At 36.7% G+C, this 115,343-nt stretch carries 105 protein-coding genes, 1 tRNA gene and 1 riboswitch (2 of these 107 running past the window's edge); of the genes, 30 read left to right on the top strand and 76 right to left on the bottom strand.

Annotation, left to right across the window (positions count from 1 at the left end):
• The 10 genes from rnr to ACFCT9_RS12185 form a co-directional block, all read right to left on the bottom strand.
• Positions 1-887 carry the 5' end (the start) of a ribonuclease R gene (gene rnr, locus ACFCT9_RS12230; RefSeq protein ID WP_412519642.1) on the bottom strand. Its footprint begins 1,477 nt before the window's first position, so only the first 887 of its 2,364 coding nucleotides appear in the window; its start codon is at positions 885-887; the stop codon falls past the left edge of the window.
• A gap of 41 nt (positions 888-928) precedes the next feature.
• Positions 929-1,669 (bottom strand): alpha/beta hydrolase, encoded by a 741-nt coding sequence (locus ACFCT9_RS12225; protein WP_412519640.1) that lies wholly within the window; start codon positions 1,667-1,669, stop codon positions 929-931.
• Between the two features lie 93 nt (positions 1,670-1,762).
• Complete coding sequence (gene secG, locus ACFCT9_RS12220; RefSeq protein WP_002481572.1) at positions 1,763-1,999, bottom strand: preprotein translocase subunit SecG; 237 nt, start codon at positions 1,997-1,999, stop codon at positions 1,763-1,765.
• A gap of 79 nt (positions 2,000-2,078) precedes the next feature.
• Positions 2,079-2,546 (bottom strand): hypothetical protein, encoded by a 468-nt coding sequence (locus tag ACFCT9_RS12215; RefSeq protein ID WP_412519638.1) that lies wholly within the window; start codon positions 2,544-2,546, stop codon positions 2,079-2,081.
• Positions 2,547-2,735: 189 nt separating this feature from the next.
• Positions 2,736-4,040 carry a surface-displayed alpha-enolase gene (gene eno, locus ACFCT9_RS12210; RefSeq protein ID WP_412519636.1) on the bottom strand — a complete coding sequence of 435 codons (1,305 nt, stop codon included), beginning with the start codon at positions 4,038-4,040 and terminating at the stop codon, positions 2,736-2,738.
• Positions 4,041-4,133: 93 nt separating this feature from the next.
• The gene (gene gpmI / locus ACFCT9_RS12205; RefSeq protein WP_412519634.1) at positions 4,134-5,651 is read right to left on the bottom strand and encodes a 2,3-bisphosphoglycerate-independent phosphoglycerate mutase; all 1,518 of its coding nucleotides are present in this window, start codon (positions 5,649-5,651) and stop codon (positions 4,134-4,136) included.
• A 1-nt stretch (position 5,652) separates the two neighbouring features.
• Complete coding sequence (gene tpiA, locus ACFCT9_RS12200; RefSeq protein ID WP_412519632.1) at positions 5,653-6,414, bottom strand: triose-phosphate isomerase; 762 nt, start codon at positions 6,412-6,414, stop codon at positions 5,653-5,655.
• A gap of 39 nt (positions 6,415-6,453) precedes the next feature.
• Positions 6,454-7,644: a phosphoglycerate kinase gene (locus ACFCT9_RS12195; protein ID WP_412519630.1), complete on the bottom strand. Its 1,191-nt coding sequence runs from the start codon at positions 7,642-7,644 to the stop codon at positions 6,454-6,456.
• Positions 7,645-7,909: 265 nt separating this feature from the next.
• Positions 7,910-8,917 (bottom strand): type I glyceraldehyde-3-phosphate dehydrogenase, encoded by a 1,008-nt coding sequence (gene gap, locus ACFCT9_RS12190; protein ID WP_412519628.1) that lies wholly within the window; start codon positions 8,915-8,917, stop codon positions 7,910-7,912.
• A 53-nt stretch (positions 8,918-8,970) separates the two neighbouring features.
• A complete protein-coding gene (locus tag ACFCT9_RS12185; RefSeq protein WP_412519626.1) occupies positions 8,971-9,996 on the bottom strand; it encodes a sugar-binding transcriptional regulator in 1,026 nt (341 codons plus the stop codon).
• Between the two features lie 302 nt (positions 9,997-10,298).
• Here ACFCT9_RS12185 and ACFCT9_RS12180 point away from each other — a divergent pair, with 302 nt between their 5' ends.
• On the top strand, positions 10,299-10,526 hold the full coding sequence (locus ACFCT9_RS12180) for a hypothetical protein (RefSeq protein WP_412519624.1): 228 nt from the start codon (positions 10,299-10,301) through the stop codon (positions 10,524-10,526).
• A gap of 45 nt (positions 10,527-10,571) precedes the next feature.
• On the opposite strand, the gene ACFCT9_RS12175 is transcribed toward ACFCT9_RS12180, so the two are convergent.
• On the bottom strand, positions 10,572-11,321 hold the full coding sequence (locus ACFCT9_RS12175) for a hypothetical protein (protein WP_412519623.1): 750 nt from the start codon (positions 11,319-11,321) through the stop codon (positions 10,572-10,574).
• 579 nt (positions 11,322-11,900) lie between these two features.
• Between ACFCT9_RS12175 and ACFCT9_RS12170 the strand changes: the two genes are divergently transcribed.
• Positions 11,901-12,803, top strand: coding sequence for a TIGR01777 family oxidoreductase (locus tag ACFCT9_RS12170; RefSeq protein ID WP_412519621.1), 903 nt, complete (start codon positions 11,901-11,903; stop codon positions 12,801-12,803).
• 344 nt (positions 12,804-13,147) lie between these two features.
• Here ACFCT9_RS12170 and clpP read toward each other — a convergent pair whose 3' ends face one another.
• Positions 13,148-13,732, bottom strand: coding sequence for an ATP-dependent Clp endopeptidase proteolytic subunit ClpP (gene clpP / locus ACFCT9_RS12165; protein WP_002481561.1), 585 nt, complete (start codon positions 13,730-13,732; stop codon positions 13,148-13,150).
• Between the two features lie 148 nt (positions 13,733-13,880).
• Between clpP and ACFCT9_RS12160 the strand changes: the two genes are divergently transcribed.
• The 3 genes from ACFCT9_RS12160 to ACFCT9_RS12150 all read left to right on the top strand — a co-directional run bounded on the left by ACFCT9_RS12160 (position 13,881) and on the right by ACFCT9_RS12150 (position 16,992).
• A tRNA-Arg gene (locus ACFCT9_RS12160) sits at positions 13,881-13,952 on the top strand.
• Positions 13,953-14,244: 292 nt separating this feature from the next.
• Entirely contained in the window at positions 14,245-15,558 is a 1,314-nt protein-coding gene (gene brnQ, locus ACFCT9_RS12155) for a branched-chain amino acid transport system II carrier protein (protein WP_412519619.1), read from the top strand.
• A gap of 306 nt (positions 15,559-15,864) precedes the next feature.
• Complete coding sequence (locus ACFCT9_RS12150; protein ID WP_412521688.1) at positions 15,865-16,992, top strand: MFS transporter; 1,128 nt, start codon at positions 15,865-15,867, stop codon at positions 16,990-16,992.
• 56 nt (positions 16,993-17,048) lie between these two features.
• On the opposite strand, the gene whiA is transcribed toward ACFCT9_RS12150, so the two are convergent.
• The 20 genes from whiA to fakB1 all read right to left on the bottom strand — a co-directional run bounded on the left by whiA (position 17,049) and on the right by fakB1 (position 42,201).
• Positions 17,049-17,993 (bottom strand): DNA-binding protein WhiA, encoded by a 945-nt coding sequence (gene whiA / locus ACFCT9_RS12145; RefSeq protein ID WP_002481558.1) that lies wholly within the window; start codon positions 17,991-17,993, stop codon positions 17,049-17,051.
• Positions 17,994-18,011: 18 nt separating this feature from the next.
• A complete protein-coding gene (locus ACFCT9_RS12140; RefSeq protein ID WP_412519617.1) occupies positions 18,012-19,010 on the bottom strand; it encodes a gluconeogenesis factor YvcK family protein in 999 nt (332 codons plus the stop codon).
• The gene (gene rapZ, locus ACFCT9_RS12135; protein ID WP_412519615.1) at positions 18,997-19,920 is read right to left on the bottom strand and encodes an RNase adapter RapZ; all 924 of its coding nucleotides are present in this window, start codon (positions 19,918-19,920) and stop codon (positions 18,997-18,999) included. The genes ACFCT9_RS12140 and rapZ overlap by 14 nt, the downstream gene beginning before the upstream one ends.
• Before the next feature lie 165 nt (positions 19,921-20,085).
• A complete protein-coding gene (gene trxB / locus ACFCT9_RS12130) occupies positions 20,086-21,042 on the bottom strand; it encodes a thioredoxin-disulfide reductase (RefSeq protein ID WP_412519613.1) in 957 nt (318 codons plus the stop codon).
• A 108-nt stretch (positions 21,043-21,150) separates the two neighbouring features.
• Positions 21,151-22,590 (bottom strand): tetratricopeptide repeat protein, encoded by a 1,440-nt coding sequence (locus ACFCT9_RS12125; RefSeq protein WP_412519611.1) that lies wholly within the window; start codon positions 22,588-22,590, stop codon positions 21,151-21,153.
• 20 nt (positions 22,591-22,610) lie between these two features.
• The gene (locus ACFCT9_RS12120; RefSeq protein ID WP_412519609.1) at positions 22,611-23,093 is read right to left on the bottom strand and encodes an acyltransferase; all 483 of its coding nucleotides are present in this window, start codon (positions 23,091-23,093) and stop codon (positions 22,611-22,613) included.
• A gap of 11 nt (positions 23,094-23,104) precedes the next feature.
• Positions 23,105-23,932: a prolipoprotein diacylglyceryl transferase gene (gene lgt, locus ACFCT9_RS12115; RefSeq protein WP_412519607.1), complete on the bottom strand. Its 828-nt coding sequence runs from the start codon at positions 23,930-23,932 to the stop codon at positions 23,105-23,107.
• A gap of 6 nt (positions 23,933-23,938) precedes the next feature.
• Positions 23,939-24,871, bottom strand: coding sequence for an HPr(Ser) kinase/phosphatase (gene hprK, locus ACFCT9_RS12110; protein ID WP_412519605.1), 933 nt, complete (start codon positions 24,869-24,871; stop codon positions 23,939-23,941).
• A gap of 188 nt (positions 24,872-25,059) precedes the next feature.
• Complete coding sequence (uvrA, locus tag ACFCT9_RS12105; protein WP_412519603.1) at positions 25,060-27,909, bottom strand: excinuclease ABC subunit UvrA; 2,850 nt, start codon at positions 27,907-27,909, stop codon at positions 25,060-25,062.
• A gap of 10 nt (positions 27,910-27,919) precedes the next feature.
• Complete coding sequence (gene uvrB, locus ACFCT9_RS12100; protein WP_412519601.1) at positions 27,920-29,902, bottom strand: excinuclease ABC subunit UvrB; 1,983 nt, start codon at positions 29,900-29,902, stop codon at positions 27,920-27,922.
• Positions 29,903-30,901: 999 nt separating this feature from the next.
• Positions 30,902-31,465 (bottom strand): hypothetical protein, encoded by a 564-nt coding sequence (locus tag ACFCT9_RS12095; RefSeq protein WP_412519600.1) that lies wholly within the window; start codon positions 31,463-31,465, stop codon positions 30,902-30,904.
• Between the two features lie 498 nt (positions 31,466-31,963).
• Entirely contained in the window at positions 31,964-32,206 is a 243-nt protein-coding gene (locus ACFCT9_RS12090) for a CsbA family protein (protein ID WP_412519598.1), read from the bottom strand.
• A 5-nt stretch (positions 32,207-32,211) separates the two neighbouring features.
• Positions 32,212-32,853 carry a YfbR-like 5'-deoxynucleotidase gene (locus tag ACFCT9_RS12085; protein WP_412519596.1) on the bottom strand — a complete coding sequence of 214 codons (642 nt, stop codon included), beginning with the start codon at positions 32,851-32,853 and terminating at the stop codon, positions 32,212-32,214.
• Positions 32,854-33,184: 331 nt separating this feature from the next.
• Positions 33,185-34,132 carry a COG3942 and LysM peptidoglycan-binding domain-containing protein gene (locus ACFCT9_RS12080; protein WP_412519594.1) on the bottom strand — a complete coding sequence of 316 codons (948 nt, stop codon included), beginning with the start codon at positions 34,130-34,132 and terminating at the stop codon, positions 33,185-33,187.
• 329 nt (positions 34,133-34,461) lie between these two features.
• Positions 34,462-35,578 (bottom strand): peptide chain release factor 2 gene (gene prfB, locus ACFCT9_RS12075; protein ID WP_412519592.1). Its coding sequence is split into 2 segments (ribosomal slippage): positions 34,462-35,505 and positions 35,507-35,578, totalling 1,116 coding nucleotides; the frame shifts between segments, so codons are not numbered across the junction.
• Between the two features lie 158 nt (positions 35,579-35,736).
• A complete protein-coding gene (gene secA, locus ACFCT9_RS12070; protein ID WP_412519590.1) occupies positions 35,737-38,265 on the bottom strand; it encodes a preprotein translocase subunit SecA in 2,529 nt (842 codons plus the stop codon).
• A 337-nt stretch (positions 38,266-38,602) separates the two neighbouring features.
• A complete protein-coding gene (gene hpf, locus ACFCT9_RS12065; protein ID WP_412519589.1) occupies positions 38,603-39,166 on the bottom strand; it encodes a ribosome hibernation-promoting factor, HPF/YfiA family in 564 nt (187 codons plus the stop codon).
• Positions 39,167-39,237: 71 nt separating this feature from the next.
• Positions 39,238-39,918, bottom strand: coding sequence for a ComF family protein (locus ACFCT9_RS12060; protein WP_412519588.1), 681 nt, complete (start codon positions 39,916-39,918; stop codon positions 39,238-39,240).
• Entirely contained in the window at positions 39,905-41,203 is a 1,299-nt protein-coding gene (locus ACFCT9_RS12055) for a DEAD/DEAH box helicase family protein (RefSeq protein ID WP_412521687.1), read from the bottom strand. Before ACFCT9_RS12055 ends, ACFCT9_RS12060 begins: the two co-directional genes overlap by 14 nt.
• A gap of 101 nt (positions 41,204-41,304) precedes the next feature.
• Entirely contained in the window at positions 41,305-42,201 is an 897-nt protein-coding gene (fakB1, locus tag ACFCT9_RS12050; RefSeq protein WP_412519586.1) for a fatty acid kinase binding subunit FakB1, read from the bottom strand.
• A 157-nt stretch (positions 42,202-42,358) separates the two neighbouring features.
• Between fakB1 and ACFCT9_RS12045 the strand changes: the two genes are divergently transcribed.
• Positions 42,359-43,000, top strand: coding sequence for a YigZ family protein (locus tag ACFCT9_RS12045; protein ID WP_412519584.1), 642 nt, complete (start codon positions 42,359-42,361; stop codon positions 42,998-43,000).
• A 125-nt stretch (positions 43,001-43,125) separates the two neighbouring features.
• On the opposite strand, the gene ACFCT9_RS12040 is transcribed toward ACFCT9_RS12045, so the two are convergent.
• Positions 43,126-44,187, bottom strand: coding sequence for a glycosyltransferase family 4 protein (locus tag ACFCT9_RS12040; RefSeq protein ID WP_412519582.1), 1,062 nt, complete (start codon positions 44,185-44,187; stop codon positions 43,126-43,128).
• A gap of 243 nt (positions 44,188-44,430) precedes the next feature.
• Here ACFCT9_RS12040 and gdpS point away from each other — a divergent pair, with 243 nt between their 5' ends.
• The 4 genes from gdpS to pepT all read left to right on the top strand — a co-directional run bounded on the left by gdpS (position 44,431) and on the right by pepT (position 48,180).
• Positions 44,431-45,495 (top strand): GGDEF domain-containing protein GdpS, encoded by a 1,065-nt coding sequence (gdpS, locus tag ACFCT9_RS12035; protein ID WP_412519581.1) that lies wholly within the window; start codon positions 44,431-44,433, stop codon positions 45,493-45,495.
• 160 nt (positions 45,496-45,655) lie between these two features.
• On the top strand, positions 45,656-46,420 hold the full coding sequence (locus tag ACFCT9_RS12030; protein WP_412519579.1) for a threonine/serine exporter family protein: 765 nt from the start codon (positions 45,656-45,658) through the stop codon (positions 46,418-46,420).
• Positions 46,421-46,441: 21 nt separating this feature from the next.
• Positions 46,442-46,936 (top strand): threonine/serine exporter family protein, encoded by a 495-nt coding sequence (locus tag ACFCT9_RS12025; protein WP_412521686.1) that lies wholly within the window; start codon positions 46,442-46,444, stop codon positions 46,934-46,936.
• Positions 46,937-46,950: 14 nt separating this feature from the next.
• The gene (gene pepT / locus ACFCT9_RS12020; RefSeq protein ID WP_412519578.1) at positions 46,951-48,180 is read left to right on the top strand and encodes a peptidase T; all 1,230 of its coding nucleotides are present in this window, start codon (positions 46,951-46,953) and stop codon (positions 48,178-48,180) included.
• 122 nt (positions 48,181-48,302) lie between these two features.
• Here pepT and ACFCT9_RS12015 read toward each other — a convergent pair whose 3' ends face one another.
• The 3 genes from ACFCT9_RS12015 to ACFCT9_RS12005 form a co-directional block, all read right to left on the bottom strand.
• Entirely contained in the window at positions 48,303-49,424 is a 1,122-nt protein-coding gene (locus tag ACFCT9_RS12015) for a glycerate kinase (RefSeq protein ID WP_412519577.1), read from the bottom strand.
• A 231-nt stretch (positions 49,425-49,655) separates the two neighbouring features.
• On the bottom strand, positions 49,656-49,976 hold the full coding sequence (gene ytxJ, locus ACFCT9_RS12010; RefSeq protein ID WP_412519575.1) for a bacillithiol system redox-active protein YtxJ: 321 nt from the start codon (positions 49,974-49,976) through the stop codon (positions 49,656-49,658).
• A gap of 127 nt (positions 49,977-50,103) precedes the next feature.
• Positions 50,104-51,015 carry an EMYY motif lipoprotein gene (locus ACFCT9_RS12005; protein ID WP_412519574.1) on the bottom strand — a complete coding sequence of 304 codons (912 nt, stop codon included), beginning with the start codon at positions 51,013-51,015 and terminating at the stop codon, positions 50,104-50,106.
• Positions 51,016-51,111: 96 nt separating this feature from the next.
• Here ACFCT9_RS12005 and ACFCT9_RS12000 point away from each other — a divergent pair, with 96 nt between their 5' ends.
• From ACFCT9_RS12000 to ACFCT9_RS11990, 3 genes are all read left to right on the top strand, one after another.
• Complete coding sequence (locus tag ACFCT9_RS12000; protein WP_412519573.1) at positions 51,112-51,639, top strand: GrpB family protein; 528 nt, start codon at positions 51,112-51,114, stop codon at positions 51,637-51,639.
• A gap of 79 nt (positions 51,640-51,718) precedes the next feature.
• Entirely contained in the window at positions 51,719-52,642 is a 924-nt protein-coding gene (gene murB / locus ACFCT9_RS11995) for a UDP-N-acetylmuramate dehydrogenase (protein ID WP_412519572.1), read from the top strand.
• Complete coding sequence (locus tag ACFCT9_RS11990; protein WP_412519570.1) at positions 52,635-52,958, top strand: CHY zinc finger protein; 324 nt, start codon at positions 52,635-52,637, stop codon at positions 52,956-52,958. The genes murB and ACFCT9_RS11990 overlap by 8 nt, the downstream gene beginning before the upstream one ends.
• A 113-nt stretch (positions 52,959-53,071) precedes the next feature.
• Here the strand turns inward: ACFCT9_RS11990 and ACFCT9_RS11985 are convergent, their stop codons facing one another.
• From ACFCT9_RS11985 to nrdI, 7 genes are all read right to left on the bottom strand, one after another.
• Positions 53,072-54,100 (bottom strand): ferrated catecholamine ABC transporter substrate-binding lipoprotein SstD, encoded by a 1,029-nt coding sequence (locus ACFCT9_RS11985; RefSeq protein ID WP_412519568.1) that lies wholly within the window; start codon positions 54,098-54,100, stop codon positions 53,072-53,074.
• 85 nt (positions 54,101-54,185) lie between these two features.
• Complete coding sequence (locus ACFCT9_RS11980) at positions 54,186-54,944, bottom strand: ABC transporter ATP-binding protein (protein ID WP_412519567.1); 759 nt, start codon at positions 54,942-54,944, stop codon at positions 54,186-54,188.
• On the bottom strand, positions 54,944-55,903 hold the full coding sequence (locus ACFCT9_RS11975; RefSeq protein ID WP_412519565.1) for an iron chelate uptake ABC transporter family permease subunit: 960 nt from the start codon (positions 55,901-55,903) through the stop codon (positions 54,944-54,946). Before ACFCT9_RS11975 ends, ACFCT9_RS11980 begins: the two co-directional genes overlap by 1 nt.
• Positions 55,893-56,864, bottom strand: coding sequence for an ABC transporter permease (locus ACFCT9_RS11970; RefSeq protein ID WP_412519563.1), 972 nt, complete (start codon positions 56,862-56,864; stop codon positions 55,893-55,895). Before ACFCT9_RS11970 ends, ACFCT9_RS11975 begins: the two co-directional genes overlap by 11 nt.
• Positions 56,865-57,168: 304 nt before the next feature.
• Positions 57,169-58,143 carry a class 1b ribonucleoside-diphosphate reductase subunit beta gene (gene nrdF / locus ACFCT9_RS11965; RefSeq protein WP_412521685.1) on the bottom strand — a complete coding sequence of 325 codons (975 nt, stop codon included), beginning with the start codon at positions 58,141-58,143 and terminating at the stop codon, positions 57,169-57,171.
• A 112-nt stretch (positions 58,144-58,255) separates the two neighbouring features.
• Complete coding sequence (nrdE, locus tag ACFCT9_RS11960) at positions 58,256-60,361, bottom strand: class 1b ribonucleoside-diphosphate reductase subunit alpha (RefSeq protein ID WP_412519562.1); 2,106 nt, start codon at positions 60,359-60,361, stop codon at positions 58,256-58,258.
• Positions 60,324-60,725, bottom strand: coding sequence for a class Ib ribonucleoside-diphosphate reductase assembly flavoprotein NrdI (gene nrdI, locus ACFCT9_RS11955; RefSeq protein WP_412519560.1), 402 nt, complete (start codon positions 60,723-60,725; stop codon positions 60,324-60,326). The genes nrdE and nrdI overlap by 38 nt, the downstream gene beginning before the upstream one ends.
• 883 nt (positions 60,726-61,608) lie before the next feature.
• Here nrdI and ACFCT9_RS11950 point away from each other — a divergent pair.
• The 4 genes from ACFCT9_RS11950 to ACFCT9_RS11935 all read left to right on the top strand — a co-directional run bounded on the left by ACFCT9_RS11950 (position 61,609) and on the right by ACFCT9_RS11935 (position 66,525).
• Positions 61,609-62,496, top strand: a complete 888-nt coding sequence (locus ACFCT9_RS11950; RefSeq protein ID WP_412519558.1) for a DMT family transporter — start codon at positions 61,609-61,611, stop codon at positions 62,494-62,496.
• 2 nt (positions 62,497-62,498) lie between these two features.
• The gene (gene queF, locus ACFCT9_RS11945) at positions 62,499-63,002 is read left to right on the top strand and encodes a preQ(1) synthase (protein ID WP_412519557.1); all 504 of its coding nucleotides are present in this window, start codon (positions 62,499-62,501) and stop codon (positions 63,000-63,002) included.
• A 182-nt stretch (positions 63,003-63,184) separates the two neighbouring features.
• Positions 63,185-64,708: a peptide MFS transporter gene (locus ACFCT9_RS11940; RefSeq protein WP_412519555.1), complete on the top strand. Its 1,524-nt coding sequence runs from the start codon at positions 63,185-63,187 to the stop codon at positions 64,706-64,708.
• A gap of 314 nt (positions 64,709-65,022) precedes the next feature.
• On the top strand, positions 65,023-66,525 hold the full coding sequence (locus ACFCT9_RS11935; RefSeq protein ID WP_412519554.1) for a peptide MFS transporter: 1,503 nt from the start codon (positions 65,023-65,025) through the stop codon (positions 66,523-66,525).
• 135 nt (positions 66,526-66,660) lie between these two features.
• Here the strand turns inward: ACFCT9_RS11935 and ACFCT9_RS11930 are convergent, their stop codons facing one another.
• Together ACFCT9_RS11930 and hisC are read right to left on the bottom strand one after the other, a co-directional pair.
• Positions 66,661-67,197, bottom strand: coding sequence for a 5' nucleotidase, NT5C type (locus tag ACFCT9_RS11930; RefSeq protein ID WP_412519552.1), 537 nt, complete (start codon positions 67,195-67,197; stop codon positions 66,661-66,663).
• 140 nt (positions 67,198-67,337) lie between these two features.
• A complete protein-coding gene (gene hisC, locus ACFCT9_RS11925) occupies positions 67,338-68,402 on the bottom strand; it encodes a histidinol-phosphate transaminase (RefSeq protein WP_412519550.1) in 1,065 nt (354 codons plus the stop codon).
• Between the two features lie 266 nt (positions 68,403-68,668).
• Here hisC and ACFCT9_RS11920 point away from each other — a divergent pair, with 266 nt between their 5' ends.
• Genes ACFCT9_RS11920 through bioA form a run of 3 tightly spaced genes read left to right on the top strand, consistent with a single transcriptional unit; the run spans position 68,669 to position 71,229 of the window.
• Positions 68,669-69,232 (top strand): biotin transporter BioY, encoded by a 564-nt coding sequence (locus ACFCT9_RS11920; protein WP_412519548.1) that lies wholly within the window; start codon positions 68,669-68,671, stop codon positions 69,230-69,232.
• On the top strand, positions 69,213-69,887 hold the full coding sequence (gene bioD, locus ACFCT9_RS11915) for a dethiobiotin synthase (protein ID WP_412519546.1): 675 nt from the start codon (positions 69,213-69,215) through the stop codon (positions 69,885-69,887). Before ACFCT9_RS11920 ends, bioD begins: the two co-directional genes overlap by 20 nt.
• Positions 69,880-71,229, top strand: coding sequence for an adenosylmethionine--8-amino-7-oxononanoate transaminase (bioA, locus tag ACFCT9_RS11910; protein WP_412519544.1), 1,350 nt, complete (start codon positions 69,880-69,882; stop codon positions 71,227-71,229). The genes bioD and bioA overlap by 8 nt, the downstream gene beginning before the upstream one ends.
• A 115-nt stretch (positions 71,230-71,344) precedes the next feature.
• On the opposite strand, the gene ACFCT9_RS11905 is transcribed toward bioA, so the two are convergent.
• The 10 genes from ACFCT9_RS11905 to ACFCT9_RS11860 all read right to left on the bottom strand — a co-directional run bounded on the left by ACFCT9_RS11905 (position 71,345) and on the right by ACFCT9_RS11860 (position 84,611).
• Positions 71,345-72,859, bottom strand: a complete 1,515-nt coding sequence (locus tag ACFCT9_RS11905; protein ID WP_412519542.1) for an ABC transporter permease/substrate-binding protein — start codon at positions 72,857-72,859, stop codon at positions 71,345-71,347.
• The gene (locus tag ACFCT9_RS11900; RefSeq protein ID WP_412519540.1) at positions 72,856-73,812 is read right to left on the bottom strand and encodes an ABC transporter ATP-binding protein; all 957 of its coding nucleotides are present in this window, start codon (positions 73,810-73,812) and stop codon (positions 72,856-72,858) included. The genes ACFCT9_RS11905 and ACFCT9_RS11900 overlap by 4 nt, the downstream gene beginning before the upstream one ends.
• A 96-nt stretch (positions 73,813-73,908) precedes the next feature.
• The gene (recQ, locus tag ACFCT9_RS11895; RefSeq protein WP_412519538.1) at positions 73,909-75,687 is read right to left on the bottom strand and encodes a DNA helicase RecQ; all 1,779 of its coding nucleotides are present in this window, start codon (positions 75,685-75,687) and stop codon (positions 73,909-73,911) included.
• A gap of 12 nt (positions 75,688-75,699) precedes the next feature.
• A complete protein-coding gene (locus tag ACFCT9_RS11890) occupies positions 75,700-77,571 on the bottom strand; it encodes an ABC-F family ATP-binding cassette domain-containing protein (protein WP_412519536.1) in 1,872 nt (623 codons plus the stop codon).
• A gap of 227 nt (positions 77,572-77,798) precedes the next feature.
• On the bottom strand, positions 77,799-79,745 hold the full coding sequence (gene ltaS, locus ACFCT9_RS11885; RefSeq protein WP_412519534.1) for a polyglycerol-phosphate lipoteichoic acid synthase LtaS: 1,947 nt from the start codon (positions 79,743-79,745) through the stop codon (positions 77,799-77,801).
• Between the two features lie 563 nt (positions 79,746-80,308).
• Positions 80,309-81,313, bottom strand: a complete 1,005-nt coding sequence (locus ACFCT9_RS11880) for a biotin-dependent carboxyltransferase family protein (protein WP_412519532.1) — start codon at positions 81,311-81,313, stop codon at positions 80,309-80,311.
• Positions 81,301-82,008, bottom strand: a complete 708-nt coding sequence (gene pxpB, locus ACFCT9_RS11875) for a 5-oxoprolinase subunit PxpB (RefSeq protein WP_412519531.1) — start codon at positions 82,006-82,008, stop codon at positions 81,301-81,303. Before pxpB ends, ACFCT9_RS11880 begins: the two co-directional genes overlap by 13 nt.
• 278 nt (positions 82,009-82,286) lie before the next feature.
• Entirely contained in the window at positions 82,287-82,895 is a 609-nt protein-coding gene (locus ACFCT9_RS11870; RefSeq protein ID WP_412519529.1) for an aminotransferase class IV, read from the bottom strand.
• Positions 82,896-82,900: 5 nt separating this feature from the next.
• Positions 82,901-84,034 carry a chorismate-binding protein gene (locus ACFCT9_RS11865; protein WP_412521684.1) on the bottom strand — a complete coding sequence of 378 codons (1,134 nt, stop codon included), beginning with the start codon at positions 84,032-84,034 and terminating at the stop codon, positions 82,901-82,903.
• On the bottom strand, positions 84,018-84,611 hold the full coding sequence (locus ACFCT9_RS11860) for an anthranilate synthase component II (RefSeq protein WP_412519528.1): 594 nt from the start codon (positions 84,609-84,611) through the stop codon (positions 84,018-84,020). The genes ACFCT9_RS11865 and ACFCT9_RS11860 overlap by 17 nt, the downstream gene beginning before the upstream one ends.
• Positions 84,612-84,974: 363 nt before the next feature.
• Between ACFCT9_RS11860 and queC the strand changes: the two genes are divergently transcribed.
• The 6 genes from queC (at position 84,975) to ACFCT9_RS11830 (ending at position 89,013) form a co-directional block, all read left to right on the top strand.
• Positions 84,975-85,646 carry a 7-cyano-7-deazaguanine synthase QueC gene (queC, locus tag ACFCT9_RS11855; RefSeq protein ID WP_412519526.1) on the top strand — a complete coding sequence of 224 codons (672 nt, stop codon included), beginning with the start codon at positions 84,975-84,977 and terminating at the stop codon, positions 85,644-85,646.
• Between the two features lies 1 nt (position 85,647).
• Positions 85,648-86,073 carry a 6-pyruvoyl trahydropterin synthase family protein gene (locus ACFCT9_RS11850; RefSeq protein WP_412519524.1) on the top strand — a complete coding sequence of 142 codons (426 nt, stop codon included), beginning with the start codon at positions 85,648-85,650 and terminating at the stop codon, positions 86,071-86,073.
• A complete protein-coding gene (queE, locus tag ACFCT9_RS11845; protein ID WP_412519523.1) occupies positions 86,066-86,779 on the top strand; it encodes a 7-carboxy-7-deazaguanine synthase QueE in 714 nt (237 codons plus the stop codon). The genes ACFCT9_RS11850 and queE overlap by 8 nt, the downstream gene beginning before the upstream one ends.
• Before the next feature lie 115 nt (positions 86,780-86,894).
• The gene (locus ACFCT9_RS11840) at positions 86,895-87,497 is read left to right on the top strand and encodes a hypothetical protein (protein WP_412519521.1); all 603 of its coding nucleotides are present in this window, start codon (positions 86,895-86,897) and stop codon (positions 87,495-87,497) included.
• Between the two features lie 82 nt (positions 87,498-87,579).
• Positions 87,580-87,843: a GlsB/YeaQ/YmgE family stress response membrane protein gene (locus ACFCT9_RS11835; RefSeq protein ID WP_412521683.1), complete on the top strand. Its 264-nt coding sequence runs from the start codon at positions 87,580-87,582 to the stop codon at positions 87,841-87,843.
• Between the two features lie 330 nt (positions 87,844-88,173).
• Positions 88,174-89,013 (top strand): aldo/keto reductase, encoded by an 840-nt coding sequence (locus tag ACFCT9_RS11830; RefSeq protein WP_412521682.1) that lies wholly within the window; start codon positions 88,174-88,176, stop codon positions 89,011-89,013.
• A gap of 104 nt (positions 89,014-89,117) precedes the next feature.
• Here the strand turns inward: ACFCT9_RS11830 and ACFCT9_RS11825 are convergent, their stop codons facing one another.
• Positions 89,118-91,421 (bottom strand): nitric-oxide reductase large subunit, encoded by a 2,304-nt coding sequence (locus ACFCT9_RS11825; protein WP_412521681.1) that lies wholly within the window; start codon positions 91,419-91,421, stop codon positions 89,118-89,120.
• Between the two features lie 505 nt (positions 91,422-91,926).
• On the opposite strand from ACFCT9_RS11825, the gene scdA reads away from it, so the two are divergent.
• Entirely contained in the window at positions 91,927-92,622 is a 696-nt protein-coding gene (gene scdA, locus ACFCT9_RS11820; protein ID WP_412519519.1) for an iron-sulfur cluster repair di-iron protein ScdA, read from the top strand.
• A gap of 173 nt (positions 92,623-92,795) precedes the next feature.
• Here the strand turns inward: scdA and ACFCT9_RS11815 are convergent, their stop codons facing one another.
• From ACFCT9_RS11815 to norA, 13 genes are all read right to left on the bottom strand, one after another.
• Positions 92,796-93,830, bottom strand: a complete 1,035-nt coding sequence (locus ACFCT9_RS11815) for an ATP-binding protein (protein WP_412519518.1) — start codon at positions 93,828-93,830, stop codon at positions 92,796-92,798.
• Positions 93,831-94,481: a response regulator transcription factor gene (locus ACFCT9_RS11810; protein WP_412521680.1), complete on the bottom strand. Its 651-nt coding sequence runs from the start codon at positions 94,479-94,481 to the stop codon at positions 93,831-93,833. It abuts the gene before it with no gap.
• Between the two features lie 13 nt (positions 94,482-94,494).
• Entirely contained in the window at positions 94,495-94,956 is a 462-nt protein-coding gene (locus ACFCT9_RS11805) for a DoxX family membrane protein (RefSeq protein ID WP_412521679.1), read from the bottom strand.
• Positions 94,957-95,008: 52 nt separating this feature from the next.
• Entirely contained in the window at positions 95,009-95,440 is a 432-nt protein-coding gene (locus tag ACFCT9_RS11800) for a DM13 domain-containing protein (RefSeq protein ID WP_412519516.1), read from the bottom strand.
• 195 nt (positions 95,441-95,635) lie between these two features.
• On the bottom strand, positions 95,636-97,021 hold the full coding sequence (locus tag ACFCT9_RS11795; protein ID WP_412519514.1) for a hemolysin family protein: 1,386 nt from the start codon (positions 97,019-97,021) through the stop codon (positions 95,636-95,638).
• Positions 97,022-97,414: 393 nt separating this feature from the next.
• Positions 97,415-99,352, bottom strand: a complete 1,938-nt coding sequence (locus ACFCT9_RS11790) for a fructose-specific PTS transporter subunit EIIC (RefSeq protein WP_412519512.1) — start codon at positions 99,350-99,352, stop codon at positions 97,415-97,417.
• Positions 99,353-99,365: 13 nt separating this feature from the next.
• Positions 99,366-100,280, bottom strand: coding sequence for a 1-phosphofructokinase (gene pfkB / locus ACFCT9_RS11785; protein WP_412519510.1), 915 nt, complete (start codon positions 100,278-100,280; stop codon positions 99,366-99,368).
• Between the two features lie 4 nt (positions 100,281-100,284).
• Complete coding sequence (locus ACFCT9_RS11780; RefSeq protein ID WP_412519509.1) at positions 100,285-101,043, bottom strand: DeoR/GlpR family DNA-binding transcription regulator; 759 nt, start codon at positions 101,041-101,043, stop codon at positions 100,285-100,287.
• Between the two features lie 131 nt (positions 101,044-101,174).
• Entirely contained in the window at positions 101,175-101,663 is a 489-nt protein-coding gene (ybaK, locus tag ACFCT9_RS11775) for a Cys-tRNA(Pro) deacylase (RefSeq protein WP_412519508.1), read from the bottom strand.
• Positions 101,664-101,755: 92 nt separating this feature from the next.
• Positions 101,756-102,097 carry a hypothetical protein gene (locus ACFCT9_RS11770; RefSeq protein WP_412519506.1) on the bottom strand — a complete coding sequence of 114 codons (342 nt, stop codon included), beginning with the start codon at positions 102,095-102,097 and terminating at the stop codon, positions 101,756-101,758.
• Positions 102,098-102,436: 339 nt separating this feature from the next.
• Entirely contained in the window at positions 102,437-103,393 is a 957-nt protein-coding gene (locus tag ACFCT9_RS11765) for a lactate/malate family dehydrogenase (protein ID WP_412519504.1), read from the bottom strand.
• 15 nt (positions 103,394-103,408) lie between these two features.
• Positions 103,409-104,221, bottom strand: coding sequence for a MetQ/NlpA family ABC transporter substrate-binding protein (locus ACFCT9_RS11760; RefSeq protein WP_412519502.1), 813 nt, complete (start codon positions 104,219-104,221; stop codon positions 103,409-103,411).
• 94 nt (positions 104,222-104,315) lie between these two features.
• Positions 104,316-104,421: riboswitch (SAM riboswitch) on the bottom strand.
• 133 nt (positions 104,422-104,554) lie between these two features.
• On the bottom strand, positions 104,555-105,724 hold the full coding sequence (norA, locus tag ACFCT9_RS11755) for a multidrug efflux MFS transporter NorA (RefSeq protein ID WP_412519500.1): 1,170 nt from the start codon (positions 105,722-105,724) through the stop codon (positions 104,555-104,557).
• A 286-nt stretch (positions 105,725-106,010) separates the two neighbouring features.
• Here norA and ACFCT9_RS11750 point away from each other — a divergent pair, with 286 nt between their 5' ends.
• Both ACFCT9_RS11750 and ACFCT9_RS11745 read left to right on the top strand, forming a co-directional pair.
• The gene (locus tag ACFCT9_RS11750) at positions 106,011-106,628 is read left to right on the top strand and encodes a DUF1361 domain-containing protein (protein ID WP_412519498.1); all 618 of its coding nucleotides are present in this window, start codon (positions 106,011-106,013) and stop codon (positions 106,626-106,628) included.
• Positions 106,625-106,900, top strand: a complete 276-nt coding sequence (locus ACFCT9_RS11745) for a hypothetical protein (RefSeq protein WP_412519496.1) — start codon at positions 106,625-106,627, stop codon at positions 106,898-106,900. Before ACFCT9_RS11750 ends, ACFCT9_RS11745 begins: the two co-directional genes overlap by 4 nt.
• A 78-nt stretch (positions 106,901-106,978) precedes the next feature.
• Here ACFCT9_RS11745 and ACFCT9_RS11740 read toward each other — a convergent pair whose 3' ends face one another.
• The 5 genes from ACFCT9_RS11740 to ACFCT9_RS11720 all read right to left on the bottom strand — a co-directional run bounded on the left by ACFCT9_RS11740 (position 106,979) and on the right by ACFCT9_RS11720 (position 112,287).
• Positions 106,979-108,514, bottom strand: coding sequence for an SLC13 family permease (locus ACFCT9_RS11740; protein ID WP_412519494.1), 1,536 nt, complete (start codon positions 108,512-108,514; stop codon positions 106,979-106,981).
• Between the two features lie 290 nt (positions 108,515-108,804).
• The gene (gene mdh / locus ACFCT9_RS11735; protein WP_412519492.1) at positions 108,805-109,743 is read right to left on the bottom strand and encodes a malate dehydrogenase; all 939 of its coding nucleotides are present in this window, start codon (positions 109,741-109,743) and stop codon (positions 108,805-108,807) included.
• 193 nt (positions 109,744-109,936) lie between these two features.
• Positions 109,937-110,224 carry a hypothetical protein gene (locus ACFCT9_RS11730; RefSeq protein WP_412519490.1) on the bottom strand — a complete coding sequence of 96 codons (288 nt, stop codon included), beginning with the start codon at positions 110,222-110,224 and terminating at the stop codon, positions 109,937-109,939.
• Between the two features lie 28 nt (positions 110,225-110,252).
• On the bottom strand, positions 110,253-111,161 hold the full coding sequence (locus ACFCT9_RS11725) for an aldo/keto reductase (RefSeq protein WP_412519488.1): 909 nt from the start codon (positions 111,159-111,161) through the stop codon (positions 110,253-110,255).
• Between the two features lie 196 nt (positions 111,162-111,357).
• The gene (locus tag ACFCT9_RS11720) at positions 111,358-112,287 is read right to left on the bottom strand and encodes a CobW family GTP-binding protein (RefSeq protein ID WP_412519487.1); all 930 of its coding nucleotides are present in this window, start codon (positions 112,285-112,287) and stop codon (positions 111,358-111,360) included.
• A gap of 248 nt (positions 112,288-112,535) precedes the next feature.
• On the opposite strand from ACFCT9_RS11720, the gene ACFCT9_RS11715 reads away from it, so the two are divergent.
• Positions 112,536-112,976, top strand: a complete 441-nt coding sequence (locus ACFCT9_RS11715; RefSeq protein WP_023015420.1) for a MarR family winged helix-turn-helix transcriptional regulator — start codon at positions 112,536-112,538, stop codon at positions 112,974-112,976.
• Positions 112,977-113,119: 143 nt separating this feature from the next.
• On the opposite strand, the gene cydC is transcribed toward ACFCT9_RS11715, so the two are convergent.
• On the bottom strand, positions 113,120-114,793 hold the full coding sequence (gene cydC / locus ACFCT9_RS11710) for a thiol reductant ABC exporter subunit CydC (RefSeq protein WP_412519485.1): 1,674 nt from the start codon (positions 114,791-114,793) through the stop codon (positions 113,120-113,122).
• Positions 114,790-115,343, bottom strand: partial view of an ABC transporter ATP-binding protein/permease gene (locus ACFCT9_RS11705; protein ID WP_412519483.1) — the final stretch only. The gene runs 1,087 nt beyond the window's last position; the window shows 554 of its 1,641 coding nt (coding positions 1,088-1,641); its start codon lies beyond the right edge, outside the window; its stop codon occupies positions 114,790-114,792. The genes cydC and ACFCT9_RS11705 overlap by 4 nt, the downstream gene beginning before the upstream one ends.

Below are 115,343 nucleotides of genomic sequence, written 5' to 3'. Positions count from 1 at the left end.
TGGCTGACATCCGCGATACTGACAGTTAATTGCGTATTACCATTTTTTAATTTCTTAAGCGCAATCGCGTCATCTAAGTCCTTCGCATCCGCGCCATCAATCGTAATCGTCAATTCATCACGTAAATCTTTACGTCCTTCTAATTCTGACGGTTCGATATATTCTGGTACAGCTTCCGCTTCTTTTAACACTTCATCAGGGAACTCGATTTCAATACCGTGCTGGTAAATGATAGATAAAATATCTACACCCGGGTCATTTTTATGACCTAAAATCGCAGACACATGACCTTCAGGATTATCATTACCTTCAGCGTATTTAGAAATTTGGACTAATACTTTATGACCTTCAACGGCACCTAAACTTTGGCCTTTTGGGATAAAGATATCTTGCATAATACGTTTGTCGTCAGGAATCACAAATCCAAAGTGACGGCCTTCAGTATACGTACCGACCACTTGTGTGATTGAGTGCTTCTCAATAGATTTAACTTCACCTTCGACTTTACCTTTGAAATCCCCGCGTGAGGGCTGCACTTCTACAATGACAGTGTCGCCATCCATCGCACGATTGATTTTAGTTGGCGGGATAAAGATATCTTCCATATCTTCGTCTTCAGGTCTAAGGAAGGCAAACCCTTTTTTGTTTTGGCTTAACGTTCCTTTTACTAAATTATCTTTCATATTGTTTTGACTACCCTTTCTTTTGTAGCGGTCTGTTTTTGTTCGTTCAACTAAACCTGATTGTTCTAGTTCAACTAACACCTTTATTAAATCTCTAAATGAGTCGGCATTATCTAAACCTAAACGATCTTGAAAGTCTGAAACTGACATTGGTTCATAATCAGGTTGTTTAATTATTTCTGTGACAGATTGTTTTAAATCCATGATGCCCCTCCTTTCTTATTTATAATATTTTTCCTTTTATCTTATTCGGACCAATCAAGGCCTTCTAAAAATGCGTAAACATCTTCAAAGACTTGTTCTTTTTCTTTATCAATCGTAATAACATGTCCTGAATCCGCATACCATTTGATATCTTTTTCATCAGAAGATGATTCTTCATAAATCACATTAGCTGAATCTGGGTTAATCATCTTATCTTGTTCAGCTTGAATCACTAATAATGGATCCATAACTTCATCTACGTGATCTCTAACATTTTGAATGGTTTGCTGTAATTCTTTTAATGTACTTGTAGGGTGGAAGGCTTCCATTTCTTTTTCAATTGTCGCTTCATCTTTGCCTTCATATTTTTTAAAGTTACGTGCATATTCTAAGACACCTTCGTACATAGAGCCTTCTGTTTTAATAAACATAGGCGCACACATCGTTACAATACCCTCTACATCTCTATTTAAGCTTAATTTCAAGGCGAAATCTCCACCTAAAGATAATCCAGCTACCGCAATTTCATCATAGCCTTTTGATTTCAAGAAATCATAACCGTCTAAAGCATCTTTAAACCAAACATGCGGACTTGATTTTAAAATCTCTTCCGGCGGCGCAGCATGCCCCTCATATTGCGGCGCGTAAGAAGTATAGCCTTTCTTTTGTAAGAAACGGCCTAATTGGCGCACGTCTGATGAATTCCCTGTAAATCCATGTAATAATAACACTGCTCTATTTCCTTCTTCAAAGAAGAACGGTTTAGGCAATTTGATTTGCATGTCGTTCAATCCCTTCATCTCTTTATAAAAATACAATACACAATTACCATTATAATGAAAAAAGCCCGACTTTTACATTGTCGGACCTTACATTTACATATTGAGATAAGTAATTGCGAGCATTAAAACGAAAAACACAATAGATAAGACAATTGTGACACGGTTTAAGAATAAATCTACGCCGCGTTGTTTCTGTTTTCCACCAAAGAGCTGTTCAGCGCCCCCGCTGATGGCTCCTGAAAGTCCATTGCTTTTGCTTTCTTGGAGTAACACAACTGTGATTAATGCGATACAGTCTATAACTAATAAAACTGTCAACAAAATGTGCATGCTTTACTCCTCCATTCATAATATACCTAGCAATTATAACACGTTAGGTGTCTATTTATCAAATTCAATCCAAAAGACACTAACGATTGAACGTACTTTTACGCTTAATCGAAATAACCAGCATATATAACGCTAAAATTGTTGATCCTGCTAATGTAATCCAAAGTGGTAATGTCATATAAAATGATTTCACATGGATAATACTTTGGATAATCGGACCTGCATTCACAGCTGTAAAGAACGTCTGTGAAATATAGACCGCAAACAAGAACCACCATAAATAAGGATGTTGATTCCAAATCGCGATAAGCCCACATAAATAAGCCAACAAGTACATAATCCCAGTTAATCGATAACTATTCAAGAAATTTCCTACAGCGTTTTTGGTCGCATCAATCTGATGTGAAGTTAATAAGTCTGTGATGACACTTTTGTCTAAAGAAACAAAGATATACGTGGCATACATCATTGCTAAAAAGAGTGAAGCATATGCGATCAATTTCCCTGACTTTTTCGCACGCATTACTTTATTATTTTCAGTATCCATATTTTTTCATACTCCTTCATGCCTTAGAATACTTCCATTGTTTCTCATTATATCAGTTCTTGAACATGAGCGGGAGTATCTGTATTGGAATATAAAAAGAAACTGCCAAGGTTGATGAGACCTTAACAGTTTCTCTAGTAAAGTTACTGAATTAAATTTTGCGTGAACTCAATATCAGTAGAACTTATCTTATTTGTCTAAGTTGTAGAAAGAATGGATGCCGTCAAATTCTGCTGTTTCGTATAATTCGTCTTCAATACGTAATAATTGGTTGTATTTAGCGATACGGTCAGTTCTTGATAATGAACCTGTTTTGATTTGACCAGCGTTTGTAGCAACTGCGATGTCAGCAATTGTAGTATCTTCAGTTTCACCAGAACGGTGAGAGATAACTGCTGTGTAGTTAGCTTTTTGAGCCATTTGGATAGCGTCAAATGTTTCAGTTAAAGTACCGATTTGGTTAACTTTGATTAAGATTGAGTTACCGATACCTTTTTCGATACCTTCAGATAATTTTTTAGTGTTAGTAACGAATAAATCGTCACCTACTAATTGTACTTTTTTACCTAAACGATCTGTAAGTTGTTTCCAACCTTCCCAGTCGTTTTCGTCCATACCATCTTCGATAGTGATGATTGGGTATTTGTTAACTAATTCTTCTAAGTAGTCAACTTGTTCAGCTGAAGAACGTTTAGCGCCGCCTTCACCTTCGAATCTAGTGTAGTCGTATACGCCGTCTTCGTAGAATTCAGAAGCAGCACAGTCGAATCCTAAGAATACGTCTTTACCTGGTTCAAGACCAGCAGTTTTGATTGCTTCTAAGATTGTATCTACAGCATCTTCAGTACCGTGGAATTTAGGAGCGAAACCACCTTCGTCACCAACTGCAGTTTCTAAACCGCGACCTTTAAGAAGTTTAGCTAAGTTGTGGAAGATTTCAGCACCCCAGCGTAATGCTTCTTTGAATGAGTCAGCACCAACAGGTAAAATCATGAATTCTTGGAATGCGATTGGTGCGTCTGAGTGAGAACCACCGTTAACGATGTTCATCATAGGTACTGGTAATTGTTTACCATTGAATCCACCTAAATATTTGTAAAGTGGTTGACCTAAGAAGTCAGCTGCAGCACGTGCAACAGCAATAGAAACACCAAGGATAGCGTTAGCGCCTAATTTACCTTTGTTTTCAGTTCCGTCTAATTGAATCATCATTTTATCAATTGAAACTTGATCTAATACTGAGAATTCTCCTTCAACAACTTCAGGAGCGATAACTTCGTTTACGTTCTCAACTGCTTTAGTAACACCTTTACCACCGTAACGTTTTTTGTCCCCGTCACGTAATTCTACGGCTTCGTATTCACCTGTAGATGCACCTGATGGTACTAATGCACGACCGAATGCACCGCTTTCAGTTAATACTTCTACTTCAACTGTTGGATTACCGCGAGAATCTAAGACTTCGCGAGCATAAACATCTGTAATAATTGGCATGTTGATAATCTCCTTTTCATAATTGCTTTCATATATATTATAACTTGTCTTGCTAAAAAAATGAATTAATTAAACGATATTGATTGTGAACAATTAATGTTTAATTAATGACTCACCAGTCATTTCTTCAGGTTGGTTCACACCAAGTAAATCAAGTAATGTTGGAGCTAAATCTCCTAATTTACCTGTTTCACGTAATGTTACGCCTTCTTTAGTAACGATAACTGGAACTGGGTTAGTTGTATGTGTTGTCATTGGTTGATCGTCATCTGTTAATACTTGGTCAGAGTTACCATGGTCAGCTGTAATAATCGCATGGCCACCCATGTCTAAGATTTTGTCGACAACTTCACCAAGACATTCATCTACTGCTTCAATCGCTTTGATAGTAGGTTCTAACATACCACTATGTCCAACCATGTCTGGGTTAGCGAAGTTTAAGATGATTAAGTCTAAGTCACCTTTATTTAACTCACCTAATAACGCATCTTTAACTTCATACGCACTCATTTCAGGTTTTAAATCGTACGTTGCAACTTTTGGAGAGTCGATTAAAATACGGCGTTCTCCATCAAACTCTTCATTGCGTCCACCACTCATGAAGTAAGTCACATGAGGATATTTTTCAGTTTCAGCAATTCTTAATTGTGTTAAGTTGTTAGCTTCAGCAACTTCACCAATTGTTTGTTTTAAGTCTACTTTTTCAAATACAACACGACCATCAACTTGATCATTGTATTTTGTGAACGTTGCAAAGAATAAATCTTTAGGTTGGTTCACTTCAAAACCTTTGAAATCTTTGTTTGTGAAGATTTCAGAAAGTTGACCTGCTCTGTCAGGACGGAAGTTGAAGAATACAACTGAATCTCCATCTTGAACGCCTTCATTTTGTTCTTTGATTGAGAAAGGTACAACGAATTCGTCTGTTAAATCATTTGCATAATTTGCTTCAATACCTTCTTCTGCTGTCGCATATTCAGTTGTATTGATATCACGAATTGCGTTATAAGCTTGTTCTTCACGTTCCCAACGTTTGTCACGGTCCATTGCATAATAACGTCCAGAAATTGAAGCGAATTGGCCAATGCCGATTTCTTTGAATTGTTCTTCAGTTTCTTTCACATATTTTAATGCTGATTTTTGATCTACGTCACGACCATCTAAGAAACCATGTACATAGACTTTATCAAGACCTTGTTGTTTAGCTAATTTTAAGATTGCAAATAAATGTGTGTAATGACTGTGTACACCACCGTCAGATAGTAAACCGAATACATGCAATGCAGAATTGTTTGCTTTAACGTGGGCAATTGCGTCGTTAAGCACTTCATTTTCAAAGAAGTCCCCGTCTTCAATTGATTTATTAATGCGCGTTAAACTTTGATAAACAATGCGTCCTGCACCAATATTCATATGTCCTACTTCTGAGTTACCCATTTGACCTGCAGGAAGTCCTACTTCAAGACCACTTGCTTCGATTTGAGTTGTAGGATATTTTTCATAATAGCGGTCGAAGTTAGGTTTGTGCGCTTGTTTAACTGCGTTGCCGTGTACATCTTCTCTATTTGCAAAACCATCAAGGATGATTAATGCTGTAGGTTGTTTCGCCATATTATTTAGCACCTTCTAATAATTTTACATAGTCTTCAACTTTTAATGAAGCTCCGCCGACTAAAGCGCCGTCGATATCAGATTCATCCATATATTCAGCAATATTGTTAGGTTTTACGCTACCGCCATATTGAATACGTACTTCATCTGCAACTGCTTGGCTGGCAAGGTCTGCTACTGTTTTACGAATGAATGCACTCATTTCGTTAGCATCTTTTGCAGTTGATGATTTACCAGTACCGATTGCCCAAATTGGTTCATATGCAATGACAACTTGTTTCAATTGATCATCTGATAAGCCTTCTAATGCTTTTTTAACTTGTTCAGCAACAACTTCTTCAGCTTTTCCACCTTCACGTTGTTCAAGTGTTTCACCAACGCAGATAATAGGTGTCATACCGTGGTTGAATACTGCATGTGCTTTTTTGTTAACATCTTCATCAGTTTCGAAGAATAATTCACGACGTTCTGAGTGACCGATGATGACATATTTCACACCTAAGTCAGCTAATGCAACTGGAGATGTTTCACCAGTAAACGCACCGCTTTCTTCGAAATAAGTGTTTTCAGCACCGATTTTTAATCCTTCAGCTTCACCGTTTTTAACAGCTGTAGTTAATGCATCTAATTGAATTGTTGGTGCACAGATAACAGCTTCAACTTCATTTGTATCAGGTAATTGAGGTAAAGCTTTAACAAAGTCTTTTGCCTCTTGTACTGTTTTATTCATTTTCCAGTTACCTGCAATAATTGGTTTTCTCATTATAAAACGCTCCTTGAAAGTTTATTAATAAGTTACAACTTATTTGTCGCTAATTGATGCAATACCAGGTAATTCTTTACCTTCTAGATATTCTAATGATGCACCGCCACCAGTTGAAATGTGTGTGAAGTCATCTTCGAATCCAAGCATCATTGCTGCTGCAGCTGAGTCACCGCCGCCGATGATTGTAGTTGCATCTTTTAATTCAGCAATTGCTTCACAAACACCAATTGTACCTTGTGCAAAGTTTTCAAATTCGAATACACCCATAGGTCCGTTCCATACTACTGTATGTGCACCTTCTAATTCTTTTTTGAATAACTCAACAGTTTTTGGTCCGATATCTAAAGCTTCTTGATCTTCAGGAATTTGATCGATATCTACGATTGTGATTTCTGCATCATTTGAGAATTCTCTTGCTACTTTACCATCAACTGGTAAAACGATTTTGTTTCCTGCACGTTCTAATAAATCTTTAGCAAAGTCAACTTTGTCAGCTTCTAATAAAGATTTACCGATTTCATAACCTTGTGCTTTAAGGAAAGTATAAGCCATACCGCCGCCGATTAAGACTTTGTCAGCAACATTTAATAAGTTTTCGATTACACCGATTTTATCTGAAACTTTCGCTCCGCCTAAGATTGCTACAACTGGTTTATCAGGGTTGTTTACAACACCGCCGATGAATTTAATTTCTTTTTCCATTAAATCCCCAGCTGCACTTTCTAAGTGAGAGGCAATACCTACGTTTGAAGCATGTGAACGGTGTGCTGTACCGAATGCATCGTTAACAAACACATCACCTAAAGATGCCCAGTATTTACCTAATAATGGATCGTTTTTAGATTCTTTTTTACCGTCTAAGTCTTCAAAACGTGTATTTTCAACTAAAAGTACTTCGCCTTCTTTTAATGCAGCGACTGCATCTTCTAATTCTTTACCACGTGTTTGCGGTACGAATTTAACATCTTTGCCTAATTTTTCGCTTAAACGAACTGCAACAGGTTTTAATGTTAATTTTGCTTTGTCGCTTTCTTCTTTAACTTTACCTAAGTGAGAGAATAATACTAATTTTCCACCTTGATCAAGGATATACTCAATTGTTGGTAAAGCTTGCACGATGCGGTTATCGTTAGTAATTTCTCCATCTTTTAATGGTACGTTAAAGTCTGCACGTTCTAATACGACTTTCCCTTTTAAATCTAAATCAGATACATGTTTTTTTGCCATCAAAACTTCCTCCTTTGAATAAAAGCGCGAATATATAATGTCTGTAATTTGAGGTTAGCATATGGGCAGAAATATTGCAGATATAAATACAGAATCAAATGAAATTTTTCACGTTTCTGAAAATATCTACTCTAATAACCATGTACTTAATGAAAATAAGCGGAGAAGCGTATGTGCCTCCCCGCTTACTCATAAGCTGGTCATCGAATTTCAACAACACATTACCGCTTGTAAAATTCAGACCTTATTTATTGTTGTTCATCAATTATTTTACGTCTTTGATAAGGTATTCTAAAGTACGTACTAATTGTGAAGTGTAAGACATTTCGTTGTCATACCAAGCTGCAACTTTAACTAATTGACGACCTGATACAGTCATAACACGAGTTTGAGTTGCATCGAATAATGAACCGAATGTCATACCAACTACATCTGAAGATACGATTTCGTCAGTGTTGTAACCGAATGATTCGTTAGAAGCTGCTTTCATAGCTTCGTTTACTTCTTCAATTGTAACGTCTTTGTCTAAGACAACAGTTAATTCAGTTAATGAACCTGTTGCTACTGGAACACGTTGAGCGCCACCGTCTAATTTTCCGTCGATTTCAGGAATTACTTTACCGATTGCTTTAGCAGCACCAGTTGAGTTTGGAACGATGTTTGCAGCTGCTGCACGTGCACGACGTTTGTCACCTTTTCTGTGTGGACCATCTTGAGTATTTTGGTCACCAGTGTAAGCGTGGATAGTAGTCATGAAACCTTCTACTAAACCAAAGCTGTCATTTAAAACTTTTGCTACTGGAGCAAGTGAGTTTGTAGTACAAGAAGCACCTGAAACGATTGTGTCAGAGCTGTCTAAAGTATCTTGGTTTACGTTATAAACGATTGTTTTAACGTCACCAGTTGCTGGTGCAGAGATTAATACTTTTTTAGCACCTGCATCGATATGAGCTTGTGCTTTTTCATCGCTTGTGTAGAAACCAGTACATTCTAACACTACGTCGATGTCTAAATCTTTCCAAGGTAATTTGCTTGCATCTGGTTCTTCGAATGATTTTACTTCTTTACCATTCACGCGGAATCCGCCATCTACAACTTCAACTTCTTCAGTGAAACGTCCTTGCATTGTATCGTATTTTAATAAGTGTGCTAACATTTCATCATCTGTTAAGTCGTTTACTGCTACTACATCGATACCTTCAACATCTTGAATTCTTCTGAATGCTAAACGACCGATTCTACCAAAACCATTAATTGCTACTTTAACTGCCATTATTATGGCCTCCTTTAAAAGATATTGTTAAAAAGTGAAGTCACTTTTTTAAACTAAATTGATTGTGATTGAACTATATTTCTTGCTGCGCCTTCATCTGTAATCAGAATGGTGTTCTTTGGAGCAATGGATAGATAAGCTCTGATCGCATCTCCTTTTGAAGCACCGCCAGCTACAGCAAAGATATATTGCTTCGATACTAAATCTTCCATTTGAAGTCCTATCGTTTTAACTTTATGAACGATTTGGCCTTCACTGTCGAAATAATATCCAAATGCTTCTCCGACTGCATTGTGATGTTGAAGCTTTTCAATCACTTGACTAGACGAATGACGTCTTTTTGCCATTTTCAGCGCATCACCAATGCCGTGGACGGTTATATTTGATTGTTTAATTATTTCTAATGTATTACGAACTGAAGGCTCTTGGAGCAACAACTCATATGTTGATTCACTGACATTGTCAGGAACATATAATGTTGTATAATCTCCGCCAGTTTGCTGTGCCATACTTGCTGCAATCGTATTTGCCTGATATACCACATTTTCACCTAACCCGCCTCTAGCAGGGACATAAAAGGTTTTAAAGGGTAATATATGCATTGATTCGCTCACAGAAGCCATTGTAGAACCGCCTGTGATAGAAACGATAGCATCTTCGTAAAAAGTTCGTTCAAGTAACTGACCTGCCTGGCTGCCTATCTCTTTTTTTACAGCACTATCTATATCGGTATCACCAGGAACAACATAAACGTTTTTAATTTGATAACGTTCTTTTAACAGTTGTGCTAGATGATAACCATCTGAATACATGTCAAAGTAAGATTCTAATGATTCAATCAGTTCGTCACCTTCAGGTGTTAATTCCATTCCTGTCGGTTTCACTTTAATCAATTCTTGCTTTTTCAATGTATTCGTTTCTGATCTCAACACACGTTCAGTCAAATTCATGTATTCACTTAAACTTCTTCTTCCGACTGGCTGGTGCATTTTGATAGTAGTGAGTATTGTAAACCTTCGATACATTTTTTCGACAAGCTCAGGAATCAATTTCTGTTGGACTTTAAGCAAGTCTTCCACTACTATTTCCTCCTCTTTTTATTTAAGGGTCAGTATGCAACCACACTTTGACGTTTTAAGTCCCGGGTGGGACAAAAAAATAACATCTCTTACAATTGTCATAATACTATCATCTGAAATAAAAAGCAAGCGTAAACATTCACTAATGCTTAGCTAAGGCAACATTGTTGTGAACAACACTACCTCTTTAAGTATATTATACCCTTTTTCCAGTTAAGAAATCATCTAAAAACCTTTTTTCTTATCATTATAATTTGAGTATTCCCTCTATTATAATAGATATGTATAAAGGAGGGAATTGCATGACCAAAAATGACCAACCTGAAGTCATTGATCCCAATGACCCCCGCTATAAAGATGATGACTATTTCAAACATAGTCCAAGTGAACGTCAGCGTTCCCGCTTCGAACAGGAAAGAAAAATAAAATATTATTCTTTCGGAGGATGCTTTCCATTTGGATGCGGGTGTTTGCCATTCATTGCAATTATCGCATTAATTATTACTTGGCTGATTAGCTTCATCTCATGAAAAAAGACCGTAGTGCTTGTGCATTGCGGTCCTTCATTTTATAGATTAATTGTCTGTCTTCTGTTGGCTTGATTGATTTGAACTTGAAGACTGACTAGATTGTGATTTTTGCGGTGGTGCTTGTCTCTGCGGTGTGCTTTGTGACTGATTTACTGACCTTGACTGCTGTTCTTGCCCTGGCCTGGGTTGACTGCTTTGTTGTTGCTTTTGTTGCTGTTGTTGTTGTTTTTGCTGTTGCTGCTGTTGCTGCTGTTTTTGTTGCGCAGCTTGTTGTTCACGTTGTTGCTGTGCTTGTTCTTTCGCTTGTTGTTGTGCTTCTTGTTGTGCTTTTTGTCTTTCTTCAGCAGCTTGTTTAGCTTGTTCTTGCTGTTTATCAGCTTGTTCTTTTGCTTTTTGTTTATTTTCATCGCTTGAACTATCTTTTGGCTCTTTTTGCTGTGCTTTTTGTGCTGCCGCATTTTGGCGGGCTTGCTCTGCTTGTTGTCTTTGTTGTTCACGTTGTGCAGCTAAATAATTTTGACGCTCTTGTTCTGCTGCTTGTTGGTCAGCAAGTTCTTGTTGACGTTGTTCTTCCGCTTCTTTTTCTTTTTTACGTTTTTCTGCTTCTTTTTTTTGCTTTGCAGCGCGATCTTTTTTCTCTTGTGCTTCTTTTTTCTGTTGTTGACTGTAGCGTTCACTGCTTTTCTTGTTATTATCTACAAAAGCAAAAGTCGCAAATGCTAAGCCGAACAATAAGAAAAATACAATAACAGCACTTAGTATTTTCGCGGGTTTGCTCATTTTATTGTTAGACATGTGCTCTCCTCTTTCCAATCCCTTTTCTTTTTCTATAAGTTACACACGGTACTTATTTGATATATTAACTCATACCCTTTTTTCCAACATCTTCTTCATTATATCTGAGCTGTATTCATTTATATATCATAACATTTTCCACTAGGGTATACATTATTTTGCTTAGGAAACATTTTATATTTTCAATGTTTATTGAATTTGGATAAATAAGAAAGAATGGCTAAATCCAAGTAAGATGATTATTTGATATAAGATTGTTATAATAAGCTACATTAGCAATACTAATAAAATGATAAAGGACCTATACGTTGCTCGCATAGGTCCAATACTAAAGGGAGTCAAAATTTCACCTTCGCATGTATATTATGGGGTATACTATTTTTAATTAAGAGATGTTTAATTAATTCCGAAGGTACTTCTATTATAACTTAGCTATAAGCGATTTAAACACGATTACATAGTTTAAATTGACATCTTAATGACTAAATATTGAATAAATAATGAATGTTTAGAATGGCTATAATCTATTGGATTTTACTATCCAAGATGTTCTTTAATACTGATGAGGTGAATATAAAAATGAAAGAATTTCTAATTACAGGCGGTACAGGCTTAGTTGGCAGTCATTTAGTCGATGCGATACACAGTACAGATTCTCATATTACTATTTTAACGCGTCAAGATCGTCAGAACTTAGACGAGAAAATCACCTATGTTAACTGGAACAAAGCAGGCTGGGAAGCTAAAGTACCGGAGCACATTGATATTGTCATTAACTTAGCAGGTGCAACTTTAAACAAAAGATGGACGGATGAATATAAACAAACATTAATGCTGAGCCGAATTCAAGCAACACAATCACTCTATGAATTGTTTGAACATAAAGGCACATTCCCTCAAATTTTATTCAATGCAAGTGCCGTCGGATATTATACGCCAGATAATCACCGTACTTACACTGAATTGTCTAAATGTGATCCACATGATTTCCTATCAGACATCACATATCAATGGGAACGTTTTGCGCGCAAATTTGAACAGCACGGTACACGTGTCATTATCGGTCGTTTCGGCATGGTCCTTTCAGATGAAGGCGGCGCCTTACCAACCATGGAATTACCTTATCGCTTCTATCTAGGAGGCAAGTTAGGTACTGGTTTCCAATGGTATTCATGGATTCATATTACAGATTTAACACGTGCAATTCTCTTCTTAATCAATCAAGACGATGCTTCAGGTGTCTTCAACATGACAACACCAATTGCTGAACGTCAAAACTTATTTGGCTATACTTTAGCACGAGCGATGCACAAACCGCATGAGTTATGGGTGCCTAGTGCTTTATTACGCTTAGTCTTAGGCCAAAGAGCAACGATTGTATTAGACACACAAAAAGCAATTCCAAATCGTTTAGATGCTTATGGATTTAAATTTGCATATCCTGACTTAAAATCAGCACTTGATAGTTTAGTTCACGAATAAAAAGCTATATAATATAATTGTATTGTGAGTGCTTATTATTAAACAAATTATATAAAATAAACGCACATCCAAATAGAGCAAGTAGAGTGAATGAAGGTGTATGAATGGATAAAAGCAGTCTCGTAACACGCATATTATTAATCATTGCTGGATTACTTTTAATATGTATCGGCAGTTTTTCAATGACGAGATCTACCCCTTCTTTATATATTGCACTGTTTTACCTAATCATAGGACTCGTTATACTAGGGTGGACCGTCATTAACTTAATAAACTATTATAAGAATCAAAAATAAGAGTTCCGGCATCCGGAACTCTTTTTACTTACCTATTTTAATAACAACTTATTTTTCAGGTTGCATAACTTCGTCGATTAAGCCATATTCTTTAGCTTCATCTGCAGTTAAGAAATTATCACGATCAGTATCTTTTTCAATTTGTTCAATTGATTGACCTGTACGTTCTGATAAGATTTTGTTTAATTTAGCACGTGTTTTTAAGATGTGTGTTGCTGCGATTTCGATTTCAGTTGCTTGACCTTGTGCACCGCCAAGTGGTTGGTGAATCATAACTTCAGCGTTAGGTAATGCGAAACGTTTACCTTTAGCACCTGCTGCAAGCAAGAATGAACCCATTGAAGCAGCCATACCGATGCAGATTGTTTGTACATCTGGTTTAATGTGTTGAATCGTATCATAAATTGCGAATCCAGCTGTTACACTGCCGCCTGGTGAGTTGATATATAAATAAATATCTTTCTCAGCATCTTGTGCTTGTAAGAATAACAATTGTGATACGATTGAGTTTGCTACGTTATCATCAATTGCCGAACCTAACATAATAATACGGTCTTTCAATAATCTTGAGTAAATGTCATAAGCACGTTCGCCGCGATTTGTTGTTTCAATTACTGTAGGAATTAAATTCATTCTATTTCCTCCTTGTACTTTTATGAATTATCCTTATTTTAACCTAAAAGTCAAAAATGGTCAAAAATTAAACTCACACCTTTATCATATCATCATATTGACCACTCTACACGATACAGGTACACTAATAATTGCATGTTCATATTTACCCCTCGTAGTGTAATGGATAACACGTAAGATTCCGGTTCTTGAAATAGGGGTTCGATTCCCTTCGAGGGGGCTATATTACTAAAACCGGCATATATATAAACACTAGGACGTTGAAATTCAACGTTTCTTTTATTTTGTCTGCAGATGTAATTATATATCAACTCCACAAATTTTTAGTAACTCTTTTCCCTTCAACACGACATTTCCAATTAATTCTTTGTCTTTCATCTAAAATTTCTGAATATATACTTTTTAAATATTTAGAAATGTGTTAAAGTTTATATGTTTGAAAGAAATTCATCTACATAAATTGTCAGAAATTTTTGTAAATAGAGAAATGTTTTCAACACCAGGAGGTTATTATGAAAAAAGTAATTCTAATATCAGGTTTAATGCTCTTCTCTTTATTCTTTGGAGCAGGCAACTTGATCTTTCCACCTATGCTCGGTTATACCGCGCAAAGTAATATGTGGACAGGCATGACAGGCTTTGCGATTACAGGGATTCTATTACCCTATATTACAGTGATTGTCATCGCTTATTACGATGGTGGTGTGGAGTTTATCGGGGACCGCGTCCATCCTAAATTCGGGTTCATTTTTGCGATTTGTATCTATCTATCCATCGGGGCACTCTATGGTATTCCGCGTGCTGCGAACGTTGCTTATGAAATTGGCGCAAAATCTATTTTGCCCATTCACAATACATGGACATTAGTAGGATTCTCACTTCTATTCTTTATTATTGTTGGCTTAATCGCTTTATACCCTACAAAAATCGTGGACAATTTAGGGAAGTACTTAACACCTGCCCTCTTATTGATCATTGGCGCTTTATGTATCGCCGCAATTATCAATCCTGAAGGGAGCGTGGGACAACCGCATGATAAATATGCGAAAACACCTTTCATTTCAGGTGTCTTAGAAGGTTACTACACAATGGACTTAGTAGCAGCTTTAGCCTTCTCTGTTGTTATCGTACAAAGTTTCAAACTTGCAGGTATTTCAGACAGAAAGCATATCGTCAAAAACGTTATCTTATCAGGTCTGATTTCAGCTTTATTATTAACCGTGATTTACTTCTCATTAGCATATTTAGGTATCACAACAAGTAAACCAGGTTTTGATAACGGCGCAAGCATTCTGACTTATAACTCAGTACGTCTATTCGGTGCTTTCGGTAACATCTTGTTCGGTATGATTGTTATTTTAGCGTGCTTGACGACATGTATCGGTTTAGTAAATGCGAGTGCTGCATTCGGATTGAAGAAATTCCCGCAAATTTCTTATAAGACTTATGTCTTATCATTCTCAGTTGTCGGATTCTTAATCTCAATCCTAGGACTTAACATGATCTTACAAATCGCAGTACCTTTACTGACATTTATCTATCCAATTTCAATTGTGTTAGTATTGATTTCATTTATCGCCATTGCGATTCCAACAAAATTAAAAATCGCTTATATTTTACCGACGATTTCAACGTTGATTATTTCTGTACTTGAAATCTTCAATACATTCAAATTAATCAAACCACTGAATACAGCATATCAACACTTGCCTTTATCGGATTTAGGATTAGCTTGGTTAATTCCGTTTATCGTTTTAACCGCAATCGGTATTGCGATTGATTTTATGCGTAATAAGAAACATACACAACAACCAGCAACAACATAATATACAGCAATGTCTTTCTCATGGTTATGAGGAAGGCATTTTTTATTTGTCAGCAGAGGATAGTCACAATATTTCAATAATTTTTCTATCTATTTCATAATAATTTGTTTGTGTTAAAATGAAACATGCATTTTCTATTTGAAACCGCCTTGTTTCAAGCTTCAAACTTGCACAATATCTGCGAGAAACGTGTATCGAAGTTGATCAATATCATGAATAAACATTTCATCATAGAGAGGGAGAAAATCATTGAAACAACTGTCGTTCAATTATAACTTAATAACGACCGTATTCTTTTTTACTGGTATGGCGGTAATGTGCAGTCTTTATTCTGCCATTCCTTTAATGCCTATCATGGGAAAAGAATTACATTTAAGTGAAGGCGCCACAACATTAATCGGCGTAGTATTCTCAGTTTCGTATTCAGTCAGCTGTATGTTTTACGGCATTATCGCCGACAAATTCGGCAAGAAGAAAGTCATATTAATTGGATTAGCAATGTTGACACTGACTACATTTGCGATTGGCTTTATCCATCATTTTGTATTATTGCTAATTGTACGTGCACTACAAGGCATCGCAACCGCAAGCTTCTCACCTGTTTCTTTAACATATGTGACAGAGGTCTTTCCCGTTCACAAGCGTCTAACCGCAATCAGCTTTATTAGCACCAGCTTCATGTTGTCAGGTGTGATCGGTCAAAATCTAAGTGATATTATCGTCGCACACACGAGTTGGCGTATCGTTTATTTCGTGTTGACCGTTGTTTATTTAGTCTTAATTGCTTGTATTTATTACGCTATCCCTAAGAGTCCCTATCATATACCAGACACTAAGTTCTCAGTGTTCTTTAAAAACATGAAACATATTTTGGATAATAAAGGCATTGTATTATGTTTCTTTGTATCCTTAACCATCTTAACGTCACTGGTTTCTATGTATACTTTACTCAATGAATACTTAACGTCTGAAGCCATTCATGCGGATTTAACAACAATTTCAACAGTAAAACTTTTCGGTTTAATCGGTATGTTATTGGCATTATTTTCAGGTCGCTTAAGTGACCTTGTCGGTGTTAAACGCATGATTATCATTTCATTAATCACTGCCGGCAGCTCATTAATATTGATGGGAATGACCTATAATATCGTCACCATCACATTGTTTAGTGTTATCTTTATCACAGGTATTTCATTTGTGATTCCTTCTGTGATTTCACAAATCGGACTGTTAACTACGAAAGATACAGGCTTCTACTTATCCATTAATACTTTCATGTTGTTCATCGGTACAGCCATTGCACCGATTCTATCTATGACCCTATTAAACTATATACACACATTTAAGATGATGTTCATCTTAATTTCATTGGTGAATTTTATCGGATTGCTTATTGCGTTAGGTATTCCCAAAAAATCATATGCCGATCAATAAACACTAAAAAGCAGCGACTCTTTTTCTAATTCAAAAAGAGTCGCTGCTTTTCTTTATCACATTTCAATATGTTCGCCGCTTCTAATCTTATCAGCCAGTTCATTGAGTTTACGTAATCGGTGATTCACACCAGATTTTGAAATAGTTCCAGTAGAAACCATCTCTCCTAATTCTTTAAGTGAGACATCTTGATTTTCCACACGTAGTTTCGCAATTTCTCTTAAACGGTCTGGTAAATTTTCTATACCGATTTCTTGATCAATCAATTGAATACTTTCAACTTGTTTCATCGCTGCACTCACTGTTTTATTTAAATTAGCTGTTTCACAGTTCACTAAACGATTCACTGAATTACGCATATCTCTGACAATACGCACATCTTCGAATTTCAACATTGCTTGATAGCCGCCGATTAAACTTAAGAAATCAGAGATTTTCTCAGCTTCTTTCAAATATACGATATTCCCTTTTTTACGTTCAAGGTGTTTCGCATTCAATTCATATTCATTCATCAAAGCTGTTAAACCTTCCGAATGACTTTCATATAATGAAAAGATTTCTAAATGATACGAAGACGTTTCTGGATTATTCACAGAACCCCCAGCTAAAAAGGCGCCACGTAAATAGCTTCGTCTCATTTCATCATCTCGAATCAAATCTAAATCTATCGCATGTGTGAATACACCGTCTTTTAAGATGCCCAATTCATGCAAGATTTCACGTGACTTCATTTTTGTTCGGCAGATATAGATGTTGTTCTTCTTCAATTTCATTTTCTTTCGAACAAGAATTTCAACTTCAATATTGAATACTTTCTTAATCAGAGAGTAAATACGTCTGGCTGTTGTCGCATTTTCAGTTTGTACATTAATGACAAATTGCTGATTCGACAAACTGAGTGCACCATTCATCCGTATCAATGCGCTGAGTTCCGCTCGCGCATTTTTATCATCGACATCAATTCTTGTCAATTCATTTTTCATGTCTGATGCAAAGCTCATGCCGCGCCATTCCCTTCTTTAAAATTTTCTATTTTTCGGATTGAATTGGATTGTGCTAGTTAAATCAAGCGCCAATTCATAAATCATACATGCTAATCGTGTCGTATTATGGCGCACACGATTCTTTGAAGATACATGGACTAAATCTTGAGCCGTTATCGGTTCAATACCTGCCGCTTCAATCGCTTCCTTATGATACGTCACAGGTTCAGCATGTTCTTTTAAGTAATTTTCTAAGATATCTTGACTATATTGATGATTTTCACAACAAATCACATAATCAATAAAGTCCGTGTTCATGTGTTGATGCATCGCTTGAATATGATCCATCACGTCAAAATGATCCGTTTCGCCATGTTGTGTCATCACATTGGACACATAGACTTTCGGTGCAGCACTTTCAACAATAGCTTTACCGATGCCCGGCACACATAAATTAGAAATAACACTCGTATATAATGAACCTGGTCCTAACACGATTAAGTCTGCTTCTTCTAAAGCCGCAACCGCTTCTTCCATCGGTTGTACATCAGCGGGTTCAATAAAGACACGCTTAATCGTTTTTTGACGTTTTGGAATATTGGATTCACCATATACAATTTCGCCATCTTCCATCTCCGCATTCAAGCGAATACTTGAATTGGTTGAAGGAATGACACGCCCTTTGATATTCAAAATTTTACTTAATTCTTTAACCGCATGACCAAAGTCATCCATAATATTCGTCATTGCCGCAATCAAGAGATTACCTACTGAATGACCCTCAACTTGATTCTCTTTAAAACGGTACTGAAACAGCTCCTTTAAAGTCGGTTCTGTATCACTTAAGGCCGCAATAACATTACGGATGTCCCCGGGTGCGGGAATGTCCATTTCACTTCTAATTTTTCCAGTACTTCCCCCATCGTCCGCTACCGTCACAATTGCGGTAATGTCGATAGGATAGTCTTTTAAACCACGAGCTAATACAGATAATCCTGTACCGCCGCCGATTAATACGATTTTAAGCTTTTTCATTTCTCTCGCCACTTTCGATATGTGCATCTCTATGATGAACGTAAACATTATAGTCGTAACTTTCATTTAAGTCTTCGGCTAAGCGTTTCGCTAACGCGACGGAACGATGTTGTCCGCCTGTACATCCGATCGCAATCACTAATTGTGTTTTTCCTTCTTTTTTATAGCCTGGAATCATAAATTTCAATAAGTCTAATAACTTATCATAGAAAATAGCTGTTTCTTGCCATTTCATGACATATTGATACACAGGGTCATCATTCCCGGTCAAAGGACGTAACTCTTTTACATAAAATGGATTCGGTAAGAATCTCACATCAAAGACTAAATCAGCATCTTGCTGGATGCCATGTTTGAAGCCAAAACTCGTTACACTAATACTAAATGTTTCGATATCATCTCTATTAAACAATTTGTTTATTTTTGCACGTAATTCTTTTGGTTTTAATTCTGTTGTATCTATGACAAAGTTTGCGAAACTGCGGATTTCAGATAAAGATTGACGTTCTTCTCTAATAGAATTAATCAATGAGTTTTGACCGTTATCACTTAATGGGTGTGCACGGCGTGTTTCTTTATATCTTGAAATTAATTTCGCTTCACTTGCCTCGACAAACATCACGTCTACTATAATGCGATTCTTGCTGCGTAAAAAATCTACTTCTTTTACTAAGGATTTGAAAAATTCGCGACCGCGTAAGTCAATCGCAATTGCTACTTTTTGTAAAGATGGTGTGCCTTGCTCCATCAACTCCACAAATTTCGGCAGTAAAATAGGTGGTAAATTATCTACACAAAAATACCCTAAATCTTCTAAGCTCTGTAATACTACAGATTTCCCTGCCCCCGACATACCAGTAACCACTAACAATTCACTCTTATTTACGACTTCATTTTCTTCATGTTGCATAACGACACCATCCTGTAATTAATTCGCTCATAATATCCTTATCTTTATCATAGTATCATATTACATTCTATCTTGAACATTAATACTATTTAGTATGTAAAAAGGTTTGAATAGATACATTCATCAAGCCGCTGTATGCACTACTCAAACCTTCTTCGTTTTTTATTATGCTTCTTCTGCTTCTAGTTTATCTTTCAATTCTTCGATATAACCTTGCGCGTTTTGTGCTGCGATACTACCGTCTCCAGTTGCTGTAACGATTTGTCTCAAGCCTTTTTCACGCACATCGCCTGCTGCGAAGATACCTGGGATTTTAGTTTCCATTTCTTCGTTTGTCACGATGTAGCCCGCTTCATTTGTGATACCTAAATCAACAATCGGTGCTGTTAAAGGTTTCATACCGATATACACGAATACACCATCAGCATCTAATGTTTGTTCTTTACCATCTTCTGTAGATTCTAAAGTCACTGAACCGACTTTTCCATCTTTTTCATTAATAGAAGCTAATGTGTGATTCCAGATGAAATGCATTTTTTCATTTTTGAATGCACGATCTTGTAAGATTTTTTGTGCACGTAATTTATCTCTGCGGTGAACAACAGTGACACTATCCGCAAATTTAGTTAAGAAGTTGCCTTCTTCGACTGCAGAGTCTCCACCGCCGATAACGTATAAGTTTTTGCCTTTGAAGAATGCACCGTCACATACTGCACAGTAACTTACACCACGGCCGCCAAGTTCTTCTTCGCCTGGTACACCGATTTTTTTGTATTCTGCACCTGTTGCGATAATAACCGCATATGCAGTGACGGATTTATCTCCATAAAAGACTTCTTTAATATCGCCTTTATCTTCAATTGATTTGATATCGCCATATTGATAAACTGCGCCGAATTTTTGCGCATGATCAAACATTTTTGTTGATAAGTCAGGACCAGAGATTGATTCGAATCCTGGGAAGTTTTCAACATCTTCAGTGTTCGCCATTTGTCCGCCTGGCACACCGCGTTCGATCATTACAGTTTTTAAGTCCGCACGAGAAGCATACACGGCTGCAGTCATGCCTGCAGGGCCTGCGCCGATAATTACAACATCATAATCAGGTTGTTGTTTTGTCATTCTTCTTGCCTCCTAGTATTTAATCATCCATCATTATATGATACAGTCCACTTGAAATATACTTTTATGCTCATATTGGAAAATACACTCATTTTGGATATACAACTTTTATACTTCCAATAGAATTTCAATTGATTTATTCAAACGATACATAGAAATACCGAACCATTCTGTAATGGCCTTTTTAGTATATGCATCTGGTCTTGTTTTAAAGAAGAGATAGACACATGCTGCGACGTAACCTTCTACTTTTTCTAAATCATATTCTTGCGCAATGATACCTTCAGCACGATCAATCCAATGTACAAATAACGATTGGAATTCTCGTAATGCTTCTTTCTCATATAAGGTTAACATGCCTCTGTGAATGAAATCTAACTTGACTAATTTTAAACCTTTAATCAAATACGTCAAATATAACTTTTCATATTCATTCATTGTTTCTAAGACATTCCAAATTTCTTCTGTAATCAACAATTCTCTGCCATTCATCTGTTCCAATAAGAAAATACCATAAATGCGTTCGTGACTATCTTCACTGATCAGTAACGGCGCAATATGAGAATGGAAGTACATATTTTTCTCAGAAATCAACCAAGGCGGCGGTCCTGGTGGTCTATCTGTGATCGCTTCAAGCTTTTCCCAAAAGACTTTACTTTGTTCTTTATTTCCCAGGTGATAAAAGTTGATGCTTAGCGCATGAAACATCTGCATGGAGACGAACTTTCCTTTTTTAAATAAAGGATATAACAATTTTTGAGAAGCTTTGAATTTTTGTAGATAGCTGAGGACAATACCAAGTTTGAAACTTTCTTCATCATTCATCGGAACAACTTTAGATAACGACTGTAAATAAGTGGGATATGCTTTGTCATTCGTATTGTAAAGCAATAATGTGTAATGACATAATGCATACACATCCGTTTGATTTTCCTTTAACAATTGTTTCAACATATCGCGTGCCAAATCATAGTTCCCTAAATAAAGATGAATCATGGCTAATAAGTTGCGTACACTTTCATGTGTACGAACTTTCATATCTTGGCGTTGAATAAATTGTTTGGCTTCCTCTAGCTTGCCTTGAGAAAAGAGGTATTGAAAAATAATCTGAACTGCGAAGACTTGGCTCTCTTTTTCAAGTACATCTACATCCTTATAGACCACTTCAAAGGTTTCTTCCAATTCTTTTCTATAATCCTCATCTTCCGACAACAATACGTAATTCATCCCAAAACAAAACGCCTTATTCGGATCTTGCAAGTCCGTATAGATGCGGCTGAGTTGATAAAAAGCATCTTCTACATGTTCTCCTGCCGCAATAAAATCATAATATCGTCCGACGACTTGCTTCGCTTGTCCCACTTCAGTCAGCGCTGTTGTATAGTCTTGAAGTGCTTCAAAGTCAGAAGGCGACAATTCAAGGACTTTATGATAATATTCTGCAGCTTTATGATAATCTCTATGTTTCAATTTTGATGCGGCCAGTCGTTTAAAAAGTGATGCGTCTTGTGTCATAGGTATCACTTTTTTAAATGGTTCTTGTGTCATTGTATTGCCCCTCCTCTCACTTATAATCTAATTTGCATGGGATTGCCGAAAGCTAATGCACCATCAGGTATATCTTTATTCACCACCGTACCGGCACCGACTTTGACGTGATCACCGATTTTAACTCCCGGTAAAATCGTCACATTAGCACCGATTAACGTATGGTTGCCGATTTCCACTTTTCCCACTCGTAACTCTGAAACTAAAAATTCATGTGTCAATATTGTTGTATTATACCCTATCACGCAATTATCTCCAACTTGAATTAAATGAGGATAAAGGATATCTGGCATCACTTTATATGCGAAAGCTGTATACTTTCCAACTTGCATACCTAAACAAGCACGGTAAATCCATCGTTTTAATTTCAACGATGGCATATACCGTGCAATTTCAATCAGAATGGTTTGTTTAAACGCTTTTTTCATTGTGATAAAATGATACATTTTCCAAAGCGGGTTAATCTGTGAGTGATTGCTCGCTATTTTTTTATAACGTCTCATTTAATCTCCTCTTATTTCGGCCATGCCAAGTTTCTGGCATCTTTAAATTTAGGGGGCTGCTTCTTAGTACGACGATATATAATCATCACAACACTGATAACTATTAAAATAATCGACATCAATTGTGCTACTCTGATATTGCTCGTTAACATTAAGCTGTCTGTACGCATGCCTTCGACAAAGAAGCGGCCGACAGAATACCAAATCAAGTATATGAAAAATGTCTCGCCAATGCGTAAATGCTTACGTAAGAAGAGTAACACCGCAAAGCCCAGCACATCCCAAACCGATTCATATAAGAATGTCGGTTGATAGTACTGCCCGTCAATATACATATTATCAATAATAAATCTTGGAATATGGAGGTGTTCTAAGAAACTTTGAGACACCGGTCCACCATGTGCCTCGTGGTTCATAAAGTTACCCCAACGTCCGATGCCTTGCGCTAAAATAATACTTGGTGCAACAATGTCTCCAATCTGCCATGGGTTATGATTTTGTTTCTTACAAACAATAATCCCTGTAATAAATCCACCGATTAATCCCCCATGGATTGCGATACCGCCGTGCCATATCATTGGAATTTCCGCAGGATTTGCGGCGTAATATGGCCATTGGAAAATAACGAAATAAATCCGCGCTGCCACAAATCCAAAAATGGCACTCCAAAAGATAATATCAATCAGCGCATCTTGATGATAGCCGACTGCTTTTGCGGTCGCTTGCGCAATAAAATAACCTAATAAGATGCCGAAGGCAATAATAATACCGTACCATCGCACATCAACCGGCCCTAAGCTAAACGCCACCGGATCAATATAACCTAAGTTAAACAACATCCTAGCTTACTCCTCTTTTTGTTCATTTTTTCTTAGAATTTCGGCATTTAAACGTTCGTTAAATTCTTCTGCTGTATTGATGCCCATAATATTCAAGCGATAGTTCATCGCCGCAACTTCAATAATAACTGCCACATTTCGACCTGGTCTTACTGGAATGGTTTTCTTTGTAATTTCAGTATCTAAAATACGTAACGTTTCCTCATTCAAACCAACACGGTCGTATAACTTATCTTTATCCCAGTTTTCTAAATTGATATTTAAACCGATTTTCTTTTCAGTCAGAATCGAACCTGCACCGAATAACGTCATCACGTTAATAATCCCAAGTCCTCTGATTTCTAATAAATGTTCGATTAATTTCGGTGGTTTACCTATCAATTCATCTTTCGTAATTTCACGAATCTCTACATTATCATCCGCAACGAGACGGTGTCCACGTTTCACTAACTCTAATGCAGTTTCACTTTTACCAATACCTGAATCACCTGTAATTAAGACACCTACACCGTAAACGTCTACTAATACACCATGTAAAGATGTTGTTTTCGCAAGTTCATGCTCTAGATATGTAGTTAATCGGCTCATTAAACTTGTTGTCGCATCTTTAGATGTAAGTAATGGAACGTTGAGCTCTTGTGCCGCATTGACTAATTCTTCTGGCGGCTCAATATCACGTGTAACAATAATCGCTGGAGTATCTGGTCGACATAATTTACGCAATCTGCCATGTCGTTCTTTATCTGGCAATAAATTATAAAATGATAACTCAGTGGTACCTAACAATTGAATACGGTCAGACGCATAATGTGAAAAATACCCCGCCATTTCTAAACCTGGTCGCGAAATATCAGTATTATGAATCGGACGATCCAAACCTTCTTCTCCGGCTACTAAATTCAACTTAAATCTGTTTAATATCGCTCTAGCACTTAACATAATTTCACCTCAATCAACATTCTTCGTTATATGCTTACCTCTATCATATCAAAAAAGAATGCAGAAACGTTATTGGTTTTATCTCTATCCATCTTATCATTTCTTATATGTGTTCAAAAATCAAACTTTTTTCGTTCTTCTCAAAAAATAAGACATTCCACTACTTCAAATGGAATGTCTTCATCAATTTATTGACTTGTTTGTGCTGCGTCACGTTCTAATACTGTTTTTAAATATTTTCCTGTATAAGAATCTTTGGACGCTGCGATTTCTTCTGGTGTACCTGTCGCAACGATTGTACCGCCGCCATCGCCGCCTTCAGGGCCTAAATCAATCAAGTGATCTGCCGTTTTAATAACGTCCAGGTTATGTTCAATAATCACAACCGTATCACCGTTGTCTACAATACGGTTCAATACTTTTAGTAAACGACGAATATCATCGACATGCAGACCTGTTGTCGGTTCATCTAAAATATAAATGGAACGACCTGTTGAACGTTTATGCAGTTCAGAAGCCAATTTCACACGTTGTGCCTCACCGCCAGATAAAGTTGTCGCAGGTTGGCCAAGTTTCACGTAACCTAAGCCAACATCAACTAACGTTTGTAACTTACGTTTGATTTTTGGAATGTTTTCAAAGAAGTGTGTCGCATCTTCAGCTGTCATTTCTAACACTTCAGAGATATTCTTACCTTTGTATGTCACTTCTAACGTTTCTCGATTATAACGTTTGCCGCCACATACTTCACAAGGAACATAAACATCTGGCAGGAAATGCATTTCTATTTTAATAATCCCGTCACCTTTACATGCTTCACAACGTCCGCCTTTGACGTTAAAGCTGAAGCGTCCTTTTTGATAACCTCTTATTTTCGCTTCATTAGTCGACGCGAACACATCACGAATATCATCAAACACCCCTGTATAAGTAGCTGGGTTTGAACGGGGTGTACGACCGATTGGAGACTGATCAATATCGATGACTTTATCTAATTGATCAATACCTTCAATAGAATCTACTTTACCCGGTCTGATTTTAGAACGATTTAATTTTTGTGCTAACATTTTATAAAGCACTTCGTTCACTAATGAACTTTTACCTGAACCTGAAACCCCTGTCACAACAGTCATTGTAGAAAGCGGGAAGTCTACATCCACATCTTTCAAGTTATTGCTTTTAGCGCCGCGTACTTTTAATTTTCGGTCTGTGACTGGTCTGCGATGTTCCGGTACTTCAATGCGTTTCTTACCGCTGAGGTATTGACCTGTCAGTGATTTAGCATTACGCATCACTTGTTTCGGTGTACCCGCTGCCACAATTTCACCGCCGTAATCTCCTGCGCCTGGTCCTACATCGACAAGATAATCCGCTTCTCGCATCGTATCATCATCATGTTCAACCACAATCAACGTATTGCCTAAATCACGCATCTCTTTCAATGTATTAATCAATCGATCATTATCTCTCTGATGTAAGCCGATAGACGGTTCATCTAAAACATAAAGCACACCTGTTAAACGAGAACCAATTTGTGTTGCTAAACGAATACGTTGTGCTTCACCACCAGATAAGGTACCTGATGAACGATTCAATGTTAAATAATCTAGACCAACGTTATTTAAGAAATACAATCTTGAAATAATTTCTTTCAAGATTAAATCCGCTATCTTGCGATCTTGGTCAGATAAATTGATGTTTTCGAAGAAGTGTAACGCTTCTTTAATTGAATACTCAACCACTTCACCGATATTTAAGCCTGACACATACACAGATAAAGCTTCTTGGCTTAAACGTTTACCCTTACATGTTTCACAAGGCAGTTCCGTCATATATTTCTGCATCATTTCACGCACATATTCTGATGGTGATTCATGGTAACGACGCTCAATGTTAGGCACTACCCCTTCAAACTCCATCGTTCTTGTACGTGATGCACCGTTGCGCTGTTCAAAAGTAAAAGTAATCTCTTTACCTTTTGAACCGTATAAAATGATGTCCTTTTGACGGTCAGTTAATTTTTTAAACGGTCTATCCATATCAATTTTATATACTTCTGCGACACGTTTTAACAACGTTGGATAGTAATCCGAACTTTTAGGTTCCCATGGCACAATTGCACCTTCACGTAAAGAAACGTTCGGATCAGGAATCACTAAATCAATATCTACTTTTAACTTTTGACCTAAGCCGTCACATGTCGGACATGCACCGAATGGGCTATTGAAACTGAACATACGCGGCTCTAATTCACCAATGCTGAATCCGCAAATCGGGCAAGCATGATTCTCCGAGAATTTTAATGGCTCGCCGCCAATTACATCTACCGTTAAATTCCCTTCAGCCAATTCTAATGCAGTTTCAATGGAATCAGCTAAACGTGATTCAATGCCTGCTTTAACTACGAGACGGTCAACCACAACTTCAATGGTATGGTTTTTATTTTTATCTAATTCCGGCACATCATTGATATCATGAATCTCTCCGTCTACTCTGACACGGACATACCCTTTTTTACTGATATCTTGCAGTAATTTTTCATGTGAACCTTTACGATGATTCACAATCGGTGCCATCAGTTGAATTTTCGTACGTTCTTCTAATTCTAAAATACGATCAGCCATTTGTTGAACCGTTTGCGATTCAATTTCGATACCGTGATGGGGACAGAATGCCTTTCCGACACGTGCATATAATAAACGAATGTAATCATATATCTCTGTCACAGTCGCAACTGTAGATCTCGGGTTCTTACTCGTTGTCTTTTGATCAATTGAAATCGCCGGTGATAATCCTTCAATGGTATCAACATCTGGTTTGTCCATTTGGCCTAAGAACTGACGTGCATAGGCACTTAATGATTCTACGTAGCGGCGTTGTCCTTCTGCATAAATTGTGTCAAATGCCAAAGAAGACTTGCCTGAACCGGATAAACCTGTCATCACAATTAATTTATTTTTTGGTAACTCTACATTGACACCTTTTAAGTTATTTTCACGTGCACCTTTAACCACAATAGATGGATCTTTCTTACTCACACATGTCACCTCATCCTTCTGCTTTTAGTTCAAATAACATATCTCTTAATTCTGTTGCGCGTTCAAAGTCTAAGTCTTTCGCTGCTTGTTTCATTTCTTTTTCTATATTTTCAATCGTTTTTTGACGTTCTTTTTTCGTTAATTTCTTAGGTACAACTTTTTGTTCTTTTTCATTTTCTTCATCTGTTTCAACCGTTGCACTGATAACATCATGAATTTTCTTACGGATTGTTTTCGGTGTAATACCATGTTCTTCATTGTATGCTTGTTGGATTTTACGACGACGTTCTGTTTCATCAATCGCATACTGCATAGAATCCGTTATCTTATCAGCATACATAATCACTTCACCATGCTCATTACGTGCAGCACGGCCGATAGTTTGGATTAATGAACGGTTCGAACGTAAGAATCCTTCTTTATCCGCATCTAAAATGACCACAAGCGACACTTCTGGTATATCAATACCTTCTCTTAATAAGTTGATACCGACAACCGCATCATACTTTCCCATACGTAAGTCACGAATAATTTCAATCCGCTCTAATGTCTTGATTTCTGAATGCAGGTAATTGACTTTGATCCCCGCTTCTTTCATATACGTTGTTAAATCTTCACTCATTTTTTTCGTTAATGTCGTAATGAGTACACGTTCATTCTTATCAATTCTATCTTGAATTTCACTTAATAAATCATCGATTTGATTCTTCGTCGGACGGACATCAATTTTAGGGTCCAATAAGCCTGTAGGTCGAATAATTTGCTCAACGATTTCATCTGAATGTTCTAATTCATAAGGACCTGGTGTTGCTGAAACATACACTAATTGATGTGCTTTTTTCTCAAATTCTTCAAAAGTCAATGGACGGTTATCCAAAGCACTCGGCAATCTGAAACCATGGTCAACTAAAACTTGTTTACGCGCTTTGTCACCATTATACATTCCTCTGACTTGAGGCAATGTCACATGAGACTCATCAATCATAATCAACCAGTCATCACCGAAATAATCTAATAACGTATAGGGTGTTGAACCATAATCTCTCAAACTCAAGTGAACGGAATAGTTTTCAATACCCGAACAAAAGCCCATCTCTCTCATCATTTCAAGGTCATAGTTTGTACGTTGTTCCAAACGCTGCGCTTCTAATAATTTATTGTTTTCTCTTAAATACTTTAAGCGATCCGCTAATTCTTTTTCGATACGTTGAATCGCTAATTCCAATTTTTCATCTCTCGTTACGAAGTGGGATGCCGGGAAAATAGAGAAGTGTTCTCTTTCACGTAATACTTCGCCTGTTAAGTAGTTCACTTCACTGATACGATCAATTTCATCACCGAAGAACTCTACGCGAATACACATTTCATCACGAGACGCCGGGAAGACTTCGACTACATCGCCGCGTACTCTGAATGTCCCACGTTTAAAATCAATGTCGTTTCTTGAATATTGGATGTCCACTAATGCACGTAGAAATTGACTGCGATCCATTTCCATACCTTGACGAACATTCACGACTAAACTGCTGTATTCAGAAGGATCCCCTAAACCGAAGATACTGCTGACACTGGCCACAACAATCACATCATCTCGTTCAAAGAGTGAACTTGTCGCTGAGTGACGTAATTGGTCAATCTCATCATTGATGGTCGCATCTTTTTCGATAAATGTGTCAGTAGATGGTACATATGCTTCTGGTTGATAATAATCATAGAAGCTGACAAAATATTCTACTCTGTTTTCAGGGAAAAATTCTTTGAATTCATTATATAATTGACCGGCTAAAGTCTTGTTATGGGCTAATACTAATGTCGGTTTGCCCGCTTGTTGAATAACATTACTCATCGTAAAGGTCTTACCTGTACCTGTTGCCCCGAGTAACGTTTGGTGGCGTTTACCGTCTTTAATACCTTTAGAAATCTTTTCAATAGCGGCAGGTTGGTCACCTTGCGGGGTAAACTCAGAAACAATTTTAAATGGATGATGTTCCATAGCGTTCGGTATCCTCCTTTATTGACACTTCTATAGAAAAATGATTTTCAAAATATAAATAGGTTGAGACACATGTCGTCTGTCCCAACCATCTCTTTCATGTTGAGCTTGCAATTAAGCGGGTTAATTCGCAATTTCTCAAAATCTCATTTCATCGTTCTATTTAGTCTATCTATACTCTCAATTACTCTATTTCAAACTTTTTACATCACTATATATTGTAACAGATTCTGTCAAAAAGATACAAACATCTGTTCGCAAAATCACGATTTGCTAAATAAAAACTGTTAGATTCTGATAGGCACCAAACGATAAGCTTTTATTCCTTTCTGGATATAGATTGCGAAATGATAAGTATGGATATCAACGTCAATTTAAAGCGTATAAATGTTATGACTATTTGGATTGTTCACTTAGAGATGCGTGTATGAATTAAAAAGCCAATCCTGAGACCTTAAAAAGAATCAGAAGAAATATGGTTTGGGAGTACTATAAGCAATTCACAAGAGAAAAGCTTTCAGATCCAAAAGCATCATCAATTTACAAAAAGAGAAAAATTGATATTGAAACTTTTTTGGTAATCTGAAAGCTAATTTGGGTTTCACTCGAATGTCTGCAAGAGGCATTCAAAAAGTTGAAACAGAAGTTGGCCTATGTCGTAAATATTAGGAAACTAGCAGCTCTACAAGCTGAAAATTTCTTGGACAAAATAAAAAGGGCGATTTTCATTTTTATATGTGAAAATCGTCCTTTTTATTAGGTTCTAGAACAATTATGTCCCGGCCCCGTGAAAATCTATCTCTTGATCCTTTTCGCGAACAAGATAATATAAACAAATACAAACAAAAGGAAGGGTACTGTTAATAAAAATGCATTTAATTTTCCAATGTTAGAAACCCACATAAATAATAACAGCATAAAAATATAAGTTAAGATTATAAGAAAAAATATCGGCCAAGTAAAAATGTTTTTATTATTCATAATATAATACCGCCTTTACTAACAACCTGCTACGTAACCACCAGAAGCTCCGCCAATTCCTCCTCCGATAGTCCCAACAACAGCACCACTAACAGTACCAACAATAGGAAGTGTAACAGTACCAACAGCAGCACCACCTAATCCTCCCATTGTGGCACCACCAATACCCCCTCCTACAGTACCAATCACACACTTAAGCGCTCCTCTTTCTTCTCGCTTTTCAGTAACCTTAACACCTAACTTACCATCTTCTTCAAAGTATACTAAAACAACATCTTTTCCATTTTTATCTTTTGCTTCAAAAGGCAGTTTTTCTGTTTTCCCAGAATTGCTATCTTTTATAGTTGCCATTCCATTCTCATCAACGTTATATGTAATCCCCTTATTCAAATCAATTCTAGCTGTATTATCATTAATTTTCGAAATAGTTCCAGCACTATTTGCAGAAACGTCTGATTGACTAGTTTCTGAAGCTTCTGAGTAGTTATTCATCACTGTTGGAGTCAAAACTAAACTAGAAGCTACAACAAATGCAACACACGTTTTTGATATTTTAGATTTACAACGAAAATATTTATACATTTTCATCTCTCCTAATAATTATTTGCATATTTAGATTAGCAAAATAACTACTTAAAAAGTTCATCAATTCCCAAACGGTCGAAATTCGTGCTTAAGCGTCTAAAATGTTACGTTATTCCAATTGCTTTACAGGCCTGTTTTTCGTCGTTATAATCTAGTTAATTCCCATAAGGGCGCGCTTATACGATCTGTTCAAACGTGTGCTGAAACCGTAATCGACCTTCGTCGATTTTCTCATTTTAAATTCAAAGAAACGGCTTGAGATATTCCGAGCAGTTACAAAAATTAATTTGTGTTGAATATTGCTACTACATTTTTTAAAAGTGATGTAGATTTATAGCCCATAACTTTTTGGAATTTCATCGACGATACGGCGTCGAAGGAAAAATAAATAGACCGTTCAAAAGAAAAAAGCCAATCCAATTTATGTAGTGAACCCCCAAAAGTTCAACTTTTGGGGGTCACTACATATTAGACAAGCATCTGTATCATTTCTATTTAACGATCATCTTCATGCTGTTTATGAAGATGCAATTGATCTACAATCACATAACCAGCCAGCAGAGAAACTACATCTATAAAAATAATCCATTCACTATGGAAGAAACCTTTATAGATTGACCCGCCAATCAACATGAGTGTCACGATTGTACCAACCCATTTATTTTTCGTTACTACACTAAAAAGTACGACAAGTATACATGGGAAAAACGAGGCACATAGATACCAAATGAGAACCATAAGGGTCACCCGTCTCTTTTATTTAAAATCGACATTGTTAATTCGCGTAATTCTGAACGTGGAATGAAGTTTTCCGTTAACATTTCAGGGATGACATTCTCAATAAAATCTTGTACGGACACTAAGTGATCAAACTGCATAATCGTTTCTAAAGACATTTCATAAATTTCAAAGAAAAGCGAATCTGGATTACGCTTTTGAATTTCACCGAATGTTTCATATAATAAATCGATTTTATCAGCGACCGCCAAAATTTGACCTTCTAATGAATCATCTTTACCTTCTTGCAGGCGTTCTCTATAAACATCTTGATATTCTTCAGGAAATTCTTCTCTGATAAAATTATCAACCATTTCTTCTTCCACTTGTGAGAACAATTTCTTTAAATCACGACTGGCATATTTAACTGGTGTTTTGATATCACCCGTAAACACTTCCGCAAAGTCATGGTTCAATGCTTTTTCATATAAACTTTTCCAATCAATGCTGTTGCCATGATGTTCTTCTACTGTAGCTAAGTATTGTGCTATTTTTGTTACTTTAAATGAATGTGCTGCTACATTATGCTCAAAATACTTAAATTTACCAGGCAAGCGTATCAGCTTTTCTAAATCAGATAATCTTTTAAAATATTGATGTACACCCACGTTGAGCTCACCCCTTATCTATTTAATCAAACATTATACTCGCATCCACGAATACATATCAAGCACTTTCTCACGATCACTTTTAATTATATTAAAACATTTTTATTTTACTAGTGGAAATATAACGAATAAAGACTTTATATTTATCATATTTACAACCTTAGATGTGATGTTGGCTTCACTCATGTCTGAAGTTGCTTTAACTTTACCATTTTTCTTTTAATAATTTAAACCATTTATTTCTGATTTACGCAACCTTTACATTTTGCTATATAGACCAATAAAAAAAGCACCATTCTCTTGATAGAGAATAGTGCAAACTATTTAAAAATTAGTGAATGTAGTTATAACCGCTTGCTTGACCAGCTGAAATCGTACGTGATGTTACGACACCAGGACCATAACCGTAGTTCATTTCAGATACACGAACTGAACCGTCGCTGTTTACGCCTTCAACGTATGCTACGTGACCGTAAGCACCTGCTGAAGATTGCATGATTGAACCTGCTGCTGGTGTATTGTTAACTGTGTGGCCTGCTGCTGCCGCTGCACTTGCCCAGTTATTTGCGTTACCCCAAGTTGAACCTACTTTACCACCTGCACGGCTGAATGCATAAGAAGTACATTGACCTGCTGTGTAAAGGTTCGCACCTGAATAATAAGATGGTGCACTTGTTTGGTATGAAGGTGCACTGTAAGAAGTTGTTGGTGCACTATATGATTGTGTATAGTTATAAGTTGGTGCTTGATAACTTGTATAGCTTGTGTTGTAAGCTGTATCAGCAGTGTAGTTTACAGGTGCTGATGTTGTTTGTACTGGCGCATCATAGTTTGCAGATGCTTGTGCTGTTTTTTGTCCTGCTTGTTCTGTTTGTTGTGGTACAGGTTGACCGTTATGTAACGCTTCTAAATGCGCTGCACCTTTGTCAGAAACTGCTAAAATATCGCCAGGTAAAATGATGTGTGTCACACCTGGGTTTAATTTGTATAATTTATCTAAAGAAATGTTATGTGCTGCTGCGATTGATTTTAATGTGTCTCCTGCTTTAACTTCTACAACGTCTGTGTCAGGTAATACTAAAGCAGTATCTTTTTTAACTTCGTCTTGGCTTAATTTATTAAGTGATTTAATTTCATCAGTAGTAGTGGCAAACAAAGCTGCAACTTCGCTTAACTTAGCATCTTCTTTAACTACGTGCGTTTGCTCTGCAGATGCAACACCATTCAATGCTGTTAATAGAGTTAATGATGATGCTGATAGTAATAAAGCTTTCTTCATTTATTATTTCATCCTTTGCTGTCATTTATTAATCTTTAATTGATAAATCCAATATAGCACAACCCTTCGGCTCTTGGTTGATTGTTATAGAGTTGTAATATAAACGTTATACTACCGTTTAATCTCTAAATCAAAGAAACTTTCTGTCAATTAATCTAAATCATTGGCACGAGTACGCTTATTAAACTTTTTAATAGGATTCCTTGTAACATAACAGTAATATTAACTCATGCATTAAACATCTAAATTTACTTTTATCAATATATTCTTTTGTTTGATACATAATAAAAGACCAAAGTAAATTATACTTTGGTCTTGACTTTATGACATTATTCGTCACGATTATCCATTTGTGTTCGTAAGTACGCTTCAATGAATGGTCCAACTTCGCCATCCATCACTGCATTAACATTACCTGTTTCTTCATTCGTACGATGATCTTTCACCATTGAATATGGGTGGAAGACATATGAACGAATCTGACTGCCCCATCCGATATCTTTTTGCTCGCCTCGGATTTCAGCCATTTCTTTTTCTTGTTCTTCTAATTTCAATTGATACAATTTAGATTTCAACATTTTCATTGCCGCTTCACGGTTCTTGATTTGTGAACGTTCATTTTGGTTATTCACGACAATACCTGTTGGATGGTGGGTAATACGGATCGCTGATTCTGTTTTGTTGATGTGCTGACCACCGGCACCTGATGCTCTGAATGTATCGACTGTAATATCATCTGGGTTAATATCAATTTCTATTTCATTATTGTTAAATTCAGGGATGACATCACAAGATACGAATGAAGTATGACGTCTTCCTGATGAATCGAAAGGTGAAATACGTACTAAACGGTGTACCCCTTTTTCAGCTTTTAAATAGCCGTACGCGTTATGACCTTTGATGACAAGTGTGACACTTTTAACGCCCGCTTCATCACCCGGTAAATAATCGGCCACTTCAACTTTGAATCCTTTATCTTCTGCGTAACGTTGATACATACGCAGTAACATACTTGCCCAGTCTTGTGATTCTGTACCGCCAGCACCTGGATGCAATTCTAAAATGGCATTGTTGCTGTCATAGGGTCCATTTAATAATAACTGCAATTCAAATTGGTCTAATTTTTCTTTGAAATTGATTGCTTCTTCTTCCAAATCAGCTTTTAAATCTTCGTCGTATTCTTCTTGAAGCAATTCATGCGTCGCATTCATGTCTTCAATTTCCGTTTCTAAATCACGATAACCTTGAACCACTGATTTCAATGCATTATTTTTATCAATAATTTCTTGCGCTTTATTTTGATCATCCCAGAATGTCGGTTCTGTCATCATTTCTTCATATTCTTGGATGTTTGTCTCTTTTTCTTCTAAGTCAAAGAGACCCCCTAAGTTGTTCTAATTTTTCACTATAATTCGCGATATTACGCTTAATTTCAGATAGTTCCATCTTTTTTCTCTCCTGTACATTAATAGATTCGTTGATTCTACACTTTTTTATTTTAGCATACCTGATAGAGTTGCTTGAATTAGAAAAAAGAACCGACTGCTTGTAAGGAAGAAAACTGCTTCCTCCTTACATCATGCAATGGTTCTTAAAGATACATACTATTTGCCGCAGCAGTTTTTATATTTCTTGCCGCTTCCGCATGGGCAGGGATCGTTTCGGCCGACTTGGTCGCCCTTCACAATCGGTTTCGCTTTAACTTTCTCTTTGCCGTCTTCAGCTGAGACATGCTGCCCTTTATACTCCTTTGCTTTATCACGTTCCACATCATCGTCTACTGTGATAACAGACTTAAGGATATATTTGCTGACATCTTCTTCGATATTCATCATCATATTATCGAAGAGTTGATGCCCTTCGTTTTGATAATCACGAAGTGGATTTTGTTGACCATATGAACGTAAATGAATACCTTGACGTAATTGGTCCATTGTATCGATATGATCTGTCCAACGACTGTCAATTGAACGTAATAAAATCATACGTTCGAATTCATTGAATTGTTCAGGAATATTGGCTTTTTGTTTTTCATAAGCCGCTTCAATTTTCGCCCATACAGTATCAAAGATATCTTCTCTATCTTTACCTTTGATTTCAGAGACTTCTAATTCACCTTCATGTAAGAAGACATCTTCTACATAGTTGATAAATGGTTCATAGTCTATTTCATCAAGATCCTCATCGACATAGTAATCAATCGCACGATCTAACGTTGAACGCATCATCGTCTTCACAAGATCAGAACTTTCTTCATTATCGATAATGCTGTTACGTTCACCATAGATAATTTCACGTTGTTTACGTAAAACTTCATCATATTCAAGGATACGTTTACGTGCATCGAAGTTGTTACCTTCAACACGTTTTTGTGCAGACTCTACAGCACGAGAAACCATTTTAGATTCAATTGGTGTAGAATCATCCATACCTAAACGTCCCATCATATTTTGAAGACGTTCAGAACCGAAACGTACCATTAATTCGTCTTGCAGTGATAAGTAGAAACGACTTTCACCTTTGTCACCTTGACGTCCAGAACGACCACGTAATTGGTCATCGATACGACGTGATTCATGACGTTCTGTACCGATAACTGCTAAGCCGCCGAGTTCTTCGACACCTTCGCCAAGTTTGATGTCCGTACCACGACCGGCCATGTTTGTCGCAATCGTTACGGCACCTTTTTGACCTGCAGTCGAAACGATTTCCGCTTCACGTTCATGGTTTTTCGCGTTCAAGACATCATGACGGACACCGCGTTTTTTCAATAATTGAGAAATATATTCACTGGTTTCAACCGCTACTGTACCTAATAGGATTGGTTGACCTTTTTTATGTTTCTCTACCACATCTTCAACAACCGCATCGAATTTACCTTTTTGACTGATATAAATCAAATCTGGTTTATCAATACGTTGAACAGGACGGTTCGTTGGAATTTGCGTTACTGTCATGTTGTAAATATTACGGAATTCTTCTTCCTCTGTTTTAGCTGTACCTGTCATACCAGACAATTTGTTGTACATACGGAAGAAGTTTTGGAACGTAATCGATGCCATTGTCTTAGATTCATTTTGGATTTGCACGCCTTCTTTGGCTTCAATCGCTTGGTGCAATCCTTCTGAGAAACGACGACCTGGCATTGTACGACCTGTAAATTGGTCGACGATTAAGACTTCACCGTCTGTGACCATGTAGTCGACATCGCGTTGTAATGTATAGTTGGCGCGTAAAGCCGTATTGATATGTGTAATAATATCAACGTTGTTTAAATCATATAAGTTGTCGAGTTTAAACATACGTTCAGCTTTATCGGCACCTTGATCTGTTAATTGAACAGATTTTGTTTTCTCATCATAGTTATAATCATCTTCTGCTTTCAACATTTTCGCAAACACATTCGCTTGCGTGTAAAGTGATGTTGATTTTTCTGCTTCACCAGAAATAATTAATGGCGTACGTGCTTCGTCAATTAAGATAGAGTCAACCTCATCAATGATAGCAAAGTGAAGTGGACGCATAACACGTTCTTCCGCATAGTTCACCATATTATCACGCAAGTAATCGAAACCGAGTTCGTTGTTGGTACTATACGTAATATCTTCATTATAGGCTTCACGTTTTTCTGTTGTTGATAAACTATTTAAGTTTAAACCTACAGATAAACCTAAGAAGTTATATAACTCAGCCATCTCTTCACTTTGCACACTTGCTAAGTATTCGTTGACTGTAATAACGTGCACACCGCGCCCTGCTAACGCATTCAAATACGTCGGCATTGTCGCTGTCAATGTTTTACCTTCACCGGTTCTCATTTCTGAAATGTCACCATTATGAATTGCAATACCACCCATAACTTGAACACGATAAGGTGACATATTGAACACACGTTTTGCCCCTTCTCTTACTAAAGCAAAGGCTTCAGGAAGGATCTCGTCTAATATTTTATCTTGTTTAATTACATCTTCTTCAGCTTGAACTCGTTCTTTAAGTTCTTGTGTTTTATTTCTAATTTCTTCGTCAGTAAGAATTGACATTTCCTCTTCTAACGCGAGTACTTTGTCAGCTTGCTTACCTAGGCGTTTAATTTCTCTCTTATTGCCGTCAACAATTTTTGATAAAAAACCCATTCTGTTCGCTCCTTTGGTATAAAAACTGTTTGGCTTACAACAATTCATCTTACCATTTATATCGTAAAAGTTACACTTATATACTCATTCTAACTATTGATGATTCTTGATTTATAAGTATGAGTGTTAATGATTTTCTTCACTTAATCCAAAGTTTCTATTTGTATTGTTTGCGCATCACACGTTTCAAACATATCCCTTATATTTTGACACGTTCAACTGAAGGAAATCAATCAAATACAATCCTGTTAATACAAACTTAATCTTAGAAAACGGTGTCATTAAAAAAGAGACCCGCAACCATCACAGCTGCGAGCCTCTGATAAGACATCAATTATTAATTTTCAACTGTTTCAATTAAACCGTATTTCCCATCTTTTCTGCGATAAACGATGCTTGTACCATCTGTATCGCGGTCTGTAAAGATGAAGAAATCATGACCTAATAAGTCCATTTGTAATACAGCTTCTTCAGAATCCATTGGTTTCAAGCTGAATTGTTTTGAACGAATGATTTCGATTTCATCATTGTTATCTTGATCAGCAGTTTCTTGTGGTTCTGCTGGAATTGCTGGGAATGGTTCTTTTTCATTCTCTTTGCGTTTTTTACGATTAACGCGAGTTTTGTACTTACGCACTTGACGTTCTAATTTGTTAGTGATCAAATCAATGCCCGCATATAAATCGTCGTTTCTTTCTTCTGCACGAAGTGTCACGTCTTTAAGCGGAATTGTCACTTCAATTTTAGTACTTGAATTAGCGTAAGTTTTTACTTTGACATGTGCATCAACGTTCGGCACATTTGTAAAGTAACGTTCTAGTTTACCAACTTTGTCCTCAATGTAATTACGAATTGCGTCTGTAATAGTGAGGTTGTCTCCATGAATTTCAAATCTAATCATAGTGATCGACTCCTTTAACCTCTATATATGTTTTGATTGGTAATGCTCACCTTTATAATAACATGTTTCAACTATCTAGCAAAAGCAAAGACCTCTATTTTTCCAACTTTTCTGATAAATAAAGTTTCTATCGCATGATGCACTGTTAGTCCTGTTGTATAAATATCATCTATGAGTAAAATACGCTTATTCTGCAATTCTATATTTTGATATTCCGGATTCAAATAAAAAGGATTCGGAGCTTGAGCACGCATGACCTTATTCAAGGCAGATTGTTTAGGTCTTACATCCGTCAGCAAGATTTGATGATATTTAATCTTTTTCGCTTCTAACACCATTTCTACTGGATTGAACGTTCTTTGTTGATCTCTCTTACGCGGTGAAGGGATGGGAATGATATAGTCATACTGTTGTTTTGGAAAGCGAATTCGGTTTGCGAGGACTTCACATAACGCTGTATCCCCTGCAATTTTATATTGATGAATAGTCTCTCGTACGATACCTGTATAACGATACGCACAATAAAGTTGATGCATTAAATTGAATTTACGTGCTAAAAACTGACAATCTAAACAAGTCTCTTCATTTTCAGCTAATGGTTTCAAACAGCGCGGGCAACGCTCCACATCGTCTAACCGACACGCTTCAAATGCTTGCAGGCAACGTTCACATAAAATTTCAGGTGTCTTATAAAAATTCGCAGCGGTTAAAGGTTCTGTAAAAGGTGCTAAACATTGCTTACATTTCGGCATCCAACCACCCTTTCTTTAAACCTAGCTGATTCATTTGTTTGATTTGACGCTTGGCTTGAACCATAGCCAACGTGACCCCATTATGCAAAAACAACACTAATCCGCGAGTGTCTTGCAGTTTACGTCCTGTACGCCCTGCAATTTGAACTAATGCTGCGGTTTGAAAGGATTGACTGTCCACAACAATGACATCTAAATGTGCCATAGTGAAACCCCGCTCTAAAATTGTAGTCGTAAAGATAATTCGGTGTTTGCCTGCTCTTAGGGCCTCGACTTTCTCGAAGCGTAAAGCATCTTCACTATGGACGGCAACTAAATCTTTAAAGTGCTTCTGATAGTGCAGCAAGGCTTGCTCCATCGCTTCGATTTGATTGAAGAAGACTAATGTGACACGTTGTTGATCTAGCTGTCTTTGAAGCAGCTGCAGTAAGTAGGTCTGTGTGCGTTTCGGTTTGAATTTGAAGTAGTGGAATGCGGGGACGGGAAGCGGTTTTCGGTGATAACGTGCGGGTAAAGTAATCACATTTTCTTTTTTGAATTGTTTTAATAAACGAGATGAAGGTGTTGCTGTCATGTAAATATGACTATAAGCAACTGCTGAAGCATGAATTAGCGTCTGCATCAATAATGGATCCATTGCCAGAGGAAATGCATCGACCTCATCTATAAAGATGACATCAAAGTGTTGTTTATAACGATACAATTGATGCACCGTCGCAATGACAAAATGACCATTATAGTTCTGACTTTGCCCTTGATACAACACATCGATTGTTTCGTCTTTAAAGGCTTCTATAATACGTTTGCTGATTTCAATCACCACATCGACACGCGGTGAGACAATCGCAACATTTAACCCTTGTTGTCTTGCATATTGAATACCCGCAAACATCATTTCTGTTTTACCAGCACCCGTGACCGCATACAGCAATAAATTTTCTTGTTGTTTGATGGCACGAATAATATGAGATGAGGCATACACTTGTTGTTCGGAGAGTTCAAAGTCTAAATGATAGTCGCCAGAACTAAAATGATGTGCTGTTTTAGTGATAGATATGTCATTAAAGCTATCCATTCGTCCAAGCTGTATACAACTTCGACAATAGGTAATCGCTTGGTCGTGAATCTTTGAATGATACGTATAGTAATCAGCTTGGTGCGGGGTTGCACATTGATGACAATACCACTTTCCCTTATCAGTCTGTGTAACACCGGGTCCTTGATAAATTATTGTTTCATCAGTTAGTTGTTTGGTACTTCTAACTAACTTTCCATAGTGTTTCATAGTTGTCAGTAGAATGCCTCCTTCAAAAATAAAAAAAGACAAATCAAGCCGCTGTCTTACACAGCCGACTTCATTTGCCCGATAGTTTATATTAAGTTAAATTATTGTTCTTCGTAGTCTTCAGGACGGTTTGCTAAAGATGGAATACGTTTGTTGGTAAATCCTAACGCTACACTGCCGACACCTAAATGTGAAGCAATCACTGGTGTAAAATCTGAATAGTTGATGACGTAGTGTTCAGGACAACGTTTTTTCAAGTCTTCATACAGTTTTAAGCCGTCTTCTTTTGAATCACCGCAGACAACGTACAATGTCACATTTTCAAAGTCTTTTACTTTTTCTAAGACGCCTTCTTCAATGCGTTTAATGGCACGTTTCTTCGTACGGACTTTATCTAAAGGTACAATCAGCCCATCTTTAAACTGCAAGACAGGTTTCATTTTTAATAACGTACCGATAAATGCTTGCGCACCAGTAATACGTCCGCTTTTTTGTAAGTTTTTCAAGTCATCTACAACAATTTCTGCCCCTGTATGTTCACGCATTTCTAATAGCTCATCTAAAATAGTTTCTACAGATGCGCCCTCTCGCACACGTTCAGCAGCATAAATCACATAGCCGCCTAAAATCATGCCTGATAATTTAGAATCGAATGTATGCACATTAATGCCTTCCACCATGTCTCCAGCTTGTGTTGCAGATTGATACGTACCGCTGATACCTGATGATAAGAATAAGCCAATGACATCAGTATAACCTTCATCTCTCAATTTCTCATAAACTTCAATTACTTTACCGATTGCAGGTTGGCTCGTTGTCGGTATTTTCTTTTCTGTGCGCATACGACGATACAGTTCGCTTGGTTGAATATCTACTTTATCTGTAAACGTGTCTCCATTTTCAAATATGACACTTAATGGAACGACCGAAATATCATACTCATCTATTAAAGCTTGTGTTAATGATGTGGTAGAATCCGTCATTACAGCAATCTTCATAGTTTGCCTCCTCAAATATACTTATTTTCAATCATACCCTATTTCCTAAAAAAAGAAAATTGATTCTTAACTTTAGAAAAAATATGTCGAGCATGTATAATAGAGGCAAAGACACGCAATGTACATGTCATAGGAACTAGTTAAAGGATGTCATAAAATGGAGAATCATATTATTACGATTAAACAAGAATATGTGATTGAAAATGTGATCAACAAATCACGCTTTATCGCACACATCAAGCCAGTAGAAAGTGAAGATGAGGCAAAAGCTTTTATCGATGAAGTCAAAAAAGAACATCGCGATGCCACACATAACTGTTCAGCGTATACCATCGGCGATAGTATGTTGATTCAAAAAGCAAATGATGACGGTGAACCGAGTGGTACTGCTGGCGTACCTATGTTAGAAATTCTTAAAAAACTTGAAACGCACAATACTGCAGCGGTCGTGACACGTTATTTCGGCGGCATCAAATTGGGTACTGGCGGGCTGATCAGAGCATATAGCGGTGCTGTTCGCGATGCGATTAAAGCAGGTGGCCGCGTAGAATTACGTAATGCCGTACCGACAACAGTCACAATCAGTTATGAGCAAACCGGCAAATTCGAATATGAATTGCAATCTACCGATTTCATTTTAAGAGATACGATGTATACAGATAAAGTAAGTTATCGTATTGATGTATTAGAAGATGATTACGAAGACTTTATCAACTTCTTAAATCGTATTACTGCCGGTACTTTCGAGTTAGATGAGGAACCTGTTACTCGTCTGCCTTTCGATATCGAAACAAAATAAATGAATAATCAAAGAAAATCAATTCTTTAATAACATAGAAACGCCACCTGTATTTCACATTCGAAATGCAGGTGGCGTTTCTTCATCTTTCATATTTCTTTTTTATACCTTTACGCTATAGAGGTTTATTCACCATCATGTCGTCTGCCGTGTTTTTCGAGCAGACTAAGTATTGGACGATAATTATCGTCAATCAAACCTGTGAATTCTACTATCAATTCAATTGTGACTAAAATCAGAATCAGCATCATCACAACGCCCCACGGTTGCGATAAATATAAAATTACACTTGAGATACTGAACATAATCGCAATCGAGTAAATTAAATAGACTGTTTGACGGTGTGTATAACCTAATTTTAATAACTTATGATGCAAATGCGATTTATCCGGCTGCATGATACGTTGCCCTTTTTTAGCACGTCTGATCATCGCAAATAATGTATCGATAAACGGTACAGCTAAAATAACCATCGGGAAGAGTAATGAGAAGAACGTGATGTTCTTAAACCCTAGCAATGACACAAAGCTGATAATAAAACCGAGTTGTAACGAACCGCTGTCTCCTAGGAAAATCTTTGCGGGATGCGAATTATAAAATAAAAAGCCGATTAAAGAACCAATCATGACTGAACAAATCATCATGATAAAAATATCTGCTTGTAAAATAGCGATAAAACCAATCGTCATAAATGCGATGGTTGAAACACCTGCAGCTAAGCCGTCTAGCCCATCAATTAAGTTAATCGCATTTGTAATCGCGATAATCCAAAATACAGTGAATGGAATACTTAAAATACCGAATTGAATAGTTCCTGGTACAAACGGTATTTGAATAAAGTCGATTGTGACACCGTGGTAGACAACGACTAACGCCGCTAAAATCTGACCCGCTAATTTATATAGAGGCTTTAAGTCATACACATCATCAATCAACCCCACGACATACATAATAATTGTACCGAGGATTAACGGAATAATCTCACGTTCGATTGGATGACCGATCCAAATGCCTAATACAAATGAAAAGAGTATTACTGTTCCCCCTAGTACAGAAACAGGTTTGGTGTGCACTTTTCGATAATTCGGCTTGTCCATGATATCTAGCTTTTTGGATATTTTAATTACAATTGGTGTCAAAATGACACTTACCGCCATGGTTACTAATATTAGTAAAAGTGTTATCATTTTATATCCATTGCCAAAATACGGTTCAATCTATGTCATACTTAAAGAGAACACGCTGTTATCTGCCTTTTGACAAGGGAACCTCCCTTCAATACTTATATGTATACAATATCAATAATCTATTTTAACACGAATTATTGATAATTGTAGTAAATTATAATAACAGTTTTCAATGTATCAGATGACAAAATGTATATTTTCACTTACAATAACTAGGTGGTTATACAAAGGAGCAGATCTATTATGATTGAAGCTATCATTTACAATACTTCGGTAACTGTTGCAGGTATCTATCTCTTTCATAGACTGCAATACTCTGAAACGAAACAAATGAAGTTTTCACAAACTTATGTCACGATTCTTATGACTGTCGTCGCACTGTTGCTTGCGGCATATCCGATTCCAGTCCATAACTATTTACTTTATTTAACATTTGTGCCGCTCTTATTTTTAGGTCGTTATACCAACGTCTTCTTTACGATGGTCGCTGCAGCGATTATTTTTGTCGTAGATGTCTTCGTATACGGGGACCCTTTGACATTTAATATTGCGTTATTGATAATTGCGTTAGCTGTCAGTATCATTGGTCCCTTTATCAAACAAAATGATATTGTGTCACTTCAAATCTTGAACGTCGTCAGTTTAGTAATCTTAAGTGTTGTTTCAATGATTGCGAACTTCTATACATTACAAGAGATTATCTACTTAATTCCGATATCGTTTGTCGTAACGATAGCATCTTCGATTATCTTTGTAGATATTTGGCGTTTCTTCACATTAGTCCAACGCTATGAAAGCGAAGAACGTTATGATTACTTAACAGGCCTCGGTAATGTAAAAGAATTTGACCGTCACTTAAATAAAATGACGGACAAAGCAGACAATAAAAACACAAGCTTAGGTTTACTCTTAATTGATATCGATGGTTTCAAAGATGTGAACGATGCTTTTACACACCGTTCCGGTGATGCAGTTTTAAAACAAATCTCACAATTACTAATCAATTATGTACCGCCAAACATGAAAATATTCAGAAATGGCGGCGAAGAATTCTCAGTCGTACTGCTTGGCTATTCACTAGACCAAAGCGTGAAATTGGCTGAAAGTATTCGTGCAGGTGTTGAACAATCTACTTTCCATTTGCCGAATAAAGAAGTCATCAAACTCTCTGTATCTATCGGTATTGGATACTTAACCGCTGAGGATTATAAATCACAGCGCAAAGTATTCAAAGATGCAGATGATATGTTGCATATGGCTAAAAATGAAGGGCGTAACCAAGTCATGTTTAACCCAATTGTTAAATAAACCATTTGTTTCTACAATGACAGACAGAGACAAGAATCTAAAAACGATTCTTGTCTTTTTTTCATTTCTATTGCAATCACCGATGTTCTATTGCAACTTTTTCCTGTTCCCTGTAAACTTTCAAGTGTCAACTATATCAAACAAGAAGGAGCGCAAAAAGGTGCCTGAAGAAGCAATTACCATAATAGATGAGAACAAAGTAATAGACGTTGTACTCACTGCAGGAAAGATATTACTAGAAAGCGGCGCAGAAACATATCGTGTTGAAGATACGATGTCTCGTATCGCTTATAGTTTCGGCCTAGATAATACCAACAGTTTTGTGTCGAATACTGCGATTATCTTCTCATTAAACGATCGCACAAACACACGACTCATTCGTGTGCGTGATAGAACAACAGATTTAGAGAAAATCGCGTTAGCTAATAATATATCACGTAAAATCGCTAAAAATGAACTGACCATTGATGAAGCAAAATCTGAATTAATTCATTTGGAACATGCTTCACTGCAATATTCTTATTTAACGAAATTCTTGGCAGTTTCGATTGCCTGCGGATTTTTCCTATTTATGTTCGGCGGTGTCGCACAAGATTCCATTTTTGCGATTCTTGCAGGCGCAGGTGCTTATTTGACATTCGACTTTGTACAGCGCTTTATTCAAATTAAGTTCTTCTCTGAATTTATCAGTGCCATTGTCGTTGTCAGTGTTGCCGCCATCAGTCATAAACTCGGGCTGTCTGTCAACCAAGATATCATCACCATTTCAGGTGTCATGGTCTTAGTACCAGGTATTTTAATTACCAATGCAATCAGAGATTTAATGGCCGGTGAATTGCTTGCTGGGATGTCGCGCGGCATGGAAGCTGCTTTAACAGCCTTCGCAATCGGTGCCGGTGTCGCAATTATTTTACTCTTCTTTTAAGAAAGGCGTGTTACAGAATTGATCTTACATTATTTATTTCACTTTGTTATCAGCTTTTGTTCTACATTGTTATTTTCAATCCTCTTCAACGCGCCGCGTAAACAACTGCCGGCATGCGGTTATGTAGGCGCAATGGGCTGGACCATTTATATTGTCTCTATGGATTTGAATTCAGGCAAAGTTGCCGCTTCTTTCCTAGGCAGCTTTATTTTAGCAATTATGAGCCACGCAATGGCTAAACGTTATTTCCAACCTGTCATTATCTTTATTGTGCCAGGCATCATTCCCCTAGTACCAGGGGGCGCTGCGTATGAAGCGACACGTTTCCTAGTCACAAACCAATATACACATGCAGTCAACACCTTCTTAGAGGTGACATTGATTTCAGGTGCCATTGCATTCGGTATATTATGTGCAGAAATCAGTTACCACATTTATAATCGAATTAGAATCAATTATGGTAAAATGAAAGGTAAATCCTATAGGAAACAATTTAACATGAATAATAGAGGTTAAGGGGTGCATATCAAGTGAAAGAACAATTAATCGATAGACTAAAACGTTATGCGGAGATTGATACACAATCTAATCCGGACTCAGAAGCAACACCGTCAACTGAGAAACAATGGGATTTATTAAATGTATTAAAACAAGAATTAGAAGATTTAGGTTTGAAAACTGACTTAGATGATAATGGTTATTTATTTGCGACATTAGAAAGCAATATCGCTAAATCAGTACCGACAGTCGGCTTTTTAGCCCATGTCGATACGTCGCCTGACTTTAATGCGACGAATGTTAAACCACAAATCATTGAAAATTATGATGGCCAACCGATTCAACTTGGCGACACAGACCGTGAGTTAAACCAAACAGTCTTCCCTGCTTTAAAATCTGTAGAAGGTCATACTTTAATGATTACAGACGGTACCTCATTACTTGGTGCCGATGATAAAGCAGGCGTAGCTGAAATTATGACTGCATTAAATTATTTAGTGGAACATCCTGAAGTGAAACACGGACGTATCCGTGTGGCCTTTACACCAGACGAAGAAATTGGACGTGGACCGCATAAATTTGACGTTGAACGTTTCGATGCAGACTTCGCATACACAATGGATGGCAGCCAATACGGCGAACTACAATTTGAAAGCTTTAACGCTGCAGAAGCAACAGTAACTTGTCATGGCGTTAATGTGCATCCAGGTTCTGCCAAAGATGTCATGGTCAATGCGATTAAATTAGGCGAACGCTTTGATAATCAATTGCCACAAGATGAAGTGCCCGAACAAACTGAAGGCTACGAAGGTTTCTTCCACTTAATGAGCTTTAACGGCACTACAGAAAAAGCACAATTAAAATATATTGTACGTGATCATGACCGTAATCAATTTGAAGCACGTAAAGCCTTGCTTGAAGATATCAAAAATGAAATCAACAATGACTACACAAACAATCCTGTTGAACTAGAAGTCAATGATCAATACTTCAATATGGCAGAAAAAATCAATGAAGTACCTGAAGTTATCGAAATTCCTAAACGTGTCTTCAAACAACTTGGTATTGAACCCAATACTGAACCGATTCGTGGTGGTACAGATGGTTCACAATTATCATTTATGGGATTACCGACACCTAATATTTTCACAGGTTGCGACAACTTCCACGGACCATTTGAATACGCTTCAATTGATGTGATGGAAAAAGCTGTACAAGTAATCATAGGTATCGCAGAAGAAGTAGGCAATACAGAAGCATAAGTTTTGATAGTGTTTAAAACACATCACTATAAAACGTATCATTAAAAAATGGCTGAACTTGAATGAACAGGTTCAGCCATTTTTATGTTTAATTAAAATTGTTTCGTTTATTTTGCTTGTGTTTACTTTGTATTGAAAGTTGTTGTTAGAAGTTTTAAAGCTTGGACAGCATAGAAGCGGATTTGTAACCCTGCTTCAAAGCTTGTATATTGCTTCGGCATCGTCATAAATAAGTTAAACATGCCTGTTACCCCTAAAGCTTCATAGCGATCGAATTTATCGGCTGTTGCGTTAATAGCGATACAAGGTTTATGATATTTTGTCGCAAGTTCTGCGATTCTTAACGATGTTGTTTCTAATAAGTGATCTTGTTCATTAATTCCTTCACCGAACATAATTAAGTCTGCTTGTTCAATCAAGTTTTCTAAATGTGTGATTTGATCCACTAAACTATGGCTGGTTAACACTTCTGCGTTATATAAAGCTGCTAAAACAGCCGCAATACCGCCGCCTGCACCGCCACGTTCTACAGTACTTGTCACTGTACGTGTTTCATTTTTTAAGATTTCGCTGAAATACCAAACTAAGTTATCAATCGTCGCAGCTTCTTCTCTAGAAATTTCTATCAATTTATAAACTTGCATGATTTCGCTTTCTTTACCATACATCTTGCTGGCAAAGTCAGAGACTAACTGGATACGTGTATCTTTCAGACGTTTATCAAGACCAGAGAAATCAACACGGCGAATATACTTTAAGACACCTACGCCCTCTTTGGCATCAATCGGTTGACCTTCATCATTATAATATTTAGCGCCTAATGCTTGTAACATACCGGCACCGCCATCAAAGCTTGCGATATTGCCAAGAGAAATCACTAAATGCTTCGCATCATTGTCTAATGCTGCCGCAATTAATTCACCTAGACCATAGCTGGTACGTTCAGTCAACGGACGTTTACCTTGTAAGAATAAATCCGCTTCAATAATCGTCATGCCGCTTTCAGTCTTACCATATACGCCTTCAACTTGTTTCATATCTGCATCATGGACATTCACACGATACTTTGTACCAGACTGCCATAAAAAGACAGAATCCATCAATTCATGACGCCCATTGAAAAGTGGTACTTGGACAATGTCAGCTGCTTCAATTTGACTCGCAACCGCTTCTTCCACATATCGATTCGCTTCATAACTTGAAACGATTCCATTAAATTCATCCATTGCGACTAATACTCTCATTTTGTCACCTCAAATAAAGTTTCCCAATGTTTGTTCAATTCACTTTAATATTATACAGGGCTTGTTTCGAAAAACCTACTGTAACGCCTAATGCTTGTTCTGCTTAAATTAAAAAAACTCCAAGCTTTCAGAAGGTGTTGGAAGCATATCGTATTCATGTCCAACATCTAAAAGCATGGAGTCCGCTTTTTACTTTATGTGATTCATGTGCATGTCCCCTGACAAACACGTTTACTCTTCAGCTTGTGCAAGTGAAGTCACATTAATGTCATCATGACTTGCATGCCATTTAACTTCACCGTCAACAAAATAAAAAGCTTGTGGCGATTCATGCTTCACGCCAGTTTTTTCAGCAATGTAATCAGATACATCTCTTTGTTCTTGCACAATTAAATAATAGCCGTCGATATCACGTTCATACAAAAACTTATTGAACTGATCGTAAGCATTTGCTGAAATTGGGCAAGTGTTACTGTGTTTCATAATAAATACATATTTGTTGTCGTTAATTACTTGTTCAAACTGGTCAATTGAAGTCAGCTTTGTAGCCATTCTATTCACCTCTAAAAATATTTATCACCTAAAGTGATAGTCCCATTCATTCCTATTTCAATGTGTCTAATTATACACACTTTATATTTCAATGTTAACCAAAATACTAATATTTTTCTTGCTTTTTTCAATCATTCTGATGCAAATCGTTCTTTAAGTCTGAGAAATCATCACGGAATTGATGGTGGTACTTACCTAATTCATTCCCTGTTAAAGGCGTTTTATTCATATCATATTGTTCTAAATCACGACTGATATCTATCGTTTTTTGACGCGTCTCATAATAATTTTGTAAACTGTAATACATTTCGATTGCAGTTTGATGCGCTTTTGCTGTTTTTTCTTCTGACACACTGGCTTGATTCAACTCTTCAATCTGTTTGCTGATTAAAGGCTGAATTTTTTCTTTAATCACCGTTTTCGTGTTCTGAGGATTATCTGCATCTAAATATTTTTTAGCAATCTTCTGCAACTCTTTATTATGATGTTTTAATTTACCTGTAAATTTATCAATACTTTCAGATTCACCATTTTGACGTGCTTCTCCTACTTGCTTCTCCAAAAGCGCACGATTCTTCTCAAATAATCTCGTGTAATTCAAAATATCTTCATTCGCTTTGATTGACTGATTACATAAATGCAAGAAACTGCGAATATCTGTGATTGCTTTTTCTTGTTGTTTGACCTCATGCAAATAAGTGCGGCGTAATGCTTTCACTTTTTTAGTATCTGCAGGAAGCTGCTTTGCGGCTTTTTCATACGATTTAAAGGCCGGCATTAATTGTCTATCGACATCTTTTTCCATTTGTGTAAAGTCTGTTTTATTTCTATCTGTCAAATCTGATTTGCTTAATTCACTTAATCGATTTAAATGAATGTCATCCATGACTTGTTTCACATGTTTTTCTTCTTTGTCCACTTCATGCTTCGCTTTTTCAAAGTGGCTTAAATCTGACTGTGTTTTACTATTGCATGCCGCTAGAGACAGCGTTAGACAAACCATCGTTATTGCGAGAAGCCATTTTTTCAAATTGTCCACTCCTGTCATTTATCTGTATAGTTTGCATGATTAATTTTGAGTATATCAGGTTTCATAATATAATATTTTTAGAACTTTTACAAAGGACGGTTGAATATGTATTCTAAAACGCAGCCCTTAATTAAAGATAGGCAAGCACTTCAAAAGTATCAAGATCAATTCCAAGCATTAAGCGACCTACTGTTAAGCCTGCTTAATACACCTGTAAAAACAGTCCACCATATCGGCGGCACTGCACATTTTAATTATCCGACAGAACCTATTTTAGATTTGCTTGTCGGTGTTACCAACTTACATGATATAACATCATTAGATGAAAAACGTTTAAATTATGCCGGTTTCTATCGCTTGCATCATCGTTATAAGAAAAAGGTAGTAATGGCACAATTTAACAATCTGAAAGAGTTGAAACAAATTGTACGTCTGCACATTTTACAAATTGAATCAGATCAATATAACCACTACTTAGCGATGAATGAAGCATTAGCACATAATCCTGAATTACAAAATACGTTCGCAGAGGCAAAAGAGGCATTACATGCCCATTCCAAAACCATTGGCGATTATGAAGCAGGCAAAACAGCTTTGTTTGAAAAATTGTCACGACGATTCGACTTGAATTAAGCCGATTGTATTTCACAAAAAGCCTGTTTCATTGCTATAATAATAACAAAGTGAAAATAATTGAAAGGGAGTTCTATCGTTGCACAAAGATGACATTCTAACAGAACTGAAAAAAGTTCTGCCAGAAGAAATTATAAAAGTTGATGAACCATTAAAACGCTATACTTACACACAAACAGGAGGAAATGCTGACTTCTATTTAAGCCCAACAACTTTCGAAGAAGTACAAGCTATCAATCATATTGCTAGAATCAACAACATTCCTGTCACATATTTAGGCAACGGCTCTAATATTATTATTCGTGAAGGCGGTATTCGCGGCATTGTATTAAGCCTATTATCTATGGATTATATTAAAGTTGAAGATAATGTCATAATCGCAGGAAGCGGTGCAGCGATTATTGATGTCTCCCGTACTGCACGAGATGAATCTTTAACCGGCTTAGAATTTGCATGCGGTATCCCAGGATCTATTGGCGGTGCTGTCTTTATGAACGCCGGCGCATATGGCGGTGAAGTCCGTGATTGTATTGATTATGCTGTCTGTGTCAATGAACACGGCGAATTAGTACAACTCTCAAGAGATGAATTAGAACTCGGCTACAGAAGCAGTATTGTACAAAAACAACACTTGGTCGTATTAGAAGCAGCCTTCAATTTAACACCAGGCAAACAAGATGAAATTCAAGCAGTTATGGACGATTTAACAGAGCGTCGTGAATCAAAACAACCCCTTGAATTCCCTTCATGCGGCAGTGTCTTCCAAAGACCGCCAGGCCACTTTGCGGGTAAATTAATTCAAGACTCTGAATTACAAGGCCACCGAATCGGCGGTGTTGAAGTTTCTACTAAGCATGCTGGATTCATGGTTAATGTCGATAACGGTACGGCGACAGACTACGAAGATTTAATCCATCATGTCCAACAAGTCGTTAAAGAAAAATTCGATGTTGAGCTGCATCCAGAAGTACGTATCATCGGCGATCACCCAGAAGATGAATAACAAGTATTCTGTGCATGGCATTGATTTAGACAGTGAAACACGTTGCGCACACTATCATACACCTTTAGATGTGATTGCCATTAAATTCAAGTGCTGCGGCAAATTTTATGCGTGCATTCATTGTCATAATGAATCAGAAGACCATGAACCTATACCGTGGTCAAAATCAGAGTTTGATGAACATGCGATATTATGCGGTGTGTGTAACACGACGTTATCCATTAAAGCCTATATGGAGACAGATCACTGTCCACATTGCGGCGCTGCCTTCAATCCAAGATGTGCGGCACATTATCCTTTGTACTTTGATGTTTAATAAAGTGAGATTGTATAGCTATATAGCTTATAAAATAATAAAACCGGGTCGGAAATATTTTCATTTTCCGACCCGGTTTTTAATTACTGTCTTCCCCCAATTAAAAACAGCAATTATTTAACAACATCTTTTAATTCATCAATTTGTTTCATTGTTGTCGTTGTTGAACCTGATGCAAAGTACCATAATTTAGGATCAAGTTCGTAAACTTCATCATCTTTGATGGCTTTAACGTTCTTAATAACATCGTTACCTAATACTTGTTTCGCAGTTGATTTACTGCCGATTGCTTGGCCACGGTCCATCGCTAAAATGACACCTGGATTCTTTTCATTGATATATTCATTTGTCACGTTTTGACCGTGTGAACTACCTTTGATTTTACTGTCTGCAGGTTTGAAGCCTAAAGTATTGAAAACTAAGCTGCCGAAACGTTCTTTAGGACCGAATGTAGATAATTCGCCTTCATTGACTAATAAATACATTACTTTTTTATCAAAGCCTTTTGTTTTATCTTTCATATCTGCGATTTTTTTGTCTAATTCTTTATTTAACGACTTCGCTTTATCTTCTTTGTCGTAAATTTTACCTAAGTTTTCAGCGTTTTGTTTTACTGAATTGACGTAATCTTTATCATCAGCACCAACATACACTACTTTTGCGTCTGGTGCTGCTTTTTTGAATTCATCTAAATTCTTTTGGTTTGCGGTACGTGATGAAATGAAGATAACTTCAGGTTTTGCTTGTGCAATTTTATCGAAGTTAACTTCTTTTAAAGAACCTGTGTTGATGTATTTGTCATCTTTAAATTCTTTTAAGAAGTCTGGTAGTGTGCTATTGCCTTCACCTTTAGGAACTGCTTTAACTTTATCCGCTACACCCATTTCTTTAAGTGTGTCTAATGCACCATAATCAAGTACAACTGCATTTTTAGGATTCACAGGAACTTCTACTTCATTTTTAACGTCTTTAGCATCGCTGCCTTTAGGATCTTTCCCATTTAATGTATAACTATTTTCAATTTTTACAGTCTTCTTATCTGATGAACCTTTTTCTGAACTATCTTTAGAATCACTGCCATTACCACACGCAGCAAGTAAAAACATAATACTAACTAAAATAAATAAGCCTAATTTCTTCATTTTTCTTTATCCTCCTGAAATGTGTTAGACCCCCGTCTTGATATGCCGTAAAGAATCGGCATCACCCCTTTCAAATGACTTGGTATTAACTATAATATAAACAGATTCTTTGGCCTCTGATACATTCTATATTGACGTCCATATCATAGAGGTGTCTCAAGATAGTCGGTTGAATCACTTCATCTCGTTCGTCCGCTTTGACAATTTCACCATCTTTCATCGCAATGACATCATCTGAGTAGCTCGACGCAAAGTTAATATCATGTAACACAATCACAATCGTTTTACCATGTTCTCTCGTTAATGTTCTGAGTGTTTTCATAATCTCCACTGAATATTTCATATCTAAGTTATTGAGCGGTTCGTCTAGTAAAATACACTCTGTATCTTGCGCAATCGTCATTGCGATATACGCACGTTGACGTTGTCCACCTGAGAGCGTTTTCAGATTACGGTCTCTAATTTCTTGTAGTTGCAGTAAATCTAATGCTTCGTTGATTTTTGCTTTATCTGTATCGTCTAATCGGCCTTTAGAGTATGGAAAACGACCGAATGCGACTAATTGTTCGACTGTGATGTTAAGTTCTGTATGATTCGTTTGTTTTAACACTGAGAGCTTCTTCGCAATTTCGTTGCTTGTAAAAGTGTCAATGCTTTCATGTTCAAGTTCAATCGTGCCTGTATCAATATCTATCAAACGGCTGACTGCTGATAATAAAGTACTTTTACCTGCACCATTCGGGCCAATTAATGACGTTAAACGGCCTTTACGAATGTCGACGTTAATATCTTTAAGAATCGGTTTATCATGAATTGATTTATTTAAATCTTGAACTTGTATCATCACGTATTTCTCCTTCTAATCAATAAATATACGAAGTAACTGCCCCCAATTAAGTTAATGAGGATACTTACTTCCGTCGTTGCTTCAAACAAGTGCTCTACAACCCACTCTGCGGTAAATAAGCTGATCCAGCTTAAAAAGATAGTCGCAGGCAGTAAATATTTATGTTCATATGTCTTCATGATTTCGTGTGCAATATTCACCGTTAACAAACCTAAGAATGTAATAGGACCCACAAGTGCTGTGGCGATTGAAGTTAATAATGCGACCATAATCATCAACAAACGTGTCATACGTGTATAGTTGACACCTAAGTTCAGCGCTTGTGCTTTCCCTAATAACAACACATCTAAATAAGGCAAAATCTTAATCGTAATTAAGATTAAAATCACTAATACAACACTGCTGACCGCAACTAAGTTGGAATTCGATGCATTGAAGTTTGCGAACATTGAACTTTGTACAGCTAAGAAGTCTTCAGGGTTGATAATCAGCTCGATAAATCCAGTGATACTTCTAAAGAATGTCCCTAAAATGACACCGATTAATAAAATAAAATAGACCGAGAAGTTGCCATATTTAAAGACACCTTGGAATAGTATTAATGCGAAGATAATCATCGCGACGAGTGTCAACGCAAAGTTTAAATAGATATTCGTCACTGCTATCGATTGAATCCCAAAGATAAATACCAACACCACTTTGACGAACATGTATACCGCATCTAACCCCATCATAGAAGGTGTTAATAAACGGTTAACCGTAATAGCTTGGAAGATAATAACCGATGTCCCGATAGCGGCGCCGACTAAAATCATGAGGATTAATTTTCTGATACGACTTTGGATCTGATACGCAAAGATATCAAAATCAATCCCTAGTAAAAGATATAAACTTCCCGTCACAACCACTACACTTAATAAAATTAATAGTCTGATATTGCTTTGTTTATGACTCATAGTTGTGACTCCCTTTAAATAGCATTACTAAGAAAATTAATGTCCCGAAGACACCGATGGTTAATCCAATATTGATTTCATAAGGATACACAATTACACGTCCTAAAATATCAGAAACCAAAACAAAAATTGCGCCTAAGATTGCGGTATGCGGCAAGGCATGCTTTAAATGGTCTCCTCTATAAATAGATACGATATTCGGCACAATTAAACCTAAGAATGGTAAGGTTCCGACTGTTACCACCACTAATGCGGTCATCGTTGCGGTAATCGTTAAACCAAACATCATAATACGATCGTAATTGACACCTAAATTATGACTGAAATCTTTGCCCATGCCGGCAATAGTAAAGTAATTCGCAAAAATATACGTCAGAATTAGCAATGGGATGCTTAAGTATAAGACTTCATAACGGCCGCTGGTAATAATCGCAAAGTTACCATTCAACCAGTTGCCGATACTTTGTAAGGCATTCGTTCTTAGCGCTACAAACGTCGTTAAACTAGAAATAATACCGCCAATCATAATACCGAGCAATGGCACAAATATCACATCTTTAAAGCGTATAATTTGAATCAATTTCATAAAGAAGAATGTACCGCCGATACTTAATACCATGGCGAATAACAACTTAATTAAAATATGTGCTTGCGGAAAGAAGATTAATGAGATGAGGATACCTAGTTTCGCCCATTCCATCGTCCCTGCAGTTGTCGGACTGACGAACTTATTTTGCATCATCTGTTGCATAATCAAACCAGCAAGTGCTAAAGAACTGCCGGAAATGATAATGCTGACTGTTCTTGGAATACGGCTTGCGACCAATACATTTTGTTGGTCTGCGGTTAAATGAAAAATTTGTGTAATAGAAAGCTGACTAACACCGACAAATAATGAAAGGATAGTCAAACATATAAAAAGAATTAGTAAAACTGGAAAGCGCATGAGTTGCTTAATCATTGGAAACTCCTATCCCCTCTAAAAACTTTTAATGACTAACTGTAACTGATAATCATTTTCACTTACTATCTATCGTATCAGTTTCTCGGTTTTTATCAATACTTTTCAATTATTTTAAGGATGTTTTTTATATAATCGTAGACTATTCCTTGACACTAAATGTATTTTTTCTCTCTTTATTCCGAATAACCCTTTTTATTTTATAAAATTAAACAAATATTTCATTTTCAAAAAAGCAAAAAGAACACTGATAACCAACTGTTGATACAGTTGAAATCAGTGTTCCTTAAAATGATACTAATATTTATTTTTCATCATCAAAAATGAAATCTTCATCACGCAATGCTTCTACGTTTAATGCTAATGTATAGCCGTCACCTTTAACTGAGAAGAAATCATGGTTTTTCGTAGACGTATCTAAAGCATTTTCGATAATTGGGTTGAATTCGCGTTCTTCGAAATAAGGTTCAAAACCTAAGTTAGATAAAGCTTTATTTCCGTTATAACGTACATAGTTTAATACATCATCCGTTAAACCAATTTGGTCATAAAGTGTATGTGTATAAGAAACTTCATTTTTGTATAACTCATCTAATAGTTTATACATTTCTTGATCTGCACGTTGTTTTTCATTTTCTGAGAGTTCATTACGCATGTGTTGCGCATCTAAACCTGTGAACACACCATGGATAGACTCATCTAATAAGATTTTACGGATAATCTCACCAGATGTTGTCATACGACCTTGTCCAGCAAGATAAAGCGGGTAGTAGAATCCAGAATAGAATAAGAATGTTTCTAAGAACACACTGGATACACGTGCCATATATTGGTCATAAACAGATGCATCTTTTCTCCATAATTTATGGTAGTTACCTACAATCTTATCTGATTTATATTTCAAATGCGGTTCTTCAAGTACCCATGTATCTAACAGATAGTTCGTTTCACTAGATGGCAGCAATGTTGTGAAAATATGAGAGTAACTTTTCGCATGAATTTGTTCCATCATAGCCATAAATGAATATACCGCTTTTTTACGTAAATCTTTTGTATGCATCATGACTAAAGGCATGCCGTCATCAGCTTGATGTGTATCTAAGCCTGTTAGGCCTGCAAGTGCCTTCTTAAATGTATCTTGTTCTTCTGGTGTTAACGTTTTCCAACTCGCAATATCTTTAGAAACTTTAAATTCAGTTTCTACCCACATTTGGGAGATGTTTTGTCGCCAAAACATATTCGTCATATCTTCTTGCGTGTTCCAATTGACAGCAATCATCAAAGTGCATTTCCCCATTCTTGATTTTTAATTTAACTCGTTCAAATTCCGTTTAAAAAATTAATATGATGAGAGGAACAACCCCATTAAGATTGTTCCTTTATAGGTTTCATTAGATTGCGCAGCTTGTACATTCTTCTACGCTTAATAATTTGTTACGTGTATAATAAAGTGATTTTAGACCTTTATGATGCGCATAGACATATAAACGTGCTAATTCACGTGTTGAAATTTCAGAGTTGACGTATAGGATTGTTGAAATACCTTGGTCAACGTGTTGTTGAATCGTCGCTACTAAATCAATTAAACGCATTTGATCTGTATTAAATGCTGATTTGTAGTACCACATTGTTTGTGGAGATAAGAATGGCATTGGATAGAATGTTTCAGCGTTGCCATACGTACGACGTTCGATTTGGTCAACAATCGGCATGACTGAACTTGTCGCATTTTGTACGTAAGAAATACTTTGCGTTGGCGCAATCGCAAGACGATAAGCATGGTATAAACCATATTGCTTAACATCTTCTGCTAAAGCTTTCCAATCTTCTGCAGTCGGAATTTCTAATCCTTCGAATAAAGGCTTCACTTTTTCGTATTCAGGAACAATATCCGCTTCTGTATACTTATCGAAGTATTTACCGCTCGCATAATCTGATTTCTCGAAGTCTTGATATGCTTCACCGCGTTCTTTCGCGATTTGCATTGAACGTTCGATTGAATAATAGTTCATCATCATAAAGAACACGTTCGCAAAGTCTTTTGCTTCTTCAGATTCATAACCGATTTGATTCTTCGCAAGGTAACCATGCAAGTTCATAACCCCTAAACCAACAGAGTGTAATTCGCTGTTTGCTTTACGTACACCTGGTGCGTTTTGGATATTTGCTTCATCACTTACTACTGTTAATGCATCCATACCAGTGTGTACAGAGTCTCTGAATTTCCCTGATTCCATTACATTGACAATGTTCAATGAACCTAAGTTACATGAGATGTCACGTTTAATTTCATCTTCAATACCGTAGTCATTGATGATAGATGTTTCTTGTAATTGGAAGATTTCAGTACATAAGTTACTCATCTTGATTTGACCGATGTTTGAGTTTGCATGTACTTTATTTGCGTTATCTTTAAACATTAAGTAAGGATAACCTGATTGTAATTGTGTTTGTGCAATCGTATTTAACATTTCACGTGCATCTTTTTTACGTTTTAAGATGTTAGGATTTTCAACCATTTCATCATAGTATTTATCTAAATCAATATCATCTAATGTCACACCATATTCATTGTAAACTGTGTGTGGTGCGAACATGTAGAAGTCTTTACCTTCTTTCGCAAGTTCAAAGAATTTAGCAGGTACAATTAAACCAGTAGAAATTGTAGATAAACGGATATCTTCATCAGCGTTTACTTTCTTAGTATCTAAGAATTCTTCAACATCATAGTGGAAGATGTTTAGGTAAACTGCACCAGCACCTGGTCTTTGACCTAATTGGTCTGCATAGCTGAAGCCGCCTTCAAGTGATTTCGCAACAGGTAACACACCTTTTGCTACACCTTTGATACCTTTGATTGCTTCACCGCGTGCACGAAGTTTAGATAAGTTGATCGCAACACCGCCGCCGATTTTACTTAATTGTTTCGCTGTTGAATCAATAAAGTTAATAGAGTTTAAGCTGTCATCCACTTCTAATAAGAAACATGATACAAGCTCGCCTCTACGTGCACGACCTGCGTTTAAGAATGTTGGCGTTGCAGGTTGGTAGCGTTGTTCAATCATAGATGAAATGAATTGTTTAGCTTGTGCTTTGTCGCCATCTGCAAGATATAAGGCAACAATTGTCACGTGCTGTGTATAGTCTTCTAAATATTGTTTTTTATCGTTTGTTTTTAATGCATAGTCTTTAAAGAATTTGCTTGCTGACATATAGCTCGCAAATGTAAATGGAATACTGCGTGCATATTCAGTGATTTCTTTTAAGTCTTCTTCACTATATGTTTGGAAGACATCCACATAGAAATCATTATCTACAAGATAGTGCAAACGTTCGATTTCTGAATCGAAATAAATCGTATGGTCTTTGATTTCTTCTAAATAGACCTCTAATGCTTCTTGGTCTTTTTCTAAGCTGAAGAAACCATTTTCTTTACGCTTTGTAACTTCGTTATTTAACTCAATATGATTGTACTGCTTTTCGTTCATAGTCTTCATATAAATGCCCCACCTTATCTTTAAACTCTTCTACGTCTTTTTGTGTACCTTGTACTTCAAATTTCATTAATAGCGGAACGAGATATTCACGTGAAATGGTCTCGCTTGCTTTCGCAAAATTTTGTCCCCAGTTACGGTTGCCGCTGCCGACTACGGCTCTGATCATGTTTCCGTTATGACTTAAAAATGTTTTGACTACATCTGGCACTTCTCCGAAACCGATTGTACTAGTGACCAATACATAAGGCTCGTCCAAGCGCACATCCGCGCAATTATCATTTGTAATTTCTAAAGTGTCCTCAAATTCAGTTCTTGCTATAAATCGTCTCACGTTACCAGTAAATGAAAAATATACTACCTTCATTGAATCACCCGCTTTCTTACAAAGAACGCGCTTATTCGTCACATAGCGTCATGCACATATTTTTCATAATTAAAAAACATGCCAGGCTGCCGTACTGGTATTGCTGTTTCTAAAAAGAAGTTGTGACTGCTGCATGTTTTAGTTTATTTCGATATATTAATGCACTGCTCCCTGACACTACATATTGTGTTGGTATGCATTTACCAAAGTATTCCTTCACAATACGCTTGTCCAAATTAACACAACGGCTTATATTTCAATTTGTGTCGCCATGACTTGTCATCACAGGTTTGAACAACACTTTCTATCTTTATGAACAATGTGGGTTATTCCCCTAACCCATTCACACACCTTTCAACATCTGTGTGAAATTGCCATAAAATAGTGAAATATAATTTTGTTATTTTCGGACTCGACCACAATATATAGTGTTAGGTTCCGTTCTTCAATACTATATTATGTGATTCATTATACCGAACACCTATTATAATTTCAAAGAGATTCAATCACATAAATTTTCTTTAAATTGTTCATAATTGGCGAAAGTAGCGTCATCTCTATGCTTGGCGTTCTTAATTTTTTTCAAAAATCGCTTTAAAATAAATAATTGTAATTTTGCCCTTGATTTTTTGGAAATTTGTGCACCACTTGTCATCACAAGAATCCGCTGATTTGCGCCATGAAAGGCTTAACACAATTTATTTATCAATACAAAATAATCAATCCTTTCAGTTAGTGACGTATCATCTAATAACTAAAATAGAACGTATGTTCGTTTTCTAGTATACCACGCTCATTTTCTTTAGCAAGTCTATATAGGCACTTATTTCTATATATGCTAAGATGATATACGTTAAGTTTTGAGGAAAGTTGAGGAAAGTATATGGATCCAAAAATAAAAGGAATCATCGCGATACTAGTTTCAGCTGTGGGATTCAGCTTTATGTCGCTGTTTTTCAGACTTGCTGGTGATTTACCCGTCTTCCAGAAGTCACTCGCTAGAAACTTGGTCGCAATGCTGATTCCACTCTATTTCTTATATAAATACAAACAACCTATGTTTGGTAAACTAAGCAGTCAGCCTTTATTAATCGCACGTTCGACACTCGGCTTGATTGGTGTCTTACTCAATATCTATGCGATTGACCATATGCTGTTAAGTGACGCAGATACATTGATGAAACTTAATCCATTCTGGACGATTTTACTCAGCATGATTTTCTTACATGAGAAAATCCGTAAATATCAAATCACAGCGATGTTAGTCGCAATTGTAGGTATGTTATTTGTGGTACAGCCACAATTCTCTTCAGAAATGCTTCCAGCTATAGTTGGATTAATGTCAGGTATCTTTGCTGCCTCAGCATATACTTGTGTACGTGCATTAAGTACTAGAGAAGCACCTTATACGATTGTCTTTTATTTCTCTTTCTTCTCAATCGTTGCTTTGATTCCTTTTGTTATCTTTACGTATGTACCAATGTCAGGACTTCAAATGCTGTATTTAGTCGGAGCCGGCTTATCAGCAGCTGTCGGTCAAATTGGAATCACATTAGCCTATAGCTTTGCACCTGCAAAAGACATTTCAATCTTTACGTACGCTTCCATTATCTTTACAGCATTAATGGGTATTGTCATTTTCGGAGAATCTCCAGATTTATATGCTACACTAGGTTATGTCATTATTATCAGTGCCAGCTACTATATGTTCGAAAAAGCACGCAGACAAAGCAGAAAACCTGCACAATCGTCTCATAGAGGAGGAAAATAAACATGTCACAACAAGGCAGAAGCAAAGAAGATTTACAAGATCTTACATTGCTTGGCAACCAAAATAACCAATATGACTTTAATTACCGTCCAGATGTATTAGAGTCTTTCGATAATAAACATCAAGGGCGTGACTATTTCGTAAAATTCAATTGCCCTGAATTCACATCATTATGCCCGATTACAGGACAACCTGATTTTGCGACAATCTATATTTCATATATTCCTAATGTCAAAATGGTAGAATCTAAATCTTTAAAACTTTATCTTTTCAGTTTTAGAAATCATGGTGATTTCCACGAAGATTGCATGAATATTATCATGAATGACTTAATTGAATTAATGGATCCGCATTATATTGAAGTTTGGGGTAAATTCACGCCACGTGGCGGTATTTCAATCGACCCTTATACAAACTACGGACGTCCTGATTCTAAATATGAAAAAATGGCTGAATATCGTATGATGAATCACGATTTATATCCAGAAACTATCGATAATAGATAATTGGAGATTTACTTGAAGAACAACCTGATTTTATTCGGGTTGTTTTTTATTTTATTGGAAGCGGATTCATATTTTTTCATTCTAGAATTATAAAGACTTCCGAGCTGATTTTTCAGAATTTTCTTGTATATAGACTTTGAATAGCTTAAAATTATTTTAAGTCACTTTGAGGGGGAAAATTCATGAACAAGAAACAATATACACGCGAAGAAGTTATACAAAGCACACCACGAACTGGTTTCTTTGGTCATCCAAAGGGGTTAAGTACTTTATTCTTTACTGAGTTTTGGGAGAGATTCAGTTACTATGGTATGAAGGCAATTTTAGTCTATTACCTGTATTATTCTGTAGCTAAAGGCGGATTCGGCTTAGATGAATCTGTTGCCATGCAGATTGTTGCCTTATACGGTACATTAATCTACATGTCTGGTGTTATCGGGGGATGGATTGCTGACCGTATCACAGGTACACAGCACGCCGTGTTCTTTGGCGGTATTCTCATTATGTTCGGTCATATTATTTTAAGTTTACCGGGCAGTTTAACCGCCGTTATGATTGCTTTATTACTTTTGATTATCGGGACAGGTTTATTAAAACCAAACATTTCTACAACAGTTGGAGAACTATACGAGAAAAATGACAACCGTGTTGATGCAGCTTTCACTATTTTCTACATGGGTATTAACTTAGGTGCTTTGATTTCACCACTTTTAACAGGTTACCTGCAAACACGTGTTGGTTTCCATGCTGGTTTTGCGACAGCAGCGGTTGGGATGTTTATCGGATTAGTCGTATACTGGACTAAACGCAAAAAGTATTTAAATTTAGCAGGGTTATCTGTACATAATCCATTAACAAAAGAAGATACTAAGAAATTCTCTTTAATTGCTTTAGCTATCGTCGCAGCATTCGCAATTTATTTAATTGTTTTAAAATCATTCGATGCTTTAACAATTGAAAACTTCAGTTTATTAGTTACATTTATCGGTATTGCATTACCAATTTATATCGTTGTTTACATGCTTGTCAGCAAGAAAGTAACACCAGAAGAAAAATCACGTGTCGGCAGTTACGTACCGTTATACATCACTTCTGTTGCTTTCTGGATGATCCAAGAACAAGGTTCTACAATTTTAGCGAACTTTGCGGATAAGAAAACTGAATTAAGCTTAGCAAAATTAACAGGCGGTGCAATTCAGTTTGATATTCCAGCCGCTTGGTTCCAATCATTAAACCCAATCTTTATCGTTGCTTTAGCACCACTCTTTGCGATGTTATGGGTTAAACTTGGCAAACACAATCCGCCAACGGTTATCAAGTTCGCCTTAGGCGCAATTATCGGCGGGATTTCATATTTAATTATGGTTATCCCATTATCAGGCGGATTAGCAGCTGGTGAACTCATCCACCCTATCTGGTTAGTATTAAGCTTCTTATTAATCACAATCGGTGAATTATGTATTTCACCTGTTGGTTTAGCAACGACAACGAAACTTGCACCATATGCTTTCACAGCTCAAATGATGAGTTTATGGATGTTAAGTAATGCGACAGCACAAGGTCTTAATGCACAACTAGTAGTTGTATACGCTAAAATGGATTCAGGCCAATACTTCTTATACTCTGGCTTACTAACATTAATTATCGGTGTATTACTTGTGGCTATTTCACCATTTGTACGTCGTGCAATGAAGGGTATTCACTAATCTGCAATACGAAATATTTTGACACGTACAGCTTGAAACCTCTTTTTGGTTTCAAGCTTTTTTATATGGTCAATTTTTCACTTTCACTTTTTTGCCATATTTTCATCTGCTGATGGAACCCTATTTGATTGAACTAGAATTCCCTCAAACCATGCTTTTTTACTAATTATGCTCTATTTATCGTCAATTATATCTTATTTTATTCTGAAAATTGTCAATATTTTTATTTTTAGAAAATTATTGAAACTCTCTTTTTTACATAGTAGAATCTAATATAATCCACTCCGTTATAGGATAGAAAGGTCGGGGTTAGTTTGCAGAACAATTTACATCAAACGCATGTCCAAGAAATACCGCAGAAAGGTTTCTTTGGACATCCAAAAGGATTAGGAGTCCTCTTCTTCGTAGAATTTTGGGAGAGATTCAGCTATTACGGAATGCGCGCACTCTTAATCTTCTACATGTTCTTCGCGATTAAAGATGGCGGATTAGGCATGGATAAAACGACTGCACAGTCAGTCATGTCAGTGTACGGTTCACTGATCTTTATGACCAGCGTACTCGGTGGCTGGGTCGCAGATAGAATCACAGGTACACGCAGAGCAACAATGTATGGTGCGATTTTAATTATTATCGGTCACGTTTTCTTAAGCTTGCCATTAGCACAAGCAGGGTTATTTATTTCAATGTTCTTTATCATTGTAGGTTCAGGACTGATGAAACCGAATATCTCTAACATTGTTGGTCGTTTATATCCTGAAAACGATAAACGTATCGATTCAGGTTTCGTTATTTTCTATATGTCCGTTAACATGGGTGCCCTTGCTGCACCATTAGTGTTAAACCATTTCTCTAAAGGCAATATGTTCCACCAAGGGTTCTTAATTGCCGCAATTGGTATGACACTTGCATTAATTATTTATCTTCTATTCAACAGACGTAACTTAGGTAACGTTGGTTCAGTACCAACCAACCCATTAAATACGGTTGAAAAGAAACGTTATGCTATGATTGCTGGAATTGTTGTCGCAGTCATCGCACTTGTATTAATCATTACTGGTTTAACAGGCACATTATCATTCAACTTAGTCAGCACAACAGTCTTAATTCTAGGGATTGCCTTGCCAGTTGCTTACTTTACGACAATGATCAGAAGTAAAGAAGTGACAGAGGATGAACGTTCACGTGTCATTTCATTTATACCATTATTTATTATCGGAGTGATTTTCTGGTCTATCCAGGAACAAGGTTCTAACGTTTTAAACATTTACGCATTTACAGGCACAGATATGAAATTGAATTTATTTGGATGGACGACAGATTTCGGTAAAACCTATTTCCAATCCATCAACCCATTGTTCATCGTATTATTTGCGCCGATTCTTTCCTTACTTTGGAAGAAAATGGGTGATCGCCAACCAAGCCTTGCGACTAAATTTGTTTGGGGTGCTTGGTTAGCAGGTATTTCATACATCTTAGTAGCTGTTATTATGATGACATCTGGCGGCAGCACAGTATCCGTAAACTGGGTTATCCTGTCATACATCATCTGCGTTGTTGGTGAACTTTGCTTATCACCAACCGGCAACAGTGCGGCAGTTAAATTAGCACCAAAGGCTTTCAACTCTCAAATGATGAGTTTATGGTTACTTACTAATGCAACTGCACAAGCCATCAACGGAACACTTGTAAAATTAATCGAACCATTAGGCTACCAAAACTACTTCCTATTCTTAGGTGTATTAGCAGTAGTCATCGGTTTAATCACATTTATGTTTGTACCAAAAATTATTAAAGGTATGCGTGGCATACGTTAATATAAAAAGAAGCATCAAACCTCCTTCAAAAAGTGGTTTGATGCTTTTTTAATTTCTGTCATGTTGATCAGTAATAACATTCGCACCTTTAACAAACATGAAAAAAGACGGCTGTTGCCGCCTTAATTCTTGCATTTACTTATTTCCCAAGAAATATTGTTCAACTTCTTTCCAGTTATTAACTCGATCGAAGTCGTCATTGTGAATGTTATGTTGTGCTGTATACATCACTGGTTTCCCTGTAAAACGTGCAAGCTGTTTTGGATTATCATCAATCAGATAATCTGCTTTCACGATATTCTTTCTGCCGCAGAAGACAAATTGTTGCGGATCTAAGAATGGGAAATGTAATCTTAACCATTCATATTTTTCATGGAATGAAGTCGGTACATCCATTGCGGCTGTCGCAATATAGATATCATAGTGTTCAGCTAACTTCTTCACCACTTCTTGCGAATCTTTGATAACCTCTAAGTTTTTAAAGAAGCCTGGCTGTTTTAATACTTCATCCAGTACTCCTTCGTGTTCAGGCATAAAGTGACGTAGTTTATTACCATCTAATAAAGCCTCTTTAATACCTAAGTCTGTACGTTTATTTACTTCTTCAATCAAGGCTTTGATTGTGTCCGCTAAGACTTCATCCATATCAATCGCTATTGATTCTCTCTTCATCCTGATAGCAACTTCCTTTCCTTTTCTTCTCTTCGAGTATAGCATATTTATTTTATAGAGTTGTGAAGTGTGATTTGAGATAGTGTAAAGTAAAACAAGTATCAACGCAACTTGACGTCGATACTTGTTTGAGCATTGTATTATTTTTCAAAATCAAAGTTTTTCAATACTTCGACCATTTTATCATTCTGTTCTGGGAAACCGATGGTAATACGTACACCAATTGGGAACTCACGTGTAATACAGCCCACTTTTAATAACGCCTTATATAAATCATGCGGACGTTTTGTATTCACGAAAACAAAGTTTGTTTGGCTGTCAAAGAAATATTTACTTTGTGGAATTTCAAAGAATTTCGCACGTTCTTCAGCATTTTTTTGTTGAATCTCTTTCAAATAAGCTTGATCTTTGTATGCTGCGACGGCCGCATATTCTGATAAACGTCCTACGTTAAATGGCGGACGGATAATATTATAAGTATTAATCGCTTCTTCTGTCGCAATGATATAACCGACTCTAAGTCCTGCTAAACCATACGCTTTAGAGAACGTACGCATTAAGAATGCATTCGGGAAACGCTCTTGTAATTTTAAAGTATCTGGGAAATCCTCTGCCGTCACAAATTCAAAGTAGGCTTCATCTACTAAGACTGGAATGTGGCTTGGCACTTTTTCTAAGAACGCTTCTAACGCATCATGTGTCACATACGTTCCTGTCGGGTTATTCGGGTTACAAATCCAAACTAATGATGTATCATCATCAATCGCTTCTAAAATACCGTCTAAATCGAATTGACCATCAGATTTCAAAGGGACTTGCACGACTTCTGCTGATTCGACAATCGCATTGTGATAATACTGACCAAATGTCGCTTGACTCGTCACAATCTTATCGCCAGGCGTTAAAACAGCACGAGAAATCATTAAGATGACCTCATCAAGCCCTGCCCCAAATAATATACGATTTTCATCAATACCTAAATCTTTCGCAATTTCTTCACGTAATGTTGGTGCGCCAGTTTCTGGATAATACAACACTTCATCTACATGTGCTTTAATGGCTTCTTTAGCTTTAGGCGAAGGACCATATAAGTTTTCATTTGATGCAAGTTTATGTAACTCAATATCTAAACCAAATTCTTTTTTTAATGCGCGAGGTGATAACCCCGGTTGATATGCGGAGAGTTGCTTAATTTGTTCTTTCATAGATACATCTGCCTCCCATGTTTTCACTTTTAATAATTTTGAATTTACTGACAATTATAGTGTATTTCTCTCCCCTTGTAAACCCAATTATATCAAGGGTTCATTGTATGTTAATATCTTGTATATTTTTATGATGCTATGCGCAATGTGCTAATGATATCTATTTGTATCTAAGATTTAGCACTAACCCTTAAATGTTAACTTATTTAATTTTATAGTTTACATTTAGAGATTGAAGTACTATTATAATTTTGGAGGTGAACATCATGAATACAAAAGAACTCGTACTTATCAGTCTTTTTACAGCTTTAACAATCATTTCAAGCATGTTGCATTTTACATTGGGTCCTATTCCATTTTCGCTGCAAATTGTGACCGTCTTTATCGTGGCGCATCTTTTCAGTGTTAAAATCGCATTTTGGAGTCAAGCACTCTACGTCATTATGGGCCTTTTAGGTTTACCCATCTTCGCTAGTGGCGGCGGTATTTTTTATGTGATGAAACCTACATTTGGATTTTTAATCGGTTTCGTCGTCGCTGCCTACATTATGGCGTTATTAAAAGCACGTGCACAAAAGCAGAATTTTACTAACATCTTCATGATTAATGTTGTCGGAACAGCCATTATTTACATATTCGGATGTGTTTATTTTTATTTGATTATGAACTTTGTGGCGCATACTCCTATTACAGTCAACCAGGTTTTCACAGGTATCGTCCTACTTAGCGGCCCTGGAGATATTATTTTGAGTGGTGTTTCCGCAATATTAATTCTGAGATTAGAAAAAGTTATGAAAGGAAGCGGACGATTTGAAACTCTTCATCACTAGTACAGGTACTGATGTCGGAAAGACTTATGTCACAGTATTGCTTTATCAAGCCTTAACGCAAGCTGGACATCATGTGGGTATATTTAAACCCTTTCAAACAGAAGAACAAGCTAACGGCGTTTATCCTGATTTAGAAGCTTACCTGAATGTGAGTGGCTTAACTTATGATGAGACATCACTCTATACCTTTCATGAAGCCGTATCACCACATCTTGGGTTTAAGCTAGAAAGCGAACAGAAATTGGATCGTAATGCAATCATCAATAAAGCCAATGCTTTAGCTCAAAAATACGATGTGCTATTGATTGAAGGCGCTGGAGGCTTAGGTGTTCCAATTTATGAAGATGAACATCACTTTTATATGACTGAAGATCTCATCAAAGATACTGCCGACAAAGTGTTGAGTGTAGTGCCTTCTAAACTCGGCGCAATCAGCGACATCATTATGCATCAATACTATTTAGAACAACATCAGTTACCAGAAAACATCTTAATCATGAATCGTTTTGAGTCTGATATGATTGCGCAAGATAACCACACAACCTTAGAACATTACTTAAATCGTGATATTTATACTTTGAAAGACAACGCAACAGTATCAGATGTACCTGAAGCGTTAATACAATCATTATTAAAGGGAGAGACATATGAATAATCAAACACTCATTCAAGAAGACCATGAATACGTTTGGCACCCTTTCACACAGATGGGTGTCTATTCAGAATCAGATCCAATTATTATTGAACGCGGCAACGGCAGTTACCTATATGATATTAACGGCAAAGCCTATTTAGATGGTTATGCTTCTTTATGGGTCAATGTCCATGGCCACAACAATGAAAAGCTCAATCAAGCGATTACAGAACAACTCGGTAAAATTGCACACTCAACATTGCTTGGGTCATCGAATGTCCCTTCGATTGAACTCGCAAAACGCCTTGTTGAAATCACACCGAGCAACTTACGTAAAGTATTTTATTCAGACACCGGCAGTGCATCCGTTGAAATTGCGATCAAGATGGCTTATCAGTATTGGAAGAATTTAGATGCTGAAAAATATGCGGACAAGAAGAAATTCTTAACGCTCAAAAACAGTTACCATGGTGATACGCTTGGTGCAGTCAGTGTTGGCGGTATTGATACTTTTCACGCCATCTTTAAAGATTTAATCTTTGAGAATATACAAGTCAGCTGCCCTTCAGTATTTAAATCAGATTACAATAATGAAACAGAACTGGTAGAAAGTATCACACAAGAAATTCGTAACATCCTACAAGAACAACACGATGAAATTTGCGGTTTCATTGTAGAGCCATTAATTCAAGGTGCAACAGGCTTATATGCCCAACCTGTTCAATTCTTAAAAGAAGTTGAAAAATTATGTCGCGAGTTCAATATCTTATTAATTGTAGATGAAGTTGCGACTGGTTTTGGACGTACAGGAACGATGTTCGCTTGTGAACGTGCAGACGTTAATCCTGATATTATGTGCTTAGCTAAAGGGATTACTGGAGGGTATCTGCCTCTTGCCGCAACACTGACTTCACAAACCATTTACGATGCGTTTTTAAGCAACAGCCATGGTGAAAAAACATTCTTTCATGGCCACACCTATACTGGAAATCAGGTCACATGTTCTGCGGCAATCGCTAATTTAAAATTATTTGAAGAAACTCAGCTCATTGACCATATCAAAGTGACTTCTGCCTTGTTGAAAGAAGAACTAAACGCTTTGAATGACCTCTCTTATGTCGGGAATGTACGCGGTTATGGTTTGATGTATGGTGTGGAACTCGTTGAACCAAATCATCCAGATAAACCTTTAGCTATACCGACAGTGGAACGTATTATTCAAACATGTAAGGAAAACGGGTTGATGATTCGTAATTTAGAGAATGTCATCACGTTTGTGCCTGTGTTGAAAATGAGTGAAACAGAAATCAAAAAAATGACAGACATCTTTAAACATGCGCTCAATCAAGTCATGGAAAAATGATATAAAGATAAATGATCATACTAAACGTTATACTCCCACTATCACATAGCGGGAGTATTTTTTCTGTCAAATTAAAAAGAAAGCCTGAGCTCTCCTACTCAGACTTTCTTACATATTACTTAATTAAATTGTGTTTCTTTAAATAATCTTTTGCGACTTGATAAGGATCTTCGTTTTTCACAGTCACTTTATAGTTCATTTCTTGCATCTCTTCGTCTGTAATTTTACCTGCTAATTTATTAAGCGGTTTGATGATTTCTGGATGTTCTTTAAGATATTTCTCTTTAAACATTGGTGCACCTTGATATGGCGGGAAGACATGTTTATCGTCTTTTAAAATAACCATATCATATTGTTTTAATTCAGCATCTGTTGAATAAGCATCAATTAAGTTAATGTCACCTTTTTCAACGGCTTGATAACGTAATTTAGGTTCCATAGTACGTACTTTATTAAAGTTTAAGTCATACGCTTTAGAAATAGCTTTATAACCGTCAGGACGATCGTTAAATTCTAAAGTAAAACCAGGTTTGATGTCATTTTCAACTTTTTGTAAATCACCAATCGTTTTCAAACCATGTTGCTTCGCAAAGTCACGTTTCACAGCTAAAGTATAGGTGTTGTTGTATTTCATCGGTTTCAACATCGTCATATGTTCTTTTTTCTCTAAACTTTGTTTAGCTTGGTCATATACTTTCGCTTCTTCTTTGGATTTCAACGGTTCTTTCGTTAACTCACCTAATACTGTTCCGGTAAATTCTAAATAGCCGTCAATGTCTCCAGATTTTAACGCATTGAATAAGAATGATGTTTTACCCATGCCATCTTTAACATCTACAGTGTCATCCGTTTCTTCTTCGATCAAAATTTTATACATATTCGTAATAATTGAAGGCTCTGAACCTAGTTTACCTGCAATCGTGACTTTATCGCCTTTGCCTCCAAATAACGGAATAATAATAACTAACGCTACTACTAAAACGATTGTTCCTAAAGTAATCAATAATTTCTTATACGAAAGTTTCTGCATATAACGTAAAGCTAAATCAAAAACAATCGCTAATATAGCAGCTGGAATAGCACCTAGTAAAATCAATGAACTATTATTACGGTCAATACCTAATAAGATTAAATCACCTAAACCACCAGCACCGATTAACGCCGCAAGTGTAGCCGTACCAATAATTAGAACCATCGCTGTTCTGATACCTGCCATAATAATCGGCATCGCAATCGGCAGTTCAACTTTCGTCAAACGACGTCCAGGTTTCATCCCAATACCCTTTGCGGCTTCAACAAGAGATGGGTCAACTTCCTTAATCCCTGTATATGTATTACGTAAAATCGGTAGTAATGCATACACAACTAATGCGATAATCGCCGGTACTGTCCCAATACCGAATAATGGAATCATTAAACCTAGTAAAGCTAATGATGGAATCGTCTGCATCACAGCAGCAACGTTAATCACCGCTTCAGAGAAATGCTTTGTTTTCGTTAACAAGATACCTAACGGTACCCCGATTAAACACGCAATCAATAATGCGATAAAAGAAATTTGAATATGTTCCAACAACGTACTCAGCAATTCTCCCTTACGCTCTGAAAATGTTTGAAAGAATGCATTCATGATACGTCACCTCGCTTACTTTGTGCTAAAAACTTAAAGACGTCTTCTCTTGTTAGAAGATGGTGTGCATCATGTTGTTTGATTACAACACTTGGATAATGTGTTAAATCTTCATAGACCTTATTTAAAGGTGTATCTGGCAACAGCACCGGTAAATCTTCAGGAGCCTCAACCGTTTGAAGTTGTTTGCCTTCTAGAAGCTGTTCTAGTGTTAATGGCGCTTTATCTGCATGGTCATATTGATTAATAAACTGTTTCACAAAATCATTCTTAGGATGTTGTATAAAACCGTCAGGGGTATCAATTTGTTCTACATGTCCATCATTAAACAAACAAATACGATCTGCTAATTTCATCGCTTCGTTAATATCATGTGTTACAAAGACAATCGTTTTTCTGATTTTCGCTTGGAGTTCTATCAAATCTTCTTGCAGATTTGTACGGCTAATCGGATCGAGTGCACTAAAAGGCTCATCCATCAAAATAACGGGCGGGTCTGCAGCTAAAGCACGTACCACTCCGACACGTTGACGTTGTCCGCCTGATAATTCATCTGGTTTGCGATCACGATATGTATCCGGATCTAAATTGACCATCTCAAGCAATTCATCAATACGTTTATCTATTTTAGCCTTGTCCCAACCTTTCATTTGCGGAACTTGAGCAATATTTTCTTTGACTGTCATATGCGGAAATAATGCGATTTGTTGAAGCACATAGCCCATATCCCAGCGCATTTCATAAACTGGGAAATCACTGATAGGTTTACCTTTAAAATAAATATAACCTGTCGTCAAAGGAATCAATCGGTTAATCATCTTGAGTGTTGTTGTTTTACCACTACCGGAAGGCCCGATTAAGACAAAGAACTCGCCTTCTTCAATGCTGAAGCTGACATCTTCGACAGCCATTTTATTGCCGTATTGCTTAGAAACATTTTTTAATTCAATCATGCATCGTCCACCCACATTCTATTTCTATTTTAAAAAGAACAGCAAGTTCACACTCTCGTTAGCACAGTGAAACTTGCTGTTCTGTATTTAACTCTATTAAACTTGCGCTTTATAATTGTGAATCGTTTCAATAAATTGAGGACAGTAATGTTTTAATTTATAACTGCCGACACCATCTATCGCAATCATTTCCTGTTTAGACTCAGGTTTACGTTTTGCGAATTCTTCGAGTGTAAAATCAGTAAAGATACTAATCGGCGCCACATTTAATTTTTCACTCAATTCTTGTCTGACTTGTACTAATGCATCAAACAATGTTCGATCGACACCTTCAATGGTATTAATATTGACTTTTTCACGGGATTTTTTCTTAAATGGTACCGTATAAATTTTTAAATCCTCACTTAGTATTTGCTTAACCTTTTTATCGCAAGTTAAAACCTCATCATTTTCATTTAAGAAACCTTTAAAGCGCAATTCATCTATTAAATGACTGCATTCTGAAGTGGTATAGTCTTTCATAATGCCGAAAGTTGATAATTTATCGTATTGATTATATTTAATATAATCGGACGACTCGCCTCTGAGCACTTGAATAATCACACCATATGTTTCTTGTTGACGCATACGCACAATACAACTAATGATTTTCTTCGCTTCATTCGTCATATCATAAGTTTTATTTTCATTACGACAATTACTGCATCGTCCACATTCTTCTAACTTTTCATTTGGTTCGAAATAATGAACAAGTGTCGCTTCTAAACACTTTTTCGTTTTAGTATATTGAATCATCTTACTAAGTTTTTCACCCATTTTTTCTTTATAGTCATCGTCCCCCTTAGATGATGAAATAAAGAATTGGTGCAAGTTAATATCACGATCACTAAACAGTAAGATACATTCACTCGTTAAACCATCACGTCCCGCACGACCGGCTTCTTGATAATAAGATTCTAAATCTCCAGGCATATTATAATGAATCACATATCTCACATTCGATTTATCAATCCCCATACCGAATGCATTGGTCGCAATAACCACTTTGACACGGTCAAAGACAAAATCATTTTGTGCTTCATCACGCTCTTTATTCGTTAGTCCTGCGTGATAAATCGCACTGTTGATTTTCTGGTCTTCAAAGACTTGCTGTAATTCTTCAACTTGTTTTCGTGTTGAACAATAAATAATCCCCGCTTGTTGTTTGTGGTCTTTGACATAATCCAGCACAAATTTTTGCCTCTGATATGTCGGGTTGACTTTAAACACCAAATTAGGACGTTTGATACTCGTTTTTACACGATTTTCACTTGAAATATGCAGGCGTTCCATAATATCTCTTTGTACTTCTACAGTGGCTGTTGCGGTTAATGCAGCAATCGCAAAGTCTTGCGGTAAGCACAGGACTTTATCAATCACTTGTTGATAACTTGGTCTGAAATCATGTCCCCACTTAGAAATACAGTGTGCCTCATCAAAAGCAATCAAGTGAATATCTAAACCAAATAACAACTGCATAAATTGACGATTTTCAAAACGCTCAGGTGCAGCGTATAAAAATTTAATTTTGCCTTGTCTTAAATCATCCTCAATCGCACGTTGTTCTTTTTGTGACAAGCTGCTGTTTAAAAATGCAGCTTCAATACCCATCGCTTTTAATTGATCGACTTGGTCTTTCATTAATGAGATTAATGGGCTGATTACAATTGTCACACCGCCCATAATTAACCCAGGTACTTGATAACATAATGATTTACCGCCGCCAGTAGGTAAAACCCCCAGCACATTCTGTTTGTCTAGTATTTTGGAAATAATTTCCTTTTGTCCTGGACGGAAATCTTTATATCCAAAATAATGCGATAATGTCGTTTCCATAAAATTGACCCCTTATTGTTCTTTTAATTCTTCTAATTCGCTCCATCTTGTCATGTCATCTTCATATTGTGATTCTAACGTTTCTTTTTCAGAATTCAGTTCTTGAATTTTCGCATAATCATCGCTTGCGTCTACCATCTCTTGTTCAATCACTTCTAGACGCGCTTCTGTTTTTTCGATACGTTCCATAATCATGTCGTATTCACGCTTCTCTTTATAAGACAATCCCTTACGTTGTCTTTCCTTTTGAACTTTTGGTTGAGCTTTAGCAACTGCTTGTTGTTTCTCTTGTTCTTGTTTATAGGTTTCATAATCTTCGAACGTGCCAATGACACGTTTAATTTGTCCATCATGCACATACCAATATTCTTGTGCTACTTTATTTAAGAAATAACGATCATGGCTGACAGTAATCACTGTGCCGCCAAAAGTTGCGATATAGTCTTCAAGTATCGTTAACGTTTCTGTATCTAAATCATTAGTCGGTTCATCCAATAGCAACACGTTCGGTTGATGTACTAATAAGCGCAATAAATATAATCGCTTTTGTTCACCGCCTGATAATTTGTAAACCTTTTTACCATGTGTAGCACTTGGGAATAAGAAACGTTCTAACAATTGTGTCACTGAAACAGTTGTACCGTCTTTTTCTTTCGCAACTTCACTTTCTTCTCGCAAGAAATCAATCACACGGATATCTCTGTCTAAACGTTCATCCGTTTGTTTAAAGTAGGCTGTTTTAACCGTTTGACCGATTTTCAACTCGCCACTAAAGTCAGTATCTTCACCTGCAAGCAGATTTAAAAGCGTGGTTTTACCTGCTCCATTTGGTCCAACAATACCTATTTGTTGGCCATTTTGAATAATTTGCGTCACATGTTCAAATAATGTTTTATTCGCAATTTGTTTAGACACATCTTTTAATTCAAAGACTTGTTTTCCTAAACGTGAATGTGCAAGGTTTAATTGACCGCTCTCACGCGTTGTCTGATTTTTAACTTGTGATTCTAAGTCACTGAAACGATTAATTCTAGCTTGTTGTTTTGTCGTCCTAGCTTTGGCTCCTGCACGCATCCAAGCTAGTTCTTGTTTATACAATGCACGTGCCTTTTGGTTTTGTTGCTGTTCTATTTGCTCATTTTCAGCACGCATCGCAATATAATCTTCATAGTTGCCTGGATAAGTCGTCAATTTACCCCTATCCAATTCAATAATGCGGGTCGAAACTTCGTTTAAGAAGTAACGGTCATGGGTTACAAATAACACAGTATGTGGATACTGTTTCACATAATTAATCAGCCATTTAATCGAATCAAAATCTAAATGGTTCGTCGGTTCATCCAACAACAATAAATCAGGTTGTTCAATTAATGTTTTTGCTAAGATGACACGTTTTTGTTGACCGCCGGATAATGATTTTACCGATACCGAAGTGTCATGAATCCCTAATTTAGATAAGATTGTTTTTACTTCTGCACTATAGTCCCATGCTTCTGCTTGATCCATCACTTCTTGCATTTTCATCATATGGTTTAAATTTTGGTCATTTTGCGTTTGACTATATTGTTGTACTGCTTTTTCATAATCTCTAATTATCTTCACAGTATCTGTGTCTGCACTCAATACTTCTTCAAGTACAGTTCTATCTTCAGTTAAATCTTGTTTTTGAGAAGAATAACGTATACGGTAATCATTCGGGCAAGTCACTTCTGCTTCAAAGTCGTCATCAAGCCCTGCGATGACTTTCAGCAATGTACTTTTACCTGTACCGTTAATTCCTACCAGTCCGATTCGTTCATGTGCTGAAACAGATAAGTGCAAGTCATCAAAAATCACTTTATCTGCATAAGATTTATGTAAATGTTCAATTTTATACGCTTCCATGTCATGCCTCCACTTATGTTCAGTACGTTCATTCAATTGAGCTTTCAGCCTTTATCTCAATTTTCAGTTCTATATATTATACACCCTATGCGTGTCAAAAGATACTGTTACAGGTTCATCTTAAGCGGATAAATGTGTAAGTTTTGTAAAGACACTCATCAAAAAAATACAGCGGGCAAATCCTTAAGAGGATTCACCCGCTGTTGTGAAATGACGATGTCATTCAATTATTTTTTCTGAGAACCTTTAGGTCCTGTTTTATATTGATATTTAGATGGATTTACTTTTTCGAAATCCGGGTTTTTGTAGAATCTGAATAAGTCACCATTAAGAACGCTGTCACTCATTTCTAAGTCTTTTTCAACTTGTTGTTTATTTTTCTGTAAGTCAGCAGGTTCTTTAGCTAATGGTTCATTTGTTTTATTATCATATGCTCTGCCATTCACATATTTATATTCAGGTGTGATGAAGTCACCATTTCTGAATGGAACCACTTGTTTATGGTCTTTAGATAATAAATCTGTACCTAACATTAAGAAGTTCTTAGTATTAATACCTTCTAAATGAAGCAATGTCGGCATAACGTCGATTTGACCACCATAAGTGTTATCTACGCCGCCTTCTTTACCAGGAACTTTCATCCATAAACCAGTACGGTTTAAGTCCATAAATTTCGCTGGTGTGATTTCTTCACCAATTAATTTTTCCATGGCTTTATTATGGTTTTCAGAAATACCATAGTGGTCACCATAGATAACAATTACTGAATCATCATAGATACCTTTTTTCTTCAATTCATTGACGTACTCTTCTAACGCACTATCCAAGTAGTTTGCTGTTTGTACATAGCCATCTACTGTCGCATCACCTGTATTCGGCTTATCAATACCAGCCTCATCTTGGTTTAATGTGAATGGATAATGGTTTGTCAATGTAATCAAGTGTGAATAGAATGGTTTTTTCATTTTAGATTGATATTCCGCTGATTCTTTGAAGAACGGTTTATCTTTTAATCCTAAGTTTTCAATGTTTTCCGGACTCATATCGTAGTATGTCGCATCGTAGAATTTATCAATACCGAAATGTTTGTAGACTTGATCACGGTTCCAGAATGTTTTGTAGTCACCGTGCATTACGTTGCTTGTATAGCCGCGTTTTTGATCAAGAATTGCCGGTAATGATTGATACGTATTAGAACCTTTCAATGAGTACGCTGAACCTTGAGGTAAACCATATAAACTGTTGTCCATTGTGAACTCAGAGTCTGATGTTTTACCTTGTCCAGTTTGGTGGAAGAAGTTTGGATAATATTTATAGCCTTCTTGTCCTGAAGACAATTTGTTAAGGAAAGGCGTTACTTCTTTACCATTGACTTTTTTATTGATTAAGAAAGTTTGGAAACTTTCTAAGTGGATTTTAATAATATTTTTCTTCTTACCTGCCCCGTAATATTCTGGGTTAGGTTCTACTGCTGCTTGTCTTTGTTTCGTATAGTTCAATACTTTTGTTAAATCATCTTCAGAAGCCATTGCTTTCTCTTGATGGTTTTGAATTGATTTCACACCATCATAAACTGTGAAGTTATATGGTCCAAGATATTTAACTAAATATTTATGGTCGAATGTACGTGTTAATAATTCAGGACGATCAGTTTCTGCAAATGCTAAGTTCAAGAAGAATAAAGCAACTGAAACTGCCATTACAACTGGAACAAATTTCTTGCTGAAAGTACGTGTATCTAACCATTTTGATTTAAAGATCAAAATAAACAGATAAACAATTGTATCTAAGAAATACACGAAGTCGTACCATTTAAATGACGCAGATACTGCGCCTCCCATTGACTCAACGTTACCTACTTGGTTTAATGTACTGAATGTTAAAAAGTCTGAGAAGAATCTAAAGTAAACAACGTTAGCATATAGCAAGAAAGTTAATAAGAATCCGCCGATGAGCATAAACCAAAATGCCTTCTTGCCTTTAAAGAACAAGAATACGCTAAGAATTAATGCTAGCAAGCTGTATGGATTCATTAACAAAATCAAATTTTGGACTAATCCCTTAACTCCTAAAGAAAAATCAACATAATAAGCAAAATACGTCTTCAAACTTACTGTTAATACAGTCAGTAAGAAAAAGACAAAAATGCTTATTTTCTTTTTCTGCAGACTCATGTGTGTCTCCCCCGTTATTGTTATTTAGTATTCAATCAATCATCAAACAGTATCATTTCCCGATTACTTTCTAGTATTTGTCATAGAAAAGATGGCTGCTCAATGGCCAATCATTTAAAGCGAAGCAGTCTTCTGCTGCTTCTTCATCTCTGTATTTTCAATTATCGCGTCAATTTTCGTTATTATTTCTCTCATTTATATTCATAAAAAATTTACATTGTCTACTTCTTTGTAACATTACTGTAACAAAAATCACGTAGTACAGTAATTAAATATAGAACATTCCACACGACATTTCAAGCGAAAACCTATCCAAAATTAACATATTACACTTTATTTTTTCTATGTTAATTTTATACTAAGTAAAGATAAAATCCTTTCATAGTGCATGTTAAGCAAGTTCACTTTTCTTTTGAATTCATGTTAATTGTATAAAATTATACAGGAAATCACACATGATTAAATCAGACTCTAGCCTTAGATATAGAAAGTTGATTTTCATATAAAAAAAACTGAGAAAGTCATTACCTTCTCAGTCGAAATCGTTTAAATGTATGGGTATGTTATTTATTCATTTCTTGCATCATACGGTATTCAATACCATGGAACAGCTGCTGTAACCAGCTGCTATATTTCATTAAGTTATTTTCTGCAGTATAAATATCAATATATTGGAACTTCAAGCGCGCACCTTGTGGTTTTTGCGCAAGTTTTGTGAGATGATAGCTCGCAATTGTCCCTAATTGCGGATAACTTCCTAATGTATAATGATCATTTAATAAAATAATCGGTGAGCCGTCACGTTTAACTTGAATCGTACCGCGTTTGACCGATTGATGCGGCGGCATATCTTCATAGAAGGCTTTAACTGGATCACCTTCTAGAATCATACCTGCACGATTCGCTTTGCTGGTTACTTTATATTCACCATATGTAAAGCGATTCAAAGTTTCTTCATCAAAATCTTCCGATCCTTTATTCAATACGACATGGAACATATCAGACATATAGTTGTGAGATAGCGCATAACCATCAATACCCCAGTCTGTTTTATGTGACACTTTCAAGTTATCGAATAATTTGAGATGACGCTTCGTATAGTTCCGTTTCATATTAATCGCATCACCAGCTTGTAATGCACGTCCTTCATAACCGCCGATTTTTGAAAGAAAGTCTGTAGAAGTCGATCCTAACCATTCTTCAAGTTCTACTCCGCCTCCGATTGCTAAATAAACTCGAGATGTACGATTAGACTCAGAGAATTGCAGCACATCGCCTTTTTCTACTAAATACAACTTATTCGGCAGAATACGCATGTGTTGTGTCCATGCTTTGAAATTACCGCCAGAAAGCGCAATTAATGTCGGTTCTGTAAAACGGATACGCGCCATTTTTGTTGTCATTTCTAGCGTTGCTTCATTTTTATCATTCGCAACTAATCGATTCGCAATCTCATGTGCTAAAAAGTCAATTGCGCCGCCAGGAATAACGCCATCATGCTCGTAACCTTGACGTCCAAAGTCTTGGAAGCTTGAAAAAAGCCCTGGGTTTTCAATTATGATTGACATGATTCATGGCCTCCTACAGTTTCATTTTCAGGTTCAGCTGGTTTGAACCGTACAGTGTCGCCTAACTTCAATAATGTGAAGTCTTCTTTTTCAGGGTTAAATAAACGAACAGGTGTATAACCGATAACGAGCCAGTCACCATATGTATCTGTTGTGACTACGCCGCATTTCTTACCTTCAAGAATGACAGAACCTGCCGGAATAAATTTCTGTTTATTCCCAGTATGGTTGACATAAATACGTTCGTTCAATCCTGTTAAATAAGGAAATCCCGGTGAATAACCCATCATAGACACAAAGTATGTTTTATTCGCGTGCAGCGAAATGAATTCTTCTTCAGTCATTTTGAAGTATTTTACGAGCTCTGCTAAATCAGGGCCATACTCTCCACCGTAATAAACAGGTAGCTCTACTGGCATTTTTACCGCATCTCCATGTCTGACTTCGATTTTAATAGAGTGCAGTAAGTCCGTCATGTATTGGAATGGTGATGTAATATGATGATGTTTCATCATATCTCGTGCATCATAGACAATCATCATATCAGATTCAGTTGGCACGATTTCAGTAATAAATGGATAGTTTTGTTCTAATAAATAAGAACGTAATGCTAACAGATCTTCTGTTGTATGCTGTGTGACTTCTTTTTCCACAGAAACCACAATTGCTTTGTCACCTTGACTATAAATTTTCATAATGCACCTCTGGTCTTCATTGATTATAAAAGATATTGAGCAACCTCAAAATATACGTCATCATCATCTTCATAAAGTAATATACGAGCACGAGTTGGATAAGCAGCATTACGCCTACGACGGCTTTTGCTGCAAAAGGTTTCTGCTGCTGCAGGAAATAACGTGCTAACCGCTTCGCAACCCATACTACCAAAACGATCAATATCAGGACAATTCCAATCATGCTGCCACCTTTATTTATACCCTTCTGCTACTTATAAGTTTAATCATACTTAATTTTAAAGATTAATCTGTATCTCGGCAACCTCTCGCAAGCTATTTATCAAGAAAAGCTCTGCTTCATGTGCCTCTAATTTTTCTCGTAATTCATCTATCGTATAATCTCTCACTACTGCTTTCCCTTCATCTAATAACTGTGCACGCATGCATCCTTTTAAGAAATCATGGTCATATGAAGGCGTATAGTACTGATCTTGTTCTTTAATTAAGACATTACCAATATCAAATTCTAATACCTTACCCTGTGAATTATAATAGAGCACTACATCCGTCTCATGAAGATGTGACACATGTTCGCGGTGAGATGTTTTATTGATATACTGCCACTTCGGATAATCCATACACATTAATTGTGCTTGCGCAGTGAAGGCCTTCTTATCAGGTAAATCCACACATTGATAAGTCAGTTCGCCAGATTCATCTGCCATTACTTTCAAGCGGTATGTACCTTTAGGATATTGGCGTTTAATTTCATCAAGATAGGCTTCCCATTGCACCTCAGTCAATGGAATAGAAAGCTGCTTGGCTGAATTTAAAATACGTGCTTTGTGATAAGCTAGGCGCGGAATTTCTCCTTCTGTTAAGCGCATCGTCTCAAATAAGTTCATCCTAATCACTCCAATATTCTCGCTTTCGCTTCAAATTCTGCGACTTCTGCCTCTGGATCTGAATCAATGGTAATCCCTGCACCGACACCATAAACCGCTTCATCGTTGATATATTGTACTGTGCGAATCGGTACATTGAAGATGGACGGTCCTTCTGGAATCATTAATCCAATCGTACCGCAATATACATGACGCGGTGTACCTTCTAAAGCTTTAATATAGCGCATTGTATTAAGTTTCGGTGCACCTGTAATCGAGCCACATGGGAAAAGCGCAGTCAGTATACGGTGTAATGACGTCGCTTTAGGTAATTGTCCTGTGACCATACTTGTCATTTGGAAGACTGTTTGATAACGCTCAATATGAAACGGTTGATAAACCTTAACACTGCCTGGTTGTGAAATACGCGCGATATCATTACGTAATAAATCAACAATCATCACATTCTCAGCTTGGTCTTTTTTGGATTGCGCTAATTGTTGATAGTAAGCGTCATCCTCCGCTTGATCTTTCCCTCTCGGCATCGTGCCTTTCATAGGTTTGCTTAAGACTACGTCTGGTATCTCTTTAAAGGCCCCTCTTTGAAAGAAGAGTTCAGGTGAAATGGACGCAATTTGCAGTTCTTTTGTATCCAACAAGGCTGTGTAGTTACCGTGACTGCTTCTTGTTAAATAATGATACATCGCACGAATCGGCATACGAATAGAGTCATACATTCTTGTTGTATAGTTCACTTGGTACGTATGACCATCTACAATGGCTGCTTGAACTTGTCGGATATGTTCAATCATCGTTGCTTTCGGCAATTTAAATTGAAAGTGCGGACGTACGATGTCTGGCTTATACTTTTCTTCTATTGTTTCAGGCGAATCAAATACATAGGCTGCCGCATAGACATAGTTTGTAATCTGAGGTTGGTTGACTGCCATTTCTGAATTAAACGCAGGTGCAGCTTCATAAGGCAGATACACACAAACATATTGCCCAGATTGGTGTGCTTGTTCAGCGAAATCGATGACCTGATGCACCTCGTTTAAATCGTAAGCAATCTTCTGATCCAAAATTGTATTGAAATGGTACTGATACTGCTTATAGTCTTCTTCATCTGTGTAGTAACGGTAATTAAAGTGCGCGCGCAACGTTTTCACCTGCCTGCTCAAGAAAGAGTCGAATTTGTTCATGACCATATTCGCTTAAAATCGATTCAGGATGATATTGCACACCATAAATCGGATAACTTCTATGTGCGACTGCCATCACAATGGCTTCATCATTTCGTGCAGTCACCTCTAAGACGTCAGGCATACGCAAGGCATCTGCACATAAAGAATGGTAACGCATCACATGAAATTGTTTAGGCAACCCTGCAAATATACCTTGTTCATTATTTGTAATTAATGTCGTGTGTCCATGTACAGGACGTGAACTATGAATAATCGCACCGCCATAATGTTCAACGATGAATTGAAATCCTAAACATACGCCTAATATAGGAACACGCCCTTCAAATGTATGGATGACTTCATTTAAAATCGGATAGTCGCTTGGACTTCCAGGACCTGGAGAAATTACAAGCGCATGCGGCTCCATCATTTCTAGTGTATTTATATCGAGCGCATCAACATCTATCACTTTTACTGCTTCATTGCTTTCTGTCTGCAGATAGTCTACTAAGTTATATGTAAATGAGTCTTTATTATCTATCATTATAATCATTCTCAACTTGTCCCCTTACTCAACATTCTATTTGTTTCGTCGAACAATGCTATTAACTTCATTTTACAAGATGTCACTAAATTTTGTAATAGTAGAAACCAAGACACCTTGATTTTAATGAGGAAATATATTATTCTATCTATCGACATTAAAACACAGAGGTTCCTAGCTGATACCCTCTATAAAAAACTAGACTTTTACTTTCAATCGTCTATCTTTTATAGAGATAGTCAATATACTACGTCATTGTCTATAGCAACTCGAACCTAAATGCGTCATCTTGAGTTATCAAGATCTTCATATTTTAGGTTCGAGTTTTTTATTGATTGAGCTAGGTCATCACTTTAAAGGAGAGATTGACTTATGGCACCCCATAAACTTGATGATGATAAAGCACTCGTCGTATTCAGCGGAGGACAAGACAGTACGACGTGTCTCTTTTATGCGAAAGCAAAATTCAAAGAAGTAGAACTGGTGACGTTCCAGTATGGTCAGCGTCACGATACTGAAATTGAAGTTGCGAAACAAATCGCAAAAGAACAAGGTTTAAAACATCATATTTTAGATATGTCTTTATTATCACAACTCACACCCAACGCTTTGACACAGCATGATCTACAAATTGAAGAGACTGACGATGGTGTTCCAAACACCTTCGTGCCAGCACGTAATCTATTATTCTTATCATTCGCAGGCGCGTTAGCCTATCAAATTAAAGCACGTCATATTATTACAGGTGTTTGTGAAACAGACTTTTCTGGTTATCCAGACTGTCGCGATGATTTTGTGAAATCTATGAACGTCACTTTGAATTTATCAATGGATAAAAACTTTGTGATTCATACACCGCTCATGTGGTTAGACAAAAAAGAAACATGGGCATTAAGTGACGAGCTTGGTGTCTTAGATTATATCCGTTACAATACATTGACTTGCTATAACGGGATTATCGCAGATGGCTGCGGTGAATGTCCGGCTTGTCAATTACGCGCACGTGGTTTAAATGCTTATTTAGCAGAAAAAGGAGAGAACTGATTTGTTACAACAAATTTATCCAACAGTTGCACATCCCTACGCTTTCGAATTAAATAAAGACTTTCATTTTGCAGGCGCTCACTATATTCCGTGTGAAGATGCCGGCAAATGTGTCCGTACGCATGGTCACACTTACTTTGTGAATTTAACGATTGTTGGTGATGAACTCGATCATAGTGGATTCTTAATCAACTTTGCAGCTTTAAAAAAACAAATTCATGAACAATTCGACCATTATTTATTAAATGACTTACCGCTTTTCAAAGATAAAATGCCATCCACTGAAGTGGTTGCACAAACGATTTGTCAGCTGACAGAAGACATTTTAGCTAAACAACCAAATCAACCAAAATGTGCACAAGTTTATTTACGCGAAACACCTTCTAGTTATGTAGTTTATCGCCCTAAGGAGTTCCGTCATGGCTAAAATTCCTGTGCTAGAAATTTTCGGACCGACCATTCAAGGTGAAGGACGCGTCATCGGACGCAAAACGATGTTTGTGCGTACTGCAGGTTGCGATTATCGCTGCAGCTGGTGTGACTCCAGCTTTACTTGGGATGGCAGTATGAAAGATGAAATTCAAATGATGACGGCAGAAGAAATCTATGACCGTCTCTATGAAATTGGCGGCGATTGTTTCAATCATGTCACAATCTCTGGCGGCAACCCTGCATTAATCAAAGGGATTCAAGACTTAGTGGATCTCTTTGAAGAGAAAAATATTGAAAGTGCCTTAGAAACACAAGGTAGCCGCTTCCAACCGTGGATGCGTCAAATCAATGATTTAACTATCAGTCCTAAGCCGCCAAGTTCAGGTATGAAACCTAACTTGCAGATACTTGATGAAGTGATAAATCAGTGTGTGAAAGACACATTAAATCTTAAAGTCGTTGTCTTTGATGATGCGGACTATGAATTCGCAAAACAGATGCATCATCGTTATCCAGACTTACCATTTTATTTACAAGTCGGCAATCCATACTTGGATGACGAAGTAGAAAATCATACCGCACGTTTGCTTCAGCGTTACGAGGCATTAGTAGATAAAGTCATGCAAAGTAATGACATGAATCAGGTTTATGTTTTACCACAACTGCATACATTACTATGGAGTAATATGAAAGGTGTTTAAGCTTCGGGCAGTGAAATGCCCGAGGTTTTTTAGTTTTAAAGTGTTTTCAAATGCTTAAATGTACTGAAATTGGTATAATATTCCAGTGAATATTAGAAGTCAGGAGACGCACCCTATGCTCATATACATAATTATCAACATTGCGATTATATCAGCTTCCATATTGATTGATATGTATTTACAATCTAACAATCAAGTTAAGTTAAGTACGATTCTTATAGCAGTTTCAATAAACAGCGTGATTAATCTTATCGTCATCGGAAAATATGATTTTATTTCGCATGCGATGGTTGCGTTTATATTAATTTGGACCTTACTTGCGTTATTGACAGACCGTAAGTATAAGCCCATTGTATTTACGACTCAGAAATTTATGGCATTTATTGTCTTCACATTGTTGAGTCTCTCTTTATTTATCGTATTCAACACAAGTGAGAAATCTTATTATATGTCTGTTCCTTATTTAGCACCTGTATTCTTCATAATCGGCGCATCTGTCATCTTCTTAACTATCTTCCAAAGTTCAGAGGATACTACTTTTAGAAGCCGTTTTATGAAGCATCAATCTAAATCATTAACCATTGGCACACTCTTGATTATTCTCTCATTTTTTGTGATGAATTTATTAACACCATTTTGGTATGTTTTTCTAATCGTTTATTCAATAATATTTTTATTTATCATATTGACGAAACCTTTTTGTGAAAAAATGGGTTAAAAATGATTACCTAATTCAAATACGTGGTATAAATTAAAAAGCACAATAAAAAACATTGTCAGTATTGAATTAGGAGGCTATTATTATGGGATTAATATTAATGATTATCGTCGGAGGCCTAATCGGTTGGTTAGCCGGCGCAATTTTAGGTAAAGACATTCCTGGAGGAATCTTAGGTAACATTATCGCTGGTATTGTCGGCGCTTGGCTTGGCTCATCACTACTCGGTAGTTGGGGTCCATCATTAGGCGGCATTGCAATCTTCCCAGCGTTAATCGGTACAATTTTATTAATTGTTATCCTTTCATTAATTTTGGGTGCAATCCACAAAAACAAAAGAAAATAAGGCTTAGTACACAAGATGTATTAAACTGAACTTCCTTGGTGCCAGGACATAATTGTTCTGGTACCTAATAAAAAAGGCAATTTTCACATTTAAAAATGAAAATTGTCTTTTTTTATTTTGTGATAAACTTACAATTTAACAATTGAATTCATAAAAAAACATCCAGTCATCCAAAAATTAACTGTAATCCCTTAAATAGACATCCCTAACAAATAATATTATTTTTTCTCAATAAATATCTCTCAATTTAATTGCGTATCAGCTTCTCTTTAATAGTATTAGCTATCTTTTCTTTGATACAATGAAGAAAAAGTAGAAGGAGCGCGAATCATATTGAAGAAGAAAGTAAAGTTGAATAACGATGTTAAAATACCCCGCATAGGCTTAGGTGTTTACAAAATTGATGACAAACATATGGAACATGCTGTAAAAGCTGCTGAAGATTCAGGTTATCGTGCTTTTGATACCGCATATTTCTATGACAACGAAAAAGCTTTAGGCCAAGCGATTAAAAAAAGCAAAGTTCCTCGCGAAAAGCTTTTCATTACTACAAAGCTATGGAATGATTATCAAGGTTATGAAAATACGAAAGTATACTTTAAGAAGTCTTTAGAAAACCTTGGTGTAGATTACTTAGATATGTTTTTAATTCATTGGCCATGTGAAGCAGATGGCTTATTTATTGAAACATATCAAGCCATGGAAGAACTGTATAAAGAAGGTCGCATTAAAGCAATCGGTGTCTGCAACTTCCAACAACATCACCTTGAAAAACTAATGGAACACACTGAAATCGTACCTGCAGTGAACCAAGTAGAATTCCATCCCTACTTAAATCAACAAGACTTGCAAGATTTCTGTGATAAACATGGTATTAAAGTAACAGCTTGGATGCCTTTAATGCGTGGACGTGGTTTATTCGAAGATCCTGTTATTGAAAAACTAGCAAAAAAATATGAAAAAACACCTGCACAAATTATCTTAAACTGGCATTTAATGCACGGTAGAATCGTCATTCCTAAATCACAAACACCTTCAAGAATCAGCGAAAACTTTGAAGCCATTGGCTTTGAATTACAAGAAAAAGACATTAAAAAAATCGATCAATTAAATCAAAACTTACGCCAAGGCAAACACCCTGATGATGTGAGAATTGGTACATTAAAATAACTTCATTAAAGTTCATATATTAAGAAAGGACAGTGCAGAGCGTCAAACTCTGTACTGTCCTTATTGTTATTCATTTTCTTCTAATTTAAAATATCTTTTAGTTATCAGATTTTCTTTTGATGATTATCATTTTTAACTTTTTTAAGGTGCATCACAGCACGTACGGTAATTACAAGTAGTATCACAACACCTACAGTAAAGATTAAGTCCCAAGGTAATCTACCCCATAGTAACCAAAACACTGAATCTTTTTGGTAGAATTCTGTTAATCTTGCATGCCAATAACCATGTTTCAATGCGTCTGCAAGTTGAATATAACCAACCGGAAGCAATGTTACAAAAACCATACCAGCTAAACCAATATTTAATAACCAGCATGAAATAGAAATCCATTTTTCAACGTTTTTCGTCCAAAAATCAGATTTCGTAATACTTCTTAATACATATAGCATAATCGCAATAGAGAACATGCCATAGACCCCTGCCATCGAACCATGTGCATGGGCTGCTGTCCATTGTGTACCGTGTTCGAAATAGTTAATCGCCGGTGCATTAATTAAGAAACCTAGTGCACCTGCACCAATAGCGTTCCATAATCCTGTAGAAGCTAAGAAGATGAAAGTACCTTTATATGGGAATTCAATTTGACTGAATTTATATACACGATAATGTGTGTAAGCTTCCCAAATCAATAAACATAATGGTACCACTTCTAAAGCAGAGAAGCTTGAACCTAAGGCTAACCAAATTGAATGGTCGCCTTGCCAGTAATAATGGTGCCCCATTCCTACAATGCCTGTGCCGAGCAGTAAAATGATTTGAAAGTATAATGCACGAATTGTCGAATGAATGGTTGTTAATTTCATATCTACCATCAAGAAACCAATTAAAATCACCGCAAAGGCTTCAAAGATACCTTCTACCCATAAATGCACAATCCACCAACGCCAATAATCCGCGAATGTAACATGTGAGTTAGGCATAATAAAGAGTGATGCTAAATAGAATAATGGAATTGCGATAGCACCGATGAACAAGAGTAAAATCAGACGTTTTCGATGTTGTTCACTGCCATCTTTAATTGCTGGAATAAAGCCTCTTGCTAAAATAAACATCCAAAGCACCATGCCAATGATAAATAGAATTTGCCAGAATTTACCAAGTTCGATATATTCCCAGCCAAAATGACCAAATAACCACCATTTATCATTAATCCAGCCTAAAATGTTGCCCCATTCACCTAGCATACTGCCGCCTACAACAAGTAATAAGGCAATGAATAAGATATTGACTAATTTACCTTGATGTTTCGGCTCTTTACCTAACACTCTCGGCACTATATAAATACCTGTCGCAAGCCATGTTGTAGCAACCCAGAAGATAACCAACTGCAAGTGCCAAGTCTTCGCAATATTGAATGGGAACAGTTTTTGTAATGGAATGCCGAAGAATTCATTCTCTACATAATAATGGGCCATTAATTCACCCAGCAGTATTTGTATTAAGAACAATATCATGACAATCACAAAGTATTTGGCCGTTTTAGCCTGACTTGATGTAATCGTATCTTGAATTTTAATCTCAGGCAATCGACGTTCACTGTCATACGTTGATTCCATGTCAAATTGATAACGTCTTTGGAAATAAATAATAATCGCAACACCTGCGACTAATATCGCAACAGAAATAGCTGACCATATCAATGCTTCACTTGGCATTGTATTACCTGCTTGTTCATCAAATGGCCAATTGTTTGTATATGAAAAATCTCTATCTGGACGGTCTGTTGATGATAACCAAGCACCCCAGAAGAAGAAATCACTTAGATGTTCAATTTTATTACCTTTGACCATATAATCATCTGTTTTAATTTGGTCAATCATATTTTGTGGCAATCCTGCTTGTTTAGGATTATTCACAAACTCTTTATGATAGTAATCTCTGACATAGTTTAACCCTGCAATTTGTGCATCTGTTAATACAAGTTCATCTTTCGCTTTTGAATAGCGATTCACGCGTATTTCTTTTTTTACCTTGTCTTCAATACCTGCTTTCTGCATTTGGTTTAATTGTTTAAAAGGTTTATCATAAAGATGTTCAGCATAATAATGATGCATCCCTTTTAAATAATGATGCAATGTTTCTGCAGTATAATCCGGACCTAAATAAGATCCGTTCCCTAAATAAGAACCATAATCCGTCAAACCGTACTTTTCATAAATGGCTTGACCACTGATGAGTTCAGATTTAGAAATAATCGTCTGTCCACTTTCATTCACGACTTTGGTAGGACGAGGCGCCTCATTTTTAAATATCAACCAACCACCAGCGAGTAAAATACCGAATACAACAACTAAAATCGTTACTAATACTTTCGACAATCTACTGTATGGACTTTTCATTCTGATTTCTCTCCTCAGCAACTTCGACTCTCAAATTCAGAATACGCCTACACTAATTGATAGTAAATATCATTCTCAATTAGTTCTAAATTTTGTCATAAATGTATTAATACATAAATTGTTATTTTCTTCGATTTTAGTTATATTTTAATATATTTATTGTTAAGCAACTTTTGTGTCCTACAAATCATTTAATAAGCAGTGTTAGTCCTCTTTTCTTTATGAAATTCTCACTTCCACACTACTATTGAGAACCATTTTCAATTATTCGGAATTCTGTCACAAAACAATACAATTACTCTTATCGTATATTAAGTAACTATATTCCTTTTCGTTTTGTTGAAAATAAGAGAGATGACAGTTACTTACATCTCTATAAGGGTAAATTTATAATAAATCACCTTGAAGTTTTTATGAAGATTACAATAATAATTTTAATTTAGAACACTTTTTGTTTTTATTTAGCATCATTCTACTTATAATAGAGATGAGTCGAAAAGGAGCGTATATTATGATTACTAAAACTGATATTGTGGCGAACGTTGTGACAGATTATCCGAAAACTGCAGATGTCTTCAAACGTTCTGGTATAGATTTTTGTTGTGGCGGTCAAGTTTCAATCGAAGAAGCTGCGAAAGATAAAAAAAGAGTCGTTTTAGATGATTTATTAGCTGAACTTGATGAAGCAAGTAAACAAAATGCAGGCGGACAAGGTATCAATCCTAAATATTTAAGTATCCCTTCTTTAATTCAATACATTCAAGATGCTTATCATGAACCAATGAAAGAAGAATTTAAAAACTTAACACCTTATGTCACTAAATTAGCGAAAGTTCACGGACCAAGTCATGCGTATCTTTTAGAATTAAAAGATTTATATACAACTTTTAAAAATAATATGTTAGAACATACGCAAAAAGAAGATGAAAAAGACTTCCCTCAACTGATTGCCTTTGCGAATGGTGAATCAGTTGATAATGTCGAAGCAATTATCGAAGATTTAACCGCTGATCACGACAGTACAGGCAACTTATTACGTAGAATGGATGAAATCACAAATGATTTCCAACCTCCAATCGAAGCTTGTGGTACTTGGCGCTTAGTTTACACTCGTTTAGCTGCGTTAGAAAACGCAACATTACAACACGTTCATTTAGAAAACCACGTATTATTTGAAAAATGTCGTGAACAGCTACAACAAGGCTAATCAACGCTTATATTTATTTGAATCTTTCATATAACAAAACAGACAAGGTTGAAGATATGGTTAGGTCTTCAATCTTGTCTGTTTTCTTTTATTACTTCTTTGTTTTTTATTTTTAAGCTTACTTTTTATAGTTATCTTACTTTTGCTTTCTATGTTTCTTGCTTATGATTGCTTTATAATTTTGGCAAGGATACTATCATCGTCGTCCCTACTTCAGGTTCACTTTCAACTTGAATCGTTCCGCCGATTTGTCGAATGAGTTCTTGTGTAATATATAATCCTAAACCAGAACCCCCTGTATGATAATTTCTAGAATCTTCTACTCTGAACGTACGCTCAAATATCCGCTTAATGTCGTCTTTTGCGATACCGATACCTTTATCTTTGATGTAAATTTGTATTTGTTTATCATCTTCAGCAAGACAAATATAAATCGGACTGCCTGATGGCGAGAAGTTCATCGCATTATCAATTAAGTTTGTGATAATACGTTCTAGCGGTTGAGGATACTGTTTAAACGGTGCTAATTGGTCACAGAACTTTACTTCTAAATGTCTATGATCTATTTTCATACGTTGTTCATACCCATTTAAGATGTTTAGTAGCAGCTGATCAATTTGAATTACTTCAACTACATACGTGTTCGGCGCATCTAATGTGGCGACATTGGTTAACTCATCAAACATTTTAGATAGACGATTAGATTGTTTAATCAACGTGTCATAGGCTTCCTGACAATCTGTTTGTGAATAAATAACCCCGTCTTTTAAAGCTTCGGAATATGAAATTATACAAGAGAGCGGTGTCTTTAAATCGTGAGCTAAATTCTGAATCAGTTCATATTTCTCTTGTTGTTCCGATTTAATTTGAACCATTTGTTTTGTAATCTCATGCGCCATTTTATTAAAGGAATGACTGAGTTCTTTAATTTCCCTCGGAGACGTAAATTGCGTTGGTTCCATCTCATAATTTCCATCCGCAAATTGTTTCGTTCTGACATTAAAGTGTTTAATCTTTTGAACAAGCGGCGTTAAAAAGAAACTACATATGAATAAAGTTAAACAACTTGATACAATGGCGCTGGCTGTCAATAACACAGTTGTATGTCCATTGAACAACATGAATTTATACGCAATACCGAGTATGGTTGAAGCCAAGAGGACGCTAGATAATACACCGATAATGACTTGTGTTCTAATAGAAAACATTTAGCCTACTTTCCTTTCAAACTTATAACCGAGTCCCCATACAGTAGTAATTGTGTACGCTTCAAAATGAAATTGTTCAAATTTTTCTCTGATACGGTGAATATGGACATTCACTGTACTCGCATCTTCATAGTAGTCATAACCCCATACTTCTTCTAATAACTGTGATTTGGAGATAGCTTGATTTTCATGTGTCGCTAAATACCACAATAGTTCAAATTCTTTAATTCTTAAGTTAACAATCGCGCCATCAATCTCAACACTTTTTTGTTGATCATTTAACTTTAGCGTATCAAAGGTTAACATTGTTTGTGCAATCTGCGTGCGTTTCACACGACTCAACAAATTATTTGCACGTAAAACAAGTTCTCTAGGGCTAAATGGTTTCTTTAAGTAATCGTCTGCCCCAAGTGTCAAAGCATAAATTGTATCATGCTCTTTTGTTTTTGCGGACATGTAGATAAACGGAATATCAAGTTGGCGTTGTTTCATTTCTTTAATCACTTCATAGCCATCGACATTGGGCATCATAATATCCAAAACGATTAAATCAATGGATGAATCAAGTTGGTTCAAAGCATCTTCTCCGTTATGTGCAGTTAACACTTGATAGCCTTCGTACTCAAAGTACGTCTGACAGATGTCGACCATGTCTTGTTCATCATCAACGATTAAAATTGTGTTCACGTTTTATATCACCTTTTTCTTTAATATATGTGATTATAGCACTCAATGAAATTTGTTTTAATAAGTTTTTATTCATTAATAAAATAATAAAGAGTGCTAATTGAACAGGATACGTGAAAATCATATCTGATAAAATATAATTTAGCATAACAAAGGCACCAAAGAAACTTGCAATATGTGACAAAATTCCTAATATTAACCCTAAACCAATCGCAATTTCCCCTAAAGGTATAATTACATTAAAGATAGGCGCACTATGCGCAACAATGTGTTCAAAAAAGAGTTTGAACCAGACAGGAGAATCTTCATTTTTGATAACGACTGGAATCAAAGGTTCAATTTTAAAACTGCCTGTTAACTTCTCCCATCCTTGAACCAGCATATATCCCCCGGCAACAACACGAATCACAAATAAAAGTGCAAGTTCAATTGTGTGTATATAACGTTTCATAACATCACTTCTTTTCTCGTTGAATTCTTATTTTAAGGCTCTATTTTACTTTCGCAGCACCAAAGATCACGTGTGCTTTCTTGCAGTAAATAGTCACTTCGTTATATTGATCTAGATTTGCATCTTTGATGTCGAAGGTTTGTGTCGGTTTATTATAGTCGACCATTTCAAGTTGTTTTCCTTCTTTAATGTTGCCGTCTTTAGTTAAATAGACATACAAGTCTGGACCTTTCGCTGATTTAAAATCAGTTAATTTAATTTGGTTATCTTCAATTTTAACGTGACCAGATACTTCTTCTTCACCTGATTTAAATTCACCAGTCAGCACTTTATGATTCTTATGGTCTTTATGATCATGTGATGCCTGTTCTGTTTTTTCTTTTGGTTGTTCATTGTTTTGATTGTTACAACCAGCTAAAGCGATTGTTGTTGCTAAAAGTGAAGCAGCTAATAAATGTGTTTTAAATTTCATGATAAACCCTCATTTCATTTTATTTTTTGTAAAGATTAAACTCATTATAAATGAGGGTTTTATATCATACCATTAACTATTTATTAACTAAGTTATAACTTCAATTCATGTCATATTTATGTCAAAAAACATGAAAAAACCCTTTTAAACCTAACACTTTAAGTGCGGTTTAAAAGGGTTTTAACTGTATAACGATTATTCTTCGCTGTCTTTTTTATCTTTTTTACTTCTTCTATTATTGTCGTCATCTTCATCTTCTTCTATAGTAGATTGACGTTCAGCGTTATATTCATGTTTTAAAATTACTGTGATAATTTGATGATTTTCAATGTCTGAAATAATCCAACGATCGAAATACGTATCTACATAATCATTCTTTTGTAAGTTTGTATTATGTGCTTGTAACCATCCGCCGATAGTATCGATATCATCAGAGTCATCAAATTCAATACCGAGTTGATCTGTTAGGTCTTCTAATAAGACACGTCCATTAATTTGGAAAGTGTCATCATTTAATTTGATAACGTCATTGACTTCGTTATCATCAAATTCGTCACGGATTTCACCAACGATTTCTTCTAAGATATCTTCCATCGTTAAGATACCTGCTGTACCGCCGTATTCATCAATAACTAAACTGATGTGTACACGTTCACGTTGCATTCTGATTAATGCATCGCTGATGCGTGTTGTTTCTGAAATCAATGGTAATTCATGAATATAGTTGGCAATCTTGATTGGTTTGCCTGAAGCATACTCTGTCAAGAATTCTTTCACATTAATAAAGCCTTTGATATGGTCTTTGTCGCCGTCTTCTGTAATTGGGTAACGAGTGAATTGATATTCTTTAAGTGTCTCTAATAATTCATCCACAGTAAAAGGTTCATTTAAAGTAACCATTTGTGTTCTTGGCACCATGACATCTTTCGCTTGTCTCTCATCAAATGAGAAAATATTTTGCATATAAGCAAGTTCTGTCTGGTTAATCTCACCGCTGTTATAACTGTTGTTGATAATCATTTTAATTTCTTCTTCTGTCATCGCATCATTATTTTCATCTGGATTGATACCAAACAGTCGGATAATCATACGTGCAGAACCATTCATTAACCAAATTAATGGTTTCATGATTAAGCCGAAATAATAAAGCGGACGTGCATAAAGTAACGCAACTTTCTCAGTGTGTTGAATCGCTAATGTTTTAGGTGCTAATTCACCTAATACTACATGCAGATATGTCACAACTAAGAATGAAACAACGATTGAAATCGTTGTATTTAAGGCATCAGGCATAGGAATCAATTCAAAGATTGGGTGTAATAATTTAGAAAAGACAGGTTCACCTAACCAACCTAATCCTAAAGATGTTACCGTGATACCAAGCTGACAGGCTGATAAATAATAGTCAAGATTTGAAATCATTTTCTTGACGACAGCTGCACTGCCATTACCTTCTGCAACCATTTCTTCAATTTTAGTAGCTCTGACTTTCACCAAAGCAAATTCTGATCCAACAAACACAGTTGTCAGTGCGATTAAAAATATAAAAATTAACAAGTTTATTATGGTCGTACTATCCAATTAGTTCCCTATTGCTAGGGATTCACCTCCAAGTTATATGCCGCTATGTACGGCAATGATGTTTCGCTTATCGTTTTGCGTAATGTGACAAATGATTAGTCCATCCTTCCCATTTCCACAGCGACACCTCCCAACTAGCGTAAAATCTAACAAGATTATCATATCATAATCATCATGCAAATAGTAATTTTTTCGGACTGAATTTCACTTATTTTTTCATAACAAAAAATAAACAGCTAAGATACGAGTCAGCCCGATAAACAAGCTATCTCTCTCTTAACTGTTTATTCGAATATACATTTACCTACCACAGTAAATTAGATTCGTGATGCGTGTCATTTCTAATAGCACGCCTCTACTATAATGCGCTAAATCTACGCAAAATTCAACTTATTATTCATCCATAGATTCTGATGCGGCAATTTCATCTGCAGTGGGTTTACGTTTAAGAATACCGTAAATGACAGCTGAAATTGCTGCGCCGACTAAAATAGCCAATATAGTTTGTAACGCATGTGAGAAATCTGTACCTAAGATAACAAAGATACCGCCATGCGGTGCACCGATAGATGAACCTAAACCAAGTGCAATCGCACCGCCGATACCTGAACCGATCATCATTGATGGAATTACACGAATCGGGTCAGCTGCTGCGAATGGAATGGCACCTTCAGTAATAAATGATGCACCCATAACAAAGTTCGGCACGATTGAACCACGTTGTGTTCTTGTGAATTTACGTTTAAAGAATAACATTGACAGTGCTAAAGCAATCGGTGGAATCATACCGCCGACCATCGCCGCTGTAATCGGTGCAGCGTTGCCTTCTGTTAAGGCTGCTGTCGCAAAGACATAAGCGGCTTTGTTGAAAGGTCCACCCATATCAATCGCCATCATTGCACCAATCACTAAACCAAGTAACATAATGTTCGCACCTGACAAACTGTTTAAACCATTTAATAATAAGTGGTTTACCCAAGCTGCTGGCGGGTTGAATACATAAACCATCAATAAACCTGTAATCGTTACAGATAAAATTGGATAAATTAATGTTGGTTTTAAACCTTCAAGTGATTGCGGCATACGACGTGTCATCGCTTTAATACCTTCAGTTAAATAACCGGCTAAGAAACCGGCGATAATACCGCCAATAAATCCAGAGTCTCCGCTCATTGCTAACATACCGCCGACTAAACCAGCTGCCATACCTGGTTTTTCAGTAATACTGCGTGCGATGAATGCTGATAAGATCGGAATAATTAAGTAGAATGCACTGTTCTTACCAATGTTCCATAATTGTTCTGCGAATGCATTATACTCAGAAGATTTCGGATCAAATGAGTTCGGTCCGAATAAGAATACAATTGCCATTAAAATACCACCAGCAATAACAAGCGGCAACATATTTGAGACACCATTCATCAAATGTTTATAAATCGTTTTGCCGACGCTTTGTTTTTCTTGTTTGCCGCTTGCTTGGCCTTTGCCTCTGCCTTCTCTTGCTTTAAATGGTGTACGTTCTGTATCTAAAGCAAGATTGATTAATTCTTCAGGACGTTTGATACCGTCAGCAACTGGTACTTCTACCACGTTTTTCCCATCGAAACGATCTGTTTCAACATGCACATCCGCTGCGACAATCACACCTTGTGCATTTTCAATATCTTCAGATGTTAAACGGTTTTTAATTCCGCTAGAACCGTTCGTTTCTACTTTCATTTTGACGCCCATTTTCTTCGCTTGTTTCAATAAAGCATCTTTCGCCATGTACGTATGTGCAATACCTGTAGGACAAGCTGTTACACCAAGGACATAAGGTTCTGGACTCTCATTTTTAGTTTCAGCAGGTGCTGCTTCCGCTTCTTCATCTGGCGCTTCATCATCAGCACGATCAATAATACTTAAGACTTCATCTGGTGTTTGGGCATGTAGTAACGCCTTTCTGACATCATCATCCATTAAGACACCTGATAATTTAGCTAAAGCATCTAAGTGGGTTTGCGCACCGCCTTCAGGTGCCGCAATCATAAAGAATAAATGTGCTGGTTGACCATCTAAACTTTGATAATCAACACCTGCCTTAGATTTACCGAAAGCAATCGCTGGTTTTTTCACCGCATCCACTTTCGCATGCGGAATCGCAATACCTTCACCAATACCTGTGGTACTTTGTCCTTCACGTGCCATAATCGCTTCTTTGAACGCTTTAACATCACTAAGAATTCCTGCATGGTCTAATTGATCGACTAACGCATCAATCACACTTTCTTTTGATGTTGCATCTAAATCCATCGCGATGGTCTCTCGCGTTAATAATTCAGTGATTCTCATCTTTTGCTCACTCCTATTTCAAGTCCGTTAATTCAATTTCAGAACGCACATTTTCTATCATCTCTTTATTGGCTAAATCTTGACTGAATGCGGTTGCTGTTCCTGATGCAACAGCATGACGGAATGCTTCGTGTACATTAAACCCTTGTGCTAAGCCCGCTAACATACCTGCGACTGTACTATCTCCAGAGCCGACGGTGTTTAAGACATTGCCTGTCGGTACGGAAGCTTTTATGCAATGCTTGTCATCAATATAAATCGCACCATCACCGCCAAGCGACACAATTACAGCTTGTGCCCCTTTATCTAAAATAGCTTTCCCGTATGTTACAACGTCTGCATCAGAGGTGATTTGTGTATTAAACATGACTTCGAGTTCGTCTTTATTCGGTTTGATGAAGAATGGATGATAAGGTAAGACTGTTTCAACTAAGTCTTTTTCAGCATCCACAACTAATTTCGCACCCGTTTCTTGCGTAATCTTCGCAAGTTGTTCATAAGCATCTGCTGGAATACTTTTCGGTACACTGCCTGCGACTACAACCGTATCTTTAGAATGAGTTTGTTTGATTTGCGCTAATAAGGCTGCGAACGCTGAGTTAGAAATTGTAGGTCCGCCTGCATTGATTTCTGTTTCTTGATTTGATTTTAATTTCACATTAATGCGTGTATCTTCTTCTACTTCAATGAAGTCGGTTTTGATACCTGCTTGTTGTAAAGTATCTTGGATAAATTTCCCAGGAAATCCACCCACAAAGCCTAATGCAGTTGAAGGTGTTTCTAAAGTGTTCAATACACGCGAAACGTTAATACCTTTGCCTCCTGCAAATTTATACGTTTCCTGTGCACGGTTAAGTCCGCCTTCTTGAAACGCATCTACTTTCATAATGTAATCAATCGATGGATTGAAGGTTACTGTATAGATCACTTTATTACACTCCTCTTATCGAATAATGATTGCGATATGCTTTCATATCTGAACGCTTTAAAGCTTTGGTCGATGTTAAGATATCGAAGGGTGTTTCTTTCGGCACATTCACACACGCAAAGTATGTAGGTCCAAATTTCGAACTATCTAGTAAAACAAAAATATGATGTCCCACTTTCATCGCTGTTTCTTTCACATAAGCTTCTTGTTCATCAGGCGTTGTCAATTTACCTTCTTCATTTATACCGTTCATACCAATAAACACTTTATCGAAATGATAATATTTTAACGTTTCAATGGCTCTAGGACCGACAGAAGCTAATGTGCTTGCTTTCACATCTCCCCCGATAATCAACGTTTTAATGCCACGTTTCAATAATGCTTCAACGTGTGTTAAACCATTCGTCACTGCGACAATGTCTTTTGCTGTAATATGTTCAATCATTTCATAAGTTGTGGTTCCGGCATCGATATAAATGCAATCATGATCTTCAATCTGTGCCGCTGCGATTTTTGCGATTTCACGTTTTTCTTGCAAATTGCGTTCTTTTTTCTCAGACATTTTCGGTTCACTCAAAGCAGTCGTTTTAAGTGTGGCACCGCCATGTACACGTTGTAATTTGCCCATTTTCTGCAACTTAGATAAATCTCGGCGAATCGTAGACGCGCTGCATCCTGTTAATTCGATAAGTTCTTGCAGTGTTAGGAATTCTTTTTCTTTTAAAAGTTGTATAATCATTTCAAACCTTTTTTGCGTTATCATATCGCCACCTCATTTCCTCTTTATTATAAGCGCTTCCAATATCTTTTTCAATCAAAATCTTTCACTTTCATTCAAAAACAATCACTGTTATATAAAAAAAGATGAGCATATGCTCATCAACATCGCTCATCTTAATTTGTTTCATGTGTCGCAACATCCGCTACTTTTGCATTAGTTGCTTGAATTAATTCTGAAACATGCACACCCATTTGAACGCCGCGCAAGCCGCCACTCACAAAAATCTTGTCTTGATTCATAGCGGATTGATCTATGACCGTCGGATACTGATGTTTCATCCCAATAGGAGAACAACCACCGCGGATATAACCTGTTACTTTCGTTAATTCATCGAGCGGTAATAAATGTAATTTCTTTTCACCTACAGCTTGTGCCGCATGCTTCATATCTAAATGATGTTCCACTGGAATCACAAACACATAAGGTTCGTGATTATTATTAATGAATAATAGTGTTTTAAACACTTGATCTGGATTAGCATCAATCAGTTTTGCGACTTCTTGTCCTTCAATATGGTCTTTTCCCATTTTAAATGTACGCATTTCATAATCGATGCCTTCGCGATCTAAAATACGCATCGCATTTGTTTTCTTCTGTTTCATTGCGTTCACCTCACTCTTAATATAGCATGTCATCGCTTATCAAGACATAAAAAAACAAGGCGTCATGACAATACTTTTACTCAAACTTGAGTTTAGTTGCCAGAACTGCCTTGTTTTGGAAAATGCTGAATCCATTGATGGCTTAATTCACTTGTGATGGACGTTAATGAAATCACGAATAATGAACTAGATTCAGCTTCATTTTTATGCGCTGCATCCGCATGTTGTGTTGACTGCCCCTCTGCCGCTTCAGGGTATTTTGTAGGTCCATCTGATGTAGACTGATCAGATGAAGCTTGTTTGTCACTTTGCATAAATGAAGAAACGCCATTTTGGAATTTCGCAAGTTCATTTTCATTTGTGACTAATACTAATAAGAAAATCAAACAACATGAAAGAATGGCAGCGGACACCCATAAAATAAACGCTCTCATTCTTAATACCTCTTAACCTCTATTTCGTGATTTCAATCTTAACATAAAAAACACACCTTTTTGTTAGGTAGTAAGCTATTTAAACTAAATGTAATATACGTAACATATGTTACATAACAGACACGAAAGATAGCGAAACGAGGTTGAGTTGTGTAAGAGCTTTCAACCGCAATTCTACTGACTTTTTCAACATTAAACAAAGATATATTTTCTTTTTATTTTACGTGTATCATGCCAAACGTTACCTAGATGTGACAATATATTACGATTGAGTATGATTATCAAAGGCACATAAAAAAACAAGACAAGCAACCCATGTTAGATTGCTTGTCTCTATCATTATTTTACTTGTTCTTGAATTGCTGCTTCACCTTGTTTTATTGCTGTTTGAATGAACTCGTGTGCCGCTTCTAATTGTTGATGTTCTTCTTCAGACAACTCAATTGGTAAGCGTTGTTTTATACCTGTTCTATCAACTAGCGTCAATAAGCTTAGCGCACCATCGACTAAACCATATGCCCCTTGAACTAAACCGCTAATGGGTTCAATCGTATGTTCATCAAATAATATCGATTGGGCAAGTTGTACAGAAGCTCTTGAAATCGCTGAATTCGTCCACCCTTTTTTCTTGAAGACTTCAAAAGACACTTCATCGATACGTGTTGAAATGGCACCACGGTCAATCGGTGTATGACCTGATAATTGTTCAAACTCTGGTAAATCAATACCATGTATACGCACGCGGCTCCAAATTGGTACACAATGCGAACCATGTTCACCTAACACAAAACCTTCCACGTCTTTAGGATCTACATTATAGTGATCTGCGATTAAAGTACGAAAACGTGAAGATTCTAAAATCGTACCCGTACCAATCACTTTATCAGCTGGATAACCTGCTTGATGTGCAAGGTATGTCATCGCATCCACCGGATTAGAAATCAAAATAACAACGGCCTCTTTTGTCACTGCTGACAGTTGCCTGAACACATCATTCACAATGACACTATTTGCTTTTGTAAGCAATGTACGGTCTTTCATGTCTGGTGTTGATGCTGCACTTGCTGACACAATCACAATATCTGCATCCACTAAGTCTTGATAGCCGCCAACTTGAAGTTTCGTACGGTGTGTATGATTTAAACCTTGTAAATGACGATGATCTAAGACTTCGCCTTGTGCTAAATTTTCATTTGTATCAATGACTACAATTTCTGAAAAATGACCTAAGTATTGTGCATCGGTCAGGACTTGACTCCCAACGCGACCTACACCAATAATGCCTAGTTTTGCCATATTCATGCCACTCCTTTATTTCGCTTCATATGGAATAACGTCTTTACCGTATTCTTTCTTAATGAATTCCTTCATATCTTTTGATTGTAAGACTTTGATTAACTCTTGGAATTTTTTATCGTTTTTATGTCCTTCTTGAACTGCAAGAATGTTCGCAAATGGAGATGATTCGTTTTCCATCACAATCGCATCTTTAGAAGGTTTTAAACCATTGTCAATCGCATATTTTGAGTTCATAATGACCGCTGCGCCTTCTCCGCTTTTATACGTTTTCGGCAAGAATTCTGCACCTTGTTGATTATTGAATTTTAAGTCATTTTTATTTTCAACAATATCATCAAATTTCGCATCTTCAATTTTCACGCCATCTTTAATTTTAACTAAGCCTTCATTGACGAAGAAAGATAAGAAGCGTCCTTCTTCAGCAGGGTTGTTTGAAACATAGATTGTAGAACCTTTTGGAATATCTTTTAGATTTTTATACTTTTTACTATAGACACCCATTGGCGTTGTGAATACTTTTCCGACTTCTTCAATTTTATAACCATGTGATTTCTTCTCAGCTTTTAAATAAGGAACGTGTTGGAAAAGGTTCGCATCCACATCTCCTTTATCTAATAATTTGTTCGGTACTTTATAATCATTCACGACTTTCACTTCTAAGTCGTACCCTTTATCCTTCATGGCTTTCTTCGCATGTTCTAAAACTTCACCATGCGGTGCCGGAGAAGCTGCCACTGTAATTTTTTCTTTGTCTCCACCCTTGCCGCACGCAGCGAGTACGACTAATAATACGAATAACCCGATTAAACTACTTATTTTCTTCATTGCTTTTGCACCATCCCTAAGTCATATTTACCAAATCCCCCTTATCAAAAGAAAAAGCCTTCTCATTAAAATAAGAGAAAGCTTTCGATTCTTTCTCTCATCTTCAAAAGTCTATGACTTTTTGTGAATTAGCACCACTTCGCTTTAACGATGGTTGCTGGGCTTCGTCGGGCACATCCCTCCGCCTCTCTTGATAAGAGTTCTATTTGATTGAATTGTATTAAGATTACCACCAGTGACACAATACGTCAATATTATTTTTGAATTTTTCAGATAAATAAGTCATAAAAATATACCGTTGCCGATACAACAGTATATTTTAAAACGCATTGATTAACTTTGTTTAAGCCTTCTGCTTTTCCTAATGGTCTTTTCTACCATAATAATTACAATACCTAATAACATGACCATCATGGACATATAAAGCGGGAATTCTAAATTTACATCATAGAGCGTCCCTGCGACTAATGGGCCTGCGAAGTTCCCCATACTTGTAAATGTAGAGTTTAAGCCTCCTGCTAACCCTTGTCGATTACCTGCAATGTTTGAGAAGTAGTTCGTGAGCGCAGGTCGTATCATGTCAAATCCGATAAACACAATAAAACTGATAATCATAATTGACCAGTAATGATGTGCAACAATTAATAAGAATAAGACAATTGCTGAATATAGCAATGACAATTGTATGAATGTCAGTTCTTTAAAGTACTTCATAAATTTATCAAATAAGAAGATTTGGAATATCGCACCGGCTAAGCCGCCGCCAGTTATCGCAATAGAAATATCTTTCGGTGCATAATGGGCTTTATCTGCAGTATATAGTGGATATAATGTTTCAAATGCCGCAAGCCCGAATGCTAAAACAAAGGTAATGATAACCGGAGTAATAAACGCTTTAATATTAATTTTAGCCAAGTCTTGGGGTTCTATCACTGTATGGAAACCATCTGTCGTTTCTCGTTTTGCACCTTGAATAAAGATCAAAGAACAAAAGAATGCGACAACGCCTAAACTTCCAGCAAAATAGAATGGTAAACGGTGAGAGAACTCTGCCATAAAGCCACCGAAACCGGGCCCTAAAATAAAACCAGAGTTTATAATGGCTGACATATAACCGAAGTTCTTAGCTTTATCTTCAGGACGTGAGATATCTGCGATCATCCCTGTAACCCCAGGCATTACCATACCGGCACTAAACCCGCCGATAATTCTTGAAACAATCAATAATGGATAATTACTGCTCATCGCAAAGATAAACTCAGATACAGCAAACAACACAAGACCAATACAGATAATTAACTTCTTTCCTAATTTATCAGCTAAGTTGCCTCCAAATGGAGAGATGACCATTTGTGCTAACGCAAAGGCCGCAACAAGAATACCTAAATCACTTCCATTTAAACCTAAGTCCTTTAAATAGACAGGCAACACCGGTACAACTAATCCGATACCTAAGAAGACTAGAAAAATATTAAAATATAAGGTGATTAATTGCTTACTCATGATTTCCTCCTTTATTGCGTGTTTTGATTTAGTCAATTTTTTATGACTACCTATTATACACCAAAGTTTATCTATGGCTCAATCAAATAATATTGATTCATGATAGTCTGATTGTTCCCTTATTTAGCTATTTTCATACTTATCATCAGGTGTAACTGCTATACTATTAATTGATATCTAGGTTTAAAACCTGTAATATATTCATCTAAATACGTCTAAAAATCATATTTCATGGTTTTCAGATAAACCATCCATCAACTTGGATGTTTGAAGAGAGGACTTTGATATGCAATCACGTTATATTGCACGCATATTATTTGTGATATTGATGTTGCTGACACTGCCATTAAACCAATTTTACCAGTTTATGGCGTTGAACTTGTTCTTAGCTTATATTCCTTTCGAACTCGTTTGGTTACTCAAATTGTTTATACCGAAACGACGTTTCGAATGGCCATTATTTATTATTTTCTCAGCCATCTTTATCTTAATCTTCCCGAATACCTTTTATATGGTGACCGATCTGATTCACCTTAATCAATTCGCATTTACTATTATGCAAGGCGTCAGACCAATAGAATGGTTGTATTTCACATTCTTAGTCGGCGGTGTTTGTTTTGCGGTTTATTGTTATATCTTGATTAATATCGAGTTATTCCATTTCACCAATAAACCTTTATTCAACTACATCATTGTGATTGGCTTGATGTTTGCGAATAGTTTAGGGATTGCGATGGGACGCTTCTTAAGATTCCATAGCGTCTACTTAGTCACACAACCCCTTTCTATCGTCAGAGATGTCGTACAGTTCTTAGATGCAAGAGGTCTTTTCTTCTTGTTTGTGATGACCTTACTACAAGCAGTCATATTGATTATGGTGAAAGGAGTGCGCATGGCAAAATGACAATGCAACTTCTTATTTTTATAGCTGTACTGATTATAATTCAGCTAATTATAGGACATTTCATTCACGACATCGGATTTTCATATCTTGTCAGTATCGGCTTGATGCTGTTGCCACTTGGTATAGGTATATACTTGCTTCAAATCGCTTATTTTGAACAAAAGTATCCGAATTGGGAAGTACCATTCAATGTAAAATTACGATTGAAATATATGTATCTTTTAACATTCTTAGAATATATCGCACTTTATGTGTGTTTCTTTGTATCATAACCCTAAAACATACATGTTATTTCTATAGAAAAGACGATGGACCAGCGCCATCGTCTTTCTTGCTTTCAATATACTTTTTTAAATCAAACCTAACCATTTCCAATATGTGAGACTGAAGATCAGAATTAGGACATAACCCACAATGGTTAATGGAATACCTGCTTTTAAGAAGTCTTTTACTGTGAATGTACCTGAACCATACGCCAACATGTTTTGCGGTGCACTTACCGGTAATAAGAAACCAAAACTGATGACGAATTGTTGAATCAACACAAAGCCGATGCTTTGATCGCCTAAATGCAATGTTGCAGTTAAAGAAATAAATACTGGAATTAAAGCAGAAGATAAACTTGTCGCACTTGCGAACCCTAAGTGAATTAAGATATTAAAGAGCGTGATTAATGCGATAGTCGCAAGCAATGGCAAGTGTTGCAAGCCCATTAAACCGAAAGTCTTATCACTTAACCATTGTGCCCCGCCAGTATTTAATAATACGTTCCCAAGCGAGATACCAATACCAAAGACAATAATTGTACCCCAAGGAATATGTTTTTCCGCTTCTTTCCACGTCATCACACCAATCTTAGGTGTCAACATAATCGCCATTGCGATTAAAGTGATAGAAGATGAATCAATCGGATGTAAAATCTTTTCCGTTGACCAGAAGAATAGTAATAAAACAGAAATCGCAATTAATCGCCATTCACGTGGAGACACAGGTCCTAATTTTTCCAATTCTTGTTGAATTAATTCCTTACCGCCTTTAACTTCTTTTTGTTCTGGCGGCATAACTTTCAACATAATAAAGTAAAGCGCAATAGACATCAGTACTGACCATGGTGCCGCATACAAGAACCATTGGCCCCATGAAATGTCTTGACCGAAGCTTTGGTTAATAAAGTTAATCGCAACAATATTTTGCGCCGCTGCTGTCTTAATACCGATATTCCAAATAGAAACGGCTTGTACTGCAGTGATAATTAATAATCCTGCCAATTTACTTTCTTTAGAAGCTTTGAACGCCGCAATCATCCCTAATAAAATCGGTACAACCGCACCTGCACGAGCTGTCGCAGATGGTACGAAGAATGCCAAAATAATTGACACGATAATTGCGCCGGCTACAATACGGTTTGTCTTATTGCCCACAATCGATAAGACTAATAATGCCAAACGCTTATGCAAATTTGTAATCTGCATCGCTGCTGCTAAGAACAACGCTGCTGCTACTAAAACAACCGCTGAAGTTGAGAACCCACTAAAAGCTAACTTTAAGGCATTGCCTGTCCCAAATAAATCCGCACCGTGCAGTGCAGCACCATTTGCTTTTGGATTCCCTAGTTTTTCTGCTAAATCTTGCACAGGACTAAATCCTAATAATAGTATCATCAAAGCGGCAATCATCGTTGAAGATACTGGATAAGAGACCGCTTCTGTCACCCACATAATAACCGCAAAAGCTAAAATCGCAAGAGACATTTTAGCCATCACTGGAATTCCGCTCGCTGGTATTAATACAATCGCAATCAGCACGATAAAACTGATGATAATCCATAGCGGTTTAACACTTTTTTGCTTCTTGTCAGATTTCACTGCTGCATCCTCTTTTGTCATCTTGTTTTCCTCCCTCATTTGTTTGCTGTACTCAACTATTAATCATTAAATCAATCTTTCATTTAAATATTTTAAAAATAGAGTATGCACACCTAGCCCATACATATGCACACACCTTTTTTAAATATTTAATCAATTTCATTATAACAAGAATGCGCTTACAAAAAGAGACTTATTCGAAAATTTGTAAATTTTTTCACAATAACTTTAGAAAGTACAAAAAGAGACGAACGCATGAACCATCGTCCGTCTCCTGATCCAATATATATAATTTTAATTTACCTCAAAAATTACGATTGCTTTAATGCACTTTTAACTTCTTCAACCGCATCTGCTGACGCTTTTAATTGTGCTTGTTCATCTTCAGAAAGCTTCATTTCAACGACTTGTTCAACACCATTAGCGCCGATTAACGTCGGTACACCTAAACAAATATCGCTAAAGCCATACTCACCTTCTAAATACGTAATCGCAGGTAAAACACGTCTTTCATCCTTCAAAATTGCCGCAGCCATTTCAAAGATAGCGGCTGCCGGCGCATAATACGCTGATCCATTGCCAAGCAAGCCGACAATTTCAGCACCGCCTTTACGTGTACGTTCTACAATCGCATCAATTTTATCTTGTGCTAATAGCTCTGTTAACGGCACACCGCCTACTGTCGTTGTACTTAATAACGGCACCATTGTATCTCCATGGCCGCCTAATACTAATCCGGAAACATCCGTACGAGCAACATTCAAGGCTTCTGCGATAAACGTTCGATAGCGTGCTGTATCTAAAATACCTGATTGTCCAAGCACTCGATTTTTAGGGAAACCTGATTGTTTGTATACTGCATACGTCATCGCATCCACTGGATTCGTCAACACAATAATTGTGCTGTCCGGCGCATACGTTTTGATTCCTTCTGTTACTTGTGTCATCACAGATTCATTAATTTGAATCAAATCATCACGACTCATACCTGGTTTACGTGCTACACCTGCAGTAATCACAACAATATCTGATCCTGCAATATCTTGATAATCAGATGTTCCTTTAATTTGGTTATTGAAATTGAAAATCGGTCCGCTTTCTGCAATATCCAATGCCTTGCCGCAAGCTGGCTTTTCATTTTCAGGTTTATCCAATAACACCACATCTGCTAAAGTTTTCTCAGCTAACATAAATGCCAGCGTTGCACCTGTATGTCCTGCACCAATAATCGCGACTTTTCTTTTCCCCATCATGAATCCCCCTCGATACGAATTTGTTTTTTCTTTATAATTCTTTTATTCACTATAAGGATAACAAAGCAAGTCGCATTAATAAAGAAAACGTTTTCATTTGTTTTGAATTCTTTATGACATAAACAAAGCTCCCTCTATTATAATGTGCTGAAAACACTTAAAGAGGGAGCCCTTAGCATTATTAAATTGCTTAATATCTGCCTGCAAATTGTGCTGTTGCTGAAATTGTAAACATTGCACCGACAAAAAGTGTCAACACTAATAATAAGATCATTGTACGTGTGTAATGTTTAATAAACGCAACGAATAATAAAACGGCATTATAGATAAAGAAAATACCGAATAAAGTCAGTACCACTGTAGGTGCTGGGAATATCGTTGTAAAGAAAAAGACGATAATCGCAAAAATAATATATGGAAAGACGATAAGGTTACGTTCAAAACGCATACGTGCACGTGATTGTTCTTCTTTGTTCATTTCTTCATATTCTCCTTTATTTCACTTATCAAGGGATATGGTGCCCTAATACAGCCACATAAATATCAAACCATTCTTGATCAGTTATAATGACTTCTAATCCTTTAACCGCATCTTGCATGCGTTCAATTTGGCTAGTACCCATAATCGGCATAATCGTTGCTGGATGTTTCAACAGCCACGCAGTAACAATACTGGCAGGCGCAACATTATATTTATAAGCAAGTGGACTGATTACAGCCATCACACGTTTTGATTTCTCATCTTCTAAATTCAGCAGTTTGCCGCCAGCAAGCGGACTCCATGCCATAATTTTGACGTCATCTTTATACATGTGATCAATGGTACCATCATAAATCGGCGTCGCATGATACGGTGAAACTTCTAATTGATTCACCGCGATATGCAGTTTATGTGAGCGAATACCTTGGCTCAACAAATCATACTGCGCATGATTGAAATTAGAAACTCCGAATGATTTAATTTTACCTTCTTCTACTAAAACATCAAGTGCGTCTCTGACTTCGTCTGGATTCATGAGCGGAGATGGACGATGAATCAATAAGGTATCCAGTGTATCGGTTTGTAAATTTTGTAATGAGCGATTGACCGCTTCAACCATATGATGTTTGCTTAAATCGTAACGATGGCCATCAAATTGTGCAAATTTGTCTGTCGGCAAGATAATTCCGCATTTCGACACTAATTCAATTTGATCTCTCAGTTCAGGAGACAATGCCAAAGCCTCTCCAAATAATTGTTCACAACGATAGTCCCCATAGATATCGGCATGGTCCATTGTTGTGACACCGAGTTCTACTAATTGATGCAGATAACGGTTTAATGATTGTGCCGACATCTGCCAGTCATTCAATCTCCAAAATCCTTGAATTATCTTTGAATACGTAACGTTACGATTGATTTTAACACGGTCCATTCCTTTTACCCCTCTCGCTCATTTCAATTGTGTTACATCTTATGTTAGCGCTTGCTAAATTTAAAAATGAGGTTCACTATAGTGTAGTAGGGATTATTAATGGATTAAAATATTTTACTATTGTATTCCCTACAAATTCCTTGTACTATTAAACGTTGTATTCATTATAGTGTGACCTTGATATGCACGTCAATTTTCATGTGAACTGCAATGCATCTAATTGATTGCGCAGACGCTCTTTATCGAGTTGTTCTCCAATTAATACGATGGTGTTTTGTATGTCACCTTGAATCGGCTCGTAATCAGGCAGCCCATTGGCGAATTGGAATAAATACGTTGTTTCAGGTGTATCTCTAAATCTTACGTACCCTTTCAATCGATATACATTGTCTGGCAAACGTAAGATAAACTGGTAAAACATTTGTCGATCAATCGGTGAAGTAAACGTATACGCAATTGAACTAATACCATGGTGATGTAAATGTTGGTGACTTGGTTTCATATGAACTGGCTCTAATGCCTTTATTTCGTCAATATTGACTTGACCATAGGTTGTAAAGTAGACGGCATCATTCGGATTAACTTCTTTTAAAGCTTCTGTGAGCGATTGCTGCTCATCTTGGCTGATTAAATCTGTCTTATTGACAATTAATGCTTGGCTGACAGCGAGCTGTTCTTCCATTAGTGCTTGTGTCGTTTCTGTATAATCCCCGCGATGTAAGAATCGAGGTGCGTCGACTAAACCGACGACCAGCGGCGGATGAACGTGATCAATGAGCAATGGATCGTAGCAAGCTTGGATGAGTTGAAGCGGATGCGCAATGCCTGTTGCTTCTATTATGACAAATTGTGATTGTTTTTGGTTGATTATTACTGATAGTTGCGCGATAAGATCTTGTTGTAAATCACAACAAACACATCCATTCTGCAAGGAAACTGTATGAACTTTATCACCTAAAATTTTACTATCTACATCAAAATCACCAAATTCATTCATAATTACAGTGATTTTCTCATCTCTTTTTAATAATTGCTCAGTATAATGTTTAAGGAAAGACGTTTTACCGCTTCCTAGAAAACCTGTTACAATACAAATAGATAATTTACTATTATTATTTCGTTCCAATTTTAACACTCATTTCTAAAGGACTTAATGGTACAATCATTAATGGACATATTATATTATGTTACAACTTGATTTAATGCAAGATATCTTCTAAAATCAATGCATACTTTAATTTTAACATGGCTTGTGAGGAGTCGACAAAATAGTTAAAACTTCTATTTTAGTCACTGCTCAAACTTTCACAACAAGACGGAACGAATTCCGGTACACAGAAAAATATAACGGATAGAATGTCTGGAGGAGAACTTATGACTGAAAAACTTAATTTAGGCGGACGTTTATGCTTTAGTTTGTACAACGCTCAAAGACAAGTAAATCGCTACTACTCAAACAACGTTTTTAAGAAGTACAAATTAACTTACCCGCAGTTTTTAGTATTAACAATTTTATGGGAAGAATCACCAGTTAACGTCAAGAAAGTCGTTACTGAACTTGCGCTTGATACTGGTACAGTATCCCCATTATTAAAGAGAATGGAACAAGTAGATTTAATCAAAAGAGAACGCTCTGAAGTCGATCAACGTGAAGTATTCGTTCACTTGACTGAAAAGAGCGAAGCAATCGAAGAAGATCTAGGCGGTGCTTGTAACCACTTAGGCGATATCTCAGGATTAAACAAAAAAGAAGAAAAAGAATTGAATCGTTTATTAGATAAATTGATTGATTCTTTAACTAAGCAAAACTCATAATTTCGAATGCCATTAAAATTAGAGTGATAACTTGCAGTTTTTTCACTTTCAAATAAAGCAAAAACCAAGCGGTTGGGGCTTCTATCATAGAGGTCTCAACCGCTTTTTGCGTGATTGCTTTTTACTTTATTCAACTCTATTTTTTATGATTCTTGATTGAGCGCTACCATGTCATACAGTGCACCCTGTTGCTGAAGCAGACTTTCGTATGTGCCGCTTTCGATAATACGACCTTCAATCATGACTACAATACGATCAAATTGTGGTAATAAAGCTAAATCATGCGTTGCAACAATTAAAGTTTCGCTTTCATTAAACAAGTGCTGCATCACATGTACACTATTATCCCAATCTAATGCGCGTGTCGGTTCATCAATTAGCCAGACAGGTGCAGTGCGTAAGAAGAGCCGTGCTAGACAAAGGCGCTGTAATTCTCCGCCTGATAGACCTTCACCACTCATAGTAATTTCATAGTCTAAGTCTATATACGCTAAACCTAAATCATCCAATACCGCGCGCATTTCATCATCCTTGCGATCAGATAATAAATTATCCCGTACTGTGCCATCAAACAGTTGTTGTTGCTGAAGCAAGACATTAAATGTTGCTGCTTTGTCCGCTTCAGACAACGCATACACAGACTGCCCTTGATACGTAACAGCACCTTGCTTCGTCTGGTATAAACCTGCCAACACTTGCAGCAATGTACTTTTGCCTGAACCTGATGGCCCAATAATTGCGAGTTTTTCACCTGCTTGAACCTCTAATTGAATCGCATCTAATACTTTAGTAACTTGGTGCTCATATTTAAATGTAATGTCTCCTGCGTGTAATGTTTGAGCATCATTCATCGACACTTTTGTTTCTGATTGCGCAGGCACTTCCTGTAATACTTCCTCTAACTCTATTAATGCTTGGTCTGTATCTGCTTTAAAGTAAGCCACATTACTCATCGAGACTGCTTGTTCAAACAACGTCAATAACATCAATACAATACTCGTTAAATAGATGACATCTAATTGTCCATTTTGGACTTGAATCACACCGAGCCAAACACAAAAGAATAGTGCTGACATAGACACTAAATCCAACATGAATTCATAAAGCGTTAAGAATCGTTGTTCATTACGTTGTTGATGGCTGTATTTTGCTAATGCCTTCAACACTGATTGACGATAAGATTTTAATCGTTTGAAACGTACCAATTCTTCATAGCCTTCTTTAAAATCATAGAAGCGACTTAAGAAGGAAGAAGCATCTTTTGCGGCACGTGCATTTAACAGCTGTGCACGCTTAGCTGACACCCATGGTAAAATGCCTAACGATATCAACATACTCACCAATAATAAAATCGCATGCATCCAAGAAAAGAACCATAAGGTTAAGATGGTAATGGCCGATGTAAGGCCAATCACTACAGGCGGATAATAAACGCGTAAATAGATATTCTGCAGTGCTTCTACACGTGACACCATTCTCGAAATGAGATCACTTGATTTGAATTTACGGTAAATATCCGGCACCACTTGTATCAAACCATCAAAAAATTGTGTTCTGACATCTCGTAACATCGTGAAGGTCGTCCGATGTGAATACAAACGTTCAAAATAACGCATAATTGCTCGGATTATTCCAAACATTTTCACACTGACTACTAAGACAATCAAACCATAAAGCGGCACATTTTTTGCTGCTTGCGCAATCATTAAACCACTGAGGAAGAACATACCGATAGCAACTAAACTGCCAATCACACCAAACAAAATCGCTAAAGCTAAATCTTTATCTAACTTAAAGTTAATCCCGTGTCTTTTCATTGTCTATCACGTCCTTTACCTCTTTGCGCAGATATCACTGAGTCCTCAGCCATCATACGGCCCGCTTCCATATAAATGCGACGTTGTGCCATACGAATAGTACTTTCACGGTGCGCAATCATAATCACAGTACTGTCTTTAAAATACGTATGCAGTGCTTGTTGAATCAGACGTTCTGTCCAAACATCTAACCCTGTCGCAGGCTCATCAAAGACAACTACTTCTGGTTGTGCTAATAAGACGCGTGACAATTCAATACGCCGCATTTGGCCACCAGACAACATCTCTCCGCCTTCACCAATATACGTCTCAATTCCTTGAGGTAATTGATTGATTTTCTCCATCATACCTACTGCTTCTAGTACCTCTATCACTTTATAATCCTTAACGTCTTCAAACATAGAGACGTTTTCTTTAATCGTCGCATTAAAAATATATGGTTGCTGACTTAAGACACCCATTGTTAAATGTTCCGATTGAACAGCGAGAAATCCAGAGGTCGGTGTTCTGCGTTGTAAGATTATTTCAGACAGTGTCGTCTTTCCTGCTC

The organism is Staphylococcus simulans (assembly GCF_047037175.1).
In the GTDB taxonomy this organism is placed as follows: Bacteria; Bacillota; Bacilli; order Staphylococcales; family Staphylococcaceae; genus Staphylococcus; species Staphylococcus simulans_C.
This window is presented reverse-complemented; position numbering and strand designations above follow the sequence as displayed.

Coding starts and splice junctions, on each gene's coding strand:
- ACFCT9_RS12225 (WP_412519640.1), bottom strand. CDS start 1,669: ATGCAAATCAAATTGCCTAAACCGTTCTTCTTTGAAGAAGGAAATAGA.
- secG (WP_002481572.1), bottom strand. CDS start 1,999: ATGCACATTTTGTTGACAGTTTTATTAGTTATAGACTGTATCGCATTA.
- ACFCT9_RS12215 (WP_412519638.1), bottom strand. CDS start 2,546: ATGGATACTGAAAATAATAAAGTAATGCGTGCGAAAAAGTCAGGGAAA.
- eno (WP_412519636.1), bottom strand. CDS start 4,040: ATGCCAATTATTACAGATGTTTATGCTCGCGAAGTCTTAGATTCTCGC.
- gpmI (WP_412519634.1), bottom strand. CDS start 5,651: ATGGCGAAACAACCTACAGCATTAATCATCCTTGATGGTTTTGCAAAT.
- tpiA (WP_412519632.1), bottom strand. CDS start 6,414: ATGAGAAAACCAATTATTGCAGGTAACTGGAAAATGAATAAAACAGTA.
- ACFCT9_RS12195 (WP_412519630.1), bottom strand. CDS start 7,644: ATGGCAAAAAAACATGTATCTGATTTAGATTTAAAAGGGAAAGTCGTA.
- gap (WP_412519628.1), bottom strand. CDS start 8,917: ATGGCAGTTAAAGTAGCAATTAATGGTTTTGGTAGAATCGGTCGTTTA.
- ACFCT9_RS12180 (WP_412519624.1), top strand. CDS start 10,299: ATGACCAAAAATGACCAACCTGAAGTCATTGATCCCAATGACCCCCGC.
- ACFCT9_RS12175 (WP_412519623.1), bottom strand. CDS start 11,321: ATGTCTAACAATAAAATGAGCAAACCCGCGAAAATACTAAGTGCTGTT.
- ACFCT9_RS12170 (WP_412519621.1), top strand. CDS start 11,901: ATGAAAGAATTTCTAATTACAGGCGGTACAGGCTTAGTTGGCAGTCAT.
- clpP (WP_002481561.1), bottom strand. CDS start 13,732: ATGAATTTAATTCCTACAGTAATTGAAACAACAAATCGCGGCGAACGT.
- brnQ (WP_412519619.1), top strand. CDS start 14,245: ATGAAAAAAGTAATTCTAATATCAGGTTTAATGCTCTTCTCTTTATTC.
- ACFCT9_RS12150 (WP_412521688.1), top strand. CDS start 15,865: ATGGCGGTAATGTGCAGTCTTTATTCTGCCATTCCTTTAATGCCTATC.
- whiA (WP_002481558.1), bottom strand. CDS start 17,993: ATGAGCTTTGCATCAGACATGAAAAATGAATTGACAAGAATTGATGTC.
- ACFCT9_RS12140 (WP_412519617.1), bottom strand. CDS start 19,010: ATGAAAAAGCTTAAAATCGTATTAATCGGCGGCGGTACAGGATTATCT.
- rapZ (WP_412519615.1), bottom strand. CDS start 19,920: ATGCAACATGAAGAAAATGAAGTCGTAAATAAGAGTGAATTGTTAGTG.
- trxB (WP_412519613.1), bottom strand. CDS start 21,042: ATGACAAAACAACAACCTGATTATGATGTTGTAATTATCGGCGCAGGC.
- ACFCT9_RS12125 (WP_412519611.1), bottom strand. CDS start 22,590: ATGACACAAGAACCATTTAAAAAAGTGATACCTATGACACAAGACGCA.
- ACFCT9_RS12120 (WP_412519609.1), bottom strand. CDS start 23,093: ATGAGACGTTATAAAAAAATAGCGAGCAATCACTCACAGATTAACCCG.
- lgt (WP_412519607.1), bottom strand. CDS start 23,932: ATGTTGTTTAACTTAGGTTATATTGATCCGGTGGCGTTTAGCTTAGGG.
- hprK (WP_412519605.1), bottom strand. CDS start 24,871: ATGTTAAGTGCTAGAGCGATATTAAACAGATTTAAGTTGAATTTAGTA.
- uvrB (WP_412519601.1), bottom strand. CDS start 29,902: ATGGAACATCATCCATTTAAAATTGTTTCTGAGTTTACCCCGCAAGGT.
- ACFCT9_RS12095 (WP_412519600.1), bottom strand. CDS start 31,465: ATGTATAAATATTTTCGTTGTAAATCTAAAATATCAAAAACGTGTGTT.
- ACFCT9_RS12090 (WP_412519598.1), bottom strand. CDS start 32,206: ATGGTTCTCATTTGGTATCTATGTGCCTCGTTTTTCCCATGTATACTT.
- ACFCT9_RS12080 (WP_412519594.1), bottom strand. CDS start 34,132: ATGAAGAAAGCTTTATTACTATCAGCATCATCATTAACTCTATTAACA.
- secA (WP_412519590.1), bottom strand. CDS start 38,265: ATGGGTTTTTTATCAAAAATTGTTGACGGCAATAAGAGAGAAATTAAA.
- hpf (WP_412519589.1), bottom strand. CDS start 39,166: ATGATTAGATTTGAAATTCATGGAGACAACCTCACTATTACAGACGCA.
- ACFCT9_RS12060 (WP_412519588.1), bottom strand. CDS start 39,918: ATGCCGAAATGTAAGCAATGTTTAGCACCTTTTACAGAACCTTTAACC.
- ACFCT9_RS12055 (WP_412521687.1), bottom strand. CDS start 41,203: ATGAAACACTATGGAAAGTTAGTTAGAAGTACCAAACAACTAACTGAT.
- fakB1 (WP_412519586.1), bottom strand. CDS start 42,201: ATGAAGATTGCTGTAATGACGGATTCTACCACATCATTAACACAAGCT.
- ACFCT9_RS12045 (WP_412519584.1), top strand. CDS start 42,359: ATGGAGAATCATATTATTACGATTAAACAAGAATATGTGATTGAAAAT.
- ACFCT9_RS12040 (WP_412519582.1), bottom strand. CDS start 44,187: ATGATAACACTTTTACTAATATTAGTAACCATGGCGGTAAGTGTCATT.
- gdpS (WP_412519581.1), top strand. CDS start 44,431: ATGATTGAAGCTATCATTTACAATACTTCGGTAACTGTTGCAGGTATC.
- ACFCT9_RS12015 (WP_412519577.1), bottom strand. CDS start 49,424: ATGAGAGTATTAGTCGCAATGGATGAATTTAATGGAATCGTTTCAAGT.
- ytxJ (WP_412519575.1), bottom strand. CDS start 49,976: ATGGCTACAAAGCTGACTTCAATTGACCAGTTTGAACAAGTAATTAAC.
- ACFCT9_RS12000 (WP_412519573.1), top strand. CDS start 51,112: ATGTATTCTAAAACGCAGCCCTTAATTAAAGATAGGCAAGCACTTCAA.
- ACFCT9_RS11990 (WP_412519570.1), top strand. CDS start 52,635: ATGAATAACAAGTATTCTGTGCATGGCATTGATTTAGACAGTGAAACA.
- ACFCT9_RS11985 (WP_412519568.1), bottom strand. CDS start 54,100: ATGAAGAAATTAGGCTTATTTATTTTAGTTAGTATTATGTTTTTACTT.
- ACFCT9_RS11980 (WP_412519567.1), bottom strand. CDS start 54,944: ATGATACAAGTTCAAGATTTAAATAAATCAATTCATGATAAACCGATT.
- ACFCT9_RS11975 (WP_412519565.1), bottom strand. CDS start 55,903: ATGAGTCATAAACAAAGCAATATCAGACTATTAATTTTATTAAGTGTA.
- ACFCT9_RS11970 (WP_412519563.1), bottom strand. CDS start 56,864: ATGATTAAGCAACTCATGCGCTTTCCAGTTTTACTAATTCTTTTTATA.
- nrdF (WP_412521685.1), bottom strand. CDS start 58,143: ATGATTGCTGTCAATTGGAACACGCAAGAAGATATGACGAATATGTTT.
- nrdE (WP_412519562.1), bottom strand. CDS start 60,361: ATGAAGACTATGAACGAAAAGCAGTACAATCATATTGAGTTAAATAAC.
- nrdI (WP_412519560.1), bottom strand. CDS start 60,725: ATGAAGGTAGTATATTTTTCATTTACTGGTAACGTGAGACGATTTATA.
- ACFCT9_RS11950 (WP_412519558.1), top strand. CDS start 61,609: ATGGATCCAAAAATAAAAGGAATCATCGCGATACTAGTTTCAGCTGTG.
- queF (WP_412519557.1), top strand. CDS start 62,499: ATGTCACAACAAGGCAGAAGCAAAGAAGATTTACAAGATCTTACATTG.
- ACFCT9_RS11940 (WP_412519555.1), top strand. CDS start 63,185: ATGAACAAGAAACAATATACACGCGAAGAAGTTATACAAAGCACACCA.
- ACFCT9_RS11930 (WP_412519552.1), bottom strand. CDS start 67,197: ATGAAGAGAGAATCAATAGCGATTGATATGGATGAAGTCTTAGCGGAC.
- hisC (WP_412519550.1), bottom strand. CDS start 68,402: ATGAAAGAACAAATTAAGCAACTCTCCGCATATCAACCGGGGTTATCA.
- ACFCT9_RS11920 (WP_412519548.1), top strand. CDS start 68,669: ATGAATACAAAAGAACTCGTACTTATCAGTCTTTTTACAGCTTTAACA.
- bioA (WP_412519544.1), top strand. CDS start 69,880: ATGAATAATCAAACACTCATTCAAGAAGACCATGAATACGTTTGGCAC.
- ACFCT9_RS11905 (WP_412519542.1), bottom strand. CDS start 72,859: ATGAATGCATTCTTTCAAACATTTTCAGAGCGTAAGGGAGAATTGCTG.
- ACFCT9_RS11900 (WP_412519540.1), bottom strand. CDS start 73,812: ATGATTGAATTAAAAAATGTTTCTAAGCAATACGGCAATAAAATGGCT.
- recQ (WP_412519538.1), bottom strand. CDS start 75,687: ATGGAAACGACATTATCGCATTATTTTGGATATAAAGATTTCCGTCCA.
- ACFCT9_RS11890 (WP_412519536.1), bottom strand. CDS start 77,571: ATGGAAGCGTATAAAATTGAACATTTACATAAATCTTATGCAGATAAA.
- ltaS (WP_412519534.1), bottom strand. CDS start 79,745: ATGAGTCTGCAGAAAAAGAAAATAAGCATTTTTGTCTTTTTCTTACTG.
- ACFCT9_RS11880 (WP_412519532.1), bottom strand. CDS start 81,313: ATGTCAATCATAATTGAAAACCCAGGGCTTTTTTCAAGCTTCCAAGAC.
- pxpB (WP_412519531.1), bottom strand. CDS start 82,008: ATGAAAATTTATAGTCAAGGTGACAAAGCAATTGTGGTTTCTGTGGAA.
- ACFCT9_RS11870 (WP_412519529.1), bottom strand. CDS start 82,895: ATGAACTTATTTGAGACGATGCGCTTAACAGAAGGAGAAATTCCGCGC.
- ACFCT9_RS11860 (WP_412519528.1), bottom strand. CDS start 84,611: ATGATTATAATGATAGATAATAAAGACTCATTTACATATAACTTAGTA.
- queC (WP_412519526.1), top strand. CDS start 84,975: ATGGCACCCCATAAACTTGATGATGATAAAGCACTCGTCGTATTCAGC.
- queE (WP_412519523.1), top strand. CDS start 86,066: ATGGCTAAAATTCCTGTGCTAGAAATTTTCGGACCGACCATTCAAGGT.
- ACFCT9_RS11840 (WP_412519521.1), top strand. CDS start 86,895: ATGCTCATATACATAATTATCAACATTGCGATTATATCAGCTTCCATA.
- scdA (WP_412519519.1), top strand. CDS start 91,927: ATGATTACTAAAACTGATATTGTGGCGAACGTTGTGACAGATTATCCG.
- ACFCT9_RS11815 (WP_412519518.1), bottom strand. CDS start 93,830: ATGTTTTCTATTAGAACACAAGTCATTATCGGTGTATTATCTAGCGTC.
- ACFCT9_RS11810 (WP_412521680.1), bottom strand. CDS start 94,481: ATGGTCGACATCTGTCAGACGTACTTTGAGTACGAAGGCTATCAAGTG.
- ACFCT9_RS11800 (WP_412519516.1), bottom strand. CDS start 95,440: ATGAAATTTAAAACACATTTATTAGCTGCTTCACTTTTAGCAACAACA.
- ACFCT9_RS11790 (WP_412519512.1), bottom strand. CDS start 99,352: ATGAGAATCACTGAATTATTAACGCGAGAGACCATCGCGATGGATTTA.
- ACFCT9_RS11780 (WP_412519509.1), bottom strand. CDS start 101,043: ATGATAACGCAAAAAAGGTTTGAAATGATTATACAACTTTTAAAAGAA.
- ybaK (WP_412519508.1), bottom strand. CDS start 101,663: ATGAAACAGAAGAAAACAAATGCGATGCGTATTTTAGATCGCGAAGGC.
- ACFCT9_RS11770 (WP_412519506.1), bottom strand. CDS start 102,097: ATGAGAGCGTTTATTTTATGGGTGTCCGCTGCCATTCTTTCATGTTGT.
- ACFCT9_RS11765 (WP_412519504.1), bottom strand. CDS start 103,393: ATGGCAAAACTAGGCATTATTGGTGTAGGTCGCGTTGGGAGTCAAGTC.
- ACFCT9_RS11760 (WP_412519502.1), bottom strand. CDS start 104,221: ATGAAGAAAATAAGTAGTTTAATCGGGTTATTCGTATTATTAGTCGTA.
- norA (WP_412519500.1), bottom strand. CDS start 105,724: ATGAGTAAGCAATTAATCACCTTATATTTTAATATTTTTCTAGTCTTC.
- ACFCT9_RS11750 (WP_412519498.1), top strand. CDS start 106,011: ATGCAATCACGTTATATTGCACGCATATTATTTGTGATATTGATGTTG.
- ACFCT9_RS11745 (WP_412519496.1), top strand. CDS start 106,625: ATGACAATGCAACTTCTTATTTTTATAGCTGTACTGATTATAATTCAG.
- ACFCT9_RS11740 (WP_412519494.1), bottom strand. CDS start 108,514: ATGACAAAAGAGGATGCAGCAGTGAAATCTGACAAGAAGCAAAAAAGT.
- mdh (WP_412519492.1), bottom strand. CDS start 109,743: ATGGGGAAAAGAAAAGTCGCGATTATTGGTGCAGGACATACAGGTGCA.
- ACFCT9_RS11730 (WP_412519490.1), bottom strand. CDS start 110,224: ATGAACAAAGAAGAACAATCACGTGCACGTATGCGTTTTGAACGTAAC.
- ACFCT9_RS11725 (WP_412519488.1), bottom strand. CDS start 111,161: ATGGACCGTGTTAAAATCAATCGTAACGTTACGTATTCAAAGATAATT.
- ACFCT9_RS11715 (WP_023015420.1), top strand. CDS start 112,536: ATGACTGAAAAACTTAATTTAGGCGGACGTTTATGCTTTAGTTTGTAC.
- cydC (WP_412519485.1), bottom strand. CDS start 114,793: ATGAAAAGACACGGGATTAACTTTAAGTTAGATAAAGATTTAGCTTTA.